The organism is Microlunatus panaciterrae (assembly GCF_016907535.1).
Lineage (GTDB): Bacteria > Actinomycetota > Actinomycetes > Propionibacteriales > Propionibacteriaceae > Microlunatus > Microlunatus panaciterrae.
The window spans coordinates 55,770-171,112 of the sequence record NZ_JAFBCF010000001.1 but is presented as its reverse complement, the minus strand read 5'-3'; the positions used below and the strand labels follow the sequence as shown (position 1 = coordinate 171,112).

At 67.2% G+C, this 115,343-nt stretch carries 94 protein-coding genes and 1 tRNA gene (2 of these 95 cut by a window edge); 51 read left to right on the top strand and 44 right to left on the bottom strand.

Annotated elements, in window-relative coordinates; translation table 11 throughout:
• The 6 genes from cmk to JOE57_RS18845 all read left to right on the top strand — a co-directional run.
• Positions 1-75, top strand: partial view of a (d)CMP kinase gene (gene cmk / locus JOE57_RS00775; RefSeq protein ID WP_204915950.1) — the end only. Its footprint begins 645 nt before the window's first position; the window shows 75 of its 720 coding nt (coding positions 646-720); its start codon lies off the left edge, out of view; the stop codon is at positions 73-75.
• The gene (locus JOE57_RS00770; protein ID WP_204915949.1) at positions 72-812 is read left to right on the top strand and encodes a 1-acyl-sn-glycerol-3-phosphate acyltransferase; all 741 of its coding nucleotides are present in this window, start codon (positions 72-74) and stop codon (positions 810-812) included. The genes cmk and JOE57_RS00770 overlap by 4 nt, the downstream gene beginning before the upstream one ends.
• A 7-nt stretch (positions 813-819) precedes the next feature.
• Positions 820-2,172, top strand: coding sequence for a ribosome biogenesis GTPase Der (gene der, locus JOE57_RS00765; protein ID WP_204915948.1), 1,353 nt, complete (start codon positions 820-822; stop codon positions 2,170-2,172).
• A 45-nt stretch (positions 2,173-2,217) separates the two neighbouring features.
• Positions 2,218-2,291 (top strand) — tRNA-Pro (locus JOE57_RS00760).
• 385 nt (positions 2,292-2,676) lie between these two features.
• A complete protein-coding gene (locus tag JOE57_RS18850) occupies positions 2,677-3,222 on the top strand; it encodes a TerC family protein (protein ID WP_204915947.1) in 546 nt (181 codons plus the stop codon).
• Positions 3,219-3,668, top strand: coding sequence for a TerC family protein (locus JOE57_RS18845; RefSeq protein WP_204915946.1), 450 nt, complete (start codon positions 3,219-3,221; stop codon positions 3,666-3,668). Before JOE57_RS18850 ends, JOE57_RS18845 begins: the two co-directional genes overlap by 4 nt.
• Positions 3,669-3,701: 33 nt before the next feature.
• On the opposite strand, the gene JOE57_RS00745 is transcribed toward JOE57_RS18845, so the two are convergent.
• Positions 3,702-3,995, bottom strand: coding sequence for a helix-turn-helix domain-containing protein (locus tag JOE57_RS00745; RefSeq protein WP_204915945.1), 294 nt, complete (start codon positions 3,993-3,995; stop codon positions 3,702-3,704).
• Positions 3,996-4,195: 200 nt separating this feature from the next.
• Here JOE57_RS00745 and JOE57_RS00740 point away from each other — a divergent pair, with 200 nt between their 5' ends.
• Genes JOE57_RS00740 through JOE57_RS00730 form a run of 3 tightly spaced genes read left to right on the top strand, consistent with a single transcriptional unit; the run spans position 4,196 to position 5,994 of the window.
• Positions 4,196-4,576: a hypothetical protein gene (locus tag JOE57_RS00740; RefSeq protein ID WP_204915944.1), complete on the top strand. Its 381-nt coding sequence runs from the start codon at positions 4,196-4,198 to the stop codon at positions 4,574-4,576.
• The gene (locus JOE57_RS00735) at positions 4,567-5,220 is read left to right on the top strand and encodes a maleylpyruvate isomerase N-terminal domain-containing protein (RefSeq protein ID WP_204915943.1); all 654 of its coding nucleotides are present in this window, start codon (positions 4,567-4,569) and stop codon (positions 5,218-5,220) included. Before JOE57_RS00740 ends, JOE57_RS00735 begins: the two co-directional genes overlap by 10 nt.
• Before the next feature lie 42 nt (positions 5,221-5,262).
• Positions 5,263-5,994, top strand: coding sequence for a dienelactone hydrolase family protein (locus tag JOE57_RS00730; RefSeq protein ID WP_204915942.1), 732 nt, complete (start codon positions 5,263-5,265; stop codon positions 5,992-5,994).
• 117 nt (positions 5,995-6,111) lie between these two features.
• Here JOE57_RS00730 and JOE57_RS00725 read toward each other — a convergent pair whose 3' ends face one another.
• On the bottom strand, positions 6,112-7,143 hold the full coding sequence (locus tag JOE57_RS00725; RefSeq protein ID WP_204915941.1) for an aldo/keto reductase: 1,032 nt from the start codon (positions 7,141-7,143) through the stop codon (positions 6,112-6,114).
• Between the two features lie 552 nt (positions 7,144-7,695).
• Here JOE57_RS00725 and JOE57_RS00720 point away from each other — a divergent pair.
• Both JOE57_RS00720 and JOE57_RS00715 read left to right on the top strand, forming a co-directional pair.
• Positions 7,696-8,223 carry a universal stress protein gene (locus JOE57_RS00720; protein WP_338041087.1) on the top strand — a complete coding sequence of 176 codons (528 nt, stop codon included), beginning with the start codon at positions 7,696-7,698 and terminating at the stop codon, positions 8,221-8,223.
• Between the two features lie 422 nt (positions 8,224-8,645).
• On the top strand, positions 8,646-8,957 hold the full coding sequence (locus tag JOE57_RS00715; RefSeq protein ID WP_204915939.1) for a hypothetical protein: 312 nt from the start codon (positions 8,646-8,648) through the stop codon (positions 8,955-8,957).
• 61 nt (positions 8,958-9,018) lie between these two features.
• Here the strand turns inward: JOE57_RS00715 and JOE57_RS00710 are convergent, their stop codons facing one another.
• The 3 genes from JOE57_RS00710 to JOE57_RS00700 form a co-directional block, all read right to left on the bottom strand.
• Positions 9,019-9,906 carry a universal stress protein gene (locus JOE57_RS00710; RefSeq protein ID WP_204915938.1) on the bottom strand — a complete coding sequence of 296 codons (888 nt, stop codon included), beginning with the start codon at positions 9,904-9,906 and terminating at the stop codon, positions 9,019-9,021.
• Positions 9,907-10,165: 259 nt separating this feature from the next.
• Entirely contained in the window at positions 10,166-10,648 is a 483-nt protein-coding gene (locus JOE57_RS00705; RefSeq protein WP_204915937.1) for an Hsp20/alpha crystallin family protein, read from the bottom strand.
• 122 nt (positions 10,649-10,770) lie between these two features.
• Positions 10,771-11,319, bottom strand: coding sequence for a flavodoxin domain-containing protein (locus tag JOE57_RS00700; RefSeq protein WP_204915936.1), 549 nt, complete (start codon positions 11,317-11,319; stop codon positions 10,771-10,773).
• A gap of 175 nt (positions 11,320-11,494) precedes the next feature.
• On the opposite strand from JOE57_RS00700, the gene JOE57_RS00695 reads away from it, so the two are divergent.
• Both JOE57_RS00695 and JOE57_RS00690 read left to right on the top strand, forming a co-directional pair.
• On the top strand, positions 11,495-12,001 hold the full coding sequence (locus JOE57_RS00695) for a MarR family winged helix-turn-helix transcriptional regulator (RefSeq protein ID WP_204915935.1): 507 nt from the start codon (positions 11,495-11,497) through the stop codon (positions 11,999-12,001).
• A complete protein-coding gene (locus JOE57_RS00690; RefSeq protein WP_204915934.1) occupies positions 11,998-15,939 on the top strand; it encodes an ABC transporter transmembrane domain-containing protein in 3,942 nt (1,313 codons plus the stop codon). Before JOE57_RS00695 ends, JOE57_RS00690 begins: the two co-directional genes overlap by 4 nt.
• 27 nt (positions 15,940-15,966) lie before the next feature.
• On the opposite strand, the gene JOE57_RS00685 is transcribed toward JOE57_RS00690, so the two are convergent.
• Positions 15,967-16,968, bottom strand: a complete 1,002-nt coding sequence (locus JOE57_RS00685) for an Ldh family oxidoreductase (RefSeq protein WP_204915933.1) — start codon at positions 16,966-16,968, stop codon at positions 15,967-15,969.
• Between the two features lie 111 nt (positions 16,969-17,079).
• Between JOE57_RS00685 and JOE57_RS00680 the strand changes: the two genes are divergently transcribed.
• From JOE57_RS00680 to JOE57_RS00670, 3 genes are all read left to right on the top strand, one after another.
• The gene (locus JOE57_RS00680) at positions 17,080-17,922 is read left to right on the top strand and encodes an NAD-dependent epimerase/dehydratase family protein (protein ID WP_204915932.1); all 843 of its coding nucleotides are present in this window, start codon (positions 17,080-17,082) and stop codon (positions 17,920-17,922) included.
• A 184-nt stretch (positions 17,923-18,106) separates the two neighbouring features.
• On the top strand, positions 18,107-18,388 hold the full coding sequence (locus JOE57_RS00675; RefSeq protein WP_204915931.1) for an SHOCT domain-containing protein: 282 nt from the start codon (positions 18,107-18,109) through the stop codon (positions 18,386-18,388).
• Between the two features lie 94 nt (positions 18,389-18,482).
• Complete coding sequence (locus JOE57_RS00670) at positions 18,483-19,760, top strand: MFS transporter (RefSeq protein WP_204915930.1); 1,278 nt, start codon at positions 18,483-18,485, stop codon at positions 19,758-19,760.
• Here the strand turns inward: JOE57_RS00670 and JOE57_RS00665 are convergent.
• Positions 19,726-20,406, bottom strand: coding sequence for a hypothetical protein (locus JOE57_RS00665; protein WP_204915929.1), 681 nt, complete (start codon positions 20,404-20,406; stop codon positions 19,726-19,728). The genes JOE57_RS00670 and JOE57_RS00665 overlap by 35 nt on opposite strands.
• 155 nt (positions 20,407-20,561) lie before the next feature.
• Between JOE57_RS00665 and JOE57_RS00660 the strand changes: the two genes are divergently transcribed.
• Both JOE57_RS00660 and JOE57_RS00655 read left to right on the top strand, forming a co-directional pair.
• The gene (locus tag JOE57_RS00660) at positions 20,562-21,911 is read left to right on the top strand and encodes a DUF4921 family protein (protein WP_204915928.1); all 1,350 of its coding nucleotides are present in this window, start codon (positions 20,562-20,564) and stop codon (positions 21,909-21,911) included.
• A 33-nt stretch (positions 21,912-21,944) separates the two neighbouring features.
• Positions 21,945-22,397: a nitroreductase family deazaflavin-dependent oxidoreductase gene (locus JOE57_RS00655; RefSeq protein ID WP_204915927.1), complete on the top strand. Its 453-nt coding sequence runs from the start codon at positions 21,945-21,947 to the stop codon at positions 22,395-22,397.
• A gap of 24 nt (positions 22,398-22,421) precedes the next feature.
• Here JOE57_RS00655 and JOE57_RS00650 read toward each other — a convergent pair whose 3' ends face one another.
• Complete coding sequence (locus JOE57_RS00650) at positions 22,422-23,543, bottom strand: S1 family peptidase (RefSeq protein WP_204915926.1); 1,122 nt, start codon at positions 23,541-23,543, stop codon at positions 22,422-22,424.
• 451 nt (positions 23,544-23,994) lie between these two features.
• Here JOE57_RS00650 and JOE57_RS00645 point away from each other — a divergent pair, with 451 nt between their 5' ends.
• The gene (locus JOE57_RS00645) at positions 23,995-24,264 is read left to right on the top strand and encodes a DUF1876 domain-containing protein (protein WP_239578799.1); all 270 of its coding nucleotides are present in this window, start codon (positions 23,995-23,997) and stop codon (positions 24,262-24,264) included.
• Positions 24,265-24,318: 54 nt separating this feature from the next.
• Here the strand turns inward: JOE57_RS00645 and JOE57_RS00640 are convergent, their stop codons facing one another.
• From JOE57_RS00640 to JOE57_RS00620, 5 genes are all read right to left on the bottom strand, one after another.
• Positions 24,319-24,759 carry a hemerythrin domain-containing protein gene (locus JOE57_RS00640; RefSeq protein ID WP_204915925.1) on the bottom strand — a complete coding sequence of 147 codons (441 nt, stop codon included), beginning with the start codon at positions 24,757-24,759 and terminating at the stop codon, positions 24,319-24,321.
• Between the two features lie 4 nt (positions 24,760-24,763).
• The gene (locus JOE57_RS00635; protein WP_204915924.1) at positions 24,764-25,669 is read right to left on the bottom strand and encodes a carbohydrate ABC transporter permease; all 906 of its coding nucleotides are present in this window, start codon (positions 25,667-25,669) and stop codon (positions 24,764-24,766) included.
• Positions 25,666-26,598 carry a carbohydrate ABC transporter permease gene (locus JOE57_RS00630; RefSeq protein ID WP_338041086.1) on the bottom strand — a complete coding sequence of 311 codons (933 nt, stop codon included), beginning with the start codon at positions 26,596-26,598 and terminating at the stop codon, positions 25,666-25,668. The genes JOE57_RS00635 and JOE57_RS00630 overlap by 4 nt, the downstream gene beginning before the upstream one ends.
• A 33-nt stretch (positions 26,599-26,631) precedes the next feature.
• Positions 26,632-27,951 (bottom strand): extracellular solute-binding protein, encoded by a 1,320-nt coding sequence (locus JOE57_RS00625; RefSeq protein WP_204915923.1) that lies wholly within the window; start codon positions 27,949-27,951, stop codon positions 26,632-26,634.
• A 97-nt stretch (positions 27,952-28,048) separates the two neighbouring features.
• On the bottom strand, positions 28,049-29,056 hold the full coding sequence (locus tag JOE57_RS00620) for a LacI family DNA-binding transcriptional regulator (protein WP_204915922.1): 1,008 nt from the start codon (positions 29,054-29,056) through the stop codon (positions 28,049-28,051).
• Between the two features lie 144 nt (positions 29,057-29,200).
• Between JOE57_RS00620 and JOE57_RS00615 the strand changes: the two genes are divergently transcribed.
• Positions 29,201-30,316, top strand: a complete 1,116-nt coding sequence (locus tag JOE57_RS00615) for an endonuclease/exonuclease/phosphatase family protein (protein ID WP_204915921.1) — start codon at positions 29,201-29,203, stop codon at positions 30,314-30,316.
• 3 nt (positions 30,317-30,319) lie between these two features.
• Here JOE57_RS00615 and JOE57_RS00610 read toward each other — a convergent pair whose 3' ends face one another.
• Positions 30,320-31,729, bottom strand: coding sequence for an SDR family NAD(P)-dependent oxidoreductase (locus JOE57_RS00610; protein ID WP_204915920.1), 1,410 nt, complete (start codon positions 31,727-31,729; stop codon positions 30,320-30,322).
• A gap of 76 nt (positions 31,730-31,805) precedes the next feature.
• Here JOE57_RS00610 and JOE57_RS00605 point away from each other — a divergent pair, with 76 nt between their 5' ends.
• Together JOE57_RS00605 and JOE57_RS00600 are read left to right on the top strand one after the other, a co-directional pair.
• The gene (locus JOE57_RS00605) at positions 31,806-32,762 is read left to right on the top strand and encodes a TylF/MycF/NovP-related O-methyltransferase (protein WP_204915919.1); all 957 of its coding nucleotides are present in this window, start codon (positions 31,806-31,808) and stop codon (positions 32,760-32,762) included.
• A 62-nt stretch (positions 32,763-32,824) separates the two neighbouring features.
• Positions 32,825-33,625 carry a class I SAM-dependent methyltransferase gene (locus tag JOE57_RS00600; RefSeq protein WP_204915918.1) on the top strand — a complete coding sequence of 267 codons (801 nt, stop codon included), beginning with the start codon at positions 32,825-32,827 and terminating at the stop codon, positions 33,623-33,625.
• 48 nt (positions 33,626-33,673) lie between these two features.
• Here the strand turns inward: JOE57_RS00600 and JOE57_RS00595 are convergent, their stop codons facing one another.
• Positions 33,674-35,203: a hypothetical protein gene (locus JOE57_RS00595; protein ID WP_204915917.1), complete on the bottom strand. Its 1,530-nt coding sequence runs from the start codon at positions 35,201-35,203 to the stop codon at positions 33,674-33,676.
• A gap of 140 nt (positions 35,204-35,343) precedes the next feature.
• Here JOE57_RS00595 and JOE57_RS00590 point away from each other — a divergent pair, with 140 nt between their 5' ends.
• Entirely contained in the window at positions 35,344-37,479 is a 2,136-nt protein-coding gene (locus JOE57_RS00590) for an acyltransferase family protein (RefSeq protein WP_204915916.1), read from the top strand.
• A 12-nt stretch (positions 37,480-37,491) separates the two neighbouring features.
• On the opposite strand, the gene JOE57_RS00585 is transcribed toward JOE57_RS00590, so the two are convergent.
• The gene (locus JOE57_RS00585; RefSeq protein WP_204915915.1) at positions 37,492-41,004 is read right to left on the bottom strand and encodes a bifunctional glycosyltransferase/CDP-glycerol:glycerophosphate glycerophosphotransferase; all 3,513 of its coding nucleotides are present in this window, start codon (positions 41,002-41,004) and stop codon (positions 37,492-37,494) included.
• 287 nt (positions 41,005-41,291) lie between these two features.
• Here JOE57_RS00585 and JOE57_RS00580 point away from each other — a divergent pair, with 287 nt between their 5' ends.
• The 3 genes from JOE57_RS00580 (at position 41,292) to JOE57_RS00570 (ending at position 48,463) form a co-directional block, all read left to right on the top strand.
• Complete coding sequence (locus JOE57_RS00580; RefSeq protein WP_204915914.1) at positions 41,292-44,477, top strand: CDP-glycerol glycerophosphotransferase family protein; 3,186 nt, start codon at positions 41,292-41,294, stop codon at positions 44,475-44,477.
• Positions 44,477-48,118, top strand: a complete 3,642-nt coding sequence (locus JOE57_RS00575) for a bifunctional glycosyltransferase/CDP-glycerol:glycerophosphate glycerophosphotransferase (RefSeq protein WP_204915913.1) — start codon at positions 44,477-44,479, stop codon at positions 48,116-48,118. The genes JOE57_RS00580 and JOE57_RS00575 overlap by 1 nt, the downstream gene beginning before the upstream one ends.
• A gap of 81 nt (positions 48,119-48,199) precedes the next feature.
• Positions 48,200-48,463, top strand: a complete 264-nt coding sequence (locus JOE57_RS00570) for a hypothetical protein (protein ID WP_204915912.1) — start codon at positions 48,200-48,202, stop codon at positions 48,461-48,463.
• On the opposite strand, the gene JOE57_RS00565 is transcribed toward JOE57_RS00570, so the two are convergent.
• The 4 genes from JOE57_RS00565 to wecB all read right to left on the bottom strand — a co-directional run bounded on the left by JOE57_RS00565 (position 48,414) and on the right by wecB (position 54,685).
• Positions 48,414-50,006, bottom strand: coding sequence for a glycosyltransferase (locus JOE57_RS00565; protein ID WP_204915911.1), 1,593 nt, complete (start codon positions 50,004-50,006; stop codon positions 48,414-48,416). The two genes, JOE57_RS00570 and JOE57_RS00565, sit on opposite strands and share 50 nt — an antisense overlap.
• A gap of 82 nt (positions 50,007-50,088) precedes the next feature.
• Positions 50,089-52,215, bottom strand: a complete 2,127-nt coding sequence (locus JOE57_RS00560) for a glycosyltransferase (RefSeq protein WP_204915910.1) — start codon at positions 52,213-52,215, stop codon at positions 50,089-50,091.
• On the bottom strand, positions 52,212-53,582 hold the full coding sequence (locus tag JOE57_RS00555; RefSeq protein ID WP_204915909.1) for a glycosyltransferase: 1,371 nt from the start codon (positions 53,580-53,582) through the stop codon (positions 52,212-52,214). Before JOE57_RS00555 ends, JOE57_RS00560 begins: the two co-directional genes overlap by 4 nt.
• The gene (gene wecB / locus JOE57_RS00550) at positions 53,582-54,685 is read right to left on the bottom strand and encodes a non-hydrolyzing UDP-N-acetylglucosamine 2-epimerase (protein ID WP_204915908.1); all 1,104 of its coding nucleotides are present in this window, start codon (positions 54,683-54,685) and stop codon (positions 53,582-53,584) included. The genes JOE57_RS00555 and wecB overlap by 1 nt, the downstream gene beginning before the upstream one ends.
• A gap of 157 nt (positions 54,686-54,842) precedes the next feature.
• Here wecB and JOE57_RS00545 point away from each other — a divergent pair, with 157 nt between their 5' ends.
• Both JOE57_RS00545 and JOE57_RS19045 read left to right on the top strand, forming a co-directional pair.
• Positions 54,843-58,349 (top strand): CDP-glycerol glycerophosphotransferase family protein, encoded by a 3,507-nt coding sequence (locus JOE57_RS00545; RefSeq protein WP_204915907.1) that lies wholly within the window; start codon positions 54,843-54,845, stop codon positions 58,347-58,349.
• Between the two features lies 1 nt (position 58,350).
• The gene (locus JOE57_RS19045) at positions 58,351-59,868 is read left to right on the top strand and encodes a CDP-glycerol glycerophosphotransferase family protein (RefSeq protein ID WP_204915906.1); all 1,518 of its coding nucleotides are present in this window, start codon (positions 58,351-58,353) and stop codon (positions 59,866-59,868) included.
• Between the two features lie 143 nt (positions 59,869-60,011).
• On the opposite strand, the gene JOE57_RS00535 is transcribed toward JOE57_RS19045, so the two are convergent.
• Together JOE57_RS00535 and JOE57_RS00530 are read right to left on the bottom strand one after the other, a co-directional pair.
• Positions 60,012-62,108 (bottom strand): chorismate-binding protein, encoded by a 2,097-nt coding sequence (locus tag JOE57_RS00535; RefSeq protein ID WP_204915905.1) that lies wholly within the window; start codon positions 62,106-62,108, stop codon positions 60,012-60,014.
• The gene (locus JOE57_RS00530) at positions 62,101-63,039 is read right to left on the bottom strand and encodes a 5'-3' exonuclease (RefSeq protein ID WP_338041084.1); all 939 of its coding nucleotides are present in this window, start codon (positions 63,037-63,039) and stop codon (positions 62,101-62,103) included. Before JOE57_RS00530 ends, JOE57_RS00535 begins: the two co-directional genes overlap by 8 nt.
• A 49-nt stretch (positions 63,040-63,088) precedes the next feature.
• Here JOE57_RS00530 and JOE57_RS00525 point away from each other — a divergent pair, with 49 nt between their 5' ends.
• Complete coding sequence (locus JOE57_RS00525; protein WP_204915903.1) at positions 63,089-63,529, top strand: Lrp/AsnC family transcriptional regulator; 441 nt, start codon at positions 63,089-63,091, stop codon at positions 63,527-63,529.
• Positions 63,530-63,553: 24 nt separating this feature from the next.
• On the opposite strand, the gene JOE57_RS00520 is transcribed toward JOE57_RS00525, so the two are convergent.
• The gene (locus JOE57_RS00520) at positions 63,554-64,984 is read right to left on the bottom strand and encodes a KamA family radical SAM protein (RefSeq protein ID WP_204915902.1); all 1,431 of its coding nucleotides are present in this window, start codon (positions 64,982-64,984) and stop codon (positions 63,554-63,556) included.
• Positions 64,985-65,124: 140 nt separating this feature from the next.
• On the opposite strand from JOE57_RS00520, the gene kdd reads away from it, so the two are divergent.
• The 10 genes from kdd to JOE57_RS00470 all read left to right on the top strand — a co-directional run bounded on the left by kdd (position 65,125) and on the right by JOE57_RS00470 (position 77,913).
• On the top strand, positions 65,125-66,180 hold the full coding sequence (gene kdd, locus JOE57_RS00515) for an L-erythro-3,5-diaminohexanoate dehydrogenase (protein ID WP_338041083.1): 1,056 nt from the start codon (positions 65,125-65,127) through the stop codon (positions 66,178-66,180).
• A gap of 82 nt (positions 66,181-66,262) precedes the next feature.
• Positions 66,263-67,861: an amidohydrolase gene (locus JOE57_RS00510; protein WP_204915901.1), complete on the top strand. Its 1,599-nt coding sequence runs from the start codon at positions 66,263-66,265 to the stop codon at positions 67,859-67,861.
• Entirely contained in the window at positions 67,858-69,447 is a 1,590-nt protein-coding gene (gene kamD, locus JOE57_RS00505) for a lysine 5,6-aminomutase subunit alpha (RefSeq protein ID WP_204915900.1), read from the top strand. The genes JOE57_RS00510 and kamD overlap by 4 nt, the downstream gene beginning before the upstream one ends.
• A complete protein-coding gene (gene kamE, locus JOE57_RS00500) occupies positions 69,447-70,181 on the top strand; it encodes a lysine 5,6-aminomutase subunit beta (protein ID WP_204915899.1) in 735 nt (244 codons plus the stop codon). Before kamD ends, kamE begins: the two co-directional genes overlap by 1 nt.
• A 70-nt stretch (positions 70,182-70,251) precedes the next feature.
• Complete coding sequence (locus JOE57_RS00495; protein WP_204915898.1) at positions 70,252-71,175, top strand: hypothetical protein; 924 nt, start codon at positions 70,252-70,254, stop codon at positions 71,173-71,175.
• A 97-nt stretch (positions 71,176-71,272) separates the two neighbouring features.
• Positions 71,273-73,558, top strand: coding sequence for a heavy metal translocating P-type ATPase (locus JOE57_RS00490; protein WP_204915897.1), 2,286 nt, complete (start codon positions 71,273-71,275; stop codon positions 73,556-73,558).
• 57 nt (positions 73,559-73,615) lie between these two features.
• Positions 73,616-74,014 (top strand): 3-aminobutyryl-CoA ammonia lyase, encoded by a 399-nt coding sequence (gene kal, locus JOE57_RS00485; RefSeq protein ID WP_204915896.1) that lies wholly within the window; start codon positions 73,616-73,618, stop codon positions 74,012-74,014.
• Positions 74,015-74,966: 952 nt separating this feature from the next.
• Positions 74,967-76,631, top strand: a complete 1,665-nt coding sequence (gene lnt, locus JOE57_RS00480) for an apolipoprotein N-acyltransferase (protein ID WP_204915895.1) — start codon at positions 74,967-74,969, stop codon at positions 76,629-76,631.
• Positions 76,628-77,404 (top strand): glycosyltransferase, encoded by a 777-nt coding sequence (locus JOE57_RS00475; protein ID WP_204915894.1) that lies wholly within the window; start codon positions 76,628-76,630, stop codon positions 77,402-77,404. Before lnt ends, JOE57_RS00475 begins: the two co-directional genes overlap by 4 nt.
• 23 nt (positions 77,405-77,427) lie before the next feature.
• The gene (locus JOE57_RS00470; RefSeq protein ID WP_239578796.1) at positions 77,428-77,913 is read left to right on the top strand and encodes an FxsA family protein; all 486 of its coding nucleotides are present in this window, start codon (positions 77,428-77,430) and stop codon (positions 77,911-77,913) included.
• 154 nt (positions 77,914-78,067) lie between these two features.
• Here the strand turns inward: JOE57_RS00470 and JOE57_RS00465 are convergent, their stop codons facing one another.
• The 6 genes from JOE57_RS00465 to JOE57_RS00440 form a co-directional block, all read right to left on the bottom strand.
• Positions 78,068-78,316, bottom strand: a complete 249-nt coding sequence (locus tag JOE57_RS00465; protein WP_204915892.1) for a DUF6458 family protein — start codon at positions 78,314-78,316, stop codon at positions 78,068-78,070.
• A 148-nt stretch (positions 78,317-78,464) separates the two neighbouring features.
• Positions 78,465-78,845 (bottom strand): RNA polymerase-binding protein RbpA, encoded by a 381-nt coding sequence (locus JOE57_RS00460; RefSeq protein ID WP_204915891.1) that lies wholly within the window; start codon positions 78,843-78,845, stop codon positions 78,465-78,467.
• A 76-nt stretch (positions 78,846-78,921) separates the two neighbouring features.
• The gene (locus JOE57_RS00455) at positions 78,922-80,271 is read right to left on the bottom strand and encodes an MFS transporter (RefSeq protein WP_338041081.1); all 1,350 of its coding nucleotides are present in this window, start codon (positions 80,269-80,271) and stop codon (positions 78,922-78,924) included.
• Positions 80,272-80,366: 95 nt separating this feature from the next.
• Positions 80,367-81,149, bottom strand: a complete 783-nt coding sequence (locus JOE57_RS00450; RefSeq protein ID WP_204915890.1) for a glycerophosphodiester phosphodiesterase family protein — start codon at positions 81,147-81,149, stop codon at positions 80,367-80,369.
• A gap of 4 nt (positions 81,150-81,153) precedes the next feature.
• Positions 81,154-81,738, bottom strand: coding sequence for a PGPGW domain-containing protein (locus JOE57_RS00445; protein WP_204915889.1), 585 nt, complete (start codon positions 81,736-81,738; stop codon positions 81,154-81,156).
• Positions 81,739-81,772: 34 nt separating this feature from the next.
• Positions 81,773-82,633, bottom strand: coding sequence for a serine hydrolase (locus JOE57_RS00440; RefSeq protein ID WP_204915888.1), 861 nt, complete (start codon positions 82,631-82,633; stop codon positions 81,773-81,775).
• Positions 82,634-82,724: 91 nt separating this feature from the next.
• Between JOE57_RS00440 and pdxY the strand changes: the two genes are divergently transcribed.
• Complete coding sequence (pdxY, locus tag JOE57_RS00435) at positions 82,725-83,579, top strand: pyridoxal kinase PdxY (protein ID WP_338041080.1); 855 nt, start codon at positions 82,725-82,727, stop codon at positions 83,577-83,579.
• Positions 83,580-83,588: 9 nt separating this feature from the next.
• On the opposite strand, the gene JOE57_RS00430 is transcribed toward pdxY, so the two are convergent.
• Both JOE57_RS00430 and JOE57_RS00425 read right to left on the bottom strand, forming a co-directional pair.
• Complete coding sequence (locus JOE57_RS00430) at positions 83,589-85,316, bottom strand: SulP family inorganic anion transporter (RefSeq protein WP_338041078.1); 1,728 nt, start codon at positions 85,314-85,316, stop codon at positions 83,589-83,591.
• Positions 85,317-85,403: 87 nt separating this feature from the next.
• Positions 85,404-86,930: a UDP-N-acetylglucosamine 1-carboxyvinyltransferase gene (locus JOE57_RS00425; RefSeq protein ID WP_204915886.1), complete on the bottom strand. Its 1,527-nt coding sequence runs from the start codon at positions 86,928-86,930 to the stop codon at positions 85,404-85,406.
• Positions 86,931-87,087: 157 nt separating this feature from the next.
• Between JOE57_RS00425 and lpdA the strand changes: the two genes are divergently transcribed.
• The gene (gene lpdA, locus JOE57_RS00420; protein ID WP_204915885.1) at positions 87,088-88,488 is read left to right on the top strand and encodes a dihydrolipoyl dehydrogenase; all 1,401 of its coding nucleotides are present in this window, start codon (positions 87,088-87,090) and stop codon (positions 88,486-88,488) included.
• A gap of 221 nt (positions 88,489-88,709) precedes the next feature.
• On the opposite strand, the gene JOE57_RS00415 is transcribed toward lpdA, so the two are convergent.
• The 3 genes from JOE57_RS00415 to JOE57_RS00405 form a co-directional block, all read right to left on the bottom strand.
• Complete coding sequence (locus tag JOE57_RS00415) at positions 88,710-89,690, bottom strand: LacI family DNA-binding transcriptional regulator (protein ID WP_239578795.1); 981 nt, start codon at positions 89,688-89,690, stop codon at positions 88,710-88,712.
• A gap of 81 nt (positions 89,691-89,771) precedes the next feature.
• Entirely contained in the window at positions 89,772-91,214 is a 1,443-nt protein-coding gene (locus tag JOE57_RS00410; protein WP_204915883.1) for a GH1 family beta-glucosidase, read from the bottom strand.
• Positions 91,215-91,344: 130 nt separating this feature from the next.
• Entirely contained in the window at positions 91,345-91,773 is a 429-nt protein-coding gene (locus JOE57_RS00405; RefSeq protein ID WP_204915882.1) for a CBS domain-containing protein, read from the bottom strand.
• A 139-nt stretch (positions 91,774-91,912) separates the two neighbouring features.
• Between JOE57_RS00405 and JOE57_RS00400 the strand changes: the two genes are divergently transcribed.
• Entirely contained in the window at positions 91,913-92,509 is a 597-nt protein-coding gene (locus JOE57_RS00400; protein ID WP_204915881.1) for an HhH-GPD-type base excision DNA repair protein, read from the top strand.
• Between the two features lie 256 nt (positions 92,510-92,765).
• On the opposite strand, the gene yczR is transcribed toward JOE57_RS00400, so the two are convergent.
• Positions 92,766-94,199, bottom strand: a complete 1,434-nt coding sequence (yczR, locus tag JOE57_RS00395; protein ID WP_204915880.1) for a MocR-like transcription factor YczR — start codon at positions 94,197-94,199, stop codon at positions 92,766-92,768.
• Positions 94,200-94,262: 63 nt separating this feature from the next.
• Between yczR and yczE the strand changes: the two genes are divergently transcribed.
• Together yczE and JOE57_RS00385 are read left to right on the top strand one after the other, a co-directional pair.
• Positions 94,263-94,973 carry a membrane protein YczE gene (gene yczE, locus JOE57_RS00390; protein WP_204915879.1) on the top strand — a complete coding sequence of 237 codons (711 nt, stop codon included), beginning with the start codon at positions 94,263-94,265 and terminating at the stop codon, positions 94,971-94,973.
• 39 nt (positions 94,974-95,012) lie between these two features.
• Positions 95,013-95,834 carry a DUF1206 domain-containing protein gene (locus tag JOE57_RS00385; RefSeq protein WP_204915878.1) on the top strand — a complete coding sequence of 274 codons (822 nt, stop codon included), beginning with the start codon at positions 95,013-95,015 and terminating at the stop codon, positions 95,832-95,834.
• Positions 95,835-95,871: 37 nt separating this feature from the next.
• Here the strand turns inward: JOE57_RS00385 and JOE57_RS00380 are convergent, their stop codons facing one another.
• Positions 95,872-96,912, bottom strand: coding sequence for a toll/interleukin-1 receptor domain-containing protein (locus JOE57_RS00380; protein ID WP_239579003.1), 1,041 nt, complete (start codon positions 96,910-96,912; stop codon positions 95,872-95,874).
• Positions 96,913-97,171: 259 nt separating this feature from the next.
• On the opposite strand from JOE57_RS00380, the gene JOE57_RS00375 reads away from it, so the two are divergent.
• Both JOE57_RS00375 and JOE57_RS00370 read left to right on the top strand, forming a co-directional pair.
• Positions 97,172-97,705, top strand: coding sequence for a DUF1643 domain-containing protein (locus tag JOE57_RS00375; RefSeq protein ID WP_204915876.1), 534 nt, complete (start codon positions 97,172-97,174; stop codon positions 97,703-97,705).
• A gap of 390 nt (positions 97,706-98,095) precedes the next feature.
• Positions 98,096-98,455, top strand: a complete 360-nt coding sequence (locus JOE57_RS00370) for a VOC family protein (RefSeq protein WP_204915875.1) — start codon at positions 98,096-98,098, stop codon at positions 98,453-98,455.
• 28 nt (positions 98,456-98,483) lie between these two features.
• Here JOE57_RS00370 and JOE57_RS00365 read toward each other — a convergent pair whose 3' ends face one another.
• Together JOE57_RS00365 and JOE57_RS00360 are read right to left on the bottom strand one after the other, a co-directional pair.
• Complete coding sequence (locus tag JOE57_RS00365; protein ID WP_204915874.1) at positions 98,484-101,972, bottom strand: hypothetical protein; 3,489 nt, start codon at positions 101,970-101,972, stop codon at positions 98,484-98,486.
• Between the two features lie 79 nt (positions 101,973-102,051).
• A complete protein-coding gene (locus tag JOE57_RS00360; RefSeq protein ID WP_204915873.1) occupies positions 102,052-103,695 on the bottom strand; it encodes a hypothetical protein in 1,644 nt (547 codons plus the stop codon).
• Positions 103,696-104,122: 427 nt separating this feature from the next.
• Between JOE57_RS00360 and JOE57_RS00355 the strand changes: the two genes are divergently transcribed.
• The 5 genes from JOE57_RS00355 (at position 104,123) to JOE57_RS00335 (ending at position 110,076) form a co-directional block, all read left to right on the top strand.
• Positions 104,123-104,899 (top strand): putative protein N(5)-glutamine methyltransferase, encoded by a 777-nt coding sequence (locus JOE57_RS00355; RefSeq protein WP_338041077.1) that lies wholly within the window; start codon positions 104,123-104,125, stop codon positions 104,897-104,899.
• A gap of 71 nt (positions 104,900-104,970) precedes the next feature.
• Positions 104,971-105,882: an NADP-dependent oxidoreductase gene (locus JOE57_RS00350; protein WP_239578793.1), complete on the top strand. Its 912-nt coding sequence runs from the start codon at positions 104,971-104,973 to the stop codon at positions 105,880-105,882.
• 255 nt (positions 105,883-106,137) lie between these two features.
• Complete coding sequence (locus JOE57_RS00345; RefSeq protein ID WP_204915871.1) at positions 106,138-107,076, top strand: ferritin-like domain-containing protein; 939 nt, start codon at positions 106,138-106,140, stop codon at positions 107,074-107,076.
• Between the two features lie 227 nt (positions 107,077-107,303).
• On the top strand, positions 107,304-107,660 hold the full coding sequence (locus JOE57_RS00340) for a VOC family protein (RefSeq protein WP_204915870.1): 357 nt from the start codon (positions 107,304-107,306) through the stop codon (positions 107,658-107,660).
• Positions 107,661-107,691: 31 nt separating this feature from the next.
• On the top strand, positions 107,692-110,076 hold the full coding sequence (locus JOE57_RS00335; protein ID WP_204915869.1) for an ATP-binding cassette domain-containing protein: 2,385 nt from the start codon (positions 107,692-107,694) through the stop codon (positions 110,074-110,076).
• On the opposite strand, the gene JOE57_RS00330 is transcribed toward JOE57_RS00335, so the two are convergent.
• The 6 genes from JOE57_RS00330 to JOE57_RS00305 all read right to left on the bottom strand — a co-directional run.
• The gene (locus tag JOE57_RS00330; protein ID WP_204915868.1) at positions 110,061-111,209 is read right to left on the bottom strand and encodes a DUF4037 domain-containing protein; all 1,149 of its coding nucleotides are present in this window, start codon (positions 111,207-111,209) and stop codon (positions 110,061-110,063) included. The genes JOE57_RS00335 and JOE57_RS00330 overlap by 16 nt on opposite strands.
• Before the next feature lie 894 nt (positions 111,210-112,103).
• Positions 112,104-112,535 (bottom strand): GNAT family N-acetyltransferase, encoded by a 432-nt coding sequence (locus JOE57_RS00325; protein ID WP_204915867.1) that lies wholly within the window; start codon positions 112,533-112,535, stop codon positions 112,104-112,106.
• Positions 112,532-113,554, bottom strand: coding sequence for an aminoglycoside phosphotransferase family protein (locus JOE57_RS00320; protein WP_204915866.1), 1,023 nt, complete (start codon positions 113,552-113,554; stop codon positions 112,532-112,534). The genes JOE57_RS00325 and JOE57_RS00320 overlap by 4 nt, the downstream gene beginning before the upstream one ends.
• Positions 113,551-114,120: a dihydrofolate reductase family protein gene (locus JOE57_RS00315; protein ID WP_204915865.1), complete on the bottom strand. Its 570-nt coding sequence runs from the start codon at positions 114,118-114,120 to the stop codon at positions 113,551-113,553. The genes JOE57_RS00320 and JOE57_RS00315 overlap by 4 nt, the downstream gene beginning before the upstream one ends.
• A 31-nt stretch (positions 114,121-114,151) precedes the next feature.
• On the bottom strand, positions 114,152-114,706 hold the full coding sequence (locus tag JOE57_RS00310) for a cysteine hydrolase family protein (protein ID WP_204915864.1): 555 nt from the start codon (positions 114,704-114,706) through the stop codon (positions 114,152-114,154).
• An 89-nt stretch (positions 114,707-114,795) separates the two neighbouring features.
• A protein-coding gene (locus JOE57_RS00305) for a glycoside hydrolase family 127 protein (RefSeq protein ID WP_204915863.1) crosses the window boundary here: on the bottom strand, positions 114,796-115,343 show its final stretch. Its footprint extends 1,369 nt past the window's final position; the window shows 548 of its 1,917 coding nt (coding positions 1,370-1,917); its start codon lies beyond the right edge, outside the window; the stop codon is at positions 114,796-114,798.

Below are 115,343 nucleotides of genomic sequence, written 5' to 3'. Positions count from 1 at the left end.
CAGGTGATCAACGTGATCTGCGCCTTGGTGGATGACGTGGTACCGAGAGCCATTGCGGGGAACCGCGGCCCGTGAGCTCGGTCTCGCCGATCCCCGGCATCAGTCCGGGGTTACCCCACCTGCACCACCTTCCGATCCGCAAGACGTGGTCGCTCAGTGTTGTCCGCCGCCCGATCGAGGCGGCCATGCGGTTGTACTGGCGGATCGAGATCCACTCCGAGGACCTGGTGCCTCAGACGGGTCCGGTGATCCTGGCCGCCAACCATCTCGGTGTCGTGGACGGACCGCTGCTGGTAGCGATCAGCCATCGGCTGTCGTTCGCGATGGCCAAGCGGGAGATCTTCGTCGGCTGGCTGGGCCGGATGCTGGCCCACCTCGGCCAGATCTCGGTTGACCGGCACCAGGTGGACAAGCACGCGATCAGCCGCGCCATCCAGGTGCTACGCACCGACGGAGTGCTGGCGGTGTTTCCCGAGGGTGTCCGGGCCGCGGGCGACCTGGCCTGGGCCCGCGGCGGTGCGGTCTACCTGGCGATGGTCACCGGGGCGCCGATCGTTCCGGTCGCGCTGCTGGGCACCCGGCTGCCGGGGCAGACCACGAACCAGCTGCCGGCTCGCAGGTCCACCATCCATGTGGTGTACGGAAACCCTATTCGGGTGCCCCAGTACGATTGGCCGCGCCGCAAGGTTGTTGTGGCAGAGTGGACCGAACGGGTCCGCAGGGAGTTGGCCGATCATGTCGTCGCGGCGCAGCTCCGTACGGGCGTGGCTCTTCCGGGCCCGCCCGTACCCAAGCCCATAAAGCAGACCTGAGGTAGCCATGACCGAATATGCAGAGGCCGACGAAGCCCAGATCCTGCCCGTAGTGGCAGTGGTGGGGCGGCCCAACGTGGGCAAGTCGACCTTGGTGAACCGCATTATCGGGCGGCGTGAGGCTGTGGTGCAGGACGTCCCAGGGGTCACCCGTGACCGGGTGTCCTACGACGCCGTCTGGAACGGCCGTCAGTTCGTGGTCGTCGACACCGGTGGCTGGGCCTCCGACGCCAAGGGGCTGGCTGCCCAGATCGCCGAGCAGGCCGAGCTGGCCATCGCCTCGGCCGACGCCGTGCTGTTCGTGGTGGACGCCACTGTCGGCACGCTGGACGAGGACGAGGCCGTGGTCGAGGTGCTCCGGCGCAGCAGGAAGCCGGTGGTGCTGGCGGCCAACAAGGTGGACGACCAGCGGACCGAGATGGAGGCGGCGTCGATGTGGAACCTCGGCCTCGGTGAGCCGTACGCGGTCTCCGCGCTGCACGGCCGGGGCAGCGGTGACCTGCTCGACGCGCTGCTGGCCGTACTGCCGCAGGCTCCCCGCGAGGGCGAACCGGTCGAGCGCGGACCCCGGCGGGTAGCGATCGTCGGCAAGCCCAACGTCGGTAAGTCGAGCCTGCTGAACAAGCTGGCCCGCCAGCAGCGGGTCGTGGTCGACAACGCCGCCGGAACGACGGTCGACCCGGTCGACGAGCTGGTCGAGGTGGACGGCGAGGTCTATCGCTTCATCGACACCGCCGGAATCCGTCGTCGGGTGAAGGAAGCCTCGGGGCACGAGTACTACGCCAGCCTGCGTACCCATGGAGCGATCGAGCGGGCCGAGCTCTGCATCGTGGTGGTCGATGCCAGCGAGCCGCTGACCGAACAGGACCTGCGGATCCTCAGCAGCGTGGAGGAGGCGGGCCGCGCCCTGCTGATCGCCTTCAACAAGTGGGACCTGACCGATGAGGAAAGGCGCCGCTACCTCGAGCGGGAGATGGAGCGGGACCTGGTGCAGTTCGGCTGGGCCGGTCATGTCAACATCTCCGCGACAACGGGACGGCATGTCGACCGCCTCGGCCCGGCCATCCGCGAGGCCCTCGACAGCTGGGAGACGCGCATCTCCACCGGCAAGCTGAACGCGTTCCTCGGCCGCATCGTGGCCTCCCACCCGCATCCTGTCCGCGGCGGCAAGCAGCCGAGGATCCTGTTCGGGACCCAGGCCCAGGCAGGGCCGCCGACCTTCGTGCTGTTCACCTCCGGGCAGGTGGAGGACGGCTATCTGCGCTTCGTCGAGCGACGACTCCGGGAGGAGTTCGGCTTCAAGGGGACGCCGGTGCATGTCCAGGTGAGGGCCAGGGAGAAAAGAAAGGCCCGGGCATAGTAGAGTTCCGATTCGCGGTGTTCGAAGGCCGCGGACATGCAGTAGCGGGCTGTGGCGCAGCTTGGTAGCGCACCTGACTGGGGGTCAGGGGGTCGCAGGTTCAAATCCTGTCAGCCCGACCGATGGAACCGGCTCTGACCCGCGGAAGCGCTGGGTCGGAGCCGGTGGTGCAGTAGGACCCGAAAGGGTCTTCGCCAGTCCTTCATGGAGGATTCGAGGGCTGCCGTCCGCCTCAGGCCTCGGACGGCCCAACTGCACAACGCAGCGTCGGGCCAAGCTCCTGTTCGGCCGCCTTCAGGACGCGACCTAACGACGCACCGGCGAGACTTGACATACGAAGTGTTGTTCGTGAATACTGGAGCGCACGAGGGGAGTACCCCGCTCTCGGCGTCACCGTCAGTTCGGCCGGCCGTGTCCGGCCCGGTGCGCCGGCCGCCCAGCACTAGCGGGGCGGTGGGGGAGACCTCCGACGGCCCGCTGCGCGGGCCCGCTGGAGGTAGTGGCATGGATGTTCCCCTGTGGGCCTGGGTCGCGGTGCTGGCCGTCATCGTCGCGATGCTGGCCGTGGACCTACTCGCACACCGCACCGCTCATGTGGTCTCCGTCAAGGAGGCGGCGGCCTGGTCGGCGATCTGGGTGTCCCTGGGCCTGGCGTTCGGTGGTGTTGTCTGGTGGGCGTACGGCGCCCAGGCGGGGGGCGAATACTACGCCGGCTACCTGATCGAGAAATCTCTGGCCGTCGACAACGTGTTCGTGTTCGCGTTGATCTTCACCTACTTCGCCGTGCCACGCGAGTATCAGCACCGGGTGCTGTTCTACGGGGTGCTCGGCGCCCTGGTGTTGCGGGCCATCTTCATCGCCGGAGGGGCGGTGCTGATCACCAACTTCGCCTGGATCCTGTACGTGTTCGGGGCGTTCCTCGTCTTCACCGGGTGGAAGATGTTCACCCATCGCAACGACGAGATGGACCCTTCGCGCAACCCGGTGCTGCGCCTTGTCCGCAACGGGTGCCCAGCACCGACGAGTACCACGGGCAGAAGTTCTGGGTGAAGAAGGCAGGCAAGTGGGTGGCGACCCCGCTGTTCACCGTGCTGATCCTGGTGGAGACCACCGATATCATCTTCGCCGTCGACTCGATCCCCGCGATCTTTGCTGTCACCCAGGACCCGTTCCTGGTCTTCACCAGCAACGCCTTCGCGATTCTTGGTCTGCGGGCGATGTACTTCCTCCTCGCTGACCTGATCCACCGGTTCATCTATCTCAAGGCCGGGTTGGCCGCCATCCTGGTCTTCGTCGGGATCAAGATGCTGCTCCTCGACGTCTACAAGGTCCCGATCTGGCTCTCGTTGACCGTGATCGCCGCCAGCATCACCGTGGCTGTGCTGGCCAGCCTCCGCGTCACCCGGGATGTGAAGGCTCCGTCAAGCCTCGCGGCCCCTGCCTCGCATCCTGCGGACGCCGATGAGAGCAACGACTCCGAAGTGACGGGTCGATGACCGCCCGACATTCCGGCTCGCGGATGGCGCCGCTCAGCCTTGCTGGGACCGACCTACGACCAGTTCGAGGAAGTCGCCGAGGGTGACCTGCGACTCGAGCTCGTGACGCAGATGTGCCCCACGGACCACGTCGTACCGATTGCGGCGGCCCACCTTCTCCTTGCGCAGGTATCCCTGCCCGACCAGCTCAGCCACAATCTGCTGCGCGGCGCGTTCGGTAATCCCCACAGCCGGGGCGACATCCCGCATCCGAGCCTCAGGGTCACGCGCCAGCGACACCAACACATGCCCGTAGTTCGAAAGGAAGGTCCAGTCACCGTTCGTCACAGGAAACACGATACGCGAGACCCAGTTCGTCTCTTGTTGGACAAGGTTCTCCCTGCCCGCGCGCGGCCAATCGTAGGGCGGCGCGGCCGCGATGGTGGCTGCTGGCCTCCGCACCCGCCGTCTCCAGCAGGACCTCTGACCCTGGCACCGGGGGCCACTGAAGGTGCAGGCTGGGGGCCACCAGAACACCAAGGAGCGCTATGCACCTGCACCCTCTCGCCGCCACCACCCATACGGTCGAGATGGATCAGCTCGCCCAGCTCAATGAGGGGCTGAAGGGCCGGCCGCCGGGGGAGGCCATCACCGCCTCCGACCTCGGCCTGTCCGGGATGCGGCCGATCTCTACAGACGCTCGGCGATCGCGCCCACTCGCAGCGAGAGCGGTTCTGGAAAGACTCTCCTACGAGGGGCCGCCGGAATATCCCTACATCCACGCCCACTTCCGCACGCCCGAGCTCGAGACGACGGTCGTCGAACTGCACACCCCAGCGCTGCGCCGGCTCAGCCAGATGCTGCACGTACAGGCCCTGTGGGGCGTCGGAAGCGGCCAGAACCCCTTGCTGGCGCCAATATGGCACTGACGTTCGCGGGAACGCTTGACCATGCGGAAGTCGTGCGGGCCGTCGATGCGCTCGCCGACGTGGTGTCGGCCCCGGAGGTCGCCGCCGCCTGGGAACAGGAATCGGCCCTGCCCGGCATGACCGTCGGCGGGGTGGTCCGGCATCTGGTCAGTCAGCCCGAATGCGCGGTCGAGTTCCTGCGTCTGGGACCGCAGACCGGTGCGGAGACGGTCTGCCTGACCGACTATTACGCCCGGGTCGACTGGCTGCATGCTCGGATCGACGCACCCGAGAACACCTCCATCCGGGATGACTTCAATGAGCTCGCCCAGGCTGGGCATGTCGCGTCGCTGGACATCCTGGAACAGGCGCGCGCCGCCCTCCCCTCGGCGATGGCGGCCTCCGGCCCCACGACGTACGTCCCTTGGCAGGACTGCGCGCTGAACCTCGACGACTTCCTCGTCTGCCGCCTGCTGGAGATCGTGGTGCATGCCGACGACCTGGCAGCGAGCCTGGGCCGCCCGACGCCGCAGTTCGACAACGCGGTGCTGGATCCGGTCGCCGCTCTGCTCGGCGTCTTGTCGCTTCGGCGACACGGTCAGGACACCGTCGTGCGGGCTTTGGCGAGAAGCGAGAGAGCCGGTGGCCCGGTCTCTGCGTTCTGACCAGGAGCTCAGCGCCCTCGCCTCAGCATGCCAGGCGAAGACATGACGGAAGCGACCATCACCACGTCCAGGGGTGACCTACCGGTCTATGTGGCCACCCCGGCGGGCCCCGGTCCCTGGCCGGGAGTCGTGGTCATTCATGACGTGCTGGGGATGAGCCAGGACCTGCAGAACCAGGCCGACTGGCTGGCCGCCGAGGGATACCTGGCGGTGGCTCCCGACCTGTTCGCCGGCCGCGGAACGTTGGCCTGCATGATCGCCGTGATGCGCGACGTACGCGCCCGACGTGGACGCTCCTACGACGACATCGAGGCGGTTCGGGCGTGGTTGACCGCGCGAAGGAACTGCACGGGATCGGTGGGGGTGATCGGCTTCTGCATGGGCGGCGGACTAGCCCTGATGCTCGCTCCCGATCATGGCTTCGCGGCTTCGAGTGTCAACTACGGGACCGCCCCCAAGATCGCCTACACGGCCGACTTCCTTGAGCGCGCCTGTCCGGTGGTGGCGAGCTACGGCGCCAAGGATCGGGCCCTCAAAGGCGCGGCGGAACGTCTTAAGAAGGCGCTCACGGCCGCTGGGGTCGATCACGATGTGAAGGAGTACCCCGAGGCCGGTCACGAGTTCCTCAACGACCATGAGGGGGCCGGCGACAAGACGCCGGCTCTGTTCGGCGGCCTGGCCAGGTTCTCACCGGCAGACGGATATAACCAGGCATCTGCCCAGGATGCCCGGCAACGGATCATCGCCTTCTTCGACAGACATCTCAAGCGCTGACCTTGCCGGTCTACTGCGGTTCAGCGCAACTGTGCAGACCCTCGTACTACCGTGCCGCCCTCCAGACGTCTGCACGGAGCGCAAGGGGTCTGCACAGTGCGCCGCCCGCGGCGCCGGTCAGCGACCGCCGGAGATCTTGCGATGCCGCTGCTGGATGCCAGCCGGACCGTAGGGGTAGTCGTCCATCTGCGGGGCGCTCGCGTCGGTCAGCCGCTGCAACTCATCGTCGGTCAGTTTCAGGTCCGCTGACCCCATGTTGTCGTTGAGCTGGTCGATGGTGCGGGCGCCGAGGATGACCGAGGTGACGGCAGGACGTGACAGCAACCAGGCGAGGGCCACCTGGGAGGAGGTGGCCTGATGGCCCTCCGCGATCTCGGCCAGGGCGTCGACCACCTGCCAGGTTCGGGGATCGGCGTTGCGGGCGGCGTAGGCCTCCATGCCCCGCTCGGGGTTCTCGCCCAGGCGGGTTGCTCCGGTCGGGGGGACGTCGCGCTTGTACTTGCCGCTCAGCCAGCCACCTGCGAGCGGAGACCACGGCAGCAGACCGATACCGGCGTCCAGAGCAGCCGGCACGATCTCATGCTCGATGTCACGGACGAGCAGGTTGTACTGCGGCTGCAGCGTCACCGGCGCCTCCCACCCATGTGCCGCCGCCACGTGGGCCGCCTTGGTCAGCTGCCAGCCCAGGTAGTTCGAGAAGCCGTAGTAGGAGATCTTGCCTGCCCTGACGGCATCGTCGAGGAAGCTCAGCGTCTCCTCGATGGGCGTGATCGCGTCCCAGGCGTGCATCTGGTACAGGTCGATGTTGTCGACGCCGAGTCGGCGCAGCGACGCGTCCAGAGCGGTCCGCAGATGACGACGTGACAGGCCGAGATCATTGGGACCTCCCCCCATCGGAAAGCGGGCCTTGGTCGCGATGACCACCTGAGCTGCCTCGGTCGGGTTCTTCGACAGCCAACGGCCGACGATCTCCTCCGAGACACCCGAGCTGTAGACGTCAGCGGTGTCGAACAGGGTGCCGCCGCCCTCGACGAAGGCGGCCATCATCTCGCCCGAAGTGGACTCGTCTGCCTCAGCGCCGAAGGTCATGGTGCCCAGGGCGAGCGACGAGACAACAGCGCCGGTGCGGCCGAGTGTGCGGTATTCCATACGTCTCCAATGATCGATTCGATGAGTGACCTACGTTAGTCGGCGCCGGCTGCGCAGTCCTGCCGGTCTGGCCCGAGGCTGCTGGCCGCGCCTCCATCCCCGGTACCCCGTTTGGACGGTGCCGAAAAGGACGAGCCTCGGCCCAAGCGAGCCTTCAAGATCTATCGCGCACCAAGAGTGCGTGCAGTGGCTATGCTGATGAAGTGGTACGGGCATCTGCCCCAACCTGGGAAACAAAGGCCAGCGCCCGCGACTCTTCAGGCCAGAGTCGCGGGCGTTGGCCCTTCCCCTTTAGCGCGGGCGACGTGCCGCTGCCCAGGTGCCAGGCGTGCTGCGGTGTTTGCCGGCGGATCTCTTCGTTCCTGATACCGCGCCCCCCCACGGGTGATACCGGATGCACCTGAGATCACCCACAACCTACCCAAGAGCCTGTGGATAAATTAGGGTCTTTAGTCCTTGACTACGGGACAACCTCGTCCTAGAGATCGCGGCGGGACCAAGTACCCCAGCCGCGATGACCTTTGGTCCTGACCGCGAGGATGGCTCACAGCCATGCTGGAGGTGTACCGAAACTCCCGCAGAAGGGCTATGGACATGGTGAGGAATGAGATCGTAGTAGGGATCGATGACTCTGCATCGGCCCGCGCTGCCATGCATTGGGCGGCCGAGTACGCACGGACGGCGAACCTGCACCTACGTGCGATGAATGTCTACGCGGACAGGCCGGAGGCCGAGCGGGTGTGGACCAGGGGGTTCCCTGCCCAAGACCTCGAACCGGTCCCGGCCGTGGAGTACGAGGATCCTGAGGTACAGCGGGTGTTCGACTCGGTGAACCCACGCGCCAGCTGGTCGCTGGAGTATGCCCAAGGGGATCCGGGCGAGGTGCTCGTGCAGCAGTCACATCACGCCAGGATGCTGGTCATCGGCACCCGCGAACACACGGGCATCGGCCGCCTGCGCTCCGGTTCGGTGAGCCATCACTGCCTCAGCCACGCCACCTGCCCGGTGGTCGCGGTGCCGGACCACCGCTTGGAGGAGCAGGCCAAGGAGGACCGGCCCGTAGCTGAGTCCACCCTCTGAACACACCGCAGCAGCCTGAGCCTGTCGAAGACGGGCGTCCCTGGTCTAGGCCTGTCGAAGACCGGGTGCCCTTCGACAGGCTCAGGGCGCGTACGCCTCACGCAGTCGAATGCTCGACCCGAGCGCGTACGCCTCACCCAAGTCGAAAACTCGACCCGAGCGTGTACGCCTCACCCAAGTCGGAACCTCGAACCGAGCGTGTACGCCTCACCCAAGTCGAAAACTCGACAGAACGCGAATTCTGGAGAAGCTTTTGGGCCGAAAGGGCGATAAAACTCGCGTTCTGATGAGTTTTCTTGCGAGCCCTTCGACAGGCTCAGGGCGCGGACCCTTCGACAGGCTGAGGGCACTTGGAACAGATTCAGGGCACGTGGACATGCCCAGGGGCAGGGAAGTTTCGCTGATCTAAAGGGGGATGGGACATGAAGCGCTCTCAGGTAGTGGGGATCGGCGTCCTGGCAGCACTGTTGCTGTTGGCCGTGACCAGTTGTGCGGCGGGACCGAGCCGGGTGCCCACCGCGAATCCAGCTGGGTTCTGGTTGGGACTGTGGCATGGGTTGATCTTGCCGATCACGTTCATCGTCTCGCTGTTCAATGACGCGGTGGGGGTCTACGACATCCACAACAACGGGCACTGGTACGACTTCGGATTCCTGATCGGGGTGTCTGCCACCTTCTCCGGTGGCGCCGGGTCGTCATCGGCAGCGGCGCGTCGAAGCCGACGCACTGGATAGCAGCAACTGCCGGGCAGCCACTGCGGCCATGATCACTCAATCGATCATGGCCGCGTAATGATCACCTGCGCAGGGCACTGGCGGCCACCGGCCGAGTCCGACGACTGCGGGTGCCGACCAGCATCAGTGGGCAGGGCGAGGTACGCATCAGTGTCACTGCGGTCGGACCCGTACGCAGACTCCACGGGTTCGCCGAGTGATGACACCCCACGACGAGAAGCTCCGCACCGATTGCCGCAGTGGCCAGGCCTTCAGCAACCCGGCCCTTGCCGCGGCGGGTACGGATGGCCAACCCCGGATAGAGGTGTTGCAGTTCCTCCACCAGAACGTGGAGTGGGGTCGTCACCACCGCCGGCACCGTTCGCGTGTTGCGGGGGACAGGTTGGAAGTCGTTCAGGATGATCACCATCAACTGGGCTGATCGGGCGTAGGCCTGGGCGGCGGCCTCGCGCAGCGCATAGTCGCTCGCCGGCGCATTCGGTGCCCAACCCACCACCACCCGGGGTGGGGACTGCGCTCCCGTCATCGAGGAGGCCACCACCACCACGGGACACAGGGCGCTGACTGCGAGCACTTCGCCGAGCGAGGCAAGCCGACCCTCGGTGTCGTGGTCGCGGGTCCGGTCACTGCCGATCACCAGCTGGGCCGCATGCCGGCTCAGGTTGATCAACTCTTCGCTCACCCGCCCCCTGACGAGCCGCGCCGTGACCGGGATGCTCGGGTGCCGTCGAGTCGCGGCCGCCGCATAGTCGGCCACCGCGGTGATGTCCGCACCGCGACCCGCCCTGGAGGGTGAGGTCTGCAGCGTGAACGGCCGCACCTGGACGACCACCAGTTCCGTCTGCTGGACCCTGGCCTGGTGAGCTGCCCAGGCCACGACCCGGTCCGATTTCTTGGTTCCGTCGATACAGGCGATGACGGGCAAGGGGGCCGTGGTGGTGGAGTTCATGTCTTCAACATTGGTCCTCGGAGTCCAGCTACAGCAGAGGCTTCAGGCCCTGCGAAACGAGGACCTTAGCCTCGATGTCGGGATGTCGGCCCTCATTCCTGGTCAGGGCGCCCCCCGGGGCTGGGCGTTCCGTTCCCGGCTCCCGGCACAGCAAGGCAGGATGGCATCGCTGGAGACGATGCCATCCTGCCTATCGGTGTCCCGGTCGGCCGGGCGAGGGGTGTGTCGCCTGCGGACCACCTCCCTGCAGGACGGGTTGTCAGGCTCGAGTCACCTCGACGCGGCGGACTCCCGCCTCCTTCTCGGGCATCGGCATCCGGACCTCCAGCACACCATCGGTGTACGTGGCGGAGACCACCTCAGGCGAGGTGCCCTTGGGAAGCCGGAGCTGTCGAACGAATTTTCCGTAGTGGAACTCGCTGCGGTAGCCGTGTTCGGTCTCTTCCTTGGTGTCCTGCCGACGCTCGGCCTTGATGGTCAGGATGCCCTCGTCGACGGTCACCTCGATGTCCTTTTCCGGATCGACCCCGGGGATCTCGGCACGGATGATGGCCTGGTTGTCCTCGTAGCGTTCCTCGACCTTGATCGACGGGGTGACCGGCAGCTCCACGTCGCGGAACGGCCACGTCACGTCCCCGAAGGGCCATCCGCGCAGCAGCATCTGACCCAGGTCGCGGGTCGGTCGATTGACGGCCGGGGTGGTGGGCGTTGCCGACTCGGGTTCGGGCTTGTTGACGGTCATCTGGTGCTCCTCGGTGAGTTGCACGGACGCACTTCGTCCGTTCACCTCCACCCTTCCGCCGGGGTTAGGCTTCGGGGAGGGCCGAAGGTCCGGAGATCTTCGGGTCAATGGGCCTCGACCAATCAGCTGTGCGCTGGCAGGGCCGACAACGGCGAAGCCATCGCCCCGGTCAGCAGGCCGGCGATGTCACCTGCCCAGGTGCGGACCCGGTCCGGGCCGGTGAGCTCGACGGGTGCGGGCTCACCAGACATCCACCGCCGCAGCGTCAGCGGCCGGCTCCCGAGGTCGCTGCGGGCGTCGAAGATCACCGGAGGCGCCAGGTCATAGCGGTCGGCAAGGGTCCGGACGACCTGCGGCACCGCGTGTTGCCCGGCCGCGACCCCGGTGCCCGTGCCGGAACTCTGCAGCGGCCCGTTCTGAAAGAGCCAGGTCGGCCGCAAGGACAACTGCGGAGCATGCCGGACCAGGTAGTCCAGGGCGTCATCATCCCAACGGCCCAGGGCGCACCCGCTGCCGATGATGACGGCGGCGTAATGATCGGCGTCCTTCGCCCGCGCGCAGGATCGGACGTCGACGTGGAAGCCGGCTCGGCTGAGCACCTCACCGATCGCCAGGGCGATCTCACCAGTTGAACTCGTTCGTGCCGCATAGGCGGCGAGGACTCTCTCCATCTGGCTTCTCCTCGGCTCTGGCACACCGCGGTCGAGAATCGACACTGGATGGCTCTACTCCAGCCTGGTGCGTGGCGCCTTGGGCGGTCCATGGGCCTAGGTCCTCAGCGGGTGATGACCTAAGTCCCGACGAGTGTCTTGCCGGGCACATCCAAGGTCGTTAATGTTGTTAACTATGTGCAGCTCGGAGCTCTCCGTACCTACCTCGGCGCACGTGGACGTGGCCAGAACCCTGGTGCGTACCGCCCGGATGCTGGATCGGGTGGACAGCGGGCTGACCCTGCCGCAGTACCGGCTGCTGACGCTGCTGGATGCCGGCGATGAACGTTCGACTGCCCTGGCCGAACGTCTTGCGGTCTCCAAGCCGGCGATAAGCACGGCGGTGGAGGTGCTCGCCTGCCTCGGCCATGTTCGACGCCGATCAGATGACGGAGACCGCCGAGCCTCCTGGCTACAGATCACCGACGCCGGCAGGGAGGCACTGGGACGCGCCGACCGGGCGTACGCCGAACGGCTCGCCGAGGTGACGGGGCGGATGGACGATCCCAGCGCCTTTGTCAGCTGCTTCGCGGCCTTCGCGTCGGCGCTCGATACCGACCTGTCTGAACGTCGGGCCGGCCGCCGTACGCCTCAACCGCCCGCCTATCGACCGCCCGCACCGGAAGGGGCCAGAACCGCGTGACACCTACGGTGGGTTCGGACACCCAGACCGCCCGCGACGCGGTGAGCGACGACGACCGACCGCACTGGCAGCCCGCCCCTGGACCAACCCGCGAGTCGGGCTGGATCCGTCGGTTGGCCGGTCATTGCCTGAGGCACCCGCACCTCGTGGCCTTCGCCTTCGGGGGCGCACTGCTGGGCATGGCTGCCAACGCCGTAACGCCGTTGATTGTCCGGGCTGTGGTGGACGATGTGATTCTCTCCCGGTCGCAGCCGATGCTGCCCTGGATCATCGCTCTGTTGGCTGCGGGCGTCACCAACTTCGGGGCCGGGTTCATCCGCCGTTACCTGGGTGGCAAGCTCTCCATCGACGTCCAGCATGACCTGCGGCAGGACGTCTTCCGCTCGCTGGAGCGGATGGGTGGCGCCAAACAGGATGACCTCGCCCCCGGACAGCTGGTGAGCCGTTCCATCTCGGATCTGAACCTGGTGCAGGGTCTGCTCGGCATGGTGCCGATGATGACGTCGAACCTGTTGCTGTTCGTGATGTCGGTGATCATCATGCTCACCCTTTCGCCGCTGCTGACGATTGTCGCCCTGCTGGTCGGACCCGCTCTGTGGTGGGTGGCGCTTCGCGGTCGCGGGACGCTTTTTCCTGCCAACTGGGATGCGCAGCAGCAGGTCGGTGAGGTGGCCGGCGTCGTCGAGTCGGCGGTGACCGGCGTGCGGGTCGTCAAGGGGTTCGGCCAGGAGTCACGCGAAATCGACCGACTGGATAGCTCTGCGCGTCGGTTGTACGCCTCGCGGCTGCGGACGATACGGCTCAACAGCATCTACAACCCGATCATGCAGATGATCCCGGCGCTCGGACAGGTCGGAGTGCTCGGTCTGGGTGGCTGGCTCGCCCTGCACCAGCAGATCACCTTGGGGACGTTCCTGGCCTTCTCCACCTACCTGGCCTCGATGGTCGCACCGGTGCGGATGCTGTCCGGCCTGCTCACCATCGGGCAGCAGGCCAAGGCGGGCGTCATGCGGGTGTTCGAGGTGATCGATGCCGAGCCTGGGGTGGCCGACTCCCCGGACGCGGTCTCGCTGCCGCCCGGCCCGGTCGACGTGCGGTTCGACAACGTGACCTTCGGTTATCCCCGGTCGGCGCCCGCGCTGGAACAGGTCAGCTTCCGTGTTGCAGCCGGGGAGACGCTGGCCCTGGTCGGCACAGCCGGGTCCGGCAAGTCGACGGTGTCGCTGCTGCTGCCGCGGTTCTACGACGTGGACAGCGGATCGGTCCGGATCGGCGGCTACGATGTCCGCGACCTGACCCTGGAGTCCCTCCGCCGAGGCATCGGCGTGGTGTTCGAGGACAGCTTCCTCTTCTCCGACAGCGTGCGGAACAACATCGCCTACGGCCGACCCGACGCCTCGATGGCCGAGATCGAGGCGGCCGCTCGGGCTGCCCAGGCGCACGACTTCATCGTCGACCTGCCGAAGGGTTATGACTCCGTGGTCGGGGAGCAGGGCCTCACCCTGTCCGGTGGGCAACGACAACGGGTGGCGCTGGCCCGGGCGCTGTTGATCGACCCCCAACTGCTGGTGCTCGATGACGCCACCTCCGCCATCGACGCCCGGATCGAGGCCGAGATCCACGACACTCTCCGACAGGTGATGTCGGGACGGACCACGATCCTGATCGCGCATCGCCGAAGCACCCTCGGCCTGGCCGACCGGATCGCCGTCCTCGACCGTGGCCGGATCGTCGACATCGGCACCCACGATGAGCTCCAGGGTCGCTGCGCCCTCTACAACACGCTGTTGTCGGCGCCCACTGATGATCTTGACCGGCTCCCTGAACAGTCTCCGCGCCCCGAGCCCGTTGAAGGGCTGGAGTTGGCGGCGCGCCCTGAGCCTGTCGAAGGGCTGGAGTTGGCGGCGCGCCCTGAGCCCGTCGAAGGGCCTGAGTCCCAACCATCGGGAGTGACTGCATCAGCCTGGGTGAAGCCCGAGCGCGACCCGTCTGAGCTGGCCCTTGCACAGGCTCAGGGTGCCAGCTCCATGACGTCGACGGGCTTCGGACGTGCGGCCGGTCCCGGCGGCGCCGGTCGCGGTGGAGGTGGGGGAGCAGGCGGCATGTTCGCGGCCCTGCCGCCGACGCCTGAGCTGCTGGCGCAGGTGGCGAAGCTTCCACCGGCGATCGACGAACCGCTGGTCGACCCGGATGAGATCCGTCGACGCGACCCGGACTTCCGCTTTAGGCACCTGCTGAGACTTTTCCGCGTGCCCCTGCTGGTCGGGCTGGTGCTGGTTGCTGCGGACGCCCTGGCCCAGCTGGTGCTGCCCGCTGCCATCAGGCTCGGGGTGGACTCAGGCATCACCGAGCGGCGGGGTGACGTGATCTGGCTGGCTGCCGGGATCGCCCTGGTCGTCACGCTGGTGGACTGGGTCGTGTCGATCGCACAGACCCGGGTCACCGGACGTACCGGCGAAGGCATCTTGTACCTGCTCCGGATGAAGCTGTTCGCGCATCTGCAACGCCTGGGCCTGGACTTCTACGAGCGCGAGATGGGTGGCCGGATCATGACCCGGATGACCACCGATGTCGACGCCCTTTCGACCTTCGTGCAGACCGGTCTCGCGACAGCGATCGTCAGTGTGCTCTCCTTCGGCGGCGTCCTGGTTGCCCTGCTGGTGATCAACCTGCCGCTGGCGCTGGTGGTGCTGACTGTGTTGCCGTTCGTGGTGGCGGCGACACTGGTCTTCCGGGCGAGATCCTCGGTGGCCTACCAGGTGTCGCGGGAGAAGGTCAGTGCGGTGAATGCTGACCTGCAGGAGAACGTGGCGGGCATCAGGGTGGCGCAGGCGTTCCGCCGCGAGGAGCACAACTGCCACCGGTTTGCCCAGCTGTCCGACGGTTATCGAGTGGCCCGTACGCGCAGCCAGCGCTACATCGCCACCTTCTTTCCCTTTATCGCCTTCGTCTCCGACGTCGCCACCGCGCTGGTGCTCGGTTTTGGCGCGGGCCGGGTGCAGAGCGGGGCTCTGACGGCGGGCGCGCTGATCGCCTTCATGCTCTATGTGAACATGTTCTTCTCGCCGGTCCAGCAGTTGTCGCAGGTGTTCGATGGCTACCAGCAGGCCGTGGTCGGGTTGCGTCGGATCACCGGCCTGCTGCGCACCGAGCCGTCGACACCGGATGCCGACACACCGGTCGCCGTACCGGGTTCGCTGACCGGTGTGGTCGAGCTTGACGGGGTGCGGTTCGCCTACAGCGGGGCCGAGACCGAGGCGCTGCAGGGGATCTCCTTCACGGTGCCAGCAGGCCAGCGGGTCGCGGTGGTCGGAGAGACCGGAGCCGGGAAGTCGACCGTGATGAAGCTGTTGGCGCGGTTCTACGACCCGACGGATGGCGTCGTCCGGGCCGACGGCGTCGATCTGCGTAACTTCGACCTGGCGGGCTATCGTCACCGTCTCGGCTACGTCCCGCAGGAGGCCTACCTGTTCGCCGGCACGGTCCGAGATGCCATCGCGTACGGACGCCCGGATGCGACCGATGCTGAGGTTGAAGCGGCGGCGCGAGCAGTCGGGGCGCATGAGATGGTGACCAGGCTGCGAGACGGCTACCACCATCAGGTGGGCGATCGCGGCCGCAGCCTGAGCGCCGGGCAGCGCCAACTCCTGGCTCTGGCGAGGGCAGAGTGCGTACGGCCCGATCTGCTGCTTCTGGACGAGGCGACAGCCGCTCTCGACCTGGCCAGCGAGGCCGCGGTGACGCGCGCTGAGGACCTGTTGGCCCGACGGCGCACCACTGTGGTGATCGCCCACCGGCTGACCACGGCGGCTCGGGCGGACCGGGTCCTGGTGATGGACCACGGCAGACTCGTCGAGGACGGGTCGCACACCGAGCTGCTGCAGCGTGACGGGCACTACGCGCGCCTCTGGCGGGCCTTCGAAGGCGCTCCGCACTAGCTGCCGTGCCCGATCACACCCAGCTGGTCAGGCGCGGGCTGAGCCGCCTTCCCAGGGGACGGTCAGCCCGAACGCCTCGGCAACCGTCTCAAGCCGGTGCTGGTGCTGCTCTCCGACCGGGATGCCCTCCGTGGTCCAGGCCCGCTCGCGCGCAGCCTCGACGCCTCCCGGCAGGAACGGCTGTTGTCCCTCGGTCAGGGGCGCGAGCTCGCGGACGGCGCGGACGTACCGGTCCATCTCCTGCTTGAACTCCAACGGCTCGGCGAAGAGGGAGATCTTGAAGGCGATCACCATCGCCCCCTGGTTGGCGCCCTCGAACGGGTGGCTGGCGCGGGCCGGGTCGATCGGGACCCCTGCCAGCAGGCCACCCCAGGACTGGCAGACCGCGCCCATCCCGATCGCCCGGTGCACCAGTCCCGGCGCCTTCGCTGCGAGCTCGTCCCGGAAGGGCGAGTCTGCGTACAGGTCATGCATGGCGCCGAAGTCCAGCACCAGAGGGTCCTCATCGAGAGTCGGGGCGCTGAACGACATCGGTGACCCGCCGGCCGCCTCGTAGATGGGATCTCCCGGTGCGAGCCGGAGCTGATGACCAGAGGTCACGAAGGACAGCAGATCATGTTCGAGGGTGAGCCGCGAGTAGAGCCCGGCCGCCCCGAAGTGGCCGTGGTTGCGGGTCACCAGCACGGCGATGTCGTGCTCCTTGACCTTCTCGATCAGCTGCAACGTGCCGTCGTAGGCCGGGAAGTACCCCAACCCGCCGTCACCGTCCACCAGCAGGCTGCCCGATGTCTCCCGGACCACCGAGACATCCGGTTGGGCGTTCAGCACACCGTCGCGCAGCAGCACCGCGTAGGTGGCCAGCTGCTGGGTGCCGTGACTGAACACGCCGCGCAGATCGTTGTCGGTCAGCAGCCGAGCCAGCAGCGACGCCCGCGCCTCGGACAGGCCGGCCGCCAGGCCGAGACTGCGGGCGAAGGCTCGCAGGTCGTCGGCGGCGACCCGGACGAAGGAATCGGGGGGAACATTCATGAGCGGACTCCTCTGCAGTGGGCAACCGGGCAACTATCGCATCTGTTGCCTCCGGCGCCGCGGCGGCGTGCCCGACTTGAGTCTGCAGCACGCGCCGCCGAGGATGGTCCGATGACGACAGCACGCAAGCCAGTCCTGCTCACCGGCGCCTGTGGGAGCATCGCCGGCCAGCTCCTGCCGGCACTGCGGAGCCACTATGACCTCCGGCTCCTCGATGTCACGGACGTCGACCGGGACGGGCACCGGGTTGAAGGAGTGGAGGTCTTCGACCTCCTGGAGGGAGACCGGGCCCGTCTCGAGGAGCTCTGCCAGGGGGTCGACACGATCGTCCACACCGGCTACGTGCGGGCCGGGTCCCCGCCCACGTACGCCGACGAACGTCGAAACGTCGACATGACGCAGCGGGTGTACGAGACCGCTGTGCAGACCGGGGTCAAGCGGGTGGTGTGCGCCAGCACGAACCAGGCGTCGAAATGGTACGAGCAGCCCTACTATGCCAAGCTGATCGACCGGATCAACACCGATGACTACCCCCGGCCGGACACGTTCTATGGCTGGGCGAAGGCCGCCTACGAGTCGCTCGGGTTCCTCTACGCCTGCGGTTCGATCGGACGAGCCCTTGAGGTGGTCCAGCTGCGGATCGTGGTCCCGCGTGAGGTGTCGGCGGCGGACTTCACCAATCGGCCGCTGAAGCACTACCTCCGAGACATCGCCGGCTACATCAGCGAGCGCGATCTGCAGCAACTGTTCGTGAAGTCCATCGACACCGAGGACATCGACGACGAGTTCGGGGTTCCGTTCCAGATCTTCTACGGAGTTTCCGGCAACGCCCGTACGTTCTGGAGCATCACCAACGCTCGTCGGGTGATCGACTACCAACCAGAGGACGACTCCGAGATCAAGTTCGCAGCCGAGATCGCCGCGATGACGGCTCGCGGAGACCACGCGCTCTGAGCCGAGCCAGGGGCCTCGGCGGCCTGTGGGTGGGATCCCTACCGAGGTCGGTAGCGATCCCGCCCACAAGGCGTGTCAGCGACCGCTGGAGCGGGACCATGGTCCTGCAGCTCAGAGCCGATCTGCTCTGCCGCCAGCCGGGAACGGCGGGCAGACTCGGATCATCGACTGGAGGGTGATCATCATGTGGGGCGAACCGTGGGGTAACGGTTGGGGCATGCACGGCGGAATGGGCTGGGGAGGCCTGCTGCTCGCCGGGTTGTTGGCGCTGCTGATCATCGCTGTTGTGGCGGTGGGGGCGGTCTGGATTCTCCGGCGGCGTGCCGACGGTGGCCAGCCGCGGCCGGGCCAGGTTGAGCACGGGGGTGTGTCTGATGCCGAGCGGGTGCTCAACGAGCGCTTCGCCCGAGGTGACATCGACGAGGAGGAGTACCAGCGTCGGCGGACCATCCTGCAGCAGAAATAGCGCCCGGGGTCCCTACTGAGTGAAGCGGTGGTGATCAGCCGCTCGACCCACGCCGGTGCGCAGGAGGGCGCCGGCGGACGGCATACTCGACCCCATGAGTGCCGCGGAGGTCAAGAAGGCAAGGCTGGCCGTGTCCGCCATGTTCTTCAGCAACGGTGTCATCTTCGCGAACGTGCTGCCGCGTTATCCCGAGCTCAAGGCCTCACTCGGACTGTCGAACGCGGCACTGGGAACTGCACTGGCGGCGCATCCGGTCGGTGCCCTGCTGGCCGGACTGTTCGCCGGTTGGCTGGTGTCACGATGGGGTTCGGCCCGGGTGCCGGTGGTCGGCACGCTGGTGCTGGCGGTGGCTTTCACAGCGATCGGCTGGGCCCCGTCCTGGGTCCTGCTCGCACTCGCCTTCTTCGTCTGCGGCATGCTCGACTCGGTCATCGACATCGGCAGCAACGCACACGGTCTCCGGGTGCAACGCCTGCTGGGCAGGTCGATCATCAACTCGCTGCATGGTGTGTGGAGCGTCGGTGCGGTGGTCGGTGGGTTGATGGGCTCAGCCGCAGCCGGTCTGCGGATCCCGATCAAAATTCACCTCGGGGTGGTGGGTGTGCTGATGATCATCCTGGCCCTCGTGGTGTCCCGGTGGATGCTGGCCGGTCCCGACCGGGTGGCTGATCACCTTGAGCGGACCCCAACGTCAGCCGGAGTCGGAGCACGCAGGATGGCTGTCCGCCTGCTGGCCATCGGTGGTATCGCGGTGGTCGGTGCTGCAGTGGAAGATGTGGGCAACTCCTGGGGTGCCCTCTGGGTCACTGCTGGTCTGGGAGCGCCGGTGGCCGCCGCCGGCAGTGGCTTCGTCGCCATGATGGGCGCGATGACGGTCGGACGCTTCCTCGGCGATCCGGCCGTCGAGCGGCTGGGCCCCCGGCGGGTCACCAGGCTCGGCATGATCTTGGCTGCGGCCGGCCTCGGCGTCGCCGTCGCGTGGCCCGGTCTCGTGACGACCTATGTCGGCTTCGCTCTGGCCGGCCTCGGCGCTGCCGTGATGATCCCGATGGCGATGCATGCGGCTGACGAGGTCCCCGGTCTGGGCAACGGAGTGGGGCTCGCTGTGGTGGGCTGGATCACCAGGGTCGGCTTTCTGCTGTCGCCGCCGGTGATCGGCGTCATCGCTGACCAGACCAGCCTGCGGTTCGGTCTCGCCGTGGCGCCGCTGGCCGCACTCGCCGGCCTACTGCTGACGCGGACCATCTCGCCGGCCGGCGTTCACCACCAGGAGGCTCAGGGCGGCCCGACCGCAGCACCGAAGCTGAACAACGCGACGGTGCCCGACAGCCGGGAGGTCAGGCCGGGGCGTGCCGGGTCCGATGACCGGTGAACAGGTGCGGCTTACGTCGTAGTCCGTTCAAGGGAGAATCGGCGCCCTTGGTGAGGTGCCCCGCCCACAGGTAGAGCAGACCACTGATCAGGATCGGGAGGTCCAGCGTCCCGATGGTCAGCGCCCGACCAGCCTCCGCGCCTGCTCCGATGGCCGGCAGCACAATCGGCAGCACCGAGACGGCCACCATCATGGCTCCCGCGACTGTCAGTCTGCTGAGGCCGAGGAGCGCCATCGCCACGGCCGGCACGATGACGGCGATGAGAACGACGGGGCCGGTGCGGTCCTCCCAGCTCCCCAGCCCGTGGAAGTCCACCAACCCCCATACGCCCAGCGCCAGAGCCGGCAGCATCGACACGGCCAGCACGGGCACGGCGATGTTGGGCCACAGGTAGGCGATCCCGCACAGTACGACCGTCGGCACCAGCCAGGCCACGATGAGACCGAGCGCCAGCCAGCCGCCCGGGTCGGTCGCGGTCTCACCCACCAGGAAGAGCATCACAAATCCCACCGGTCCGACGGTGAGCGACAACCCGAGCGCCGCCAGGGCGGTGGCTCGCGCTTGACGGTCACGCACCCGGTTCATCAGGTACCCGAAGGCCACGGCTACGGCCAGCGGGATGAGCAGCAGCAGATAACGCATCACAACCATCTCCTCACCCCAGCGTCCCTCGGGCGCCCCGGGGCCACCAGAGGCGTTGGTCCCTCGCGTGCGCATCCGGGCTGGAGAAGACGCCACTGACTGAGGCGGCGCGATCGGTGTCCATCCCTCGACGGCGGTGCGGCACTACGGTGGTGATCATGTCCGCGTCAGACCCCACCCGGTTCCCGGTGCTGACACGGTTGGCCGATGGGACTGTGAAGCAGCGGAACCCTTTCACCGGCACCGAGGTGTGGACGGTGCCGGGTCGCGCGGATCGACCGCTCGGGCAGGAGTCGGTGCCGGCGGCACCGCTGGACCGGTCGCTGGCTGGTCGGTACTGCGCATTCTGCGAACGCCGCTATCTGGACACACCCCCGGAGAAGGCACGCCTGGTCCGCTCCATCGGGGGCACCGGGGAGCGTTGGCAGCAGCTCGACGGGCTCCTGGCCGAGGAGCTGGACGAAACGGTCGCGGAGTTCCGGCGGATCCCCAATCTCTTCGAGATCCTGCCCTTGGACTACTGGAGGGCCAACTACGGCTACCAACCGGCCGACGCCTTGCGTGCGCAGCAACACCGCTATGTCTCCACACCTGCTGGCCGACGGCACGTGCTGTCGATCGTGCGTCGTCGGCTGGCCGCCGCCGGCCTGGCGGAGGCCGAGTGGCCGCACCTGTCCGAGGACAACCTCCTGCAGCGGGCCGAGGCGTTCTTCGCGAGCGGCCACGAGGTGATCGTCGCCCGGCGCCACTTCGTCGACGATGCCGGGTGGGACGACCAGCTGGCCTACAGCGGAAGCCTGACCGCTGAGGAGCACTTCCGCTATGTGGGCTTCACCGCTCAGGCGATGCGAGCGCTGTACGAGGCCAATCCGTACGTCAGGTATGTCGCGGTGTTCCAGAACTGGCTCCGACAGGCAGGTGCGTCGTTCGACCATCTGCACAAGCAACTGGCCGGCATCGACGAATACGGCGGCCAGACGTTACAGGAGCTCGAGCAGCTGCGATCTCGACCTGACCTGTTCAACGCTGCGGCCGTGAACGAGGCCATCGCGCAGGACCTGCTGCTGGCCGAGAATGATCACGCGGTGGCCTTCGCCGGTTTCGGCCACCGCTACCCGACGCTCGAGGTCTACTCCAAGAGCGCGGCGTGCTTGCCCTGGCTGCATTCGGAGGACGAGTTGCGCGCCATGTCGGAGCTGCTGCACGCCTGTCACGCGGCTACCGGCGCGACGGTCCCGACCAACGAGGAGTGGCACCACCAGCCGCCGAGGGTGGTTGAACCGATGCCGTGGCGGGTGATGGTCAAGTGGAGGGTGTCCACGATCGCGGGCTTTGAGGGCGGCACGAAGATCTACCTGAACACCATCGACCCCTGGTCCCTGCGCGACCGTGTGCTGCCACGGTTCTTTGAGCTTCGCGAACAAGGCATGCTGGCCCGGTCCAGGATCGGGCCCGAGTGCACGGCGCATCCGGACTCGCTGCGCTACCAGCAGCACAGTGCCCGCTGACGCCCGATGCTGCCACGGCCTACCATTGTGGTCATGCCATTGGAAGGTGAATACGAGCCGAGCCCGGCACAGTGGGTTCGCGACCAGGTTGAGCAGTATGAGCGCACCCAGGGCCGGGAGGCCAACACTCTCCGCGACACCGGACTGCCCATCGTCGTGTTCACCATGCGTGGGCACAAGAGCGGCAAGCTGCGCAAGGTGCCGCTGATGAGAGTGGAGCACGACGGCTGCTATGCGCTGATCGCCTCGCAAGGCGGCGCTCCGACGCATCCGTCCTGGTACCACAACGTCAAGGCGAACCCGGATGCGATCAGCGTGCAGGACGGGGCTCGGGTGATCGACGGGACGGTCCGCGAGCTGAGTGGAGAGGAGCGCGAGACCTGGTGGCAGCGGGCGTCCGCCGCCTACCCGCCCTACCTCGAGTACCAGCAGCGAACCGAACGCCAGATCCCGGTCATCCTGTTCGAACCGCGCCAACACGGCTGAGCCGGTCCCCGGCTGGTGCTGCCGTCAGCGAACCAGCAGCTTGAGTTTGTACGCCTTGAGGACCTCGCCGATCGGCTGGTAGTAGCTCACATTCGGTTCGCCCACCTTCGAGCCGCACACCCAGCGGGAACCCTTCTGGTACAGCTCGGCGCCGCTGTTGATTCCTTGCGCCTTGCTTCCACTCATGACGGCTGCGCCGCTGTCGCCGTCCTCGACGCAGGCGGAGTAGCGGACCAGGCCGGAGACGATCTGCCCGTCACCGTAGTTGACGGTCTGGTTGTAAGCCTTGATCCGGCCGCAGGTCCAGTGCGACGTCTGCCCGCTCTTGCAGATCTTCGACCCGACGGCGGCCTTGCTGTAGCCGCTGACCGACCTGAGAGTGCCGTCCCATCTCACCACGGTGGCGCGCGGCTTCCACTTGGCGGTGTTCACCCGGACGATGCCGTAGTCGTTGCGTGGGAAGCTGTACTTGATAGTCGCGCCGATCTTGCGGTCCTTGTGGTAGAAGGTCGGCCTGCCCACCGCGCAGTGTCCTGCCGTGATCATGACCGCCGAACCGGAGGTCGTTCGCGCGTTGAACCCGCTGCTGCAGACGTAGCCGTCGCTCATGTCGACCTGCTGCCCGCCGTGCAGGTTCTTGGTCGGGCGGACCGTTGCCCGGGCGAGCTCGATCTTCGCCTGCGGTGCGTAGCTTCTCACCTCGGCGAGGAAACGTTGCGTCGTGCGATCTGTGGCGCCGGCTCGGCTGGTGACGACGAGCCGGTTGGTCACGACGTCCACGTACCAGTTCTGCACCTGCCCGGCCCCGTGGCGGGACGCGAAGGCGTCGAGAGCACCCTTCGTCCGGTCCAGGCTCTGGGTCGAACGGGCCACCAGTTGCGGCTGCAGCCCGGCGGCACGAACGACCTCGGCGGCTGGCCGATCGGTCACCGTGACGACGAGCCGGCCAGTCGACTCATCGAGGTAGCTGCCGCCGGTCCGGCCGGTGCCGAGCGCTCCAACCACCCGGTCGCCGATCTCGTCAACCGACCCCTCGGTTGCCTGCCGCTCGGGGCCGACAGTGAGGTTCATGATCAACATCCCGACGGTGACGAGCAGTGCGAGCAGGGATTTGGTGGAGCGGCGATCCGGCAGCGGCAGAGACATCCAGCAGTCTTTCTCCGAGTCGTCAGCGGGACTCGAATTCATGTGCCCGTACGGCACAGTGGCGAAGTTAACCGCCTGGCCGCGGCGGGTCAATTGCGACACAGCCTGGACACCAAGTCGTGACGAAGTCGACGCCGAATGCCATTCGGCACCGGTGCTTGCGGGGGCCGGTGGAGATGGGGCAGGGGCTGCTTGGACATGCGGCTCAGCCTGTCTCAGCCTCGCTGGCCGAGGATAGGGCAGATAGCCATCACTGGAGTAGGACCTTGGTCCCACGCGCCGCGGCCCGATACGGCAGAGGACCCTGCCGGATGGGCCTGGAGGGGCTTTGGACCCTACCGTGCAACACGAGTCGGGCGAAAGGCTGGAGCCGGGGCCGGGGCCTCCACCCGGACCATCGACGAGGACGTGAGTGCGGCTGTCGGCCGCCGGAGCTGAAAGAGGCAGGACCATGAACGAAGTGAAGACCTGGGCCGTCGACATCTACATCGGAGAACGGGACGGTCGCACGCATGCCGAGACCAGGCTTCGGCCGAAGGACGTTGTCACACTGACCGGGGAGGGCAGCGCCAGGCTGAACCCGAGCGACCGGGACGTACCGGAGATCGGAGACGAGATCGCGGTGGCTCGTGCCCTTTCGGATCTGGCTCATCGCCTGCTCAACGTGGCGGCCGAGGACATCGAGGCCCTGACCCACAAGGAGGCTCACCTGCACGACTGACGGGCACATCCCGCTCCGTGGGGCGATGAGGGCGGGACTCCGACGAACCGAGTTCTAGGCGGAGGCGGCCTGCTCGACGATCCTCCACCCAGCGGGGCGCAGTGAGACCACCGCCATCGGGAAGATGCCGAGATTCTCCTTGTCGATGTGGTCTGACAGATCGTGCATCAGGGTCCGCATCTCGTCAGCGAAGTCCGGCCGCTGCAGCAGCAGACCGGCGACGGTCACGTCGAGGTCCCGGTGCTCCTGCTCCAATTCCTCGATCGCCTCCACGAACTCACCCTCGTCCTTCATGGCAGCGAACACACCCCGCTCCTCGACGTCGACATGCCGGGTCAGCAGCGAGCTGAACTCGCTCAGCTCGGTGGCTGCGGTCGTCGGGTCATCGTGCTGGATCGCCCGAATGACGTTGTCGCCCAACTCCAGCAGGCGCAGGTGCTCATCCATCAGCCGGGCGATCGGCTCGACCTCACGACAACCGCAGTACTCACACATGGACTCAGGTGCCTCCGAACCCGGTCGTGGCGACGCCCTTGATGATCTGCTTCTGGAAGAACAGGAAGACGACGATCAGTGGGAGCGCGGCGAGAATCGCTGACGCCATGTTCTGAGCGTACTGGATGCCGTACGCGCTCTTCACTGTCTGCAGTCCCACGGGCAGGGTCATCAGGTTGGCGTTGTTGGTCACCACGAATGGCCAGAGGAAGTTGTTCCAGGCTCCGATGAAGACGAAGATCGATACCGCCGCCAGGATCGGACGTGACAGGGGCAGGACGATCTGCAGAAACACCCGCAACCGGTTGGCGCCGTCGACCCTGGCTGCCTCCTCGAGCTCGATCGGCACCTGGTCGAAGAACTTCTTCAGGATGAAGACCATCACCGGGGCGATCACCTGCGGCAGGATGATGCCCCAGTAGGTGTCCACCATGTTGAACGCCAGCATCTGCCGGAACAAGGGCACGATCAGGATCTGCGGCGGGATGATGATGGAGCCGATGATCGCGGCGAACAGCCAGCGCCGGCCCGCGAAGTCGATCCTGGAGAACGCATAGCCGGCCAGCGAAGCGATGGCCACCGTGATCACGGTGATGGCGACCGACGTGAGCAGGCTGTTCCAGACCCAACGAGGAATGTTCCCATCCTGGATCACCTTGGCGTAGGCGTCGAACGTGAACCCGTTGGCCGGCCACCAGGTGACCGGTGTCGCGGCCGCATCGGTCTCGCTCTTGAGCGAGGTGAGGACGGACCAGACGAAAGGCAGCAGCCAGCAGATGGCCAGGATGACCAGGATGGCGATCGCCAGGATCGACAGCGGCCGGACCTTGAACGGCCGGCGCCGGCTGAGAACGGGGCTGGCGGCTTCCTCGGCCGCGGTGCCCTCGGCAGTGGCGGTAGCGGTGCTCATGCTGCACTCCTTCGAGAGTTGACCCAGGCTTGGATCAGGGAGATGACCACGATGATGGCGAAGAAGATGTACGAGATGGCCGCGGCATAACCGAGTCGGAACCCGGTGAAGCCGGTCTCGTAGATGTACTCGACGATCGGCCGGGTGACACCGGACGGTCCGCCCTGGGTCATCTGGTAGATCTGGTCGAAGACCTTCAGTGAGGCCAGGATCTGCAGGATCAAGATCAGCACGGTGGTGGGTCCGAGCTGCGGGATGGTGATCGAGATCAGCTGTCGCCAGCCCCCGGCACCGTCGAGCGAGGCCGCTTCGTACTGCTGCTCAGGGATGTTCTGCAGGGCCGCCAGATACAGCAGGAAGTTGAAACCGACGGTCCACCAGACGGTGGTGATCACCACAGACACCATCGCGTACTTCTCATCCTGCAGCCAGGAGATCGGCTCGACCCCGAAGTTGGCCAGTACGTCGTTGATCATGCCGAGTTGGGGGTTGTACATCCAGGTCCAGAACAGCGAGACGACGGTCGAGGCCAGCAGGAACGGCAGGAAGAAGGACAGTCGCCACAGCCACTGTCCGGGCAGGCCGGTATTCACCAGCAGCGCGAGGATGAGGGAGACCACCACCAGGGGAATGGTGCTGAGCACGGTGAACAGGACGGTGTTGCCGAAGGAGTGCCACATGTCGGGATCACCGAACGCCTCGGCATAGTTGGCGAAACCGATGACCTCCTGACCGGATCCGGACAGGCTCGACCCGGTCAGGCTCATGTAGAAGCCGTAGATGATGGGCCACACCAGGAAGACGGCGAAGAAGGCGGTGAAGGGTGCGACGAACGCCCACCCGGAGAGGTTGTTCTGGGCCTTGCGGCTCGGACCGCGTCCCGGGGTCGTGCCCGGGGCGGCTGTCTGGTTAGCCAAAGCAGTTGTCACGATCGGACTCCTTTGTTCTGCCGTGATCGGGCGCTAGACCGGGTTCGGCTGGGCGAGAAGCGAGTTGATCCGGGCGATGAAGCCCTCCATGCCCACCTTGGGCTCAACCTGGCCGAGCAGGACGTTCTGGATGTTCTCGGCGAAGTAGTTCTGGAAGTTGGACCCAGAACCGGTGAACCAGGCCACCGGGTCGTAGTTGATGATGTCTGCCGCGTTCGCGTAGTGCGACTGTGGCACCAGCTTCTTGTACTCGGCGCTGTCCACGATCGGGCTGAAGGCCGGGATGTGGCCGGCCCCGGCCCACTTCAGCGAGCTCTTCAACATCGCCGCCACGAACTTGTAGGCATCCTTGCGCGTCTGACCCGGGGTCGACTGGTGTGGCAGCACGAAAGTGTGCGAGTCGGCGTAGGCCGCCGGGGTGTCGAAGATGGTCGGAATGGTCATCGCGTCGAAGGGCAGCTTGGCGGTGATCATGGTCGGGGTCTCCCAGACCCCGGTGAACAGAGCGCCGCTGTGGCCGCCGGCGAACTCGGCGACGGCGGTGCCGTAGTCGCCGCTCTTGGCGGCGATCTTGCCGTCCAGAATGGTCCGCATCACCTCGAGCGCCTTGACCGCGGCGTCCATGTCCACCTGGGCCTTGGACCCCTGGGTGAGGACGAAGTCGGCGTTCTGCTGCCGGTAGAAGGTGTAGAACATCCGCCACATCTGGGCGCCGTCACCGAGGAAGCCGTAGGAGAAGCCGTGTACGCCGGTGGCCTCCGCCATCTTCCTGCCGGCCTCGTACAGCTCGTCCGGTGAGCTGATCGGCCTGAGCTGACCGTTGCTGCCGAGCAGGCCGGCCTTGTCGGCCACGTCGGTGTTGTACATGAAGATGAACGGGTGCGAGTCGAGGGCCACGGCGTAGAGCTTGTCGTCGGTGAAGCCCTTCTTCCAGATCCGTTCCGGGAACTTGTCCTGGGTGATACCGACCTCGGCCAGCAGGTCCTGGTCCCAGACGTCCAGCAGGCCCCCGGGGGCGTAGCCGGCAACCCGGGTGGCATGCATGATGGCCACATCGGGGGCTCGACCGCCGACCGAGGCCATGGCCAGCTTGGTGTAGTAGGGCGGGCCCCAGGCGAGCACGGTCTGCTGGGTCTGGAAACCCAGGTGGCGGGCGTTGATGGCCTTCACCATGTCGCCCATCACGATTCCGTCACCACCGCTCATCAGGTGCCAGTACTGCATGGTCTCGGCACCGGCGGCGGTCGTGCTGCATCCGGCCAGGGCGCCTGCGGTCAAGGCACCACCGGCGAGCGCGGCACCTCCGAGCAACAGGTTGCGCCGCGAGATCGTCGCGGGGACGGCTTCTGACATTCGTCGATCCTCTCCACTCCCTTGTGTAGGGGTGAAAGTACATCGTTGTAAAAGCGTTTGGCAAGACCCTGCTCGGGCGGTGGGACACCGATTCCGCTCAGCGTGGCCCGCGCGCGGTCGTGCTGGCCCGGCGGACGATGGTGTGAGGGACGGTGATCCGCTCGATCGGACGATCGCGGTCGCGGATCCGGGCACCGAGCAGGGTGAGCGCGGCGTCGGCGAGCTCATGCTTGTCGAAGCTGACCGTGGTCAGCGAGGGGACCATGAACGCCGCCTCCGGCACGTCGTCGTAGCCGACGATCGACAGGTCCTCAGGCACCCGGAGCCCGGCACTGGCGACGGCGTTCAGCGCGCCCAGAGCCAACGAGTCGGTGAGGCAGACGATGGCATCAGGCGCCGGATGGTGCTGCAGGAACTCGGTGACGGCCTGGGCGCCGCCCTGGGCCGTCCACTGGGCGCAGCTGATCTCCCAGCCAGGGATCCGCTCGAGGCCGGCCAAGTCCATGGCTTCATGAAAGCCCTGCAGCCTTAGCCGTGAGCTGGCCGAGTTCATCACGCCCAGGAACGCGATCCGGCGGTGACCCTCCGCGATCAGCAGCTGGGTGACCTCCCGCATGGCGGCGACGTTGTCGACCCAGACATGGTCGGCGATGGGCTGGTCCACCTCCCCGATCAGGACCACCGGCGGCAGCGAGACACCGCGTTGAACCGCTGTCGTCTCCAGCAGCACAGGGTTGAGGATGAGGCCGTCCACCAGGTGCGCCCTCGCGGTGGAGAGCAGCTGCTCCTCACGCTTGAGGTCGATGCCGGTCTCCTCGATCTGGATGCTCCAGCCTCGCTCGGTGGCGGACTTGACGAAGTGATGGGCCACCTCGGCCGAGTAGGGCGTGCTCAGGTCCGGTAGTGCCAGCGCGATGACGCCGGTGCGACCGTTCCGCAGCCCACGAGCCGAGAGGTTCGGTACATAGTCGAGCTCTGCCAGTGCCTGCTCGACCCGGGCGCGGGTCTTGGGGCTGACCGTGACGGTGCCGTTCACCACATTGGAGACCGTCTTCGGCGAGACGCCCGCCAACCGGGCGACGTCGATCACCGTGGCGCGGACCATGCGCAGAGTCTAGTCATCGCGCCAGTACGCAAGCGTGGCCCGCGTATCAGGGGCGTAGTTGGCCGGCTCCTCATCTTGGGGCCGGTTCTGAGCTGCCTGAGCCGACCTGTCGAGCAGACCGTACCGAGGGAGACGGGGCGCACCATGCGACTGGCATCTTTCAATGTGGAGAACCTGTTCGACCGGCCCCGGGCGATGGGCCGTGACCTCGGCGATCGCAGCGCGGTGCTGCTTCAGGCCCATGCCGATCTCAACGCCATGCTTGAGCACGACGTGTACACCGACCGGCTCAAGACCGCGATCCTGGAGCGGCTGCGGGTGCTGCGGCTGCTGGGGTCGGACGCGGCCACCTATGCGGTGCTGCGGCAGATCCGGGGTCGTCTGCTGAGGCGCTCGAAGAGCGGCGGGACCACGGTAGTGGCGGGTGGCCGCGGCGACTGGATCGGTTGGGTGGAGCTGACCACCGAGGCGATCAGTGAGGTCGCTCTGCGGAACACGATCCGGGTGATCACCGACGTCAACCCGGACGTGATGGCCGTGGTGGAGGCGGAGAGCAGGGTCGCTCTGAAACGCTTCCTGGACGCCGGTTTCGCCGAGCTCCCGGTCGGTAGCAGGTTCGGGCACGTGATGGTCATCGACGGCAACGACGACCGCGGGATCGACGTCGGCATCGTCAGCAAGCCGGACTACCCGATCGAGTCGGTCCGCTCGCACGTGGACGACGTTGACGCCTACGGCCGGGTGTTCAGCCGGGACAGTCCCGAGTACACCATCCGGATGCCGTCCGGGCGGAGACTGGTGGTGATCGTCTGTCACCTCAAGAGCAAGGGGTACGGGGGGCAGGCCGCGTCCAACGCCACCCGACTGCGTCAGGCCACCCGGACCGCGGAGATCTACCGTCGGCTCCGGGCGGAGCGGGTCAGCTGGGTCGCCGTGGTCGGTGACTTCAACGACACCCCTGCGAGTGCGCCACTCGAGCCACTGCTGCAGCACACCGATCTGCGGGACATCAGCCAGCACCCGGCCTTCGTCGCCGATGTCCGCCCGGGCACCTATGGCAATGCGACGGCCTCGGAGAAGATCGACTACGTCCTGCTGTCACCGCAGCTGTTCGAACGCGTACGGGGTGGCGGGGTCAACAGGATGGGGGTCTGGGGCGGCGTCAACGGCGACCTCTTCCCGCACTACCCGACCATCACTCGGCCCTCGCAGGCCGCCTCGGACCACGCGGCGATCTTCGCCGACCTCGACACCGATTGAGGCTCAGCCGTTGCCGAGCGCGGCCGGACCTTCCTCACGCCGGATGTCGATGACGTGCCCGGTCTGGCCGGACAAGAGCACGTCCATCGACTTGCGCGCGACCTCCGCTGATGACAGCAGGGTGCCCGGCGGCTCGTCGCCGAACGCCTTGGTGCGCATCGGGGTGCCGGTTCTCTCGGGGTTCACGCAGTTGACCCGTACTCCGCTGCTGGCCCATTCATCCGAGAGCGCCTGGGTCAGGTTCACCACGGCAGCCTTGGCCGACGAGTAGAGCGAGTACCCCGAACGGCCGCGGGTGTAGGACGAGGAGGTGAACAGCAGCAACGAGCCTTGGCTGGCAGCCAGGTGCGGGTAGAACTCCTGGGCGATGAAGATCGGAGCGAGATAGTTGACCTCGGTAGCGGTGAAGATCGTCTCCTCGCTGGTGTCGGCCAGCTCACCCCTGGGCAGCAGCCCGGCGGTGTTCACCACATAGTCGACCCGTCCGGTCTCGGACAGCACGGCCCTGGCGGCTGCGGCGACGTCCTCGCGTCGGTCGACGTGAGTGTTGGTGGAGGAGCGGGAGAAGCTCTTCACGGTGGCGCCGTAGCTGCGGGCCAGCTCGGCGATATCGGCGCCGATCCCGTACGAGCCGCCGAAGACGACGAAAGTCTTTGCGTGCAGCAGTTCGCGGTAGCGTTCGTCGCTGAGCGAGGCCGGGGTGTCGGCCGAGGTGAGCTGGAACAGCTTGTCGGCGATGTAGACGTCGATCGGCTCGGTGACCTTCATATTGCGCTCGTGGCCCGGCACCACGGCGATCGGCACCTCGGGGAGGTAGCGCAGCACCACCGTGCAGTCATCCGTCGCCGTGAAGTTGGGGTCCAGCTCGGCTTTGGCGTAGGCAGCCCGCAGGGTCGACAGCCGAAAGGACTGCGGCGTCTGACCGCGACGCAACAGGTGACGGGGGAGTACGTCGGAGATGTTCTCGGTCGCGGCGTCCACCTGGATGACCGTGTCAGCCGAAGGGATCGCCGTATCGACAGCCTGATGGCTGGCGAGAGCCTCGACGTTGGCGGCGATGATGGTCTGTGAGACGAGCGGTCGCACCGCGTCGTGCAGAATCAGGTTGCACTCCTCGTCACCGAGTGCGGCGAGCGCGGCTGCGGTCGTGTCGTTGCGCGTACCGGCGCCCTCGAGAATCCTGCTGACCTTGGCGTAGCGGCCGTTCTTCACGATCGCCCGGACAGGGTCGAGGTGGCCAGGAGCCATCATCACCAGAATCTCGTCGATCAGCGGAGACGCATTCAGCGCCGCGATCGTATGTTCGATGATCGGTTTCCCGGCGATCTTGATCAACTGCTTCGGGATGTCCAGTCCGACCCGGGTTCCGGTGCCACCGGCAAGCACGACAGCGACATTGCGCAACTTTTCCACCGGCCGACTGTATCGTCCCGTGGACCCGCGCCCCTCATCCTGACCTCCGGGCCTGCGACGTGTGTTTGGATCGAGTATGGGTTGGAGACGTAGGGTCAATCAGGCTCTCAACCAGGCAACGGGCTACTCGCTGGTGCGGACGGTCGATCTGCACCGGCTCAGACGGCGGGCCGAGAGGGTCGACGAGCGGGCCATTCGGGAGCGACGACGGCTGGAGGCGGTCGAAGCGCGCCTCGCACAGACGTCCGAGGCGTTGGGTCGGCAGGTGGAGCGGATCGGGGCACTCACCAAGCCCAAGCCCAAGCCGCCGGCCCCGCTTCCGGCCGACTATGACGACGAATTCAAGGCGATCTGGCCGCTGGTCAAGGACCGCACCATGAACACCCACGAAAAGCTCTACTACCTCTACTCCGCGGTTCGCTACGTCGAGGCGCAGGCGATACCCGGGGCCTTCGTCGAGTGCGGCGTCTGGCGCGGCGGGTCGATGCTGGCGGCCGCCCGCACTCTCGAGCTGCTGGGGACGACCGAGCGTGACCTCTACCTGTTCGACACCTTCAGCGGCATGACCGAGCCGGATGAGCGTGACGTGCATGTCTGGGCGAAGAAGTCCGCGACCGAGATCCTGAGCTCCGACGACACCACCGCTGCCAAGATGTTCATCCCCGCCTCGCTCGACGACGTTCGCGCGGGGTTCGACGAGCTCAGCTATCCGCCCGGGCGGATCCACTACGTCGAGGGCCCAGTGGAGGAGACCATCCCGGACCGGGCACCCGAGCAGATCGCCATCCTGCGGCTCGACACCGACTGGTACGCCTCCACCAGGCACGAGCTTGACACGCTGTACCACCGACTCGCGCCCGGCGGGGTCCTGATCATTGATGATTATGGCAGTTGGCAGGGCTCTCGCGATGCCACCGATGAGTTCCTGGCCAACACCGGCGAGCCGCTGCTGTTGACCCGCGTCTCCCGCACCAGGGCAGCGGTGAAGCCCGGGCTGACGACCAGGGTCGCGCCCGGCAGCTCACCCTTTTAGGCATCATCGACGGGCAGGGCGATGAGCCCCTGTCGCGGCCGATCTTCGGCTAGCGTGCAGCCATGAGGTATCTGGACTTTCTCGCCACGGTCCACCGGCTGCTACGCCCATCGACCTACCTGGAGATCGGCATCCGCAACGGGGTCAGCCTGTCGTTGTCACAGTGCCGCTCGATCGGCGTAGACCCGAACTACCAGGTGACCGCTGAGCTCGACGGGGACTTCGCCCTGTTCCGGACGTCCAGCGACGAGTACTTCTCCCGGCCCGATCCGCTCGCCGCGACTCGAGGCATCCCGTTCGACCTGTCCTTCATCGACGGGCTGCACCTGTTCGAGTTCGCCCTGCGTGACTTCATCAACGCGGAACGGCACAGTTCAGCCCGATCGGTGATCATCTTCGACGACGTGATGCCACGGTCGATCGACGAGGCGGCGCGGGTGCGGCATACCAAGGGCTGGACCGGGGACGTCTACGCGATGGTCGAGGTGCTCGCCCGCTTCCGGCCGGAGCTGACCGTCCTGCCGGTCGGCACGAAGCCGACCGGGCTGTTGCTGGTGCTCGGACTGGATCCCGATAACACGACCCTCGCCGACAACTACCAGGCCCTTGTTGCCGAGTATCGACGTCCCGACCCGCAACCGGTCCCGGTCACCCTCCTGGACCGGCTCAGTATCCTCAGCCCGCAGCGGGTGCTGGCTGCGGACTTCTGGGACATCCTTGCCGGCACGGACCGGTCGAGCTCCGCCGATGCGGTCAGGCCGGCGCTTGCTGAGCGCCTGGGTCGGACTCTCGGACCGGCGTTCGGCGCCCGGGGCGGCCATCACGAGTCCGACCTGCAGGCCGTCCCTCCCACAGCTCGCTGAAGCCGCACCCGCCCAACAAGGGTCCCGGGTCGGGTGCGCCCTGAACGGTCAGCGCCGCGTCAGCCGGCGATAGAGCGATCGGGCCATCTCGTTGCGGGCCAGCGCTCGTACGGCCGGCTCCAAGGGTGCCGGCACTCTGCGACGCAGGGTAGCGACGATCCCCCGGGGGGCCCCCGCCCGGTTGAGCTTGGTCGATGCAGGTCGGCGCGGCCTGACTGCGGCCTTGCGAGGACGCACCTTCTCCAGCGTCATCCCACCGGTGGCAAGGATGTTCAGTGCGAGTCCGGTCTGTGCTGCCCCTGAAGGGCCGAACCGGGTGGCGATCGGACTGCTGCCCGCAAGCCCGCTGACAAAGCTCTCCACCCGGGCCGAGGAGCCATCGCACACCAGCCGCGCCGGAAGGCGGAACTTGCCCAGCAGGATCGAGCCCGCTGTCACCGACTGACCCACGACATGCACCGCAGGCAGAGCCAGCGTCAACAACGTGCCCGCTACCGTCTCCGCGACCTTCGCATTCAGCGCGTCCACGCGCCCGACAGGGCTCGACCCCGTGCAGCCCACATCAACGGCGAGACTGCCATCTGCCGACACCACAGCGACCAGGGTGCCGTTGATGACGGCTGCCGGGGCAGAGCCCATCGGGACCGGGGCGGTCAGATCAGGCAGGTGGTTGAGACCGTAGACCCCGAGACGGATGACCCAGATACCCGGTTCCAGCGATGCCCCGAGCGCGGCCGTCAACGGATCGACCCGAGCTGTCGCGGTGACCTCGAGCTGACCGTCCGCCATCGCCACCGTGCCGTCGGTCGGCAGCCACCACTCGAGTCCCGTGCTCTGCTGACGCACTGAGCAGCGCACCTGCGCCGAGGCGACCTCGCCGCCGATACCCTCGGTGGGGGCCTGGGCCGACAGCTTGATGGTCAGGACGCCGGACTGCCAGGACAGCCCCGGTTGCGCGATGATGAGTTCCGGAGCTGGGACAGCGCCAGGCAGGTCGACACCGACCAGGGCCGGGTAGGAGCCCAGCACCGCAACCCGCCCGGAGATCACGTCCGGAGGAATCTCGAGGGCACCACCCAGCGACAGCTGGCGATCGACCAACACCGAACGACGGACCAGCAGACAGGGCCAGGTCGCTGCAGAGCCGGCGGACAGGCCGTCGGCACTGTCATGATCGTCGAGGAACACCACACCGGATATGCCGTCGCCTACCGCACCACCGCAGCGGCCGACCACGGCGTCAGCCTGGTGGCGTTCGCCCTGTCCGTACAGGCGCTCCAGCGCCTCGGGTAGTAGCCGAACGTTCGGCCCCTGCCGTTCCGGACTCAGCAGCAGCAGGTACTCGGCGTCGAGGTCGGTCGCAGTCAGCGGGCCAGTCGCGTGGCATCGCACGTTGGGACGGTTCCGGGTCAGCGGTTCGACCCGGTCCATCAGTGCGGGGTCCTGGTCGGTGCCCGGCACGAAGACGACCTGGAACTCGGCGTAGGGCAACGTCTGCGCGTCCATGGACTCCACCAACCTGACCATGGAGTCGCCGCGGAAATCGGAGCTGACGATGACGCCGACCTTGGAGACCATGCGGTCATCTTTCCATCATCAGCGGGGAAGCGAGTGGCACATCGTAGGATGGCTGAGGTTTGTCGGCGCGCGGCTGTCTGCTCCGCGTCACGGGACCGCTCGGGAGGACGACCGATACTGACACCGAAGGACCATGCCCTGTGAGTACGACTGCGGAACTGGCGTCCGTCCCCGTCCGAGGTAAGCCGGCCCAGAACCAGGGCAGGCCTGACCGGTTCCGAGCTGACATCCAGGGTCTCCGGGCCATCGCTGTCAGTCTGGTCCTGCTGTACCACCTCTGGCCGAACCGGCTGACCGGTGGGTTCATCGGCGTCGACGTCTTCTTCGTGATCTCGGGTTTCCTGATTACCTCGCATCTGGTCGGTTCGGTGCCGACCCGGGGCGCGGATCTGGTCCGGTTCTGGGCGAAGCGGATCCGGCGACTGCTGCCGGCGGCACTGCTGGTGCTGGCCGCGACCCTGATCGGTAGTCGTCTGTTCGCGCCCGAGACGCAGTGGGACAACACCGCGCGCGAGGTGATGGCCGCCACCGTGTACGGGGAGAACTGGCGGCTGGCGCAGACCTCCGTGGACTACCTGGCCTCGGAGAACGCCGCTTCCCCGGTGCAGCACTTCTGGTCGTTGTCGGTGGAGGAGCAGTTCTATCTGTTCTGGCCGATCCTGATCCTGCTGCTGGCCGGCCTGGCGCGCCGGCGAGGCTTGCCCACCCTCAAGGTGGTGCTGGCCGGGCTGGTCGTTGTCGTCGGCGGATCCCTGGCCTACTCCATCCAGGCGACCAGCACCGAGCCGGCCAGCGCCTACTTCGTCACTCCGACGAGGATGTGGGAGCTCGGCGCCGGCGCACTGCTCGCTGTGATGACGAGGCTGGCGGCGGCCAGGCTCGGGCGAGACGCCGAGCGGGAGCGGGCAGGCGGTCGTTGGACGCTGCTCGCCTGGCTGGGCCTGGCGGCGGTGGCGCTGACGGCGGTGACCTACACCGGCGCCACGCCGTTCCCGGGCTGGCAGGCGTTGCTGCCGGTGCTGGGTACGGTGGCCGTGATCGGCGCCGCAGCCGCGCCAGCGGGGCTGTCGCCGACCCGCCTCCTGAGGCTGCGACCGGTGCAGTGGATGGGGGACATCTCCTACTCGGTCTACCTGTGGCACTGGCCGCTGATCGCGCTGCTGCCGGCCGTCAGCGGCGGTCATCTCGGTCGTCTCGACAAGTTCGCCATTCTTGTTGCCAGCCTCGTCCTCGGCACCCTGTCCAAGCGCTACGTCGAGGATGCCTTCCGGTTCGGCCGTCGGGTGCCGGGCATCAGGAGAACCTACGTGCTCGCCGCGGTGGCGATGAGTGTCGTCCTTGTCCTCGCCGGTCTGCAGGTGGTCGAGATCCAGCATCGTCAGCAGCAGGCCAGGGCCGAGCTCGAGCAGGCACTGTCGGGCGACAACCCCTGTTTCGGCGCCGCAGCCTGGTCGTCCAAGGTGACCTGCCAACCGGTGCCCTACTCGGACATCCTGCCCTCACCGGCGGACGCCGCGAAGGACAAGTCCGATGCGTACAGCGACAACTGCTGGGTCTACCCGCCGTTCAGGACGACGAAGTCGTGCATCTTCGGCGACAAGAACGGACAGGTGTCGATCGCCCTGCTGGGCAACTCCCACGCAGGACACTGGCTGCCGGCCCTGCAGGAGATCGCCAAGCAGAAGCACTGGAAGATCACCACCTTCCTGGCCTCCGAATGCACTCCCAGTACGACCCCGGTCCAGTGGGATACCGACGCCAAACAGGCCGGCTGCCTGAAGTGGGCGAAGTCTGTCCAGCGACAGATCATCAAGGGCCACTTCGATCTGGTCGTCGCCTCCAACCGGAACGGACATCCGGCGGTCGGCCTCACCAACAAGAAGAGCCAGAGCGCGTGGCAGGCCGGCTATCGCGACTATCTGTCCACCCTCGACCGAGCCGGAGTCCACGTCAGCGTCATCCACGACAACCCGTTCCCCGGTAAGCCGATCCCGGACTGCCTCGCCGAGAACCCCGACCAGATGCACACCTGCGATGGTCGGCCCGACCGCTGGGTGCCGCGCGACCCGATGGTGGCGGCTGCAGAAGAGCTGCACAGCTCCCGGCTGAGTACGGTCGACCTGACTCGTTACTTCTGTGACGAGCAGAGCTGCCCGGCGGTGATCGGAGGCGTGATCGTCTACTTCGACGGCTCCCATATCACCAAGACGTACTCGCGGACGCTAGCGCCCTACCTGTTGGGCCCGCTGACCGCGGCTGTCGCCAAATCGCGCTGAGGTGACAGCCGGTCAGCGGCCGAAGAACTCGGTCAGCACCCGATCGCTGGCATGTCCGTCATGCAGCTGGTTGTACTCGAGGTTGAACTTCCGCAGCGGCTCGGCGAAGTCGGCCACGACACGGTCGAGGTCACCCAACGCCTCGGCCACCTCGGCCGTGCTGCCGAGCAGCGGACCCGGCGCTGTCGGCTCGTACTGGAAGAGCGGCGGACGCAGCATGAAGTAGTCCTCGAGATCCGGGACGAAGAACAGCATCGGCTTGCCGGTGATCGCCCAGTCGAAGCGGAGCGACGAGTAGTCCAGCAAGGCCACATCGGCGGCCAGGGTGAGGTCGTTGATCTCGGGATAGTCAGTGACGTCGATGATCCGCGACCGGCCATGCACCCGGTCGGGCTCCCGCTGGTTGTTGTTGTGCCCACGGACCAGGATGACGTGGTCCTCGCCGATGCGCTCGCTGAGCTGGTCGAGGTCGAGCTGGTCGAACCGCCTGGCGGCAAAAGTCCGGGTGGTCAAGCTGTCGCGGTAGGTCGGGGCATACAGGATGGCGGTCTGGGACTCCTCGATGCCGAGCCCCGCCCGGGTTTGCAGCCGGAGCTCGTCCGCGGTCGCGCTCAGCAGAACATCCGAGCGCGGATAGCCGGTGACGAGCACCTGCCCGGTGTATTCGTACTCCTTGCGATAGAGGTCGACGCAGAACTCACTCGGGACCAGGATGGCGTCCCAGTCACGGTTGCGTCGCTCGCACTCGTACGCGATCCGGTCCTCAGACAGCCCCTTGCCCGTCCAGAAGGTTTTGCCCATGGACTTGAAGGGATAGCCGTGGAACGTCTGAAGGTAACGCTGATGGGGACGCTTGCGGAAGAACGGGTCGAAGTCGATGTTGTTGCAGAGGTAGGTCGAGGCGGCCAGCTTCTCGAACCAGCGCCGGGAGCCGATCAGCAGCGGCACGCCACCGTCGGGCACCCGGGTGGCGTAGTCGGCCACGCCCCAGTAGAGGGTCAGGTCGCTGTCATGAGCGCGCAGCGCATCGTGCAGCGCGCGTTGGCTGTCGGTCGCAGTCTCCCCGCGATAGCACTGGAACAGCACGCTGTCCTCGGGCTCGACGTCGAAGGTGCTGTACCACTTGCGCAGCCGCGTCTCGGCCCAGTTGCCACGCTCGGCAGAGTCCAGCGGAGCGGCGAGTTGGACCCGCACCTGGTTCTGAGCATTGGTGGAGAACCGCACCTGATGGACGGTCGTCGACACGTCGAGGGGTAGCGTCTGCTGCACCTCCTGGCCCCAGGCGAAGCGGTGATGTCTGCCCTCGGTGTCGGAGAGCTCCAGCCAGAGACTGCCGGTCGCCAACGGCTGCGGCGACAGTCCGAACAGGGATGCGGTGTTGGCGAACCGCCAGACCAGCCGTCCATCGGGGTCGCGCTGCTGGTCAGTCAGCGGCACCTGCACGGTGGAGCTGCGCAGGACGACCCGCGTAGGGTCGATCTCGGACGTGCCGACGTCGACGATGAAGCGGAACTCGTCGTCCGACGCGGTGGCCTCGGTGACCAGCAGGTGAGGTGTCTCGGTGCACAGTCGGACGAACCCTCGCGGCAGCCGCTGCCAGAAGCCCTCCAACTCGCCCTGGAGGGCGAGGCGACCATCATCGACGTCGGTGGGCCATTCGAGGAAACGAGCGGCGCCGCGGTCGCTGAGGACGCGCAGGTCCCACTCGGACGGCACCACGCCCGCCGGGTCGCCGGGGCCGGGCAGGGTGAGCGAGAAGGCATAGCTGCCGTCGGGCTGCTTGCCCAGCGGAGCCTCGACCTGCACCTTGCTGGTGAGCTCCGTGGCACGCACCGTCATCGGCGTGAACTGCCGATCGACACCGGTCCGCAGCCGGCCGTGCACCACCCGACCGGGGGCTGTCGTGGCCAGCTCGGTGGCGACCACCGTCGGCGGGCGGAGGGTCAGCACAAACCCGGCAGCCGGGTCGAAGCGTGGCACCGCCTGCAAGCCCTCACGGCCGATCGGGTAGGCGGACAGACCGGACGGCGAGGCGGAGGAGCCGACCACGGACTGGTGCACCGTTCCCTCACGCACGATGTCGTCCAGCGCCACACGGAAGCGGAGCTGCCAGTTGCGCTCCTCCGTGTCAGGTCGCACCAGGTGGGCGGTGTCCAACCTGACCCGGAAGCACGTACTGTCGCAGTTGGCGTGCCGCTGTCCGGACCAGCGGGTCGCGTCGGGGTCGATGAACAGCTCGACCGGCAGATCGATGCGCTCACCGGTGGCAAGGTCCAGCAGCCAGACCTCGGTCAGCGGAGTCCGTCCCTCGAAGTCGATCGACTTGATGTAGGACCAGCCGGTCAGCCTGAGGGTGCCTGCGTCGACCCACTCCGCCTGACGGAGGCAGGTCTGCAGGGCGGTCTCCTGGGCGCCCAGCTCACAGACGTCGCTGGGCAGCTCGAGGCCGAGGAAGGCCGACAGCTCATCCGTCGCCAAGATCCTGCCGTCGGCGTGGACCGTCGGCGGCGGCGAGCCCCCTTCCCGGAAGAACCGCTCGCAGGTCTCGACCTTGTCCCAGGCGCCCAGCGAGGCCAGGTAGCCGGTAACCTTCTGCCGCAGCCGCACATGCGACATCGCCTCCGCATCGGCCAGGGCACGGTAGCGCGCGAACGCATCCCGCAGAAGATCCCGGTACTCCTCTTGGGCGACCAGGGCATGTTCGATGAACGGTGGGAAGTCGGTGTCGAGGACCCGACCGACCCAGGCGGCCCGCACGGTCGGCGAAGCTTCCCGCTGCAGGATCTCGAGTGCCTCACCCTTCACCTCGACCCGGTCCCGAAGGTTTGACAAGGCGTGCTTCTGCTGGCCGGTGGAGGTCATGTCCTCGCGCATCCGCCAGTGGTAGGTGACCCGGGCCAGGATGTCGAAGGAGGTCGCACGCACGTACGCGGTGACCATCGGGACGTGGTCCTCGTAGACGATCCCGCCGCGGTAGTCGCCGATCTTGTCGATCCAGAACTTCCGCCGGAACATCCGGTTGCAGGCGATCACGTCCTGCAGAGCAGTGGGAAACTCGTCGATGGTGATGCCGATCCGGTCGCGGAGATGGACGGGCACGTTCCAGGCCGGCTGGCTCAGCCGACCGTTCTTGATCCGTCGCACCGATCCCACCGAGAAGTCCGACCCACTCTTCTTGAGCGAGTTCACCATGTATTGATAGGTGCCGGGCGGGATGATGTCGTCCGCGTCGACGAACGTCAGGAAACGCCCCTGAGCGTGGCGTACAGCGAGGTTCCGGGCCGGACCCTGGCCGGCATTGTCCTGCTGGAAGGTCCGTACCCGCGGATCGGCGGCTGCGAAGGCGGCGATGATCTCGGGGCAACGGTCCGTCGACCCGTCGTCCACGATCAGCACCTCGAGGTTGCGCAACGACTGGCCGAGAACGCTCGTCAGGCACTCGGCCAGGTAGGCGTCGACGTTGTAGACGGGGATGATCACGCTGAGCACCGGCCGCTTGGCCTCCACCAGCCGACCTGGTGACATCCAGACCCTGACCCTGCGGGCGGCGACGGGCGGAAGCAACTGGAACAGCCGCCGTGGTGTCCGTGCGGCGACTGACCGGGCCAGGCGTCGTAGCGTTCGTCGCGCATTCATCGGGTAGGGACTGCTCCTCAGTTCTCGATCGTCGTCCACGGCTCTTTTGGGACCATGGACCCTTGACAAAACCCGAGCCATCTTACGCCCGGGGACGCCTGGGACCCGCTTCTCCGGTGCGGCACGTCGGCTAGTGGATGTGCTCGGGCTGCTGACCACCGGGTAGGTTGTCGACCGTGACGACGGAGGAACCTGCCAGGATCGCGGTGCTGGGCAGCTGCATTACGCGAGACAGTTTCAACAGCCGGTTCAACCCACGGTACAAGGATTTCTACGTCTGCCCGCTGATTCAGAACCAGACCTCAATCATCAGCCTGATGTCGGAGCCGATGACCCTCGGCGACGACCAGTACGGAGGGATGACGGCCTACGACCAGTGGAATGTCCGGACCGACCTGAACAAGGAGTTCCTGGCCAAGGTCGTCGACCTGGCCCCGGACTATCTGATCCTGGATTTCTTCGCCGACATCCACTTCGGCTGCCTGCAGCTTCCGGACGGCCGCTACATCACCAACAACCGGTGGAAGCTTTGGCAGACAGGGTTCCACCGCGAGCTCAAGGCCACCGACCAGCTGGCCGAGCTCAAGCTGCAGAGCGACCCAGAGGCCTACCTGGAGCTGTGGAAGGCCTCGTTCGACCGGTTGGTCGGCTATCTGAGGGAGAATCTGCCCCAGACGGCCGTCATCGTGCACCGGGGCCGTAACACCGGCAGTCTCCAGCTCCCCGGTCAGTCAGAGACGGTGGACCTGCAGCAGCACCGGAAGATCTCCAAGCTGAACGTCCCGTTGGCGAACGCGCTGTGGGCCACCTTGGACGACTACGCGGTCAACTCGACCGGCTTCGACGTCATCGACCTCACCCGACGGGAGTACCCCACCTTCGACGGCCATCCGTGGGGACCGTTCTACGTCCACTACACGCTCGACTACTACAGCGACTTTCTGACGGCCCTGCACAAGATCCACCTGACCCGGGCGTGCGGTCTCCGAGCCGGGGACCTGCCGATGCGGGTGCTGGCCGATGTGGAGAAGCTTGCCGCGGTGGGTCCGAACCTGGCCATCGCACGGCTGTCCGAGCAGCTCTCCGGCCAGGCTCGCCCTCCGCAGGCAGCCGGCAAGAAGGCGCCAGGCAAGAAGGCGCCAGCCAAGAAGACGGCAGCCAGGAACGGGTCCGACCGGAAGGCGCCGGTGTCGGTCCGGACCCGGCTGAAGCGCAGGGTGAGACGCGGGATCCGGCGGGTAGCGCTGCTCGAGGCCGGGTGGCAGCGCTTCGCGCCCGACCGGCGCAACGTCGCTGCCCCGGCGTCCGCCGAACCCTCGGCCATGCCGCCGGTGCAGGCCACTCTCGCCACCTGCCGTTGGCTGGGTCCGAGCACGCTGCAGCTGACCGGGTGGGTCTGGGCGAAGGGTGTCGAGGCGACCGAGACGTCCCGGCCCGAGCTGACGATCTGGATGGAGCAGCGGGCCGGGGGTCGGAGAATCGGGGCCAGTACCCGTGCCCACGTCGACCCGGAGGTCAACGTCGTGGCCAAAGACGCGAAGACCGACCACAGTGGCGCTGGATTCACCGCAGTGCTGGACCTGGCATCGCTGGCGAGCCCGTCGACCGGGGGGCCGTGGCGGCTGCGCTGCAGCCTCACCTCGGAGGGCCGGGCATCGACCGTGGCCTTCAACGGCCGGGTCATGACCGGCTCGGCCGGCCGGCTGCTGCCGTCGGCCGAGATCTCCGGAAACCGGCTGCTGCCGACCTGGACCGAGGAGGATGGCCTCCACGTAGAGGCTGTGGCGGCGGACGAGGTTGACTCGACGGGCCGCCTTGACGAGGCCACCCGGCTGCTGATCACCGACGTCGCCATGATGGGCGAGCCGGAGCCCGACGTCGAGATCACTGGCTCATTCACCGCTCGCGGCACTGACCGAGTGGTGGATCCGGCCGATCTTCGGCTCGAGCTCCACGGCACCCAGGGCGTTTTCGCCAGCCGCCTGCAGATGGACGGGGACGTCTTCGAGACCAGCGTCCCGCTGGTCGTCAGCCAGTGGGGCGGCCGGCCAGCACCACTGATGCAGGGGACCTACCAGCTTCGAGCCTGGCTTGGCGACGAGGAGGTGCCGGTCGTCCTGTCCGAGCCGGTCATCGAGCGTCTGCCCGTGAAGCTCACGACGGATCGGGTGGTGGCCACGCTGATCCGCAGCGACCAGGATGCTCCGATGATCGTGGTCAGCCCGCCACTGCGGCCGGACGAGCTCGGCGAGCATGCCCAGGCGGTCCTGCAGCGCGAGTATGCCCGCACCTCGGTGGTGCCGGACGGCTCGGTCTACTTCGAGAGCTTCTACGGCCGGAGCGCGACCGACAGCCCCCGGGCGATTCACGACGAGCTGCGTCGGCGGGGGTCGGACCGGGCCCTGTACTGGGCCGTGAGCGACTACTCGGTGCAGCTGCCCGAAAGCGCCATACCGGTGCTGCTCCGTAGCCGGGAGTGGTGGGAGCTGCTCGCTCGGGCGTCGTACTTCGTGCACAACTGTGGCACGCCGGGGCCGCTCCGCCGGCGCGACGACCAGGTCGTGGTGCAGACCTGGCACGGCACGCCGCTGAAGCTGCTCGGTTATGACCGTCCGCTCCATCAGGCCAAGGTCGGTGCGGTGAAGTCGATCAGCACGATGTCGGCTCGATGGAGCTACATGATCGCCCAGAACACCTACAGTGCCGAGACGTTCAGGCGTGCGTATCTGTACGCCGGCACCATGCTGGAGGTCGGCTACCCACGCAACGACTCCCTGGTCGGGGCGAGCGCCGACCAGGTGGCCGCCATTCGGCAGAGGTTGCAGATCGCACCCGACCAGAAGGCCGTCCTGTACGCGCCCACCTGGCGCGACGGAGACGCGAGCGTGGTCGGCTATCTCGATCTGGAGGCTCTGCGCGAGAGGCTCGGCCCGGACTACGTGTTCCTGCTGCGAGGGCACACCAACACCCTGCGCAACGCGCCGCGCAGGACCGGTTCCGGCCTGATCGACGTCACCAGCTATCCCCTGATCAACGACCTCTTCCTGGCCGCCGACGTGACCATCACCGACTATTCCTCGATCATGTTCGACTATTCGGTCACCGGAAAGCCGCTGCTCTTCTACGTGCCCGACCTCGACGACTACCGGGACCGGCGGCGCGGGATGTACTTCGACCTGGCTGCCTCGGCACCCGGCCCGCTGCTCACCTCGCCCGAGCTGGTCGCTGAGTCGCTGCAGAGCCTCGACCGGGTGGCGGAGGACTACGCCGACAGGTACGCGGCGTGGCGCACCCGGTTCAACCCGCGCGACGACGGCCATGCCGCGGCCCGCGTGGTGGACGCGGTCTTTGGTGACAGCTGATGTGGAGCACGCGCGTCCGCCGGGCGCTTCGCCATCGACTGGCAGCGATCCGTCGCCGGGTCGCTTCGACGGCCACCACCAAGCCCCGGAAGGTCGCGAGCCGGAAACCGAAGCTGTCGGTGGTCGTCGACGCCTACGACGGGTTCGGCCCGTTCTTCAGCGATTGTCTCAGCCAGCTGCTCGGCCACGAACCTGCTGATCGCGAAATTCTGGTGGTGCTGCACGGAGCCAGCAGCAGCGTGCGCAGCCTGGCTCTGGCCCAGGCCCAGCTGGATAACCGGATCGTGGTGCTCGACGACACGTTCGAGGACGCCGCAACTGCGCGCAACGCCGGCGCCGCCCGGGCTCAGGGGACCTTCATCGCCTTCGTTCGCGGCTGTGACGTCATCCCGGCCAGGGGACACCTTCAGTTGGTGCGCAGCTTGATCAGGTCCGGCTCGGACCTCGCCGTGGGGCGCCTGGTTGTGCGGCGCGGGCCGGTCAGCCCCAGCAGCATCGACTTCGAGTCCGAGGCCGGGACCGGGTTCCGGCTCGCCGATCGGCCCAGTGTGGTCTCCGACACCTTCGTCGGCAACCGGGTGTTCCGCCGGAAGTTCTGGTCCAGTCAGCGGCTCAGCTTTGAGCCGAAGGCCGAGCCGGACGCGATGACACCGATGATCAAGGCCTACCTGAACGGCAGCTTCGACCTGGTCGCGGACCCGGTTTACACCCAGCAGGAACGGGCGGAAGGCAAGCCGTTCGGCTGGATCCGGCCCCAGTTCGCTCGGCTGGACGACTGGCTGCGCGACTACCACGCCGCCCAGCAGCTGCTGACCGGTCCGAACGGCACCGCGGCGGCCCGTGCCTGGCGGCTGGCTCTGCTGGACGGCGGACTGCTGCCATTCATCGACGATGCGGAGGTGGCGACCGCCGGCCAGTGGTCCTCGCTGCGGACGGTGGTGGGTGAGCTGAGCGGTCAGGTCGATGCCTCGGACTGGTCCCGGATCAGGGCGGAGAGCAAGATCAAGCTGTGGCTCGTGCGGCAGGATCGCCGCGCAGACCTGGTGGAGTTCCTGGTCAGCCGCTGGTACGTCAAGCCGCAGGTGGAGACCACGGTGTCGGACGGCTCTGTGCTCGCCCGGCTGCCGTTCTTCGAGCAGGGACGTGATGACCTGCCCTGGCAGGTGGGCACAGAGGCGTCTGACTCGCAGTCCTTGCCGATGGGCTGCTTCGAGATGGCGCCGTCCGAGACGCCACTGGTGGTCTCGCTGCGCCGGGCCAGTTGGCGGGGCCCGGTGCTGGAATGCGAGGTGTGGGCGTTCATCCGACGGGTCGAGGCCGCTGACCTGCCCACTACCCTGCGGGTACGCCTGCGCAGTCCAGCCCCCCACAGTCCAGCCGCGCAGAGTCCGGGGGCAGACGATCTCGTCGAGGTCGTGGCCGAGCCGCGATGTGACCCCGCTATCAATCTGTGGGCGGCGGACCGGTTCCAGGACCACCGACGCCATGTGTTCAGCTTTGAGATCGAGGCCGACCGGCTGACCGCCAGGGCCGGCACCTGGGTTGTCGATTTCGAGCTGACGGTCGCCGGGCTGGTCCGGACCGGTGGCCTGACTCGGGTCGACCCGCAGGGCTCCGCAGCGCAACTGAGTGCCTGCGTTCACCGCGGAACCCGGCTGTGGCCCAAAGCGGAGCGTCGATCGGGCTTTCGGATCGAGGTCGGCAGCACGCCGGCGCAGCTCGTCCAGGTGAGGGTCGACGGGCGCACCGTTGTGGGGGCCGTCACTGCAGGTCCTGCGACCCGGTTGCGTCGGCTGGTGGCGCGCAACAAGCCGCTCGAGGTGGACGTGCTGCTGTCATCGACCGGGACGGATCGCGGGTTCTCGTTAACGCTGCCCGAGCCACCAGCCGATTCCGGCGGCAGCTGGACGGTGCGCGCCGTCACCGACGAGGGCGCGGAGGTGCCGGTCGGCTGGCCGGAAGAGGTGGTCACCGGGCAGCGCAAGTCCGGTCCGGACGCGTCGGTGGCAGCGGTCCGGACCGCTGCCGGCAACCTGGCTGTGGAGGAGGCCTCGGCATGCTTGCTGGTGGATGCAGTCACGGTGAACGAGACCGCTCTGACCGTGGAAGGACGCTGGCTGGGCAGGCCGCCGTCCACTGCTGTGGTGGAACTGCGCTCCGATGACGTCAGCGTGACCGGCACTGTGCAGGAAAGCGATGGCGGCCTGCGCGTCACCTTCGGGCTGCGACTCGATCGTTGGGGACGGGGGGAGGCGCTGCTGCCCGGTAGGCGCTATGCGCTGGTGGCACGCGGGGGGTCCTCGGACGTCGCGGTACCCGCCTGGGCCGGAGAAGAGCTGCTCGGCGAGCTTCCGGTCGACCACTGCTCGACGACCGTGCGCTGCCAGGTCGTGGCAACCCGGGGCCGCGCGGTCGAGCTGGTCCTGAGTGCCCCACTCGACGACCATACGCTCAGCCCCGTCGGTCAGCTCCAACTGCAGCGTAGGTATGCGCGAGCGCTGCCCGCTATCGACCACCGCGCCGTCTATCTCCAGTCCTACGACGGGCGGGTGGCAACCGACACCCAGCTCGCGCTGCACGAGGAACTGCGCCGCCGAGGCACCGACGTGAAGCTCTATTGGGGCGTCGCGGACCACGCGACGCTGCTTCCGGAGGGTGCCATCCCGCTCGTGATCAAGAGTCCGGAGTGGTACGACAAGCTCGCCTCGGTCGGCTATCTGGTCAATAACGTCGACTTCGATCGGTGGTTCGCCAAGAAGCCTGGCCAGCGGTTCCTGCAGACCTTCCACGGCTATCCCTCGAAGGCCATGGGGCTGACACTCTGGCGAGCGAAGAACTTCTCACCGCGCCGGATCGAGGCCGAACGTAACCGGACCTGCGAGACCTGGGACCTGGCCGTCACTCCGACTCCGGAGATGAGCGCACACTACCGTCGCGAATACCGCTACGAGGGCCCGCTGTTCGAGCAGGGTTATCCGCGCAACGACATCCTGCGGTCAGCGCACAGGGAGCACATCCGGGCTCGGACCAGGCGGTCGCTGGGAATCGCGCCGCACCAGACGGTGGTGCTGTACGCCCCCACATGGCGAGATGACATCGCCACCGGCTACGAGGCGGCGCCGCTGCCCACCCACTTCGACCTGGACCTCGCCACAGCGGAGCTGGGCAGCGACTTCGTCCTGCTGCTCCGGGGACACCGCTTCCACAGCAGGCGGGCAGCGGCGAGCGCTGCCGAGGCCAGGCTGGTCGACGTCACCGACTACCCCGAGGTGAACGACCTCATCCTGGCCGCCGATGCCGGGGTGTTCGACTACTCGTCGATCCGGTTCGACTTCGCGCTCTGCGGCAAGCCGATGATCTTCCTCGTCCCCGATCTCGACAGCTACGCCGGCGGCGGCCGGGGGTTCCTGTTCGACTACTCCGACTCGGCGCCGGGGCCCAAGGTCGCCACCTCCGCCGAGGTCGTCTCCTCGCTGCAGAACCTCGCAGGTGTCCAGGACGAGTATCGGCTGGCCTACCAGGAGTTCAACGCCCGGTTCAACGCCTGGAACGACGGCGCGGCGGCGGCCCGGCTGGTGGAGGCGTTCTTCGGCCCGCAGTCTCGTGCTGCAACGGAACCCGGAGGATCAAGGTCAGCCTGATCGTCCTACCTACTGCCCCGGGAATAGGCTCGATCGCGTCATCAGCTGCACACCATCGACGAGACCAGGCCGCACCTCCGGGTGACGACGATCCCCAACTCGAGCTGGGCGAGCCGACCGCGCAACATCGAGCTCGAGATGGCCCGGGGTGAGTATGTCGACTTCCTCGACCACGACGATCGGCTCTATCCGCTCTGCGACGTGTTCGCCGCCGTGGCGGACCCGGCATGGGTCATCGCCGAGCGCACCGGCCTTCGGTTCGGCCGGCTACGACTGCCGTTCGCCGGCACGGTAGTCACCGGGCCCGTGCGCTCGATCTGGCATGGAGACGCTCGACGGCTGTGACGACGCCGTCCCTGTCGCTGGACCAGAGGGTGATCCGGTGACGCTGCAGACCTTGACGCCAGGTGACGGTTTGCATTACCCGGCTGAGCTGCAGGGGGAGATCGTAGGTCCAGCGACCGACATCGACGCGTAGACGGAGCGACCATCTGGCTGGGTCGGTCGGATGGGCCCCCTTCCCGTCGGTGTCTCTCGGCAACAGCTGCCGGAACGGCACTGCGGCGATCAAGCCTGACGGGCCACCGTAGTCGAGCGGGATCAGCTCGACGGCAGACTCCGTCGCCGCCGGCACGTCGGTGGAGATCAACCGCCGGTTCGGAGGCGGCACCTCCTCGGGGCCCAGTCGCAGCAGCGCGAGCCGGACATTCTTCGCACTGTCCGGGCTGACGCCGACCTGTCCGCTCACTTCGAGGTGCGCGCGGCCCAGCCGCACATCACTGATCACCACGCCGCGCACCAACCTGTCCCAGGTGCCCTCTGCTGTCATTTCGTACCATTCGTCCGGGTAGGAGGTGCGGGGGTCCCGAAACCCCGGGAACCAGGAGTACACCCGATCCCCGTCGAGGACCATCGGAGGGCGCGCCGCCTCGGCCTGGAAGCGGAGGACGCGATGCAGCGACTCGAGCTCGCCCGCCTGGGCCAGCCGGAGTCGGAGCCGCGCCGAGGCCCACAGGGCTCGGCTGATGCCGTCGGTCAGGTAGCTGTCGGCCAGCTTGGCGAAGCCGGCCGCCAGTGCCCGCTGGTCCTCGGGCGGCAGGGTAGGGAGGTCGACCCTGATCAGCTTGCCCAGATCGAGCAGGAAGTGCCGCTTCAGGATGGCATCTCGAACCGGTCCGGGCTCCACCACCGAGGCGATGTGGTTCACCACCGCACCGAGGTCGTGAAGCCGGGACTGCCACGAGGATGAATAGGTGATGTTCGTGGAGTCGCCTCGTCGAACCGCGTAGTAGCAGGTGTAGTCCGCAAGGACGGAGACGCGTCGCGCCCGGGTCATGGCTTCGACGACAAAGGGCTGGTCACTCCCCACCTTGAGGTCCAGGGCGTAGCGGATCCGGTGCTGACGGATGAGGGAGCTCCGGAAGAGTTTCGTGTTGGACAGGGAGTTGGCCAGGGGATGGTCGAGAAAGTTGATGTCGGGGGCATTGGCGGTGAAGAGCTTCTGGTCGACCACCCGGCCGCCGACGCCCTCCATTCGGCCGATCACGACGTCGGAGTCCCACTCGTCGGCCCTGGCCACGAGCCGCTCCAGCGCCTCGGGTCCCAGATAGTCGTCTGCGCCGATGAAGAAGAGGAACCGGCCGGACGCCACGTCCAAGCCGCGGTTGCACGGTTGAGCCGGGCCACCGGAGTTGGGCTGGTGGATGACCGTGAAGACGTCGGGGTATGCCCGGGCGAACCGGTCGAGCTCGTCGCCGCTGCCGTCGGTCGACCCGTCGTCGACCGCCACGATCTGCAGCCGGTCGCGTCCGATCGACTGGGCGACCAGCGAATCCAGGCAGGCGGTCAGATAGGGCATCGTGTTGTAGACCGGCACGATGACACTCACGTCGGGCACCCTCACGTCGGGCACCCTCACGTCGGGCACATCGCACGCACTGTCATCTGCCGGACCGGCAGCAGCGACTGGATCAGCCAAAGATCAGCCTCTCGTAGTCGTCGTCGACGACGCTCAGGTCCCAACGCCTGAGGACCTCCGCGGAGCTGCGGCCGGACTCCTGCTGCCAACGATCTTCGTCCGCAGTCACGGACAGGATCCGATCGGCAGCCTGCTCAGGCGTGTCGACCACCCAGTCGGGAGGATAGAGCGTTCGCGGCCCATGCGGCATTGCGGCGAAGAACGGCCAGTCTCGGACGACCGGGACGGCCCCGCTGGCGGCCGCCTCCAGCAGTCCGACCGGTGACCCCTCACGCACCGACGAGCAGAGGATCGTGCCAGCCTCGGCAAGCGGCTCGCCGACGTCATCGGCGTGCCCGAAGCGGGTGATAGCCCCGATCGGCTCCAACTCGTCCAGATCCTGCTGGAAGGCGGCACCGTACGCCGCCGCCGCGGGCGAGTGGGTCGTCTGGAAGTCGCTTCCGATCAGGAGCAACCGGTAGCGCGCGTCCTGGGCCCGCACCAACCGGAGCACCTGCACAGCCCAGCGAACATCCTTCGCCACGACCTGGAAGCCGATCATCGCGATCGTGAAACGGGCGTCGGCGGTCTTGGGGCGGATGACCCGTTTGAGGTCCATCGCGTTCGGAATGACATGGATGGCAGGTCGCTGGGCCGACGTCAGCGCCGGCAGTTGAGCCACCGTCAGATCCCTGACGTGCTCGCTGACGAAGATCAGGTCGTCGATCCTGGACAGGTCCAGCAGGACCGGCCACATGGTGAACGCCTCGTAGCTGTGCAGGCGGACCATCACGCGGGTGGTTCCCGGGTCGACCAAAGTCAGCAGCCGTGCGAATGAGGTGCACCAGTCGACGAAGAGCACGTCGGCCCAGTCGAGATGCGGCCGGATCTCGCGTTCGGCGATGTTGACCGCGCGGCGACTACCGGAGAGGATCGGCTCGACCATCCGGCGCGGGTCGGAGGAGAGGGTCTTCGCCCGGCCGACGTCGGTCGGGTCGATGATCCGCAGCTCGGCGTTGGGATGAGCCGCCAGCAGCGCCTGCAGCTCGCCGATGAAGTTGGTGTTGCCATTGGTGGCGATCAGCAACCGCAACGGCCGGTCGGTCGGCGGCCCGGCCGCCTGCTGCTCGCGTCCGGACTGGGCAGTGACGGCGCGAAAGGTCGTGCTCTCCCGCAGTGGTGCGGTGAAACCTGCCGGATCGGCCGCCAGTGGGGACAACGTCGAGTCGAGGTGGACGGCGCGGTGGAACGCCATGCGCAGCGCCAACAGCAGCGAGTCGGTCGCTCCCACCGTGTCCTTCTTCGCCAACAGGCTGTCGGCATAGCGCAGCTCGGCCGCGTAACCGGCGACGACGTCGCGCGGCTGGGCCCCGGCAGCAATGGCGGCCATCACCAGGCCACCCAGCAGATCCGCCCGAGCCCGCGGCGTACGCAGGCTGTCCACGACGGCTGCCGTCAGGATGTCGAGGTCCCTGCCTTCAGTGGTCTGCTGCAGGCCGGAGATGACCTCGACGGCGAGTTCGGCCCGGGCCCGCTCGGAGAGTCGCGGCGACAGCAGCAGCCGGCGCCACATCGGCAGTCGAGCTCCGGCCACCGCCCGACTGACGGTGGCGGCCCGGCGGACGACTGTCCTGGCGCTTCGTCTCGCACCGGCGCGGGCACCGGACGTGACCTGGGCCGGCCTTGGGCTGCGCCGGACCCACTCGGTGGCCGCCGCAGCGGTGCTGCGGGCGTTCCGCTCCAGCACCGCCTCGACTGCCGGCGTCAACCCGAACCTCGCCTCGGCTCGGGGATACTGCTGGGCCAACCGCCAGACCGAGTAGACCGCTGGGTTGTGCAGGGCCACCAGCACCTGGGCGCGCCTGGCGTGCTTCCTGACCCAGGGATCACGCTGCACGTGGGCCCAGATCTCCTCGGCGAAGATGCCGCGTCGCGCCGTCCGGAAGAAAGCGGCGCCGTAGCCCTCGGCCGGCAGGCGAAGGGAGCGCAGCCCGTCCAGCCCCAGGTCGGCATGCGTTGACTCGACATCGGTCATACCGGCGAGGTAAACCGTCGCTCCGGCCTCGTGCAGACGCCGTACGGCCTCCGCCACGGCGATCCGACCCGGTGTGTAGGCGGCGATCAGCAGCACCTCCTTCATGCGCCCGCCTTCCGGTGTCCGTCTCCGGTACTCCCGGTCGCCCTCTTGCGGGACAGCGCAAGCGCGGCCAGGTCCTGGACGGCAGGAGCCATCATGGCTGCCCGGTCGAACTGCGCCGCACAGGCACGCGCGGCCTGGCGATCCGCCGCGGACGCCTGTCGTGCCAGTTGGGCAGCGGACCGGATGAGCCTCGCCATCGTCTCGACCTCGACCCCTTCGGCGCCCGTCCACAGCGGGTAGCGCTGCAGCACGGTCGAGGCGTCGTGTTCGGCAGCATGGGCTGACACGATCGGCAGGCCGGTGGCCATGTACTCGTACACCTTCCCGCTGGTCACGTAACGGCCGCCGATGAGCATCAGTATGAGGACGTCCCAACGGTCGTAGAGGGCCGGCACGTCGCCCTTCGACACCGCTCCGCCGAAGCTGACCCCGTCCGCCGCCGCTGCTCCGAGCGCCTCGGTGATGCCGTTAGCCTCGCGGTTGGCCCCGGCGCCAACGTGGCCGCGCAGCTCGAACCGGGCGTCGGCGAGTAGCGGGTCGCTTTCGCGCGCCAGCCTCCACCCCTGGAGCACCTCGCGCAGCACGTCGGAGCGGAAGTTGACCGAGCCGAGATAGCCGAAGGTGAGCGGCGCACCCTGGGGCGGCTGTTGACGGGGCGAGGGCGGCTGGCTCTCGGGGTCGAAGCCGTTGCGGACGACGTGAACGCGGTCGGCGATCTCGGGGTAGCGCCTGCGGTAGTGCATGGCGATCGGCTCGTTGACCACCCACAGCGCCAGTGCGTCCGCCAGGATGGTCTGCTCCAGCCGTCCCTGGCGCGAGTGGCGGTCGAACGCCTCGACGCCCTCGACGACGTCGATGGACCAGCCGTCGCGGAAGTCCACGCTATAGGGGACGCCATGGCGCTCGAACATGTGGCGGGCCACCGACAGCAGCACGTACGGTACGCAGCTGGCCAGCAACAGGTCTGCGGGGTGCTCACTGTGGATGGCCTCCACGGCCTTGATCAGGGGGCGCTTCCAGCTGCCGTAGTGCGGCTCGGGGAAGTCCTTCTGGGTGCGCACCAAGTTGTCGCGCTGCCAGCCCCATGGGTCCAGGGCCCGCTTCTTGCTGTAGGTACGGATGTCGGTCTCGAGATCCTTTCGGACCAGCGGCAGCTCGACCACCTTGATCCGCCGGTCGACGCCACTGCTCAGGCTGTGGTCGAGGCCGTAGTCCCGCTTCCAGGAGTCCTTGGCGATGTTGACCACGGTGACATCCCAGCCCAGGCCGCAGAACTGGTTCGCGATCTCGCGCAGGCGGTAGGTGGAGCTCTTCGCTGCCGGTGGGAACCCGATGGCCAGGAAGATCAGGTGTGGGCGGCCGGTCATCAGGCGGTTGTCCCGGCTTCGAGGCGCTGCTCCAGCAGGGCGGCGACCTGTTCCGCCGCGTCACCGCGTCCGTACGGTGCACCGGGATCGGAGTCCGGCGCCCGACGGGTGGCCAGCTCGGACCACTCGACCTCCGTCAGTCGGCGAGGGTCGGGCACCAGCGTGTTCCAGCCGCCCGCCAACGTCTCGACCCACTCCGTCTCCGGGCGGAGGGTGGTGCACGGACGCCGCAACAGCAGCGACTCCTTCTGCAACCCGCCCGAGTCGGTGACGACACCCGCGGAGCCGAGGACGGCCGCGACCAGACCGGCGTACGGCAGCGGTCGGCCCACCCGGATCGAGCCGCGCTCGAGCCGGATCCCGTTCTCGGCCGCGCGGGCCACCAGCCTCGGGTGGGCCAACAGGATCACCTGTACGGGCAGGGCTGCCAGTGCGGCCAGCAGAGCCTCCAGCCGGTGCGGGTCGTCGGTATTGTCCGGGCGGTGCAGCGTGGCCACCAGGTAGGGCTCGGCTGGGTTGACACCCGCCGGCAGGTCGGGCGGCACCTCGCTCCCGGCGAGCACCCGGTCGCGCACCTGCAGGCACACGTCGACCATCACATCGCCGACCAGCACGGCCCTGGATGACAGTCCCTCGGCGGCCAGATGCCCCATCGCCTCGGTCGACGGGGCGAGCAGCAGATCGGCCGCGTGATCGGTCAGCACCCGGTTGTGCTCCTCCGGCATCCGGCGGTTGAACGAGCGCAGACCGGCCTCCAGATGAGCCACCCGGAGATGTTGTTTGACCGCGGACAGCGCACCCGCGACGGTGGAGTTGGTGTCGCCGTACACCAGCACCCAGTCCGGACGGTGCGCGTCGAGAACGGGGTCGAGTGCACTGAGCACGGCTCCGGTCTGAACGCCGTGGCTTCCGGAACCGACACCGAGATGCACGTCCGCCTCGGGAATGCCGAGGCCGGAGAAGAAGACTTCGGACAGGTTCACGTCGTAGTGCTGGCCGGTGTGCACGATCACATGCTCGTGCACGGTCCGAGCGAAGGCCGCCGCGACCGGCGCCAGTTTCACGAACTGTGGCCTAGCCCCGACGATGCTGAGCACCTTCACCGCTGCGTCCTCGTATCCGTCGTCGACAATGCGCGAGTGACTGTATCAACTGGTTCGTCGCGGCAGGTGCCGAGACTCGCCCGCGGAGAGGCAGCCACTCGCGCGGCAGGTCCAGCACTAGACTCCCTGGCGTCTGTCCGCGTCAGTTGAGGGGTCCATGACCAGCCAACCCACCACCGGCAACGGGTCGAGTGAGCCCCGCCGCGCGGCGGCACGCCACTGGATGGCCGCGTGCGGTCCAGCGGCGCTGGCGACGGCAACGGTGCTCGTGCTGTCGGCGGCACCAGCCCGGGTGCTGGCCTTTCCGGTGGTCGCGGGCATCGCGGTCGCCCTGGTGATCCTGGTTGGGGTGGCGCTACCGTTTCGCCGTCGGCGGGTCGCCGAAGATGACGAGCCGGAGTCGGTGTTCGGCTATCTCGGCGCAGTCAGGTGCGTATTGGCGGTGGCGGTCGGAGCGGTGCTGCTGACAGCGCAGGAGGCGACCGGCCAGCGGGTCGGCGCGGTCTTGGCGGTCTGCGTCCTGGTGGGCGCCGTGGTGCTCGAGCCGATCCTGCTCAGGCTGAGCCAGGCCAAGATCCCGTTCGTCGCCCACCTGCCCGGCACTGCTCCGGTTCGTCCGTTGCCGGAGCTCGACCTGGTCATCGTCGGTGCCAACCTGCTCGCCGTCACGGCCGGTCTTGGCTGCGGCGCCCTGGACCTGCCCGGCTGGCTCTGGACCGTGGTAGCCCTACTGTCACTGATCCCGGCTGGACTGCTCGCGTGGGCGGGCCGGGACCGGCTGCTGCGCGGACGACGCCTCGAGGCCGAGATCGGGCCGGCGCTGGCCGCCTTCGACCCGGAGTTCGTCGTCTACACCTCCCGTCCTGACGACGCGTCGTACCAGGTCGCGATGTGGCTGCCGTATCTCCAGCGCGCCGGGCGTCGCTTCGTCATCGTCACCCGCGACCGGGTGCCCGCCGAGGCGTTGGCGAAGCTGACCGACGTGCCGGTGGTGGTCCGGCGCCGGTTGGGCGACCTGGACGATGTGGTCACCCCGTCCCTGCGGGCCGCGTTCTATGTGAACGCCTCCTCGGGCAATGGGGCCTTCATCCGCTACACCCAGCTCACCCACGTGTATCTCGGTCACGGCGACTCCGACAAGCCGCCGTCCTACAACCCGACGCACGCCATGTACGACAAGATCTTCGCCGCCGGACCGGCAGCCACTCGGCGCTACGCCGCTCACGGCGTCAACATCCCGGCGGACAAGTTCGAGATCGTCGGCCGGCCGCAGGTGGAGGACGTCCAGCCTGCCGTCGGCCCGATCGCGGAGGTCGAGCGGCCGACCGTGCTCTACGCCCCCACCTGGCGGGGTCACGTCGAGGAGACCCTGCTGTACTCCCTGCCGGTGGGCGAGCGGATCGTTTCCGAGTTGCTGGCCCGCGAGGCGACGGTGATCTTCCGGCCGCACCCGTTCAGCTACTCCTTCCCCGACGACGCGGCCGTGATCACCCGGATCCAGCAGATGCTGGCCATCGATGCGGAGCGCACCGGGAGGCGTCATCTCTGGGGTGCCGCAGCCGAGACCGAGCGCGGCATCCTCGACTGCTTCAACGCCTCCGACGCGATGGTCTCCGACGTCTCCAGCGTCGTCTCTGACTACCTGTTCTCGGGCAAGCCGTTCGCGATGGTGGCGGTGCCGACAGATCCGGCCGTCTTCGTCGAGGAGTACCCGATCGCTCGGGCCGCCTACGTGGTCGACTCGCGGCTGGGAAACCTGGCGCGGGTCCTGGACGACCTGCTCGGGCCCGACCCGGCGGCCTCTCGACGGAGGGCGATCCGGGTCGACTATCTCGGCGACTTCCCGGCCGAAGGCTACGCCGAGGCCTTCGTACAGGCGGTCCGCCGGGTCAGTGAGCTTCCACCACATCCCGCGGAGCAGACCGAGCAGACCGAGGAGGCGGTCGGGACTGCAGCCGCGGCCGACCGGTCCGGCCTCCGGCGGGACGTGGCCTTCGTGGCCCGGGCGCTGGTGGTCACCGGAACGGCACTGCTCAGCCTGGCGGTGGCGATGCTGCAGGGACCCGCGGTGCTGGCCGGGCTGCTGGGATGGCTGTCGATCGCGCTGATGGCGGTGGCGCACCGGCGGGACCTGTCCCGGTCCGATCGCCGGATCGGCCTGGTCGGCTCCTTCGACATCGCCCGCAGCGTGCTGGTGCTGAGCATCGGGACGGAGCTCTTCACCCGGCACGGACCCTCGGGCTGGACCATCTCGGCTGTCTGCCTGCTGCTCTTCGCCACCACAGCCGAGCAAGTGGTCGCCGACGGCTGGGGCCGCAAGGGGCTGGAGGCTTCCGGCCTGCCTGGTCTGAACGTCTCCGTGTCGACGCCGCGATCGCTGCCACTGCTGCCGCTGGTGCACTGGGCGGTGCTGGCGTTGGGATGGGTGCTGGCGCTGGTGGACGCGCCGGTGGTGTGGTTCGCCCTGGCCCTGGTGCCGTTCGCGTTGTTCGTCGAGCCCCAGGTCCGCTCAACCGTCCGGGTCTATCGGGTGGTGGACGCGGAGGCCCGGCTGCGTCCGGCGCTGATCGACTATGCCCCGCAGTTCGCCGTGTACTTCTCCTCGACGGTCGGGGCCGCCTACCAGATCGGCATGTGGCTGCCCTACCTCCGGCGGATCGGACGGCCGTTCATCATCGTCGTGCGCAGCGTCCCGATGCTGCGTGAGGTGGCTTCACTGACCGACGTACCCGTGATCCAGCGCCCCACCCTGCGCAGTCTGGAGGACGTCGTCGTGCCGTCGCTGCGGGTGGCGTTCTATGTGAACAACGCGGTGCGCAACACACATTTCGTCGAGCGCCGGGAGCTGACCCACATCTGGCTGAACCACGGCGACTCGGAGAAACCCGCCTGCTACAACCCGGTGCACGCCATCTATGACCTGATCTTCGCGGCCGGGCAGGCCGGGATCGACCGGTATGCCCGGCACGGAGTCGAGATCCCCCGGGAGAAGTTCCGGATCGTCGGCCGGCCGCAGGTCGAGGTGATCACGCCGGCACGGGCGGCCATCCGTGAGATAAGTGCGCCGACCGTCCTGTACGCGCCGACCTGGCAGGGTCCCTACGCCGACGCCGCGGTCTACTCGCTGCCGCAGGGTCGCCGGATCGTCCAGGCACTGCTGGACCGCCGCGTCCGGGTGGTGTTCCGGGCTCACCCGTTCAACTACCGGTTCCCGCAGAGCCGGGCGCTGGTCGAGGAGATCGGCCGGCTGCTGGCGGAGGACCGTGCCCAGACCGGACGCGAGCACGTCTTCGGGGACGCGGCCGAGCGCGAGCTGACGGTGGAGGAGTGCTTCAACCTCTCCGATGCCATGGTCAGCGACGTCTCCGCCGTCGTCTCGGACTATCTGAAGTCAGGCAAGCCGTTTGCGATGGTCTCCGTCGGCCGCAGCCCGGAGCAGCTGCTGCAGGAGGCTCCGGCGGCACGGGCCGCCTACGTGATCCGGGAGGACCTGGCCAACCTGGCCGACGCCCTGGACCTGCTGCTGGGAACCGATCCGCTGGCCGGAGTCAGGGACGAGACCAGGGTCTACTATCTGGGGGACTTCCCGGCCGATGGGTACGCCCAGGGGTTCGTCGACGCCGCACTCACGGTCATCGACCAGCCGGTGGACCAGCATGCCTGAGGTGATCCGTCGCGCTCTGCGGGCTCTGGGCCCGCAGCTCCCGCTGGCCCTCGGCTTGGGGCTGCTGGTGGCGCTCGTTGCGGCACCGCGGCAGCCGGGCCTGCTCGTCTGGTTCGTCTCGGTCGTTGTCGGGCTCGCCGTGCTGGCGGTTCCGGCGCTCGAGCTGGTCGGGCGGGCCACCGCGCTGCGGGCCTACGGGCTGGCCGGCTATGCCGCCCCGGCGCCACCGCCCCCTGCCCGCTGGATCCGGTTCGGAGTGGGCGTGCTGATCATCGCTGTCGCCCTGGCGGCCGCCTTCGCGGTTCCTGCGGTGCTGCTCGGCGTGGGGGTTCTCGGCGCGATCGCCCTGGTCCTGACGGCTGGCCTGGGCTTTCTTCGGATCCGGTCGCGCGGGGCCGACCGGGCCCGGATCCGGTCGGCCCTGGAGGCTTGGGGACCACGGTTCCTGCTCTACACCGGTCGGCGTAACGACGCCAGCTATCAGCTGGCGATGTGGGTGCCGTTGTTGGAACGGCTTCGGGTGCCCTATCTGGTGGTGGTCCGGCACGTTGAGGCGGTGGCAGCTACCCGCAAGGTCACCGACGCACCGATCGTGTGCTGTCCGGAGAACGCCGACCTCGACTGTGTCGCTGTCGGCTCGGCCGTCTTCTACGTCAACATGGTCGCCCAGAACACGCCGTTCGTGCTGTACCGCAACCTCACCCACGTCTATCTCGGACACGGCGACTCCGACAAGGAGCTGTCCGCCCACCCGGGTCATGCCATGTTCGACCGGATCTTCGTCGCAGGTCGGGCCGCGGTGGACCGGTATCCGGCGAACGGGGTCGTGATCCCGCCGCAGAAGATCGTCGAGGTCGGCCGACCGCAGCTCGCGGGCATCGCCAAGGCCGACCGGGCGATCAACGAGGTCGCCGTCCCGCGGGTGCTGCTGGCGCCGACCTGGCGCGGGTACAACGCGAACACCAACCTCAGCTTCCTCCCCGCCGCCGAGGTGCTGGCCGCCGCACTGATCGCCCGAGGGGTCGAGGTGATCTTCCGTCCCCACCCGTTCAGCTGGCTGGGGCGGGCTGAGCGAGCCACCATCGCCGAGGTCGACACGCTGCTCACCTCGGACCGTACGTCGTCCGGACGGCGGCACGTGCTGGCGACCGAGGGGCGCGGCGTCCCGATCAGCGACGCCTTCGACGACTCCGACGCCTGCATCACCGACATCGGCAGTGTGCTAGTCGACTATTTCGCGACCCTGAAGCCGTATGCCGTGGTGCTGCCGCCCGGGGTCGAGTACGGCTGCGCCCACGAGCGGTTCCCGACCACCGGCGCGGCGTACCTGATGAAGATCGACGACCTGGTCGGTCCGCGCTCCACCCAGGTGCTCGGCCGCGCGCTGGACGATCTGCTCGGCGCCGACCCGATGGCGCACCGACGGGTGGACATCGCCCACTACTACCTGGGCCAGCATCCCGGCGACGACGAGCCCTTCCTGCGGGCCGCCCGAGAGGTCATCGGCCTCCCCTCCTGAGGTGCGGGGGGTGCGTGTGTCGGTTTCCCAAGTCGACTTGGGAAACTGTCACGTGACGGGGCAGATTTCCCTGGCTCAGTGACAGTTTCCCGTGCTTCGTCCGTACGGGCCTCGCTGCCGTACGCGATCTCGGGCCGGAGGGGTCACGCGGCATCGCCCGCACGGTCGATGAAGCCAAGCGCTGCGTTCAGCCGGTCAGCCAGCGCCTCATCGACAGGCAGCGGGCGGCCGTCGAGGTGGTCGATGATGACCACGCCACTGAGCGCGGAGGTCCAGTACGCGGCACGGGCGGCCCGCAGGTCGTCGATGCTGCCGGGGGCGATCCGATGCTCCAGGCCGAGCCGGGGCAGCAGGTCGAGCAGGGCCCTGCGGGTGACACCGGGCAGCAGGTCGTCGCGCAGCGGGGGAGTGACGACAACCCGGTCGGGGGTCAGCCAGACGATGTTGCCGCGCGTCGTCTCCAGCACCGTCCCGTCCTGGGCGACGAACAGCGGCAGGGCGCCGGCCGCCGCTGCCGTGGCCTCGGCCGCCTCCAGCACGCTCCGGTCGTTCCACTTGTGCCGCCACAGGGGGTCCGGGCGTGAGGTGATGACCACCGCTGACGAGCGGGTCCGCGGGCCGAGCTCGGACGACGTCACGCTGAACCCGACCGTCCCGGTGGAGTCGGGCAGGGCTCGCACCCGGATCCGCTGCCGCCGCTCGGGCCGCCCCCGGGCGGCCGCGGCCCGGACGTCGGTGGCCAACGTCTCGGGGATCCCGGTGCGCCACAGCTCACGACAGGACCGCTCCAGCCGGGCCAGGTGGTCCGACAGCCGCAGCACGTTCGGTCCGTACGCCAGCAGGCTCTCGAAGATGCCGCCGGACAGCTGCTCCGGCGTCGGGTCAGCCGGCACCGGCGACAGCTCGCTGGCGAGCGTCGAACCGGCCGCCGCGACCAGCGGCTGCGCCTTGTGTAGGCACTCGCGCCACTCCAGCATCGGCACCGAGTCGACCGTGATCCCGCCGCCGACTCCGAGGTCGAGCTGCCCCGCCTCGAGCTCGAAGCTGCGGATCAGGACACTGAACTCGGAGCCTGCGATCGGGCTGACCATGCCGAACGCCCCGGTGTACGCCCGCCGCCGCACCGGCTCCAACCGAGCGATCCCCTCGAGCGCGGACGACTTGGGGGCGCCGGTGACCGAACCCGGCGGGAAGGTGGCGCGCAGCAGCTGGGACAGACCCATCCCGTCGGCGAGCTCGCCGCTGACGGTTGAAACCAGGTGCCAGACCCCCGGATGGGGCTCCACCGCGAGCAGGTCGTCGACCACCACCGTTCCGGGGCTGCAGACCCGCGACAGGTCGTTGCGCACCAGGTCAACGATCATGATGTTCTCCGCCGCATCCTTGGCGGACGCCCGCAGCAGGGGCGAGTCCACCTCTCCCGACCGTCGGGGCGCGGTGCCCTTGATCGGCGCGGACACCACCCCGCGGCCGCGGACCCGAAGAAACAGCTCCGGCGACAGGCTGACCACGGCCCGATCCGCGGTGCCGATGAACCCGCCCAGGCCGGGGCGCAGCTCGGCGGCCGTGGCAGCGAACAGCGACAACGGGTCGCCCTCGTACGACGTCCGCAACCGGGTACAGATGTTCACCTGGTAGTAGTCACCTCGCCGGATCTGACCGATCGCCTCCTCGACCGCAGCCAGGTATCCCTCCCGGACGCTCCAGCCGGGCAGCACCGCTCCGAAGGTGCCCACTCGCCAGCGGGCGGCCGGGGTCGACGTTGTTGTTGGGGTGGCACCGGCTGCGGAGAGCAGGGTGCGCCAGGACAACAGCTCCCGCTCCATCGTCGCTTCCCGGCCCGGGAGCCCGAGCGTCTCGAACACCCAGCCCTGACTGGGGTCGAGGCGCAGCACCGCGTCGTAGAAGCCGAGCAGCGAGCTGCCAGGGTCGAAGCCGATGCTGCCGATCCACCCCCCGCCCAGCAGCGCAGGGCCACGCCCTGTCGCGACTCCGCCTGCACCAGCACCTGGCGGGACTGAGGGGAGCTCGCCGACAGCCTCGATAGGGTCCTCGCCGGCAGCCAGCCACCGCAAGGGGCGTCGAGCGATCAGCGGTGCGCCCTCGAACCAGTTGCCCCAAAGGCACGCGGGCTGGTCCTCGGCCCGCAGCCGGGCGAGCACCTCGGTCGGCGGCAGGGCGGAGCCGAGCGGCACCGACCACGGCCGGGCCGGACCGGGCAACCGCGCCTGTTCAGTCACTCCGGCTGGTACGGGCAGCCAGCGCGGCGAGCACCCGGGTCGCGCTGCCGCCCAGGCCCAGGGACTCGGCGAGTCGGGTGAACACCTCCGGATCCGGCGGCGCTGCGGGCATCCGCAGGTCATCGAGTCCCACCGACAGGTCGAGGTCACGCACGACGGCGACCACCGTCGGGGCGACGGCCAGGTAGTCGATGCCGGCCGCCAGCTTCGCCCGCACTCCGCCGCTGACCGCCGACGCGGGGTCGCTGGCAGCGGCGAGAATCCCCTCGAGGTCGCCGTACCGCTCCAACAGACCGGCCGCCGTCTTCTCGCCGATACCGGCCACACCAGGCAGTCCGTCGGAGGTGTCTCCGCGCAGAGTGGCGAACGGGACGTACGCGGCGGGGGAGACGCCGTATTTGCTCCGCACCCAGTCATCGGTGACCGACTCGAGATTGCTCATCCCCCTGGCGGTGTAGAGGATCCGGACCTGACGGGCGTCGTCGACCAGCTGGAACAGATCCCGGTCACCGGTGACGATGTCGACCGGCATGTCTGCTCGGGTCGCCAGCGTGCCGATCACGTCGTCCGCCTCGTAACCGTCCGCACCGACGATCGCCACGCCGAGCGCCTGCAGAGTCTCGACGATCCAGGGCACCTGCCGTGCCAGCGCGTCCGGAGCCTCCTCGGCCACCGCACGACCGTCGGTGCTGACCGGGCTGACCCCGGCCGCCACCCGATGGGTCTTGTACGTCGGGATCAGCTCCACCCGCCACTCCGGCCGCCAGTCGTTGTCCCAACAGCAGGCGAGGTGCGTGGGCTGATAGTCCTCGACCAACCGGGCGATGAAGTCGAGCAGACCACGGACCGCATTGACCGGTTTGCCGTCCGGTGAGCGCAGCGAGTCGGGCATGCCGTAGAAAGCCCGGAAATACAACGATGCTGTGTCCAAAAGAAGAAGTCGGGAGGAGTCCACGCACGAATACTGGCACGATTGCGCCATGGAAAAGCTGGATCGTCGCATTCTTGGATTGCTCGCCAGGGACGGTCGCATGTCGTACACGGACATCGGCAAGGAGACGGGCCTGTCCACCTCAGCGGCGCAGCAGCGGGTCCGCCGACTCGAGCAGCGTGGCGCGATCAAGGGCTACCACGCCCGGGTCGCGCCGGAGGCGATCGGCCTTGAGCTGACCGCGTTCATCAGCATCAAGCCGTTCGAGCCCAATCAGCCGGACGACCATCCCGAGCGGCTGCGGGAGATCGATGAGATCGTCTCCTGCTACTCGGTGGCCGGCGACGCCAACTACCTGCTCAAGGTGCAGGTGGCCAACACCGCCGCGCTGGAGGTGCTGCTGGCCCGGATCCGCGCTGTCGGGGGCGTGTCCACCCAGAGCACCATCGTCTTGTCCACGCCGTACGAGGACCGGCCCCCGGCGATCTGACAGCCGTGTCCTCGGCGAGCCGGCTCAGCCGGCCTGGCGCGAGGCTGCGTCGCGGGAGGCGTTGGCCCGCCGAAGCTCAGCGTCCAGATCGACGTCGGTGTGCGCCGCCCACCACTGCTGGCCCTCCGCAGGCAGCGTGTAGATCGGGTCGTAGTACTCGTAGGCCCGAGTGAGCGCGTCCGGATCGCTGACCTCGAGGCCGGTCCGGTAGTTCTTGTGCCAGTAGGAGATCCCGCGGGCACGGTCGTACTCGGACAGCTGGTGGACCCAGCGCTTGCCGACGAACGGCACATCGCAGACGATCCGCGGGGTGGCGAAACCGGGCAAGTAGCCGAGGATCGCGTGCTGCAGCTGTTGAGCCTCGGCGACGGAGAGCCGCCAGTGCTCCGCGAACGGGATCATGTCGCACAGGTAGAAGTAGTACGGAGTGATGTTCGCCCCGTCGAGCAGGGCGAAGCACAGGTCGAGCAGCTGCTCGGACGAGTCGTTCACGCCGCGCATCAGCACCCCCTGGTTGCGGATGTCACGCACGCCGGCATCCAGCATCGCCCGGCTGGCCCGTGCCACCAGCGGCGTGACCGACTGGGCCGCGTTGACGTGGGTGTGGATGGCCAGCATCACGCCCCGGTCTCGCGCCGTCCGGGCCAGCCGTTCCATCCCGGCTCGGAGATCGTCGCCCAACCAGTGCTGCGGCAACCCCATCAGCGCCTTCGTCGCCAACCGAATGTCACGGATGTTCTCGATCTCGAGCAGAGCAGCGACGAACGCCTCGAGCCGGGGCCACGGCATGTTCGCCACGTCGCCACCGGAGACCACCACGTCGCGGACGGCTGGGGTCCGGCGCAGATAGGCGAGCATGGCATCGAGCCGGTCGTTGGGCCGGCCGAGGAACTTGAGCTTGGACACCTGCGCGGTGGAGTTGCCGACCAGGTCCATCCGGGTGCAGTGGCCGCAGTACTGCGGGCAGGTCGGCAGCACCTCGGCCAGCACCTTGGTGGGGTAACGGTGGGTCAGGCCCTCGGTGGCCCACATGTCGTGCTCGTGCAGGGAGTCGCGGCTGGAGTGGGGATGCGACGGCCAGTCGGTTCGCCGGTCGGAGAAGACCGGGAGCATGTAGCGACGCACCGGGTCCGCCAGCAACGCCTCCGTGTCGGGCACCGCGTGCGGGACCATGGTGTTGACCATCTGCGGTGGTACCAGCATCGACATGGTGGCCCGTTCGGCCTGGTCACGCTCGAGGTCGGCGAAGAAGCTGTCGTCAACCAGGTCGCCGAGGACGGCGCGGAGCTGGCCGACGGTCTTGACGCAATGGGCGCGTTGCCACTGGACGTCCTCCCACTCCGCGGTGGTGACGTCTCGCCAGCCAGGCAGCCTGGTCCAGTCCGGCTCGACCAGCTCGGCGCGTCGGTAGGCATACGGCTGCCCGGCGGTGATGGGCTCGAGTATCGAGGTCATGGCTGGCTCCCGGAGTGCAGTTGCGGCGGCCTCGATCGTCGATCGCGCCGAGAAGATCCACTGTGCTGTAATGACTGTACGCAAGAATATCCCGCAGATGCGTATTATCACGCCAAGATTGGCTGATGCGGAGGAGAGTCGTGGCAGCACCACAGCCTTCCGGCATGGCCGGGATCGGGCTCAACCGCGTCCTGGAACCGATCGGCTCGCTGCCACAGAGCGCACTGCGCCTGGACGCCGAGTCCCCGCCGGCGGCGGACGAGGTGGCTATTGCCGTCGAGCGGCTGAACCTGGACGCGGCCAGCTTTCGGCAGATCTCCGAGTTCTGCGACGGCGACCCGGACCGGATCCGGGCCCACGTACTGGAGATCATCACCAGTCGGGGCAAGATGCACAATCCGGTCACCGGGTCGGGCGGGATGCTCATCGGCACCGTGGAGTACGCCGGCCCGCAGTCCCCGCTCGGTCTCGGAGCGGGCCAGCGGGTGGCGACGCTGGTGTCGCTGACCCTGACCCCGCTGCAGGTGACCGACGGGCTGACCCGTTGGGATGGGCTGAGCGAACAGGTGCCGTGCTCCGGGCGGGCGATCCTGTTCGCCCGGTCGATCGCCGCCAGGCTGCCGGACGATCTGCCTGCCGAGCAGGCGCTGGCGGTGTTCGACGTCTGTGGCGCCCCGGCGCTCACCCGACGCGTCGTGCAGGACTATCAGCAGCGGGGCGGCCCGACGGTGGTCGCCGTCATCGGCGCGGCCGGCAAGAGCGGCTCGCTGGCGCTGGCGTCGGCCGCGGACCTCGGCGCCACCACCATCGGCGTCGTCTACGACGCCGACGAGCTGCAGGCATTGGAGCGGGCCGGCTTGGCCGACCGGGTGGTGTCCTGTGACGCCCGCGACCCGGTGGCGCTGCTGTCGGCGGTGACCGCGGCCGGCGGGCCGGCGCAGGTCACCGTCGTCTGTGTCGATGTGGCTGGTTGTGAAGGCGGCGCCGTGCTGAGCACGGCCCAGGGCGGCACGGTGATCTTCTTCTCGATGGCCACCCAGTTCGCGGCCGCGGCGCTGGGTGCCGAAGGCCTGGCCTGCGACATCACCATGATCATCGGCAACGGTTACCTGCCGGGGCACAGCGACCTGGCGCTCGACCTCTATCGGCGCACGGCCGGGGTTCGGCAGTTGTTCGCTCGCCGGCTGGGACACTGAGCTGTGATGTCCTGCCCAGCCCGTGCCCCGGAAGATCGAGTGCCCGAGAGGATCGAGTGCCTGTGATGACGGCGTACCCACGATGACCGCCTGCACGGTGTTCACCGGCGGTGTCATTTATCGTCCGGGCGCAGAGCCCTGCACCGCGGTAGTGGTGCAAGGCGGACGCATCGCCTATCTCGGCGATGACGACGGCGCCCAGAGTTGGCTCGGCAGCCCAGCTGAGGCCGACCCGGCGCAGCATGTTGATCTTGCTGGCCGACTGTTGACGCCCGCTTTCGTTGACGCGCACCTGCACACTGTGCAGACCGGACAGAAGCTGGCCGGTCTCGACCTCAGCGCGGCACGCCGGGTGGAGGACGTTCTCGACGCCGTCGCGGGATACGCCGCGGCCAACCCCGATCGCCGGGTGATCGTCGGTCAGGGCTGGGACGAACGCTCCTGGCCCGACCCGCGACCGCCGCTGCGATCCGAGCTCGACCGGGCGGCCGGCGCGGTGGCGGTCTATCTGGCCCGAGTCGATGTCCACTCCGCGGTCGCCTCCTCGGCTCTGCTCGATCGACTGCCGGACGTGGCGCTGGCCGCCGGCTTCACGGCGGAGGGCTGGCTGACCCGCGACGCCCATCATCTGTGCCGGGTGACGATGGACGCCCTGTTCACCGACGAGGAGCGCCGTACGGACGCGCGTCGCGCGCTGCAGTGGGCGGCACGTGAGGGTATCGCCTCCGTCCACGAGCTGGGCGGTCCGCATCTGGGTCCGCTGCAGGACCTGACCAGGGTCAGCGAGGTGGGGGCCGAGGTCGGCATCGGGGTCGTCACCTACTGGGGTGAGCTGGCAGGGCCGGAGTCGATCGAGCGGGCCACCAGTGCCGGTGCCGCGGGCCTGGCCGGTGACCTGTGTGTCGACGGCGCCATCGGGTCACACACCGCCGCCTTGCTGGAGCCCTACGCTGACGCCGATCCCGAGCTGCCCGGCGGCGGGCGCGGCTACCGCTACCTGGACGTCGACCAGATCGCCGACCACGTGGCGTCCTGCACCCGTGCCGGCCTGCAGGCCGGCTTCCACTGCATCGGCGACCAGGCCGTCGCGGCCACCGTCGAGGGGCTGCGCCAGGCCGCTGTCGTGGTCGGCGCGCCGGCACTGGTCGGTGCGCGGCACAGGCTCGAGCACCTCGAGATGATCGCCGAGCAGGACATGGCGACCCTGGCCGAGCTCGGCGTGGTCGCCAGCATGCAGCCCGGCTTCGACGCAGCCTGGGGAGGCCCGGGCGAACTCTACGAGCAGCGCCTCGGTCCGCGGTATCGACAGATGAACCGCCTGGGCACCCTGCACCGGCGGGGAGTCCGCCTCGCGCTCGGCTCCGACTCACCGGTCACGCCCATCGCAGGCTGGGCCACGATCCGCGATGCCACCCAGCACTGGCAGCAGGACGAACGGCTCACCGTGACCGAGGCCTTCGAGGCCGCCACCATCGGTGGACACCGGGCGGCCGGCGATGACGTCTCCGGGGCCATGGTGGTCGGGGCCCCAGCGCAGCTGGCGGTCTGGGATTCACCCGACGGGGAGCCGCTGAGCCTGGACCCGTCCGGGCTACCGGAGCTGACCGACCAGCACCCGCTGCCGCGGTGCGTCGCCACCTTGGCTGCGGGCCGGTTCATCTACTCGGAGGATGCTCAATGAGCTCGCCCATGCACCAGCTGAAGCTGCCCGCTCAGACCGTACGCAAGGCACGCCGGTTGGCGGCGCGAGCCGGCGAACCGATCGTCGAGCTGGCCCGGGCGCATACGACGGTGTCGGTAGAGCGGGCCCTGCTTCGGCTCGCCGGTCTGCAGGGCGCCGACGAGGAGGGCACCCCCTGGGTCAACCGGCTGCTCGACGCCGTCCGAGGGGATGTCGGGCTCGAGCATGGTGCGGCGCTGCCCGTCTGGCATGCCATGAGCAGCACCGGACTCGACCTCCTCGGCTTGGCGCAGAAGGCCGCCAGCGGTGATGTCCGCTTCGACCTGCCGACCGGCCGGGCAGCCGTCGCCGCCCGTTCCCGCAGCCGGGCCTCGGCGAAGGCCGGGCTCGCCCGTGTCGACGCCAACCGTCGGCTGCGGACGAAGTTGATCAAGAGGTGGGGAGAGGCCCCCGGCCGGCCGTGGATCTACCTGATCGTGGCGACCGGGGACATCTTCGAGGACATCCCGCAGGCCCAGGCCGCCGCGCGCTCGGGCGCCGATGTGATCGCCGTGATCCGCTCGACCGGCCAGTCCCTGCTGGACTTCGTCCCGGAAGGGGCCACTCGGGAGGGTTTCGCCGGGACGTACGCCACCAGTGAGAACTTCCGGTTGATGCGAGCGGCGTTGGACGAGACCTCCGCCCAGCTGGGCCGCTACGTCCGGCTGACCAACTACGCCTCGGGTCTCTGCATGCCCGAGATCGCCACTCTGGCCGGTCTGGAGCGGCTGGACATGATGTTGAACGACTCGATGTACGGCATCCTGTTCCGCGACATCAACCCGATCCGGACCTTCGTCGACCAGCGGTTCTCCAGGCAGATCCATGCCCGCGCCGGCATCATCATCAACACCGGCGAGGACAACTACCTGACCACCGCCGACGCGGTCGAGGCGGCCCACACGGTCACCGTCAGCCAGCTGATGAACGAGTATTTCGCCAAAGAGGCGGGCCTCGAGGACTGGCAGCTGGGTCTGGGCCACGCCTTCGAGATCAACCCCGACCTGCCGGACAGCTTCCGGCTCGAGCTCGCCCACGCGCTGCTGGCGCGTTCCCTGTTCCCGGACGCTCCGCTGAAGTGGATGCCGCCGACCCGGCACATGACCGGCGACATCTTCCGCGGCTATCTGCTCGATGCCTTCTTCAACCTGGTCGGCGCCCTCACCGGGCAGGGCATTCTGCTGGTCGGCATGATGACCGAGGCCGTGGTGACCCCGTGGCTGAGCGACCGCGACCTGGCCCTGGCGAACGTGCGGTACGTGATGAACGCGGCCGGCAACCTGGGCGAGGACTTCCACCCTGCGCCGGACGGGTTCATCGCCACCCGGGCGCGGCAGGTGCTGGCGGAGAGCGTGGACCTGCTGGAGCGGATCTGTGACGACGGCATGCTCAACGCCATCGCCGACGGCACCTTCGGGCTCATGCGGCGTCCCGCCGACGGCGGTCGTGGTCTGGACGGGGTGGCGGCCAAGGCGGACGACTACTTCAACCCCGCCGCCGAGCTGCTCGAGGCAGGCCTTGCCGCGCCCAGCGGGGAGGTGCACTGATGGCGATCATCAGGCCGTACGGGGACGCGACCGGAGACGGGATGGTGCAGCTGTCCTTCACCCTGCCCGTCCCGCACGACAAGCGCGCCGAGGGCGCGGCACTGCAACTGGCCGGCAAGATGGGCCTGTCCCCGGCCATGGTGGTGCACGCGCAGCAGATGGGGGAGTCGCACACCTTCTTCATCGTGTACGGGTCCGTCACCCATCTCGTCGACACCGACCAGGTGGTCGTGGTCGAGCGCGACTTCCCGCTGCTGTCGCCCAAGGAGGCCAACCTGGCCATCCGGCGCAAGCTGCGTCGCCGGCTGGTGGTGGTGGGTGCCTGCATCGGCACCGATGCCCATACCGTCGGCATCGACGCCATCCTCAACCTCAAGGGTTACGCGGGGGAGAAGGGGCTGGAGTACTACCGCGAGATCAAGGTGATCAACATGGGTGCGCAGGTCAGCGTCCCCAGCCTGGTCCGGCGGGCCCGGGCGGAGAAGGCTGACGCGGTGTTGATCAGCCAGGTCGTCACCCAGCGCGATGCCCACCTGCACAACACTTTGGAGGCGGCGGCGGCGTTCAACGAGGCCTACCCGCCGGATCGTCGCCCACTGCTGATCGTCGGAGGTCCGCGCTTCGACGAGTCGATGGCGAGCGAGCTGGGGGTGGACCGGATCTTTGCCCGTGGGGCCAGCCCGGGCGAGGTGGCGAGCTACATCGTCCATCGGCTGGTGGCCCGCGAACGCTGATCGAGCGCCCGGTGCCGTCCTGTGGCTCATCGCTTGATACCCCTATGGGGTATGTGTATATACTGCGGGCATGACCAACGTCGCGATCAAGCTGGGCAGCTTTGCGGTGGGGCTCGCCCTCCTCTTCGGGCTGGCCTTCGCCGTCGGTCACGCTGTCCGACCAGTCTCCGGCGATCGGGCCGTGCCCGGTCATCAGGCGGGCGGGATGGATGGCCACGATGAGTCCGCCGACCCGTCCCAGAAGTCTCAGACGCTGCCCGGGCTTGCCGTCTCCGAGCAGGGCTACACCCTGGTGCCGGAGCGGGTCAGCTATGCCAGCGGCAGCAGGCAGCCGTTCCGGTTCGCCATCACCGGCCCGGACGGCCAAGCAGTGCAGCACTACCGACTCGCCCACGAGAAGGAGTTGCACCTGATCGTCGTCGCGCGCGACCTCGGCAGCTTCCAGCATCTGCACCCGACCAGGGGCGCCGACGGGACCTGGAGCGCGACGCTGGACCTCTCCGAACCCGGTCCCTACCGCGTCTTCGCAGACTTCACCCCCGAGGCGTCTCCGAGCGCCCTGACCCTCGGTGTCGACGTCTTCGTGGCCGGGCACTACGTCCCGGCGGCGCTGCCGGAGCCGGCCGACGTCGCAACCGTGGACGGCTACCAGGTAACCCTTAGCGGTGCGCCGGTGGCCGATGAGGAGTCGGTTCTCAGCTTCCGCGTCAGCCGGGATGGGCGGGCGGTCGGAGACCTCGAGCCCTACCTCGGCGCCTTCGGGCACCTGGTCTCCCTGCGGGTCGGTGATCTGGCCTACCTGCACACGCACCCGGCGATGATGGCCGAGGCCGGTCAGCGCGGGGGCCCGTCGGTGCAGTTCGCCACGACCTTCCCGACGGCCGGCAGCTACCGCCTGTTCCTGGACTTCAAGCACGGCGGCAGCGTCCACACCGCCGCGTTCACTGTGACGGTCGACCGTCACGGTCACCCGACGGCGAGCCCGACGCGATGATGTCCCTCCGGCCAGGCAGTGCACGTCTCAGCAGCCCATGTCTCAGCAGCCCATGTCTCAGCAGCCCATGTCCAAGGGCCAGCAAGGAGCCACAGCGATGACCATCGAAACGCCCGCCGGACTCAGCGTCCCTAGGGCCGAGCACAGCATCGAACTGACGATCGGCGGGATGACCTGCGCCTCCTGCGCCGCCCGGGTGGAGAAGAAGCTGAACAAGATGGAGGGCGTCAGCGCCACCGTCAACTACGCCACCGAGAAGGCCAAGGTGAGCTATGCCGACAACGTGACCACGGATCAGCTGATCGCCACCGTCGTAGCGACCGGATATACCGCAGAACCTCCGGCCCCCGAACCGAGCGGCGCCGCGGCGAGCGTGCCGGAGAGTGTCGACGAGGAGGACCCGGTCTCACGGAGCCTGCGACACCGACTGACCGCCAGCGTGGTGCTGGCAGTGCCGGTGATCGCCCTCGGCATGATCCCCGCCCTGCAGTTCACCTACTGGCAGTGGTTGTCGCTGACCCTTGCAGCACCGGTGGTCACCTGGGGAGCCTGGCCGTTCCACCGTGCCGCGTGGACCAACCTGCGGCACGGGTCGGCGACGATGGACACGCTCGTCAGCCTGGGCGTACTGGCCGCATTCGGCTGGTCGCTGTACGCGCTGTTTCTCGGCGCTGCCGGTACGCCCGGGATGACGATGCCCTTCAGTCTGGTGCCGTCCCGTGGGTCCGGTGCCGAGGAGATCTACCTGGAGGTGGCCGCCGGGGTCACCATGTTCCTGCTCGCGGGCCGCTACTTCGAGGCGCGGGCCAAGCGACGCTCGGGAGCCGCGCTGCGGGCCCTGCTGTCGATGGGGGCCAAGGAGGTGGCCGTGCTCCGCCCGGGCGGCGAGGTCCGCGTCCCGGTGGCTGAGCTGAAGGTCGGTGACGCGTTCGTGGTCCGGCCGGGGGAGAAGATCGCCACCGACGGGATCGTCAGCACCGGCACCTCTGCCGTCGACGCCTCGATGCTCACCGGTGAGTCGGTGCCGGTCGAGGTCGCCCCCGGCGATCCGGTGGTGGGTGCGACCGTCAATGCCGGCGGCCGGCTGGTGGTCCGCGCAACCCGGGTGGGTGCGGACACGCAGCTGGCTCAGATGGCCCGGATGGTCGAGGACGCCCAGAACGGCAAGGCCTCGGTCCAGCGGTTGGCGGATCGGGTCGCCGCAGTCTTCGTACCCGTCGTGATCGCGATCGCGGCTGCCACGCTGGGCTTCTGGCTCGCGTACGGCGACTCGCCCGAGTTCGCCTTCACGGCCGGAGTCGCCGTGCTGATCATCGCCTGCCCCTGCGCGCTGGGTCTGGCCACACCGACGGCTCTGATGGTCGGGACGGGACGCGGCGCCCAGCTCGGCATCCTGATCAAGGGCCCGGAGGTGCTCGAGTCCACCCATCGGGTCGACACCGTGGTGCTGGACAAGACCGGCACTATCACCACCGGTCGGATGTCCCTGACCGACGTCACAGTGGCCGCGGGTCAGGACCGGACCGAGCTGTTGCAGCTGGCCGGTGCGCTGGAGCACGCCAGCGAGCATCCGATCGCCCGGGCCATCGCTGCTGCGGCCCTCGCCGAGACCGGCACGCTGCCCGAGGTATACGACTTCGCCAACGTCGAGGGTGTCGGGGTACGTGGAGTGGTGGACCTCGGCGGAAAACGCACCGTCCTGGTCGGTCGGCGCCGGATGCTTGAGGACACCGGTCAGACGTTGCCCGACCGCCTGGACGCGGCGATCACCGAAGCCGAGCGGCTGGGCAGGACCGCCGTCGTCGTCGCCTGGGAAGGCCAGGCTCGAGGTGTGCTGGTGGTCTCCGACACGGTCAAGCCGACCTCCAGGGAGGCGGTCAGCCAGCTGCGCCGGCTCGGTCTGCGGCCGGTTCTGCTGACGGGGGACAACCGTGCCGTCGCGCTGGCGATAGCTGCCGAGGTGGGGATCGACGCCGCCGACGTGATCGCTGACGTGCTGCCCGCCGACAAGGTCGCCGAGATCACCAGGCTGCAGCAGAGCGGAGCGGTGGTCGCGATGGTCGGTGACGGCATCAATGACGCCCCGGCGCTGGCGCAGGCCGATCTCGGTCTGGCTATGGGCACGGGCACCGATGTGGCCATCGAGGCCTCGGACCTCACCCTGGTCCGCGGGGACCTCCGGGTCGCCGCCGACGGGATCCGGCTGTCCCGCCGTACGCTGCGAACCATCCAGGGCAACCTGTTCTGGGCCTTCGCCTACAACGTGGCGGCGATTCCGCTGGCTGCGGCCGGCCTGCTCAACCCGATGCTTGCCGGCGCCGCAATGGCGTTCAGCTCGGTGTTCGTGGTCAGCAACAGTCTGCGGTTGCGCCGGTTCCGCTGAGGGCAGACCAGATCGCACAGGTCGCCGCAGACAGGGTCGGCGATTAGGATCCCGATCATGAGCGACCCTCGTCTCGGGCTGACCGTGATCCATCGTCGGTATGTGGGATACAACCACGCGCACTATGCCGGCAACCTGGTGGACGGTGCCTTCACGCTGGGCCTGTTCGGTGACGTCGCCACCGAGATCTGCATCCGGACCGACTCCGACGAGGGGCTCTTCGTCGGGTACGCGTCAGTGGAGTTCCTGGCACCGGTCCGGGCCGGCGACGTCGTCGAGACCGAGGGCACCGTGACGCGGGTCGGCAACAGGAGCCGGGAGATCACCTTCACCTCCCGCGTCGTCTGCCGCGGTGTCGCCGGTACGGACAGCGCCTCGCAACTCCTGGCCGACCCGATCCTCACCGTCCGCGCCGTCGGCACCGTAGTCGTCCCCAGCATCGCGACCGTGCCCTGAGCCCGACCCAAGTTCCCTGAGCCCTACCCACGTGCCCTGAGCTTGTCGAAGGGCGCAAGCTAGAGCCCCACCCGTGCCCTGAGCCCACGTGCCCTGAGCTTGTCGAAGGGCGTGGTGGAACCGCAGCCGCGTCTTCCGCTGGTTGCTTCTGTTTGGCGTCAAGTGGTGAGGGGTTTGATGGATGAGAAGTGCCTCGCCGACCATGTGGTGCCAAATCTCGCGTTCCGGGTTCTGTCGACTTTTCGGCCGGGTTCCGCGCTCTTGGGCTGGAAAAGTCGCGTTCTGTCGAGTTCTTGATCGGGTTCGGCGCTTTTGGGCTGGAGAAGTCGCGTTCTGTCGAGTTTTCGACCGGGATCGCTTTTGGGCTGGAATAGTCGCATTCTGTCGAGTTCTTGAATGGGGGAGAGCACTGCCGGTCCAGGGCCGGGCAGCACAGGTCGCCCATCCGCGGCGAGAGCGTGACGAGTGGCATCCGACAGGACACCGCCCCAGGAGCGACTCGGGCACGAGGTGAACACACGAATCGGCACGTCAGTAGGGGACCTGCTCGAGCTCCCCGCTCAGGGGACGCCGGCGTTCGGCAATCACGTGCCGATTTGTGTGCGTTGGCCCGCGCGTCGCAGATGGTGCGTGGCGCATCACGCGGCCTGGGCTTATCGAAGGCTCGTCCTCCGTGGCGAGAGCGTGGTGTGAGACCCTTCGACAGGCTCAGGGCACGCGGTCAGGCTCAGGGCACGGGGTCGGGGGCAGGGCACGGGGTCGGGGGCAGGGCACGGGGTCCGGGGCAGGGCACGGCGTCAGGTTCGGGGCGGGGCTGGCCCTTCGACAGGCTCAGGGCACGGGGTCAGGGGCAAGGCGCGGCTGGCCCCTCGACAGGCTCAGGGCGCGGTCAGGGGAAGGGCGCGTGGTCGGGCTCACGGCACGAGGAGCCCTGGGCACGTAGGCTCATCCTGTGACACTGATCCCTCGACCTGGGCGGCTTGTGGGGCTGGAGCGGCTGAGGCTGCGGTCGCGGCTGCCGCTGGTGCTGCTGGGCGGTGTGGCGATGGGGCTCAGTTGGCAGCCGTACAACTGGTGGCCGCTGCTGCTGGTTGGTCTGCCGGCGTTCACCCTGGGCGTGTTCCGGTTGCAGCGCCTGCGGCAAGCCTTCGGCCTGGGCTACGTGTTCGGGCTGGTGATGTTATCGGTCACAATCAACTGGCTGCACGTCCTTGGCTTCCCGGTGATGGCGGCCCTGATCCTGTTCGAGTCCCTGTTCTTCGGCTGCCTCGGGATCGGCATCAGTCTGGTGACCCGCCTTCGGGTATGGCCGTTGGGAGTGGCCTGTCTGTGGGTGCTGTGTGAGTTCGGCTACTCGCGAATCCCCTTCGGAGGTTTTGGCTGGACCCGGATCGGCTATGCCGCCGTCGACACCCCACTCTCCGGCTTCTTTCCGATCGTCGGTGTTGTCGGGGTCAGCTTCCTGGTGGCGTTGACCGGCCAGCTGGTGGCCTGGTTCACGCTGCACGTCCTTGGTCAGCGCGTGGCTGAGGACCCGATCCGGCTGAGGACCGCTGTCCCTGCTGCGGCGCTCGTCTTTGTGCTGGTCGGCACCGGCCTCGGCCTGCAGCACTGGCAGAACGAGCCGTTGGCCGGAACGAAGGGGTCGGTGAACGTTGGCATCGTCCAGGGCAACGTGCCTGGCCGCGGGATGGAGGCGATGGGCCGCGCCCGTACGGTGACCAACAACCATCTCCGCGAGACCATCAAGCTCACCCTGAAGGTGAGAGAGGGCATCACGCCACAGCCCGACTTCATCCTGTGGCCGGAGAACTCGACCGACATCGACCCGCTGTTGGACAGCCAGACGCGAGCAGTGGTCCAGTCCGCAACCCAGCTGGCCGACCGGCCGATTCTCGTTGGTGCGGTGATGGCCGGACCTGGAGAGGACGAGCGGCAGACGACTGCGCTGTGGTGGGATCCGACTCGGGGCGTTCTGGCGCGCTACGACAAGCGCAACCTGGTCCCGTTCGGCGAGTGGATCCCGTTCCGCGACGAGCTGCTACCGGTCATTCCGATGCTCAAGCTGGTCGGCGCTCAGTCCATCCCCGGCACCAAGCCGGGTGTACTGCACGTGCCGCTGACCGACGGCCGGCGGATCGCGGTGGGGGACGTGATCTGTTTCGAGCTCGCGTACGACACGACCGTGTACCAGACCATGACCAACGGCGCACAGCTCCTGATGGTGCAGAGCAACAACGCTACCTACGGAGGGACCGGCCAGATCGAGCAGCAGTTCGCCATCACCCGGGCCCGGGCCATGGAGTCCCGTCGCGAGATCGCCGTGGCCACCACCAACAGCGTCTCGGGTTTCATCGACCGGGACGGCCGGGTGGTGTTCAGGACCAAGCAGTTCACCGCCGACTCAGCGGTCCGGGCGCTGCCGCTGCGGACCTCGCTGACTCCGGCGGTGCGCTTCGCGCCCTGGCTGGACCTGGCTCTGGCCCTCGCCGGTGGCGTGTTCCTGTTGCTGGGATTCCTGGCGCGACGTCGGGCGGACCGGGCGTCATTTGGCCTGGTACGGGAGAATGGGGGCCAGCCGGACCTGTCCCGACCCGAGAAAGAAGCTGCCGAGTGAGCGACCTAGGCAAGATCCTCGTCATCATCCCGACCTACAACGAAGCCGAGAATGTCGAACGGATCGTGTCCAGAGTGCGCGCCAGCGTGCCGGCCGCACACGTGCTGATCGCCGACGACAACTCGCCCGATGGCACCGGCAGACTGGCCGATGACCTGGCTGCGGCGGACGCCCAGGTGGAGGTCCTGCACCGGCGTGGCAAGGAGGGCCTCGGCGCCGCCTATCTGGCCGGTTTCCACTGGGGCCTGGAGCGCGGCTACGACGTGCTGGTCGAGCTTGACGCGGACGGTTCGCACCAGCCTGAACAGCTGCCGAGCCTGCTTGCGGCGCTGCATACGGCGGACATGGTCAAGGGGTCGCGGTGGGTTCGTGGCGGCTCGGTCGTCAACTGGCCGCAGTCGCGCAAGATCCTCTCCCTGGGCGGCAACCTGTGGACCCGGCTGATGCTCGGCATCCCGCTGAAGGATGCCACCGGTGGCTACAACGTGTTCCGGGCCGAAACGCTCCGGAACATCGGCCTCGACGACATCGCCTCGGCCGGCTACTGCTTCCAGGTGGACCTGGCCTGGCGAGCACTCAAGGCTGGGTTCAAGGTGGTCGAGGTGCCGATCACCTTCGTCGAGCGTGAGTACGGCGACTCCAAGATGAGCCAGCAGATCGTGATCGAGGCCCTCATCCGGACGACGCTCTGGGGGATCGCCCATCGCGCCCGCCAACTGCGTGAGCTGGGTCGTCGCACCGGTTCTGCGCCGGTTGGGGAGGTGACGCGATGAGGCTCAGAAGGGGCTGGCCACTGATGCTCTTCATGGCACTGGTGGTTGCTGTGCCCATCTTCGAGGTGTGGCTGTTGATTCAGGTGGGCCACCAGATCGGCGTGCTGCCGACCATCGCGATCCTGGTCGCCGAGGCGATTCTCGGTGGCTGGCTGTTGAAGAGAGAGGGCGGGAAGGCCTGGAAGGCACTGAACGACGCCCTCGGCACCGGCCGGATGCCCAGCGGAGAGATGACCAATGCCGCGCTGGTACTGGTGGGTGGTGTCCTGCTGATGCTTCCCGGCTTCGCCTCGGACCTGATCGGCTTCTTCTTCCTGCTGCCGTTCACCCGGCCCTGGGCCCGTCGGATCGTGGGCTTCTTCGTCGCCCGCCGGGTGCAGAGTCTGGGCGTCAACGTCCCGGTGATGCGGGCGCGCCTGCGTCATGAAGACCTGATCGAGGGTGAGGTCGTCGACGCCACCAAGCGTCAGCGGCGCGACGACACCGTCATCTCGGGCGAGATCGAGTAGTTGTCCAGCTCTTCGACAAGCTCAGAGCGCCGTACGTCAACGTGCTCTGAGCCTGTCGAAGAGCGCCGTACGTCAACGTGCTCTGAGCCTGTCGAAGAGCGCCTTAATGCGAATCACTCTTCGACAGGCTCAAAGCACTTGCTTTGCGGCAGGCTCAGACGGCGGGCGGCTGGGTCGGCGGGACGTTGCCCTCGACGTCCACGCGACGCTCGGTGGTGTGCTTGGTGCGGGTGCGCTGGGTGTGTTGGATCAGACCCAACACGATGACCACAATGCCGGCGATCAGGAAGATCCAGCCGAGCACCGACTCGTCGATCGGCCATGAGTCCGGGAAGTCGATCGCGTGGAAGAGCAGGATGGCGCCGATGATGCCGAGGAAGACACCGAGTCCGATTCCGTACATGAGACAACTCCTTCTGGCCGCTGGGGGTCAGGACCTCGACCCACGGTAGCGGGAAGGCGCCGGAACAGCACGACGCCACTCCCGGACGTCGCGATTGCCGACCAGTGCAACCAGGACGCGGGAGCGGCGTCGTCACCTCAGGATCTGTTCAGGCACTCTTCTTAGAGCGTGAAGGGCGCGCGAACTGAGGTGGTCCCACCTCACCGGAGCGCAACAGGTCGAGTCGCTCGGCGAGAAGATCTTCGAGTTCGGCGATCGAACGACGTTCGCGGAGCATGTCCCAGTGCGTACGGACCGGCTTCTCTTCCTTGGCTTCGGGCCGCTCGCCGTCGGACCGCAATGACTCGGCTCCGCAGCGCGGGCACTCCCAGAGCGCGGGAATGTCGGCCTCCTGCGCGAACACCAGAGTGAAGTGATGCTTCTGTGGGCAGTCGTAACTGATTTCTTGGCGTGCTGCGAACTCGATACCGGCCTCGTCTTCGAAGCTCTTGGCACCCAGCCCGGTTCCCTTGAGAGAACGATCGGCCATCTGACAACCTCCCGGCTAGTGATCTCCTATGTTCAACTCCCCGGCAGGGCGAAATGTTCCTCACTCCCCATGCCGGCTATGACGCGGCATCGAGCGGTACCGGCTGCATCCGTGCAGGTGGCTTCACCAACGACAGCGCCACGGCCCCCGCCAGCAACACTAGCGCTATTCCGATGATCCCCAGCCGGTCGGAGTCGAAGACGCCGGAGAACACCGCGAACAGGCTGGGCGCCAGGAAGGAGACGGCGCGGCCGGTGGTCGCGTACAGGCCGAACATCTCACCCTCTCGGCCCACCGGTGCAAGTCTGGCCAGGAAGGTGCGCGAACTGGATTGGGCCGGTCCCACCCAGAGGCACAGGATGAGACCGAAGATCCAGAACATGGTCGGACCGTGCAGAAACAGCAGAGCGAGGGCGGTGGTCACCAGACCGCCCAGCGAGACCAGGATGATCGGCTTGGGTCCGACCCGATCCTCGATGAACCCGGCGGTCAGGGCGCCGAGCGCTGCCACCACGTTGGCGGCGACCCCGAAGATCAGCACACTGCCGGGGTTCAACCCGTACACGCTGACGGCAAGGATCGCCCCGAACGAGAACACGGCGGCCAACCCGTCGCGGTAGAGGGCACTGGCGACCAGAAAGAAGACTGCATTCCGGTCGGCCCGGAACAGCGACCGCAGGTGGTGCCATAGGACCCGGTAGGAGGCGAAGAACCCGACCCGCTGAGACCTGGGCCCGGGTGCGATCTCCGGCACCGCCACCAGGACCGGGATCGCGAAGACCAGGAACCAGAGGCCGGCGAAGACTGCGACCATCCGATACTTCAGTCCGCCTTCGGCCGTGGCGCCGAACCAGCCCATGTCGGGGTGGATGAAACCCACGTAGCAGATGAGCAGCAGGACGATGCCGCCGAAATAGCCCATCGACCAGCCGAAGCCGGACACGGCGCCGATCGTTCGCGGGGTGGAGACCTGCGGGAGCATCGCGTTGTAGGAGACGCCGGCGAACTCGCTGAACACGGAACCGATCCCGAACAGCGCCAGACCGAGCCAGAGGTAGTGATAGTCCTGTTTGACGAAATACAGGCCGAAGGTGCTGGCGATCACCAGTCCGGTCCAGATGGCCAGGCTGCGGCGGCGACGACCGCCTGCATCCGCACGCTGACCCGTGACCGGCGCCAACAGGGCGATGGCCAGACCGGCGATCCCGGTCGAGATGCCCAGCCAGGTCGGACCGCTGAGTGAGCCCTCCGGGAGGTTCTTCGCCACCCCGGTCGTCAGGTAGGGCCCGAAGACGAACGAGATGATGACCGCGTTGTACGCCGCCGAACCCCAGTCCCACAGCCCCCAGGCGACCACGGTCCGCTTCCTGACCCGGGCGACCAGTGAGAGCCCTTCCTCCGCCGCCAGGTTGTTACCGGTGGCCACGACGCACCGGATCCGTCCCGCCGTGCTGGCCCATCAACCGCACCGGGCCATCAACCGCACCGAGCCGGCCATCGGCACCTCTTCCCCTGCTCGCGTCAGCTCCAGAGCCCACGGGCAGTGAGCACATCCTTCAAGGTATCGATTCGATCGGTGAATATGCCGTCAACACCCACGTCCAGCAGCCATTCGATCGTGGGTGCGTCGTCGATGGTCCAGACGTGCACCTGCTTGCCGGCTCGGTGCGCCGCCCGGAGCAGGGCCGGGGTCAGCACCTGCAGCTGCCAGCGCAGGAAGGTGTGGGTGATCGGCAGCTGCAGCACCGCGGCGGGAGTGTTGAGCAACCTGGTCAGCGACGGTGCAAACCGGTTCCAGGCCACCCCCCGGGTGCTGGCGGCGGACGGAACGCGCCGGCCGAGCCGACGGCGCAGTCGATGCAGCCGGTCATAGCCGAACGAAGACACGCAGACCCGGTCGTACGCCTCGTACTCGGCGATGACATCGGCCAGCAGGTCGACGGCGGCCGGTGCCTTGGCGTCGATGTTGAACCGTGCCTGCGGGAAAGCAGTGAACAGCTCGCCCAGCGTGGGAATGGCGTCCCGCCCAGCGATTCTCGCCTCGGCGACCTGGGCGTAGGGGAGTTCGGCAATCAGGCCCCGCTGATCGGTGACGCGATCCAGGCGGTCGTCGTGGAAGGCGAGCAGGACCCCGTCGGCGGTGGCGTGCACATCGGTCTCCAGGTAGCGGTAGCCCCGCTCCACCGCCTGACCGAACGCGTGCAGCGTGTTCTCCCGATCGAAGTTCTCGCCGTCCGCTGCGCCACCGCGGTGGGCGAGGGCCAGGAAGGGCGCGTCGAAGTAGGCGTAGTCCGCTGCGCGCATCGGGTCAGATCCCCGGCAGCACGGAAAGGATCGACTTGGCGATGTCCGGAAGCCACTCGGGGACGCCGAACAACAGCATCGAGGAGTAGCCGATGAGGCCGCAGCAGGCGAAGAAGACGATCCAGAAGGCCGTCTGCTGCCACCTGCTCCACGACCGGAACCGCTCGAGCTGTCGCTTGAAGACGAACATCAGTCGCTGGGCCCACTCGAACTCACTCGACCAGATCGCGAGCCCCAGCAGCACCAGCGGAATGCCTCCCGGGCCCGGGAACGGTCCCGTCACCAGGCCGAGGCTGACGAACAGCAGGCCAGCAAAACCGACCGCAAAACGGTAGAAGACGAGCTTGCGCGGATCGGCGCGGATCTTGCGGCGCCAGTGCCAGCGGTCATCGTGCTGGTCCAGCACGATGTTGTTGTCGGTGCGGGACGGGTCGCGGTCGGGACCGTCGTCGCGGCCAACGGCCTCGGATCGGTCGTGACCGTCCGATGCAGCGGCTTTCGACGGCTCGCGATCACTCATGGGGCCGGCATCCCCTTCGTCGCACAGGGCCAGGTCAAAGTCGCTGGTGTCCTCAACGCTGGCCGACATGGCTCCACTCTAGGAGGAAAACTCAACAACGCGCTCACCAGGCTGGCACCAGTTGGTCGCGATGACGCCACACCTGCGCTGCAATGGCGTGGATGAACCCTCGTGCCGACCCCTCGTTCCAGCCGCCGGTGGTGGCCACGCTGAGCACCAGCTCCGCGGCGTCCGAGGGCCGGATCAGGGCCGCGTCATGAAGTACGCCCGTGACCCAGCCGTTCTTGTGCGCCACATACGTCCCCTCCGGCAGGGCGGCACGGATCTCGGTATCGATCTCGTTGGCGGCGAGCATCTCCAGCACCGCGGCGCAGGCCTGGCTGGAACCGGCCGTCTGGTCGCCGAGCGCCAACAGCAGGGTCGTCAGACCCCGGGTGGTGATGACGTTGGTCAGGCCCCTGTCGGCAGCCGCGAAGTCGCCGATACCGCGCACCACCTCGACGCCATCCGCCCCGAGATCGGCCAGCGTCGCGGTGACCGCCGGCAGTCCGACCGCGGCCAGCACCAGGTTGGTGGCGAGGTTGGAGGACCTGACCAGGCTTCGTCGGCAGAGCCAGGCCAGCGGCACGTGCTGACCCACCCGTCCCCACACCTCGGGATCCGAGTCGTCGGTCCGGTCGACCTCGAACGTCCCGCCGACCCGGGAGATGAACTCGTTGTGCACCAGGATCGGACTCTGCAGGTCCAGCCGTCCCTCGTCGGCCCGCCGGTAGCACGCCAGCACCAGCGGCAGCTTCATCGCGCTGGCGGCGTAGTGCCGGGCATCGGCGTTGAACTCGAACAGGGTCTGGTGTTCAGCCACCGTGGCGAGGGAGACCGACACGAGGGCAGCGGCGTCGCCCGACTGCGTCGACTGCACCACGCGTCGCAGCGCCTCGGTGATCGTCCCTGGACAACTCAGCACTGCACCATTCAAGCAGCGTTCCGGACTTGTCCAGGGAGCCCGCGTCAGCCGCAGCGCCGGCTCTGGGGCGGCCAGTGCCACAATGTCGGGCGTGACCTCCATCATGTCGATCCAGTCCTCGGTCGCGTACGGCCACGTCGGCAACTCGGCCGCAACCTTCCCGCTGATGCGCCTCGGGATCGAGGTGTGGCCGGTGCTGACCGTGCACTTCTCCAACCACACCGGGTACGGCTCGTGGCGGGGACCGCTGCTGAAGAGCAGCGATGTCGCCGAGGTCGTCAGCGGCATCGACGAGCGAGGCGTTCTGGGCCGGTGTGATGCCGTGCTGTCCGGTTATCAGGGCGGCGAGGACGTCGGGGCGGTCATCCTCGACACGGTGAAGCTGATCAAGGAACGCAACCCCGCGGCCATCTACTGCTGTGATCCCGTGATGGGCGACGTCGGTCGAGGGTTCTTCGTTCGGCCTGGCATCCCGGAGTTCATGCGTGACCACGTGGTGCCGGCGGCCCAGGTGATCACGCCCAACCAGTTTGAGCTGGAGTTCCTGACCGGACTGCAGACGACGTCCGTACCGGACGTGCTGAAGGCGGCGGACGCCGCCCGGGCGATGGGACCCGAGACGGTGCTGGTCACCAGCGTGGTGCACGACGCGGCCGACCAGGACACGATCGACATGATCGCCGTCACCGGCGAAGGCGCGTGGTCGGTCACCACCCCGCTACTGCCCCAGACGTTCACCGGTGCCGGCGACATCACCGCCGCGATGTTCCTGGCGCATCTGCTGACCACCGGGGATCCCGCCGCTGCCGTCTCGCGGACCGCCGCGATCGTGTACGGGGTGCTCAAGACCACAGTCGAGTCTGGGCAGGGCGAACTGCAGCTGGTGGCGGCCCAGGAGGAGATCGCCGCGCCCAGCCACACCTTCGAGGTCACCAGGCTCCGCTGAGCCAAGGGGTCAGCGGGCCGGCGGGTGCTCCAGTCCGGCTGGCGCCGTGCCATGCTTCTGGCGATACCAGGCGATATAGGCCTCGACCGCTGTCGGCAGGGTCATGAAGATGCGATCATCGCCCAGCCGCTGGACGAACCCGGCGGCGGCCAGCGCATCGCGCATGTCCTGCTTGACGCGGGCCATCGCGAACACGATGCCCTGACTCTCCAGAATGCGGCGGACTTCGTCCAGCACGTCGACTGCGGTCAGGTCGACCTCCACATTGGCCTCGGCGTTCAACAGAAACCACTCGACCGGGGTGTCGGACGCCTCGACGGCCGCCATCACCCGATTCTTGAAGTTCTCGGCGTTGGCGAAGAACAGCGGCGAGTCGTAGCGGTAGACGACCAGGCCCGGCACCTGCCTGCCGGTTGCGTAGTCGTCGACGTCATGCATGCCGGGTAGGCCAGGGACGTAGCCCAGGATGCCGTCGTGCGGGTTGACGATCCTGCGCAACAGGTCCAGCAGGGACAGCGCGATCGCGACCCCGATGCCATACAGCACGTTGAAGACGAGCACCGAGACCGTGGTGGCCAGTGCCAGCATCAACTCGCTGCGCCGGAACCGGCCGATCCTGCGCAGCTCGGCGATGTCGATCAACTGGATGGCCGCATAGACCACGACGGCACCCAATGCGGCCTTCGGGAACGCGGCCAACACGGGACTGAGGAAGAACATGGTGGCGAGCACGGTCGCCAGCGACACCAGCGAGAACAACTGGCTGCGGCTGCCCATGATGTCACCGAGCACCGTACGACTACCGCTGCTGCTGACCGGGAACCCGTGCAGCAGGCCGGCGGAGATGTTGGCAGCGCCCAGAGCGAGGAACTCCTGGTTGCCGTCCACCTGCTCGTGCCGCTTGGCGGCGAACGCTCGGCCGGTCAGCACGTTGTCGGTGTAGCCGACCACGGCCACGCCGAGGGCTGCGGGGATCAGGGTCACCATCTCCAGGCCGCTGAAGCTGGGGACCGCTGGGGACGGCAGGCCACGCGGGATCTGCCCGATGGTGGAGATGCCGTAGGCCTTCAGGCCGAACAGCCAGGTCACTCCGGCGGCGAGCAGCATCCCGATCAGCGGCCCGGGCAGACGCGGCAGCCAACGCCGGATCGCCAGCAGCACAACCAGCACGCCGATGGACATCGCCAGGGTGGGCCATTGGATCCGGCCCAGCTGGGTCCCGATCGAGCGCAGCTCGGCCAGCGTGGACGTCCCTGCCACCTCCGTGCCGGTCAGCTTGCCGAACTGGCTGACGATCATAAGCACGGCGATCCCGGCCATGTAGCCGACCAGCACCGGTCTCGACAGCAGGTTGGCGAGGAAACCCAGCCGACCGATCCAGCCGAGCAGACAGACACCGCCGACCGCAATCGCCAGCGCCGCTGCCACCTCGGCATGCCGTTCCGCGTGGCCGGAGACCATGACGCCCACGGCGGCAGCGGTCATCAGGGCCGTGGTGGACTCGGGACCGATCGACAGCTGCGGCGAGGAGCCGAGCACCGCATAGATCATGAGCGGCCCTACACAGGCCCACAGCCCGCTCACCGCCGGCAGGCCCGCGACCTCGGCGTAGGCCATCACCTGGGGAACCAGGTAGGCGGCGACCGTGACTCCGGCCAGCAGGTCACCGCGCAGCCACGTACGCCGGTAGTGCATCAGCCGCCACAGACCCGGCATTCCGCGCTGCACGACGCGCACGGCTCGAGGTTCTATCGTCTCCGACGACACACGATGAAAGTTACCCTGCGGCGACCGCTCCCGTGCCGAACCTCAGCAGCGGATGCGTCAGTCCCGGAACACCTCGATGTTGGCGCCGAGAGCGTTCAGCCGGTTCGCCAGGTCCTCGTAGCCCCGGTTGATCACATAGACGTCACGCAGCACCGACTCGCCGCGGGCCGCCAGCATGCCCAGCAGGATGCAGACAGCCGGACGCAGCGCCGGCGGGCAGACGACCTGCTGACCACGCCAGCGGGTCGGACCCTCGACGATCACCCGGTGCGGGTCGAGCAGCTGCACGCGTGCGCCCAGCCGGTTCAGCTCGGTGAGGTAGATGGCGCGGTTCTCGTACACCCAGTCGTGGATGACCGTCGAACCCTGGGCCGTGGCCGCGATCACCGCGAAGAACGGGAGGTTGTCGATGTTGAGTCCCGGGAATGGCATCGGGTGGATCTTGTCGATCGGGGAGCGGAGCTCGGACGGGCGAACGGTCAGGTCCACCAGCCGGGTATGCCCGTTGGCGGCGACGTACTCCTCGCCCAGTGAGAACTGGAGTCCCATCTCCTCCAGGACGGCCAGCTCGATCTCGAGAAACTCGATCGGCACTCGCTCGATGGTCAGCTCCGAGCCCGTCACGATGGCCGCGGTCAGCAGGCTCATGGCCTCGATCGGGTCCTCCGACGGAGCGAACTCCACATCGGTGTTGATGTTCCTGATGCCGCGGATCCGCAGCGTCGTCGTGCCGATTCCGTCAATCTGGACACCGAGCCGGGTGAGGAACACGCAGAGGTCCTGCACCATGTAGTTCGGGCTGGCGTTGCGCAGCACCGTCAGGCCCGGCGTCTGGGCGGCCGCCAGCAGGGCGTTCTCGGTCACCGTGTCGCCGCGCTCGGTCAGGGTGATCGGCCGGACCGGCTCGACCGACTCGTCCACGGTGCAGTTGTAGAAACCGTCGGTCGGCACCACCGACAGGCCGAAGCGTCGCAGCACCTGCAGGTGCGGCTCGATCGTGCGCTGACCAAGATCACAGCCACCGGCGTACGGGAGCTTGAACTCCGAATAGTTGTGCAGCAGCGGCCCGAGGAACATGATCACGCTGCGGGTGCGGCGAGCGGCCTCGACGTCCATCGACTCCAGGTCGAGCTCGTCAGGGCGGATCAACTCGAGATCGGCGTCGTTGTTGAGCCAGGTGGCCTTCACCCCGATGCTGGTGAGCACCTCGAGGATCCGGTTGACCTCCTCGATCTTGGCGATGCCGCGGATGAGCGTACGACCTCGGTTGACCAGGCTGGCGCAGAGCAGTGCGACGGCGGCGTTCTTGGAGGAGCGGACATGGATCCGGCCGTTCAGCTTGGCGCCGCCCTGCACGCGAAGGTGTTGCGGCCCGGCGGCACCGACCGAGATGATCGGGCTGTCGAGGGCCTCGGCGATCCTGGTCACCATGTCCAGGCTGAGGTTCTGATTCCCTGCTTCGATCCGGTGCACCGCGCTCTGACTCGTTCCGAGGACGTTCGCCAGCTGCATCTGGGTCAGGCCCCGGTGCTTGCGTGCGTCACGGATGAGTCCGCCGATGCGATCAAGGTAAGTATCAGTCACCCGAAGAGATTAACTCATATCAGAGATATTTGCGGTCTCGAGCGGCGTGTCAGGGGGGTGTTGCGAGCGAAATCACACCAGCCGCGGACCAGGATGACCAGGTTGCGGGGACAACCCACAGTGGTCTCTGACGGTGACGCCTCCTAGAGTGTGGCACATGACCGCACACTTTGATGTCGTAGTCCTGGGCGCCGGCCCGGGAGGGTATGTCGCCGCCATCCGGGCTGCCCAGCTCGGCCTGAAGACCGCCGTTGTCGAAGACAAGTACTGGGGTGGGGTGTGCCTCAACGTCGGCTGCATCCCGACGAAGGCTCTGCTCAGGAACGCCGAGCTGGCTCACATCTTCCAGAAGGAAGCCAAGACCTTCGGCATCAGCGGTGACGTCAGCTTCGACTTCGGCAGCGCACATCAGCGCAGCCGGAAGGTGTCGGACCGGATGGTCAAGGGTGTGCACTTCCTGATGAAGAAGAACAAGATCACCGAGATCAACGGCTGGGGGTCGTTCCAGGACGACAAGTCGATCATGGTCAAGACCGCCGACGGAGACAGCCAGGTGCTGACCTTCGACAACTGCATCGTCGCCACCGGTGCCACGACCAGGCTGTTGCCCGGCACCCGGCTGAGCGAGCGGGTGGTGACCTATGAGGAGCAGATCGTCACCGACAACCTGCCGGAGTCGATCATCATCGCTGGTGCCGGAGCCATCGGAGTCGAGTTCGCCTACGTGATGGCGAACTACGGCGTCGACGTCACCCTTGTCGAGTACCTCGACCGTATCGTTCCGCTCGAGGACCCGGAGATCTCCGCGGAGCTGACCAGGGCGTACAAGAAGCTGGGCATCACCTTGCGGACCTCGACCAAGGTGGAGCAGATCGACGACTCGGGCGACAAGGTCAAGGTCACCGTCAGCCCGGCCGCCGGTGGGGCGTCCCAGGTGCTCGAGGCCGACAAGGTCCTGCAGGCGATCGGCTTCGCGCCCCGCTCGGAGGGTTACGGTCTGGAGAAGACCGGGGTCAAGCTCAGCGAGCGTGGGGCGATCGAGATCGACGAGGGTATGCGCACCTCAGTGCCGCACATCTTCGCCATCGGCGACGTGACCGCAAAGTTGATGTTGGCGCACACCGCGGAAGCCCAGGGCGTGGTCGCGGCCGAGACGATCGCCGGAGCCGAGACGATGGCGCTCAACTACGACATGATTCCGCGGGCTACCTACTGCCAGCCTCAAATCGGCTCCTTCGGCTACACCGAACAGCAGGCGCGCGACAAGGGCTACGACGTCAAGGTCGGCAAGTTCCCGTTCAGCGCGAACGGTAAGGCTCACGGGCTGGGTGACGCGACCGGCTTCGTCAAGGTGGTCGCCGATGCCAAGTACGGCGAGCTGCTCGGTGCGCACCTGATCGGTCCCGACGTCACCGAGCTGCTGCCGGAGCTGACGCTGGCTCAACTGTGGGACCTGACCGCCCATGAGGTGGCACGCAACGTCCATGCCCACCCGACCCTCTCCGAAGCGCTGAAGGAAGCCGTCGAGGGCGTTGCCGGCCACATGATCAACCTCTGAGGTTTCCGCGCTCTGAGCCTGTCGAAGAGCGTCCTTCGACGGGCTCAGGACACGTCCTTCGAGGTTTCCGCGCTCTGAGCTTGTCGAAGAGCGTCCTTCGACGGGCTCAGGACACGTCCTTCGACGGGCTCAGGACACGTCCTTCGACGGGCTCAGGACACGTCCTTCGACGGGCTCAGGACACGTCCTTCGACGGGCTCAGGACACGTCCTTCGACAGGCTCAGGCGGAGTCGCGGATGACCAGTTCTGTCGGCATGATGCAGAGCCGCTCCTCGGGCTCGCGGCCGGCCAGGATGTCGAGCACCATGTCGGCCATGGCATAGCCCATCTGCTCTGACGGCTGGTTGACCGTGGTGAGTCGGATCTGCCCGGAGACGGCGGCAGGGGAGTCGTCGAAGCCCACAACGGCGACGTCCTCGGGGACTCTCCGCCCCCGGGCAGCCAACGTCTCCAGCGCTCCCCGGGCCATCAGGTCGCTGGCGACAAAGACAGCGTCAAGATCGGGAAACCGGTCGAGCAGCTCGCCCATCGCCAGTGCAGCGGTATGCCTGGTGAAGTCGCCGCAGGCAATGGCGTCGGGAGCGAGACCGGCCTCGACCACGGTTCGACGCCAGCCCTCCAGCCGGTCGATGGCTGCCGGCATGTCCGGCGGACCGGTGATGGTGGCGATCCGTTGACGTCCTCGGACAACGAGGTGGCGGGTGGCCTGGGTCGCCCCAGCCACGTTGTCGACATCGACGTAGTAGCCGTCACTGAGGTCGGGCAGGGCGGGCCTGCCACCGAAGACCAACGGCATCGAACGACTGAGGTCCAGTAGGTCTTGGTCAGCGGAGTGGTGGGACACGACGAGCGCGCCGTCGACGTTGCCGCCCTGCAGATACCGCCTGGTCTTGCGGGTGGGGTCCGAGCTGGCGACCAGCAGGTTGAGGACGTAGTCGCTCGCCTCCAGCCGGGCCGTGATGCCTTTGACGATCGAAGCGAAATATGGGTCGCCGAAGAAGCGCGCGACGTCCTCCGGCACCAGCAACGCCAGTGCGTACGTCTGCCGGCTCGCCAGCGAACGGGCCGCCCGGTTGGGTACGTAGTTGAGCCGAGCGATGGCGGCCGTGACCGTGTCGACCACTTCCGGTCGCACCTTCGGGGAGCCGTTGACGACCCGAGAGACCGTTGACCTGCTCACGCCGGCTTCGGCTGCCACCATCTCGAGCGTGGGCAGCAGGGGCCTCCCCGCCCTAGCCACCCTCGATACTGACGATCGCTCGCTGGCGGTCATGATCCGGCGTTACCGATCGACCGGTACTGGACCGGCGGCGTGACCGAGGCGTCGCGCGGCGATGATCCGGGCGTACTCGCTGCCACTCTCCTTGATCGTCCGCCGCTGCGTGGCATAGTCCACTGCAACGATGCCGAAGCGCTTGTGGTAGCCCCAGGCCCACTCGAAGTTGTCCATCAGTGACCAGTAGAAGTAGCCGCGGACCGGTACGCCGTCGTCGATCGCGTCCAGCACAGCGTTGAGGTGAGCCTTAAGGAAGGCAGTACGTGACGCGTCGTGGACCACTCCGTCGGCAGCCACCTCGTCATCGAAGGCTGCGCCGTTCTCAGTGACATACAGGTCCAGGTCCATTGCCGCCGCATACTCGGAGTGCAGTCGGACCAGGAGCTCGCGCAGTCCGTCCGGTTGGATCTCCCAACCCATCCCGGTCCGCGGCAACCCCTGGAGATGGGAGTGAAACCCTTCTGCGGCCGGGAACGGTGATGCGGTCTTTCGTCCGGTCTCCGCCTGCGCATCTGCCAGCTGCGCCGGCGGCTGGTCGCTGACAGCCTCACCGTGGTAGTAGTTCACACCGAGTACGTCGATCGGGGTGGAGATGATCTCCAGGTCGCCGTCATGCACGTACTCCTCGAACCCAAGGCCGGCGACGTCGGCCAGGACGTCGTCGGGGTAGCGACCGCGCAAGATGGGATCCAGGAAGAACCGGTTCATCTGACCGTCGATGCGACGGACGCCCTCGAGGTCTCCCGGGGCATTGGCATCAAGTGGTTTGGCCACGGTGAAGTTGAGGGTGAGACCCAGGGTCAGGTCCTCGTTCTGTTCCCGCAGCGCCTGCACTGCCAGACCGTGTCCCAGCAGCAGGTGGTGGGCCGCCGCCAGCCCCGCCAGCTTGTCCTGACGTCCCGGGGCGTGCACACCCGCGGTGTAGCCGAGGAAGGCCGCGCACCACGGCTCGTTCAGCGTGGTCCACACCTGCACCCGATCACCGAGGGCCTGCTGCACGTTGAGCGCGTAGTCGCGGAACAGATAGGCCGTGTCGCGGTTGGTCCAGCCGCCCCTGTCCTCGAGCGCCTGCGGCAGGTCCCAGTGGTACAGCGTCAGCCAGGGCTTGATGTCGCGTTCGAGCAGCTCATCCACCAGCCGCGAATAGAAGTCCAGCCCTCGGGGGTTGACCGGCCCCCCGTCCGGCTGGATGCGGGCCCAGGACGTGGAGAACCGGTAGCTGTCCAGACCGAGCTCAGCCATCAGGGCCACGTCCTCGCGATAGCGGTGGTAGTGGTCGCAGGCCACTGCGCCGTCGTGGCCGTCGAGCACCGCTCCCGGCACCCGGCAGAAGGTGTCCCAGATCGAGTCGGTCCGGCCGTCCGTGTGGTGTGCCCCCTCGATCTGGAAGGCGGCCGTTGCGGCGCCGAAGACGAAATCGGGCCTGAAGGTTCGAAGATCTTGGGTCAACTCAGGTCTCCTTGCGGTCGGTGACCGGATTGGTCCGGAACCGAGGTGGATGCGCTCGATTCCGGGGCAGAACTGAGAGCGCTCTCACGTTAGAAGAGGCCATCAGCGGTGTCAATCACCTGGCCGCTGGTCAGCGCGAGACGTAGCCCTCCAGCTGGTCGCGTTCGAACTCCAACTCGCCGATCCGGCTCTTCACCACGTCGCCGATGCTGACGATGCCGCACAGGGCACCGTCGTCGTCCAGCACCGGGATGTGCCGCACGCGCTGCTCGGTCATCATCGACATCAGCATGTTGACCGAGTCCTTGGGTGTGCAGGTGTGCACCTCGGTGGACATGATCTCCTCGACTGTGGAGTCGAGGATGTGAGGGCCTGCCGCCAGTTGACGGACCACGTCCCGCTCGGAGACGATCCCCTCCACCTGCTTCCCGTCGGAGGAGACCACCACAGCGCCGAGATTGTGCTTCTCGAGCAGGGCCACCAACTCTCGGACGGTGGCCTCGCGACCGATCACGATGACGGCTGAACCTTTAGCAGCAAGTACTTGAGAGATGTGCATGGCGGCCTCCTTGCAGAGAGAGTAGCGTGGCCGGGCCTTACTGAACAGAGTCCTCTGGAGGGTCACCGACGGGTCGCGATCAGCGAGTGATCAGCCGAAACATGAAGGCAGGACTGGCCCTGCGTGGGAAGATGTGGCCATGACCTCCCGGGAACCCCGTGATCTGCACCTGACTGGCGACGCTTCCGCTGACGAACTGCTGTCGGACAATGCCAACGCCCTGCTGATCGGCATGGTGCTTGATCAACAAGTGCCCATGGAGAAGGCCTTCGCCGGCCCTGCGGTGATTGCGGAGCGGATGGGTGGCACCTTCGATGTGCGGGCCATCGCTGCCATGGAGATCGATGACTTCATTGCTCTGTGCTCGGAGCGCCCTGCGGTGCACCGTTTTCCGGGCGCGATGGCCAAGCGGGTGCACCAGGTCTGCCAGGTCCTGGCGGAGGAGTACGACGCGGACGCAGAGGCAATGTGGCGCACGGCCGCCGACGGGGCTGAGCTGAAGGGACTGATCGCCCGGCTGCCAGGATTCGGTGATCAGAAGGCGTCCATCTTCACTGCCCTGTTGGGGAAGCAGTACGGCTTCGCCCCCCAGGGGTGGCGGGAGGCGGCGGGTCCGTACGGCGAGGACGGTGTGTATCGGTCGGTGGCCGACGTTGTCGACGCCGACTCCCTCTCCAAGGTTCGCGACTTCAAGAAGTCTGCCAAGGTCGCTGCTCGGGCAGCCAAGGCCAGCTGAACCTGTCGATGTGTCCTGAGTCTGTCGATGTGTCCTGAGTCTGTCGATGTGTCCTGAGCCTGTCGATGTGTCCTGAGCCTGTCGAAGGACAAGGGCTTGCCGATGCGGATACGTGTCCTGAGCTTGTCGAGGGACACTCCTCACAGGTGGTGTGAGCGCTCTTCGACAGGCTCAGAGCGCGTAGGAGTGTTCAGAGCGCGTTGTGGTGGCTCAGATCAGAGCGCGTGGGCTCAGAGCGCTTAGGGTGGCTCAGACGTCAGGCAGTCAACCGCAACCCTGGGGACACGGGCTCGGGCGCGCCGCTGCGGATGTCCTGGTAGGCACGAGCCAACCGACGTACGGCTTCGGTGAGCACGTCTTCTGCCGAGGTGAACGGCAACCGTAGATGTCGCTCACCTCCCGTCTCGACATGGAACGACGTTCCACTGTTCAGGGCCAGACCGTGGCGTTCGGCGGCCACGACCAGCCGGGTGGCCTGCTGCTCAGGCAGGGTGACCCACAGTGCGAGGCCTCCTGTCGGTCGGATCAGCTCCCACACGGGAAAAGCCGCCAGCTCGGCCACCAGATGATCACGACGCGCGGCGAAGCGCCGACGCTGAAAGTCCAGGATTGCGGTCGGTTGGCTGATCAACTCGGCCGTGACCTGCTGTTCCAGCGGAGCAGCGCCGAGGTCGAGGGCGGCGCGCACTGTGACGAGTGGCCTGACGAGGTGGCGAGGGGCACGAATCCATCCGATTCTGAGCCCACCCCAGAAGGCCTTGCTGGCCGAGCCGAGAGTGATGACTTCGGAGCTGAATGCTGCCAGCGGGAGAGGCATGCGTTGGCTGTCCAGGGACAGCTCGACCAACGTCTCGTCCACGACCGGGATGCTGCCGTGGGCTTGCAGAGTCTGGGCCACATGTTGCCGGGTCTGCTCGTCCATGCAGGCGCCAGTGGGATTCTGGAAGTCGGGTATCAGGTAGGTGAGCCGCGGTGCGGTCTGTCGCAGGGCGACGGTGAACGCCTCGTCGTCCCATCCGTCGGCTGAGACGGGAAATCCCACCGGCCTGCCGCCGTTGCGCCGGATGGCTTCGATGGCGTTCGGATAGGTCGGGGTCTCCATCAGGACCCGGTCGCCGGAGCGCAACAGGGTGCGGGCGACGATGTTGAGCGCGGACAGCGCGCCTGCCGTGATCACGATCTGGTCGGCCGACGTGTCCAGGCCGCGTCTGACGTACCACTGAGCCAGTTCCTCGCGCAGCCGTTCCAACCCGTCGGGCAGATAGCCGTGGCCGGCCAACAGAGAAGGAAGATCCTCCACGGCGCGGGCGAAGGCATGGGCCACGCCAGGTGGCGCGGGGGCGCAGGCACTGCTGAGCCCGATCACGGCGGCGCCTTCGTCGACCCCATCGGGAAGCATCGGGCTGGTCGCGCGCGGTTGCGAAAGTGAGACGAAGTTGCCCGCACCGCGGCGGGCGGTCAGGTAGCCGCGGTCGCGCAGATCGGCATACGCACCGGCGACGGTGGTGCGGCTGAGCGCCAGCACATCGCTCAGCTCGCGTTCGCTGGGGAGGCGGACCTCATGACCCAGGCGGCCGTCGATGACCAGCATCCGGATGCGATCGGCCAGGTCACGGTAGACGGGTGATAGGAACGGACTCGTGCCCAGCAGCGCCCTCATCCGTGACCCCGAGACCCACCGTTCCGCCATAAGGGCCACCCTTTCACGATTGGCTATAGATAACCAGGCCACTTGCCCGGCAGAGTGGGCCGCATGCCGTTCACGTTGAAAGCTGGGCCCCGCTACGACCTGCCCAAGATGACGCCGATAGAGCAGCTGCGTGCCGGTCGGCTGGCGCGCAGGCTGCCGCAGCTGTTCTTCGGGCTGTTCCTGTTCGGTTTCTCGATGGCGATGATGGTCCAGGCGGGGCTCGGTCTGGACCCGTGGGACGTGCTGCACCAGGGCCTGGCCCGGTTCGTACCGTTGAGCTTCGGCACCATCACCATCGGCGTCGGGGTGATCGTGTTGCTGCTCTGGATACCGCTGCGGCAGTGGCCTGGCTTCGGGACCGTCGCCAATGCCATCGTGGTCGGCCTGGCCGCCGACTTCGGCCTCGCCGTCCTCCCCGCGCCGGAATCGATGACCGTCCGCATCACTTTCATGCTGCTGGCTATCGTGCTGAACGGACTCGCCGGCGCGATCTACATCGGAAGCCAGCTGGGTCCGGGTCCGCGGGACGGGCTGATGACAGGGCTGGCTGCACGCACCTCCGGGAGTCTCCGACTGATCCGGACCAGCATCGAAGTCTCCGTGCTCGTGATCGGCTTCCTGCTCGGCGGCACCGTGGGTGTCGGGACCGTGCTGTACGCGGTGGGAATCGGCCCGCTGGTGCAGTTCTTCCTCCCGCTGGTGGCCGTCCGAGTCGAACGCCCGACGCGCCTTGGTGCGACGAATGCTGCAGCTACTGCGCTGGAGTCGGCCTAGTTTCCGACGTCACCCTCGGCTGGTCAATAGAGTGTGGCCATGACATCTGACGTTCGCGGCACCACCAAGCAGGCGGGTGCGAAGCTGCAGCAGAACAAGGGCTATCGCGTACTCGTGGCGGTCGGCCTGATCAGCTATGGGCTGGTGCACCTGCTGATCACCTGGATCGCCGTTCAGCTTGCCTGGTTCGGGCGAAAGGGTGACGTCTCCAGCCAGGGCGCCCTCGGGGAGCTGGCGAAGCAGCCCTTCGGGTTCGTCCTGCTCTGGGTGGCGGCCATCGGCTTCTTCACGCTCGTGCCGTGGCAGGCGATCGAGGCCGCAACGGGACACCGTGACAAGCAGGGCGCCCGACGCGTGCGACGCCGGATCGGCTCCGCCGGACGCTCCATCGTCTATCTGGCGCTGGGGATCAGTGCTGCAGGTTTTGCGCTGGGGTCGCGGGCGCACTCGGGAACGAGTCAGCGGACGCTGACGTCGAGGCTGATGGGGGCGCCGTTCGGGCAGCTGCTGGTGATCATCCTGGGGGCTGCCGTGATCGGCGTCGGCATTTATCTTGTCGTCAAGGGGGTCCAGCAGAAGTTCAGGGATGACCTGCGTGGGGGCGTGGGCAAGGCTGCCATCCGGCTCGGCATTGTGGGTTACGTCGCCAAGGGCATCGTCCTGGTCGTCATCGGTCTGCTGTTCGGCTATGCCGCCATCACCCACGACCCCAAGAAGGCCGGCGGGATGGATACGGCGCTGAAGATCTTGCGGCAACAGGCATTCGGGCCGGCCTTGTTGACCATCATGGCGCTCGGCATCGCCTGCTTCGGACTCTTCTGCTTCGTCTGGGCGCGCAACGCCAAGCACGACACCATCTGAGCGGTGAATCGACCGGGGCCTTCGCTGAGCGGATGAGTCAGCTGTTCACGAGAAAGGCAATCAGGATGAAGAGCGCAACCGCGACCCAGATGGCTCCCCAGATGAGGGCGGCTTTGCGTAGGCCGCGAGTTTCGGCTCGACGCCCGGCGCGTCTCAGCGTCCACGCTGCGAGGCAGATTCCGCCGATGGCTGCCGCGACAAAGACAATCGGTCCGGTGGGGTAGCCGACGCTCAATACATCCCAGATGATGACCAGCACCAGTCCGAGCGACATCAGGTGGATCCGCCACTGGGTCGGTTGCCTCGGTGCAGACCTCTCCGCGGATTCTGATATCGGCCGGGTCCCCGGCACTTGTGCAGTTCCAGTCCTGTCTGCAGATCCACGGCCAGGATCTGCGTCGAGAGGGGACGCGCGCTCTCGGGCATGTCTTCTCGGTGGGGACTTCTCTGGGTCCGGGTTCAGCAACCGGTCGATCTCACGTCCGACGCTCTCGGCGACGTCAGGTCGTCGCCGAAGACGTGCAAGCAACTGCGCGGCGACCTCCCGATCCACCGGGTCGTCGAGATAGATCCTGAGCTCGGCCACCAGATGCACCTGATCCTTGAAAGGCAGGGACTGAGCCTCAATGGCCTCTCGGAAGGTGTTCATGTACGAGATGGGTGCGGCGGGTGGTGCAGGCAGAGGATTAGGTAGCGCCGGGGGTGCAGGACGCGAGGCGACGGCGCTGACCAGAGCGATGGCAGCCTCGACTGATCGCACCCGATAGTCGACGATCTGGGCGTTTGCGACCGATGGAGGCGCGAGTTGCACCGCCACGTTGTTGACCATCACCGGCAATACCGGTCTTCGCAACTGGATCGCATAATCCAACTCCGACGCGCAGGCGCGCGAACGCAGCGAGTCCGGGCTCAGGGCGAAGATGAACAGCGTGCAGGACCGGATCTGCTCCAGGATGGTGTCCCACCAGATCTGCCCGCCGGTCAGCTCGCGGTCCATCCAGACGTCCAGGTGTGCACGATCGATGTCGGCGGCAAGGGCCTCGACCGCGGCACGATCCTGGTTCGCATAACTGATCATGATCGACATGGCTCACCCGATCGTCATCGATACGATCAACGAATGGCAATGACCGGGGCCCCGACATTCCCAGATCTCAGCCTAGGACCTTCGTAGCGCCGTCACAATCGTCAGTGTCGGCCGGGGTGGGGGATTGCCCTTGGACAGACTCAGGGCGCGTGGCCTTTCGGGCTCAGGGCGGGTGGTGGCCCTTCGACAGGCTCAGGGCGCGTGGCCTTCGGGCTCAGGGCCGGTGGTGGCCTTTCGATAGGCTCAGGGCGTGCGTGGTGGCGCTTCGACGGGCTCAGGTGGCATCGGCGGTTGGCACGGGTCCGCGACCTTCTCCCCATGCCGGACCTACCGCTACGCCCTGACCCGGACCTGGGGTGTGGCCGGCGACGGGGTTGGCCGGGTGCTTCCGTTCATCCTCTTGAACCCGTCGACGGCGACGGAGTCGGTGCTGGATCCGACAGTCCGACGTTGCGTCTCCTTCGCCGCCCGGCTCGGTTATGACGGTGTCACCATCGTGAACCTCTTCGCCTATCGGGCCACGGAGCCACGCGAGCTGAAGTTGCATTCCGATCCGATCGGGCCGGACAACGACGAGAACATCCGCACGATAGCCGGCACCGCTGAGCAGGTAGTGCTCGGCTGGGGTCGTGAGGGCAGTTATCTTGGCCGCGATCAGGCCGTGCTGTCCCTGCTCGGTGATGTCCAGCTCTACCGGCTGGGCTCGGCCACCAAGACCGGGGCTCCACGGCATCCGCTCTACCTGCCGGGCGACAGTCCACTCGTTCGCCATCGTGGGGCGTAAGGTTTCAAAGCATGGCGAGCGAGAAGGTACACCTCACCGAGGAGAAGGTCACCCTGCTCGCCACCTTGTACGGCCGGGCGCTCGACAGCCGGGCCCAACGTCCGATCCTCGCCGACCGTACGCTGACGAGGTCACCCAGAAGATCAACTTCGACTTCGCCCGGACCAAGATCACTCCGACAGCTGCGCGCTCCGTGGCGCTCAGGGCGAAGCTGTTCGACGACTGGGCATCCGCCTTCTTTGTCGATCACCCTCAGGCGGTCGTCGTGCATCTCGCCTCGGGTTCACTCGTGTGACAGCGATGACCGCCTCCCGTGCCCTGAGGAGGGCCGGCGTCTGGTGGAAGCTTGACGCCTTCCCCGCCGAGCCGTCGGCGGTCTACGCTCAAATCATGGGCGCATACATCCGCAATATCGTCATCGAGGGCCCTGACGCTCGGGCACTCGCCACCTTCTACGCCGAACTGCTGGGGATGAAGATCATCCGCGAAGACTGGCTGGTCGTCGCCAAGGACGAGGAAAGCTTCCCGCGTCTCGCCTTCGACGAGAACCCCGACTACCAACCGCCGCGTTGGCCGGATCCCGCCTACCCGCAGCAGATGCATCTCGATCTGCACGTCGACGATCCCGAGAAGGCTCAGGAGGTCGCGCTGCGGCTGGGTGCGACTCGACTTCCCGACCTGGGTGGCAGTTGCCCGGTCTTCGCAGACCCGGCGGGCCACCCTTTCTGCCTCTGCGGTGCCGGCCAGTAAGCCTAGGGAAAGTACGCCGAGCCCTGCGTTAGTGGATCATGGACTCGGCGATCTGGAGGCCACCGGTGACCACATTGGCTGTCGCCATCACGCCTATCGCCACCGCCTTCGGGATCTCTTCGGTGTTGACCGCCACCGCATAGCTGATCCGTGAGATGTAGGCCGTCAGAGAGCTCGTCTCGTCCACGATGGCGATGCTCCGGTCTGCTCCGACCGGCTTCTGGGACAGCTCGTAGAAGTGCCAACAGCTGTACGCGAGCGCTGGGAGGACCAGCACCGAGTCGACGATTGCTCCAACCCCTCGACCGTCCGAGACCGAGAAGACCTTGAGCGAAAGGTTGTCCTTGAAGGTATCCTGCGCCGGACCGGAGAAGAGCAGCATGGCGAGGATGCGGAATCCCAGCGTGACCCGCCCCACCCAGATGACCTCCGTGTTCTCGACCGGGTCGTGCGGCGCCAGCACGCTGGCGACGCCGCCGGAGACGCCGCCCAGGATGCCGGCAACCGCGGCGGGGATGCTCCAGGGGTTGGTCGCGTCCTCTTCGGCTGCTTCGAAGCTCGACAGGATCGCCGACACGAGCGAGCAGAATCCCGAGACTGCGTGGCCGCTGACGTGCACCGCCTGGGCCGTCCCCGCAGAGAGCGAGAGCGGTCCGGACGCCCCTGCGTCGCGGGCAAGTCCGTTCGGCGCTGCAGCCGCCACCTCCAGGTTGTGGGCAGCGGCCGATGGCTTACTGAAGGCCTGGAGAAGAGTCGGGAAGTCGGCAGCGTTGATCAGGAACGTGGTGTCCGGGTCATCCGGGAAGGGCGCCGCGCCCTCTGCCGCCTTGTAGATCAACGTGACGGGGATCGCGGCGATCCAGCAGGCCACCTCCAGGAACGAGAACTCCGCGATCCCGAGGTCACTCAAGATGTCCGAGATGACGGGAATGTGGATGGGGGTGTCCAGCAGCGCCACGGCGTCCTTGGCTACGTCGTAGAGGACATCGAGCAGCGCGTCGATCACGTGCCTGGCGGTCTCGAGGCCGAGATCAGCGACGACCGCCACCAGCGCCTTGAGTGACTCGGTCAGTGTCATGCTGTTGAAGTCGGTGGCAAGGTCTTGCAACCGCGAGATCGTCTCGCTGATCGTGTCCGCCTCCTGAGCCAGGGCTTCGAGCAGCACCTCCACCGGGTTGGGCGATGGTTGGGGGACCGGTGCTGGCCTCACCTGCGTCGCGCTCTGGGCGTTGTTCTGGTAGTGGTGGGCGAGCAGGGAGCCTGGGGCGCTCTGGCCCGCAGTTGGGGTCGAGGTGCTGTTGGGTGTCCTGTCCCCGTCGGCCCCGAGTCCGTCCCAGCTGCTGGTGCCGGCCCAGGCGTTGATGGTGCCCTCGACTGAGGTGATCATCGTGTCCAGTTCCGACTTCACTACCTCGATCTGGTCGACCTGGTAGTCGAGGAAGGTCCGGACGATATTTTCGATCACCTTCTTGGTGCGGGTGAAATCCGCCCACTCGAACAGGAACTCCAGATACTTGATCAGGTCCTCGACCGCCGTCTTCACCATGGTGTACAGCCATTGGACGGCCGCCACCACCTTCTCGACGCAGTCGAGGACGCAGTGGTACGCCTCTCCGGCGAGGGTGACGATGAAGTTCCAGACCCCTGTCGCGGTGTCCTCCACAACCTGGATGACATGGTCCACATCATGCTTGAGGCGCTCGAAGAGGTCGCCGGCGTCCACGAGGATCGAGCTGAGATCGCCGACGGGGGTGGTGAGGACAAAGCTGGTCAGGCCGCGAGAGAGCGGCTCGGCTCCGACCATTCCGCTGACCTGGCCCGCTGGTGCGGGCCGGTTGGCGACGGCGGCGTAGGCGGCAGCCAACTGCTTGTTGCCGTCCGCGACCTGTTGCAGCAACCCGGGGTCGGTGCCGGGAGCGATCAGCGGTCGAGTGGTGCCGTCAGGGGCCTTGATCGTTGCGGTCGACAGCAGATCGGGGGAGTCGAGACTGGCTGCTTTGCTGAAGACCTTCTCCATCGGGTTGATGGTGGTGGTCTGCCCGTCGACGGAGACGTACAACCGACTTCCGGCGAGCGTGTCGACCGCCTCGACGATAGTGATCACTCCCAGCGCGTCGGTCTCGGCCTGGACCGGTGTCGGTCCGAGCACGTAGTACAGATAGTTGAGGTAGACGCTGCTGACGCAGCTGGCGCTGATGGCCACCTGTAGCCCCGGTACGGGCTGGCTGTTGGCATCAAGCACCTGGATGCGCGTGGTGTAGGAGCTGTAGCTCTGAGCGGGAGTCGTGGCGACCGGCGGCGGCAGAGTGATGGTGCGGAACGTCCAGAGAGTGGCTCCGGGTGACTTGACCGCCTTGACCAGAGTGCTCGCGCCCGTGTGCGCGAAGAAGGTGTTGGCGCTGTTGGCCCGGTCCAGGTAGGGGGAGAGCTGCTCCACTCCGGTGAGGATGGGCATCGGGACCGACCAGCTTGTGCTGTTGCCGAGCTGGTCGAGCGGGCAACTGGTGTAGAAGACTTCGTCGCTGCCGTTGAGCCCCCAGACCGTCACCTGTTGGTCGTCGATCGCGGCGAAGAGGTCGCGCACTCCCGCGAACATCTCATTCTGCAACAGTGCGGTCGCGGTGGCGTTGTTGGCTTGTCCAGCACTGCTGAAGTGGTACAGCGTGCCGTTGGCCGTGGCGTAGAGGTCAGAGCTGTTGTCCGGGTTGCGACAGACGGCGATGGAGTCGGGGTGCAGGTTGCCCGGAAGTTGCAGGATGTCCGGCGAGGCCGGCACGTTCGGGTTGTAGGGGTTGTACAGCGGCTGGTAGGTGAACTGGGTCTGCCCGTCCACTTGGCCGCTGGTATACAGCCCGTCGATGGGCTGGTTGACCCGTCGCCCCAACGAGCTGCGATAGCTGCCGGCCGCCAAGTCGACCGCCACGTCGTGGGGATGCCAGGCGTACCCTCCGCTCTTGTTGACGTCGATGTAGTAGCGGAGCACCAGATTCTCACTGCTGGTCGGGTCGCGCAGCACGTCGACGACGATGTACTCGCCGTCGGACGCTTCGCTGATCATCACGCCGACCACCTTGAGCTGGGGCAGTGGATGGTCCGGATCGTCGAAGGGATAGCCAACCCAGACTGGCTGCGCGGTCCAGGACAGGTCGGAGTCGGAGTTGGCCAGGCTGAGATACAGATGGTCGTGCTGACCATCGCCCAGCACCATGCCCAGGTGGACGCTGGAGCCGGCTGCGGTCGGGCACTCAGCCGAGGTGAAGTCGCGACAGACGACGCCGGTCGCCCCGGCGAAGTCCTGCTCGATCTGGCCCGTGCTCAGGTCCGACCGGATCCAGCCGGCCCGGTCTCCGGCTACCTCTCGGGTGACGTAGAACACCTGGTCGGTGCCGATGGAGAACAGCAGGGAGGTGCCCTGAGAGGTCTGCAGGGCCTCAAATTTGGCTTGCGGTGACAGGATCTCGGCCTGCAGGTAGTTCTGCATCAGCTCGGTGGAGTACGTGACGGTGTGACTGGTCATGGCAGGAGTCCTCGCTCTGTGGCGCGGCGACGCAATGAGGGAGCCCGTGCGTCGCTCAGCCGGGATTCGACAGGGTGCTTCAGCTGGGGTCGGAGTAGGTGATGTGGGAGACCAGATCCTGGTTGTCCGAGAATGCCACCGACTTGAAGGCGAACGTCGCCCCGCCCGGGAAGACATAGTTCTGCACCAGGGAGGCCGGGATGTCGGTGAGGTTGGTGGCGGTGAAGTTCCGGACCCATCCCGAGACGTCGTCGATGATGCGGTTCAGGTCGGTGAAGAAGTTCAGGAACCCGTTCGTGGACGGGTTCTGCGAGTTGTCGGAGGTCGTCGACGCCAGGGTTGTGGCCAGCTCACCGTGCTCTCCGACCGAGAGCGCGTAGGTGTCGGTGATGGTCCGGTCCACCACGTTGCCGTCCCCGGACGTCTGCATCACCCGTACGTAGAGGTAGACGACCAGGTGCTGGACGATGGTGATCGTACTGCCGGAGACACTCACAGTGAGGTCGTAAGACGGCTTCAGCTCCAACTTTCCCATGTCGTCATCGAGACCGGCCGCGTCCTCGGCGTCACTGTCGTAGTGGAACGTGAGGATGACCGGCCCGGTGGGCGGCGTGGTGACCGTCGGTGTCTGGTCCGCCGTGAGTCTCCAGCTGAAGTTTGTTGTCGCATCGAGAAAGCCGGACAGCCAGACTCGCACCCAGGCCAGGAAGCTGTTGGCGGCTGCGGAGTACTGGAGCTGGTTGCGGAAGTAGCCGGCCAACGAGGTCCGGTTGATGGCGACGACCCCGTCGTAGTCGGCCTCCTCGGACGGGTCGATCCAGTTCCAGCCGAACGCCACCGCTGGCGGCAGCGTGTTGCCGTCGGCTGCGCACAGGTAGTTGAGGGTGGCGAGGTTCTGCTGGTCCTGGGTGGGCTGGGCCACCGGCTGTCCGTTGCTGCCAAGGAACGGGGAGACCTCGAGATTGAGATCGGAGAGAGTGAGCGTGGCGGCTGGGGGGCTGCCGTGCGTAATGGTGCATCCCAGGACCGGCGCCCCTTCTTTGGCGAGAGCCGAGAAATAGGCGCCGAGAAATTCCTGCTGGAGGACGCTGTACAGTTTCGTCCCCGGCGCGACACCTGAGATGGTCGGAAGAGATTCTAGGGCGGCATTATCGAGGTCGAAGAGCAATTGCTGCACGCTGAAAGCCTGACCACCGAGGTTTCCGATCTCCTGCCGCACATCCGGCGGCAAAGTGGAATAGGCACTGCTGTCCGTTGTCGAGAGCCGCAGGTCAACCTTGGAGGAGAAGATCCACGGTGCCCCCGCTGGCTGGCACTGGTTCATCCAGGACGGCTTCGTGTAGCCACTGCCGGGATCGAGATCGACGACGGTGAACTCCGCACACAGCAGGTTGAAGCCCACTACGGAGGTGTCGGCGCCGAGGCAGACTAGATCGGGCATCTGCGCCGGCGGAATGCCCGGCGGCAGGCCCAGTTGCGCTCGAAAGCCCATCATGAACCGGGCGGCAATCAGGTTCTTCAGGTCCTGGCTGGTGTCTGGGTCAGCATCTGCGGGTACCGCGAACGGGTCGGTGCCGTTGGCGCTCTGCACCAGGTCGTCGTAGTCGATCTGGGTGGGGTTTCCGGCGTCGTCCGCGATGTAGCAGATCGAGACCACGGGTTCGGTGAGATTGGCGAGGAAGGTCTTCATGGTCGCATTGATGCTGGCTTGCGTGGTGGCCACGACAAAGTCATACCCATATTGTGAAGACGACAGGTTGGACTGCGATGCGCTCATGGCGGCGCTCCCCGTTCTGTGGAGTGGAGGGTCGAATAGATAACGGAACGATAAACGGGAATGCACCGTCGGCAACGCCGGCTCAGACTCGGACGAATATCCGGTGCGGAGCTTTGTCATCGACCTTCCAAAGGGAATGATGGCACCAAAATCCGACGCTGTCATCAGTCTTTAGGCAACAATTTTCAACGCGTCTGTGCGGAGCGTTAACCGGCGCCACAGGTGTGGCAGAGCTGATCGCACCGACGCGGATCTGCGGCGGCTTGTTGACCGGATAGGCTCCTGGCGTGTCCCAGCCTGTTGTCGTCTCCGGTGCGCTGAGGCCACCGGGGAGCGTGGCCTGACGTTGTCAGCCTCATCGCCTGATCCGTCCGTGATCATTGCCAAGCTGCGCGCAGCCGGTTGCGTCTTCGCCGAGGACGAGGCGCGGTTGTTGATCATGAGCACCGACTCGGCCGCCGAGCTGGCGATCATGGTCGAACGACGCGTTGCCGGCCTGCCGCTCGAGGTCGTGATCGGTTGGGCCGAGTTCTGCGGCCTGAGAGTCGAGGTTGACCCAGGCGTCTTCGTTCCCCGGCGTCGAAGCGAGTTGCTGGTTCGCGAGGGTGTAGCAGCCGGTCGCACCATCGGCCAGTCGCGATCACCGGTGGTGGTGGACCTGTGCTGTGGTTCGGGAGCGGTGGGCGTGGCTGTGGCCATGGCCCTGGACGGTTCCAGGCTGTTTGCCGTCGACCTGGAGGCCGCCGCTGTCCGTTGCGCCCGGCGGAATGTGGAGACCGTGGGCGGCCAGGTGTTGGAAGGTGATCTCTACGACCCGTTACCGGCCTCACTTCTGGGTCACGTCGACATCCTGGTCGCTAACGCTCCCTACGTGCCGACCGCAGCAATCTGGCTGATGCCGCAGGAAGCGCGTGTACACGAGCCAAAGCTCGCCCTCGACGGTGGCACGGACGGTCTGTCGGTGCTTCGGCGGGTGATCGCCGACGCGCAGTCCTGGCTGGCTCCGGGCGGCTCGCTGCTGGTCGAGTCCAGTGAGCAGCAGGCACCGGAGCTGATGGAGATGGTCGCTGCTGCCGGCCTGATGCCTCGGCTGTCCCAGCTGGACAATCTCGACGCCACGGTGATCATCGGCACGCGTGCTGACGGCTGAACGCTCTGCCGCTATGAATCACGCGCTGGAATGAAAACGTGGCTCAGCCAGTTCGCCTCTAGGTGAAAGCGATGACCTACAGCAGCTATGGCAACCCCGATGTCCTCGAACTGTCCGATCAACCGATGCCCAAAGTCGGTCCAGGCATGGTTCTGGTCAAGGTGAGAGCCGCCGCAGTGAACCCGGTGGACTGGAAGGTGATGGGCGGCTACCTGGATTCGATGCTGGACATCGAGTTTCCGGTCATCCCAGGCTGGGACGTGGCCGGGGTGGTCGAGTCGGTGGGCGTTGACACGCCGCAGTTCGCGCCTGGCGATGAAGTCATCGCCAACGGCCGCAAGGACTACGTCCACGGTGGGACCTTCGCCGAGTACGTCGCCCTTCCCACCCGCCTGCTGGCGCGCAAGCCCCGCGCGCTGAGCTGGGAGCAGGCGGCCGGTCTGCCCCTGGCCGGACTGACCGCTGCTCAGGTGCTGAAGCGACTCGCGCTCCGTTCGGGCGAGACGCTGCTGATCCACGGAGGTGCAGGGGGAGTGGGGTCACTCGGTGTCCAAATCGCCGCCGCGTACGGGGCGCGGGTGATCGCCACCGCCTCGGAGCGCAACCATGCGTTCCTTCGCTCGCTCGGCGCGGAGCCCGTGTCCTACGGCGAGGGGCTGGTCGACGCCGTTCACGGGCTGGCTCCCGGGGGAGTCGAGGTCGTGGCTGACTTCGTCGGTGGTGTCCTCGACGTCACGCTCGCGGTACTCAAGCCGGACGGCAGACACGCGTCGATCGCCGACCCGGAAGTGGAGAAGCACGGCGGGACCTGGATGTGGGTCAGCCCGGAGGGCGCTGACCTGCAGGAGCTGTCTCAGCTGGCAGACGACGGACAACTCACAGTGGAGGTGACCAAGACGTTCCCGTTGGAGCAGGCGGCCGAGGCCTACCGATTGAACATCGAGGGTCACACCCGCGGCAAGATCGTGCTTACCGTCAGCTGACGTGACGCGGCACCCATCCACCGCTTGCACTGCTCCGAATGACCAGTAGAGCGGTTCCACCCCTCGGCCATTGGCCCTAGGGATCGGGTCGTCGCCATCGGGGTTGGATCGGCTCGCGCAGTCAGTGGTGCGCGCGACGACCGGGGCAGGCGCCGATCCAGCGCGAGCAGACGTCGTTGTCGCGTGCTCCGTGCGATGCCGGCCCGCTGGATGCGCCGTCCTCGGAGCACACCCTTCCCTCCATGAGGAGCAGCAATGTTTGGTCAGAAGACGGTGGTTGACATGATCAACCGCAGTGCAGAGAACGAGGCGGATCGCCGTACCTTCCTGAGGACCGCCGGGTTGGCGAGCCTCGGAGCCGTCGGGAGTGCGAGCCTGCTTGGGGCGGGGACGACGCCGGCCGTCGCCGCGCCCAGCGGTGCGCCGAGTGACAGTGCGGTGCTGAACTTCGCCCTGAACCTGGAGTATCTGGAGGCGGAGTTCTATTCGAACGCGGTGTACGGTCACGGACTCGACTCGACGTTGACCGACGGCAAGGGCGCCCGAGGCGGCGTCCGTGGCGGCCGCCAGGTGGCCTTCAAGTCCAAGGCGATTCGCCAGTATGCGCAAGAGATCGCCGGTGACGAGCTCGCCCACGTCCGATTTCTGCGATCCGCGCTCGGATCCGCCAAGGTTGCTCGGCCCAAGATCGACATCCAGGCCAGTTTCACTGCAGCTGCCCGGGCTGCGGGCCTGATCGGGGCCGGGCAGACGTTCGACCCGTACGCGAACGAGAACAACTTCCTTCTTGCCGCCTTCATCTTCGAGGATGTCGGCGTCACCGCCTACAAGGGAGCTGCGCCGCTGATCGACAACAAGACCTATCTGGAGGCGGCCGCCGGCATCCTGGCGGTTGAGGCGTACCACGCCGGCATCGTCCGCTCCAGCTTGTACGCGAAAGGACTGGCCGCCGCCGCGGGCAAGATCTCCATTGCGCGGGACACTCTCGATGGCAGGACAGACCTCGACCAGGAGTTGACCCGGGACGGCGGCATGGCCAACCTGATCCCGACCGACACCAACGGGATTGCTTTCAGCCGCACTGCGGCGCAAGTGCTCAATGTCGTCTACCTGACACCCGAGAAGGCAACCAGGGGTGGCTTCTTCCCGGCGGGCGTGAACGGAGCGATCCGCCAGAGTGGCTCCAACGGATAGCCCTGGCGGCAAGCTTGGGCACCCGCGGCACCGACTTCGCAGACCCTCACTGGATGGGTGCGCCTGGCTGTGGGGTCTGGATCCCACCTGTGGTCCGGACCCCATGCGCACGCTCAGCCCAGCGTAGCTGGATGGTCGAGAATCGATCAGGATTCGAGAAGCGGGAGTCCGCGGGCCGCGGCTAGAGTGGCGATCATGGACATCACCACCGGCAGTCAGGAGTGACGATGACCGGCTCTTCGACCCAGGGAATCAAGACCGTGCTGCATCCCGTATCCGACTTGGCGGCGGCCAAGCGGGTGTACTCCGCCCTGCTGGGGGTGGCGCCACAGGCCGACGGCCCCTACTACGTCGGCTTCGACGCCGAAGGCCAGCACATCGGCCTGGTACCCGGCGGTGGGCCTCAGAAGATGACCTCACCAGTCGCCTACTGGCACGTTGCGGACCTCGAGGCAAAACTGGCCGAGCTGACCGCCGCAGGGGCCACCGTGAAGGAGCCTGCGCATGACGTCGGCGGCGGCCGAATGGTGGCCACCGTCACCGACCCCGACGGCAATGTCCTCGGGCTGCTCCAGGACCGATGACGGTGTCTGCTGCCGACAGAGTCACCCGCGCATGCTGACGAGGACGGAAGCGCCGACGACGGCACCACAGATCGCGGACAGCCACGATCTGATCCGCGTCCACGGCGCGCGCGAGAACAATCTCCAGAATGTCAGCATCGAGATCCCGAAACGTCGGATGACGGTGTTCACCGGCGTCTCCGGCTCGGGTAAGAGTTCGCTGGTGTTCAGCACGATCGCCGCGGAATCGCAACGGCTGATCAACGAGACCTACAGTGCCTTCGTGCAGGGCTTCATGCCGACGCAGGCGCGACCCGACGTCGACGTCCTTGAAGGGCTCACGACCGCAATCATCGTCGACCAGCAGCGGATGGGTGTCGACCCCCGCTCCACGGTCGGCACCGCCACCGACGCCTACGCGATGCTGCGCATCCTGTTCAGCCGACTCGGGCACCCCCACATCGGATCCCCGCAAGCATTCTCCTTCAACGTCGCCTCGCTCAGCGGCGCCGGCGCAGTGACGGTCCAGCGTGCCGGAAGGACCGTGAAGGAACGTCGCAGCTTCACCATCACCGGTGGCATGTGCTTGCGCTGCGAAGGCCGGGGGAGCGTCTCCGACATCGACCTGTCTGCCCTCTACGACGACAGCAAGTCGATCAACGAGGGCGCGCTCACCATCCCTGGTTACAGTGTCGACGGCTGGTACGGCCGAATCTACGGCGGTTGTGGGTTCTTCGACCCGGACAAGCCGATCCGCAGGTTCACCAAGAATGAGCTCGACGCCCTGCTGTACAAGGAGCCGACCAGGATCAAGGTCGACAACATCAACCTGACCTACGAGGGGCTGATACCGAGGATCCAGAAGTCCTTCCTGTCCAAGGACGTCGACACGCTACAGCCGCACATCCGCGCCTTTGTGGAGCGAGCTGTGACGTTCGCCATCTGCCCCGACTGCGGCGGCACCCGGCTCAGCGCGGAGGCCAGGTCGTCGAAGATCAAGGGGACCAACATCGCCGACGCCTGCGCAATGCAGATCAGCGACCTGGCCGAGTGGGTGGCGAGCCTGCACGATCCATCCGTCGGCCCGCTGCTGGGGACGCTGCTGCACACCCTCGACTCGTTCGTCGAGATCGGGCTCGGCTACCTCAGCCTCGATCGACCGTCGGGGACGCTGTCGGGCGGCGAGGCGCAACGCACCAAGATGATCCGTCATCTCGGCTCGGCGCTCACCGACGTCACCTACGTCTTCGACGAGCCCACCATCGGGCTGCACCCGCACGACATCCAGCGGATGAACCAGCTGCTGCTGCGGCTGCGGGACAAGGGCAACACGGTGCTCGTGGTGGAGCACAAGCCGCAGACGATCGCCATCGCCGACCACGTCGTCGACCTTGGCCCCGGCGCCGGTTCAGCAGGGGGCACCATCTGCTTCGAGGGCACGTCCGAGGAGCTGCGGACCAGCGGCACCCTCACCGGCCGTCATCTCGGAGACCGGTCCGCGCTCAAGGAGACGGTGCGCACGCCCACCGGCGCGCTGGGCATCCGTGGTGCGACCGAGCACAACCTGCGTAACGTCGACGTCGACATCCCGCTCGGCGTGCTGTGCGTGGTCACTGGCGTGGCCGGATCGGGAAAAAGCACTCTCATCCACGGCTCCGTCTCCGGCCGAGACGGGGTGGTGTCGGTCGACCAGACGGGAATCAGGGGCTCGCGGCGCAGCAACCCCGCCACCTACACCGGACTGCTGGACCCGATCCGCAAGGCGTTCGCCAAGGCCAACGGCGTGAAGCCGGCGCTGTTCAGCTCCAATTCCGAGGGCGCCTGTCCCAACTGCAACGGCGCCGGCGTCATCTACACCGACCTGGCGATGATGGCCGGGGTCGCGATCACCTGCGAGGTCTGCGAAGGGAGGCGCTTCGACGCCGGCGTGCTGGACTACCGGCTCGGTGGCAAGGACATCAGTGAGGTGCTGGCGATGTCGGTGATCGAGGCCGAGGAGTTCTTCGACACCGATGCGGCGAAGACGCCAGCCGCACACACGATCCTGACCCACCTGGCCGATGTCGGGCTCGGCTATCTCACTATCGGCCAGCCGCTCACCACGCTGTCCGGTGGCGAGCGGCAGCGGCTGAAACTCGCCACCCACCTGGGGGAGAAGGGCGGTGTCTACGTGCTGGACGAGCCGACCAGCGGCCTGCACCTCGCCGACGTCCAGCAGCTGCTCGGCCTGCTCGACCGGCTCGTCCAGTCCGGCAAGTCGGTTATCGTCATCGAGCATCACCTGGCGGTCATGGCGCACGCCGACTGGATCATCGACCTCGGTCCCGGCGCTGGCCACGACGGCGGCCGGATCGTCTTCGAGGGCCCACCCGCAGACCTGGTCGCGGCCCGTTCCACCCTGACCGGTGAGCACCTGGCGGCCTATGTCGCTGGCTGACCGAGTCCAGTAGATCCACCAAGAGCGAGATGACCAGGAGGTTGGAACTGGTTGCGGTCAATACGGTGGTCGGGCTGGTCTGTAGGTGCAGGTCTCTTGTCTCGATCTGGTTGTCCGATAAGCGACATTATGTCAACTCGCGGTCCGCCTCTTGCAACAGATGAAGCAACCGGCGAAGCTCCTCCACCACTGGGCCAGCATCGACGAGTCAGCCGTGTTGGCAGGCCTTCATCGCCGATTGGCAGCCAATTGGCGGCCAATTGGCGCACAGCAGGACGCCCGCGGGGGGTCCAGAGAATTTCACGCACCTGGTCGACCCCGCTGGCCGTTGACCAGTTGGTTGCGAACGCCCGAGTTGTCGGGTCTTGGATCTGGGCGGTGAGTGCTGTCGGGAAGTCCGCCCAGGACACAGTGAAGGGACGCTGCCACATGCGCGTGTGCTTCAGCGGCACGGCGTCAGTGAGTCTCAGGTCGTTGCACGCCTCGGCGACGATCGAGTAAGCGGCGGTCAGCGCCTGCTCGCGTTCCTGCCAGGTCTGGCTACGCAGCACCTGTTGTAGTTTGGGCAACAGGTTGCTGGCTATTTGGAGCCGTGCGAACGCGGTGCCGAGCCATTTGCGATACGGGGCGTAACGTCGTTCGATAAGGAACGATAAGTGCATCAGTGCCGAGACCATCTCTGCTGCAATGAGCGATGAGCCAACATCGTCGCCGACGTACCCGGTCCGGCCGACCAGATTCAATTCGGGGTGCACCCGCCACCATGCTGCGCCGAGCAGGTAGTACCAGACGTCGCGCGGGTAATAGCTCAAGCGTTTCCGGATGTCGTGCAGACCTACCTCGTCGTGGAACACTGCCCCACTGGTGATCTCACACAGCCGATGCTCGGCCAGGCTGATCCAGTCGTAGGCGTCCCATTGTTGAGAGATGTCCAGTCCGAGTTGTGTTTGGAAGTAGTCGGCAACGGTCGCAACTTCCACGTTGGTCGGAACACCTCCATACCTAGGGGGCATGCTGCCGGCAAGTTCTTCTTGCAACGTGCCGACAATCTCTGAGTCCGCGTTATCGAGGTGAAGTACGACGCGAGCTGTCCAATCGTGGTCGGTGGACATAGTGTCGTCGAAGCCCAGCACCTCAGATCCTCGACCCATGAGTGCGGCCGCGTGCCGAAGACCTGGGAACGCCTTCGTGAGTAGTGGCCGGATTGCCTCACGGTAGAAATCTTCACTTAGTTGCAAGCCTGATCGGTGATCCATGGCTCGGTACCTTTCGCCCCATTAATCCGCAAGAACATTCTCATGTGCCAACAGGGGAAAATCAAGACTAATCAGGAAGGTCAGTAGTTATAACCATGGAGCCTGGTAGAGCCAATTATATCATCATTCGGCTACCCATGCCTATCGGAGAAAGCCAATTTGGACGGGTTCTTTTCAACGAGCTGTAGCCGCTAATACTCAGAATGAAATAAGTGCTTTGGATCACGGCGTTCCACCTCAGGGCACCTTCCCCACGTTGGTCGCCGCGGCGAACTACGCTTGCGGAGAGTACGGTCGTTCCGCTCCGGCGGTGGATCATCCAGCTCATGTACACGGAAGACGTCCGGCGTCCAACAGGTGGGGCGCGCCGGGCTGAACGACTTCCTGACAACCGAACAAGGGCAAGATCTGGAGAAGGTCGGCATGGGATGGGGCTCTCCGGAGGACGTCTCTGCGACCGCAGCCATGGTGTTCTACAGCTTTGCAGATCGAGCCAGACGCCTCGCCGTCAGGGACGGCGCTACGTTTCCTCGAACTGATGTTTGACGTCCCGGGGCGGCAGCTGCCATCGCACCCTTGGTGGAATCTGGCCACCCCGGCCGAAGCGGCGGCAGGAGCGCCTCCGGCCGTAATCACGGCTGCTCCCTATGCCCTTTCCATCGGGTCGGTCCCGCTCCGGCTGGCAGGCGGCGCGGCACAGTGGCGGTAACCCCCGCCCCGGCTCTCCGGCCCGGTCACCCGACACGCATCTTCGTCGTTGTCGGGTGGACACTACCCGGTTCGGTAAAACAGTTCGGGGTCGTCCTCGTCCAGGCCTTCAAGGCGGCCACAGCTTAGCCATCCGACGGACTCCAGCAGGGCCTGCATGGGTGCGTTCGACTGATTGGTTGAGGTGAACAGTCGACCACTGACCCGGCGTCTGGCGTCGTCGATCAGCTCGTGCCCAATGCCAGAGCGGCGATGCCTCGCGTCAACATAGAGAAGTTGGAGGAAGCTGGCACCAAACCACCAGGGCGCGAGCACGTAGTAACCAACGGGCGTCGAGTCGCGCCAGGCGACGCGAAGGCGGCCCTCGCGAAGAGCCGTGCGCAGCTCGGACTGCCTTCCGAGGTCTCCCCTTGACGCGATCTGGTCAATGGCGAAGACAGACTCGAGGACTGCCTTATCGCTTGGGAGCGGTGAGGAAATCGTCTGTCTGGTCATTGGGTGGGCTGTCTGGTGCAGCGGCTAGGTGGCCCGGCGCCGACTGCGTTGGAGAGGCGACTGGGCCAGGCCCGGAGACTCTCCACGTCAGCAGGAAGGCTGGCGATGAGGTCTCGGACTGTTCGTTCGTGAATCGTCTCGGTTTGGTCCGGCCGAGATGATGCCTCGACGTTGCGGAGAAGCCAGTCGAGGTCGGCCAGCTCCGCCGTCATCGCGAGTGAGTCGGCATGCAGTGCGTCGCCACCGGCCGCACGGTAGGCCAGAACGAAGTCCAGCACGGCGTCGTCGGTCTCGGCGAACGACGTAGCGCTCACAATGAGCTCGACGTCGGCGAGGACTGGGCCGGCATAGTCCCAGTCGGTGACCACGAGCTGGCCAGCCTCGGAGATCACCGTGTTCTTCGGGTCATAGTCGCCGTGGCTCAGTCGCATGGGCCGTCGTTGTCGGCGAAGCTCGTCGAGGTCGGCCGCCAGAGACTGTACGAGCGGTGTGAGGTGGCTCAGGTCTGCAGCAAATCGGTGGCCATGCTGAGTTGCTGACTGCACGGCCCGGTTCCAGCGATTGAGGTCGAGGTGTGGCAGTTGGGAGGTGTCTCCGGCGACGTGGTGCATGGCATGAAGTCGACCGAGATAGGTGCCAGCTTGTTCGATCAGAGCATGATCTAGCGGTCGATGAGCCGGTTCTCCGAAGACCCATTCGTGGCTGCGCACGAGCCGCGGTTCGGTGGTGCCTGGGAGTTCAACGATCCAATCGCCTTGCCGCAGGACCGGTGCGGGCACCGGGATCAGGCCCGTTTCGAGGACACGCCTCTCCAGCGCCATTCCGCGGCGGAGCCGTCGCTGCTGAGCATGGGACATGGCAGGAGCAAAGAGCTTGATCGCGAAGGTCCCCTTCGTGGTGTCGACCCGATACACGACGTTCGACCAGGCCTGGGCGACGGCTCTGGGGCGCTGGGTGAGGTCGCCGAGGCCGAAGGCGAACGCCGCTGACTTCACCTCCTCGATGTCTGCTGCCCTCATCCCGGCGGACCGGTGAGCACTGTCGGCACGTACTCGAGCAGCTGGAGCCGGCCGTCGAAGGTACGGCTGGCGACCATCTCCAGGCCGACGTCGGGATAGCCGTCGTAGATCCGCTCACGCCCGGTGCTTCCGGTGATGACCGGGAAGACGACCACCCGGAATCGGTCGACGAGGCCGGCCTTCAGCAACGACCGACACAAGCTGAGGCTGCCGATGGTGCGCAAGCCACGGGTGCCTCCCGAGGCCTTCAGCGACCGCACGGCCTCGACGGTTTCAGCGTTCACCAGGCGCGTGTTGGCCCATGCCAACGGCTCGGTCAGGCTCGAGGAGAACACGACCTTGGACATTTCGGTGAGCTGCGCGAGGCTCGCGGCGTCGGCTGTGGCCGCAAAGCCCGACATCAGGCGATACGTCGTTGCCCCCATCAAGATGGTGTAGTCGCGTTCCGGCGACTGGTCGAGCCACGCCAGGTATTCGGGTCCCTCGAGGCCCCAGTAGCCCGGCCAACCTTCTGCCGAGCCGTAGCCGTCGAGCGAGGTGATGAAGTCCACCAACAGTTCTGGCATCGAGTTTCCTCTCACCCGGGCAGTGTGCAGGTCAGCCGCTGAACGTGACGTCTTTGGTCTCCACGACGCTGGCGGTGCGTCCGGGCGCGGACTGTTCGCGCCAATAGAGGTTCGTGTGGGCGATGACCTGGTCTGGCGGCGGAGCGCCCCAGGCACTCAGGTCCTCCGTCGTATGCGCGTCTGCGACGAGCGTCACGTCATAGCCGCGCGCGAAGGCGCCATGGATCGTGGACCGGATGCAGGCATCCGTCTGCGCGCCGGTCACCACCAGGTGCCCAACTCCCGCCTGGGCTAGCACCCCTTCCAGGTCGGTGTCCTCGAAGGAGTCGCCGTAGGTCTTGTGCACCAACGGTTCTGACTCCCCACGGGGCAGTTCCGGGACGTACTCCCAGGCATCACTCCCCTTCTCCAGCTGCTCGTCGGAGTGCTGGACCCAGACGATCGCCGTCCCCTCTCCGCGTGCCTTGAGCACAAGCGTCCCGATGTTGGCGACGACCGCATCGCGCTGGTGCGCCTCGGCCACTACGCCGTTCTGCACGTCGATCACGAGCAGGGCGCTGTTGGGGCGATCTGGCAGGGTGGTCATGACGTTCTCCTCTGCTGCTGGGGCGGGACTCTTGCCACCGTGACCACGTTAGCCCGAACCACCGACAGTCGTCGCTGCTCCGGAGCACCTCAACGCCCGAGGTTCTCCCTGATCCACACCGTCATATCACTCTGGCCACGGTTGGCCCAGGAGAAGTACGGGACCGCGGTGAGCTCGACCTCGACCTGCGACGGTGGCCGACTGCTGTAGAGCTCGTCGGTGACCGCGTGGTCTGCGTGCGCCGTACCGTGCACGCTCACCACACCGGTCCTCGGGTCGGGACGCTCGGTCAACTCCGCGCTCCTGTCCAGAACGATCCCCCGCACCGGCTCTTCATGATCAACTCCTTCGAGGCAGAACACGATCGGGCCACGTTCCAGGGCCACCTTGCCGGCGGCCGAGGCGACCCGAGGGTGGGCCCAGGTCCGCCGGATGCCCATCCCCAGGTCGATGTCGACGGTGTCTCCCCCGGCCCAGTCCCGCTCCAGCACGAGATAGCCGTCACGAAGGGTGAGCGGCAGCTCTGCACCGTTCAGCGTGGCTGTCGGCCGGCTCCAGCCGGGGATCCGGACCGCAAGGACATGTCGCTGTCCGTCGACCGCCGGCTCGATGATGATCTTCGTGACACCGTCGCGCG

What these genes read in the sequence shown, in the direction of transcription:
- der (WP_204915948.1), top strand. Translation starts at nt 820, where the DNA reads ATGACCGAATATGCAGAGGCCGACGAAGCCCAGATCCTGCCCGTAGTG.
- JOE57_RS18850 (WP_204915947.1), top strand. Translation starts at nt 2,677, where the DNA reads ATGGATGTTCCCCTGTGGGCCTGGGTCGCGGTGCTGGCCGTCATCGTC.
- JOE57_RS00740 (WP_204915944.1), top strand. Translation starts at nt 4,196, where the DNA reads ATGCACCTGCACCCTCTCGCCGCCACCACCCATACGGTCGAGATGGAT.
- JOE57_RS00735 (WP_204915943.1), top strand. Translation starts at nt 4,567, where the DNA reads ATGGCACTGACGTTCGCGGGAACGCTTGACCATGCGGAAGTCGTGCGG.
- JOE57_RS00730 (WP_204915942.1), top strand. Translation starts at nt 5,263, where the DNA reads ATGACGGAAGCGACCATCACCACGTCCAGGGGTGACCTACCGGTCTAT.
- JOE57_RS00725 (WP_204915941.1), bottom strand. Translation starts at nt 7,143, where the DNA reads ATGGAATACCGCACACTCGGCCGCACCGGCGCTGTTGTCTCGTCGCTC.
- JOE57_RS00720 (WP_338041087.1), top strand. Translation starts at nt 7,696, where the DNA reads ATGCTGGAGGTGTACCGAAACTCCCGCAGAAGGGCTATGGACATGGTG.
- JOE57_RS00715 (WP_204915939.1), top strand. Translation starts at nt 8,646, where the DNA reads ATGAAGCGCTCTCAGGTAGTGGGGATCGGCGTCCTGGCAGCACTGTTG.
- JOE57_RS00710 (WP_204915938.1), bottom strand. Translation starts at nt 9,906, where the DNA reads ATGAACTCCACCACCACGGCCCCCTTGCCCGTCATCGCCTGTATCGAC.
- JOE57_RS00705 (WP_204915937.1), bottom strand. Translation starts at nt 10,648, where the DNA reads ATGACCGTCAACAAGCCCGAACCCGAGTCGGCAACGCCCACCACCCCG.
- JOE57_RS00700 (WP_204915936.1), bottom strand. Translation starts at nt 11,319, where the DNA reads ATGGAGAGAGTCCTCGCCGCCTATGCGGCACGAACGAGTTCAACTGGT.
- JOE57_RS00695 (WP_204915935.1), top strand. Translation starts at nt 11,495, where the DNA reads ATGTGCAGCTCGGAGCTCTCCGTACCTACCTCGGCGCACGTGGACGTG.
- JOE57_RS00685 (WP_204915933.1), bottom strand. Translation starts at nt 16,968, where the DNA reads ATGAATGTTCCCCCCGATTCCTTCGTCCGGGTCGCCGCCGACGACCTG.
- JOE57_RS00680 (WP_204915932.1), top strand. Translation starts at nt 17,080, where the DNA reads ATGACGACAGCACGCAAGCCAGTCCTGCTCACCGGCGCCTGTGGGAGC.
- JOE57_RS00675 (WP_204915931.1), top strand. Translation starts at nt 18,107, where the DNA reads ATGTGGGGCGAACCGTGGGGTAACGGTTGGGGCATGCACGGCGGAATG.
- JOE57_RS00670 (WP_204915930.1), top strand. Translation starts at nt 18,483, where the DNA reads ATGAGTGCCGCGGAGGTCAAGAAGGCAAGGCTGGCCGTGTCCGCCATG.
- JOE57_RS00660 (WP_204915928.1), top strand. Translation starts at nt 20,562, where the DNA reads ATGTCCGCGTCAGACCCCACCCGGTTCCCGGTGCTGACACGGTTGGCC.
- JOE57_RS00655 (WP_204915927.1), top strand. Translation starts at nt 21,945, where the DNA reads ATGCCATTGGAAGGTGAATACGAGCCGAGCCCGGCACAGTGGGTTCGC.
- JOE57_RS00650 (WP_204915926.1), bottom strand. Translation starts at nt 23,543, where the DNA reads ATGTCTCTGCCGCTGCCGGATCGCCGCTCCACCAAATCCCTGCTCGCA.
- JOE57_RS00645 (WP_239578799.1), top strand. Translation starts at nt 23,995, where the DNA reads ATGAACGAAGTGAAGACCTGGGCCGTCGACATCTACATCGGAGAACGG.
- JOE57_RS00640 (WP_204915925.1), bottom strand. Translation starts at nt 24,759, where the DNA reads ATGTGTGAGTACTGCGGTTGTCGTGAGGTCGAGCCGATCGCCCGGCTG.
- JOE57_RS00635 (WP_204915924.1), bottom strand. Translation starts at nt 25,669, where the DNA reads ATGAGCACCGCTACCGCCACTGCCGAGGGCACCGCGGCCGAGGAAGCC.
- JOE57_RS00625 (WP_204915923.1), bottom strand. Translation starts at nt 27,951, where the DNA reads ATGTCAGAAGCCGTCCCCGCGACGATCTCGCGGCGCAACCTGTTGCTC.
- JOE57_RS00620 (WP_204915922.1), bottom strand. Translation starts at nt 29,056, where the DNA reads ATGGTCCGCGCCACGGTGATCGACGTCGCCCGGTTGGCGGGCGTCTCG.
- JOE57_RS00615 (WP_204915921.1), top strand. Translation starts at nt 29,201, where the DNA reads ATGCGACTGGCATCTTTCAATGTGGAGAACCTGTTCGACCGGCCCCGG.
- JOE57_RS00605 (WP_204915919.1), top strand. Translation starts at nt 31,806, where the DNA reads ATGGGTTGGAGACGTAGGGTCAATCAGGCTCTCAACCAGGCAACGGGC.
- JOE57_RS00600 (WP_204915918.1), top strand. Translation starts at nt 32,825, where the DNA reads ATGAGGTATCTGGACTTTCTCGCCACGGTCCACCGGCTGCTACGCCCA.
- JOE57_RS00595 (WP_204915917.1), bottom strand. Translation starts at nt 35,203, where the DNA reads ATGGTCTCCAAGGTCGGCGTCATCGTCAGCTCCGATTTCCGCGGCGAC.
- JOE57_RS00585 (WP_204915915.1), bottom strand. Translation starts at nt 41,004, where the DNA reads ATGTCACCAGGTCGGCTGGTGGAGGCCAAGCGGCCGGTGCTCAGCGTG.
- JOE57_RS00575 (WP_204915913.1), top strand. Translation starts at nt 44,477, where the DNA reads ATGTGGAGCACGCGCGTCCGCCGGGCGCTTCGCCATCGACTGGCAGCG.
- JOE57_RS00560 (WP_204915910.1), bottom strand. Translation starts at nt 52,215, where the DNA reads ATGAAGGAGGTGCTGCTGATCGCCGCCTACACACCGGGTCGGATCGCC.
- JOE57_RS00555 (WP_204915909.1), bottom strand. Translation starts at nt 53,582, where the DNA reads ATGACCGGCCGCCCACACCTGATCTTCCTGGCCATCGGGTTCCCACCG.
- JOE57_RS00545 (WP_204915907.1), top strand. Translation starts at nt 54,843, where the DNA reads ATGACCAGCCAACCCACCACCGGCAACGGGTCGAGTGAGCCCCGCCGC.
- JOE57_RS00525 (WP_204915903.1), top strand. Translation starts at nt 63,089, where the DNA reads ATGGAAAAGCTGGATCGTCGCATTCTTGGATTGCTCGCCAGGGACGGT.
- JOE57_RS00520 (WP_204915902.1), bottom strand. Translation starts at nt 64,984, where the DNA reads ATGACCTCGATACTCGAGCCCATCACCGCCGGGCAGCCGTATGCCTAC.
- JOE57_RS00510 (WP_204915901.1), top strand. Translation starts at nt 66,263, where the DNA reads ATGACCGCCTGCACGGTGTTCACCGGCGGTGTCATTTATCGTCCGGGC.
- kamD (WP_204915900.1), top strand. Translation starts at nt 67,858, where the DNA reads ATGAGCTCGCCCATGCACCAGCTGAAGCTGCCCGCTCAGACCGTACGC.
- kamE (WP_204915899.1), top strand. Translation starts at nt 69,447, where the DNA reads ATGGCGATCATCAGGCCGTACGGGGACGCGACCGGAGACGGGATGGTG.
- JOE57_RS00495 (WP_204915898.1), top strand. Translation starts at nt 70,252, where the DNA reads ATGACCAACGTCGCGATCAAGCTGGGCAGCTTTGCGGTGGGGCTCGCC.
- JOE57_RS00490 (WP_204915897.1), top strand. Translation starts at nt 71,273, where the DNA reads ATGACCATCGAAACGCCCGCCGGACTCAGCGTCCCTAGGGCCGAGCAC.
- kal (WP_204915896.1), top strand. Translation starts at nt 73,616, where the DNA reads ATGAGCGACCCTCGTCTCGGGCTGACCGTGATCCATCGTCGGTATGTG.
- JOE57_RS00470 (WP_239578796.1), top strand. Translation starts at nt 77,428, where the DNA reads ATGCTCTTCATGGCACTGGTGGTTGCTGTGCCCATCTTCGAGGTGTGG.
- JOE57_RS00465 (WP_204915892.1), bottom strand. Translation starts at nt 78,316, where the DNA reads ATGTACGGAATCGGACTCGGTGTCTTCCTCGGCATCATCGGCGCCATC.
- JOE57_RS00460 (WP_204915891.1), bottom strand. Translation starts at nt 78,845, where the DNA reads ATGGCCGATCGTTCTCTCAAGGGAACCGGGCTGGGTGCCAAGAGCTTC.
- JOE57_RS00450 (WP_204915890.1), bottom strand. Translation starts at nt 81,149, where the DNA reads ATGCGCGCAGCGGACTACGCCTACTTCGACGCGCCCTTCCTGGCCCTC.
- JOE57_RS00445 (WP_204915889.1), bottom strand. Translation starts at nt 81,738, where the DNA reads ATGTCGGCCAGCGTTGAGGACACCAGCGACTTTGACCTGGCCCTGTGC.
- lpdA (WP_204915885.1), top strand. Translation starts at nt 87,088, where the DNA reads ATGACCGCACACTTTGATGTCGTAGTCCTGGGCGCCGGCCCGGGAGGG.
- JOE57_RS00415 (WP_239578795.1), bottom strand. Translation starts at nt 89,690, where the DNA reads ATGGTGGCAGCCGAAGCCGGCGTGAGCAGGTCAACGGTCTCTCGGGTC.
- JOE57_RS00405 (WP_204915882.1), bottom strand. Translation starts at nt 91,773, where the DNA reads ATGCACATCTCTCAAGTACTTGCTGCTAAAGGTTCAGCCGTCATCGTG.
- JOE57_RS00400 (WP_204915881.1), top strand. Translation starts at nt 91,913, where the DNA reads ATGACCTCCCGGGAACCCCGTGATCTGCACCTGACTGGCGACGCTTCC.
- yczR (WP_204915880.1), bottom strand. Translation starts at nt 94,199, where the DNA reads ATGGCGGAACGGTGGGTCTCGGGGTCACGGATGAGGGCGCTGCTGGGC.
- yczE (WP_204915879.1), top strand. Translation starts at nt 94,263, where the DNA reads ATGCCGTTCACGTTGAAAGCTGGGCCCCGCTACGACCTGCCCAAGATG.
- JOE57_RS00385 (WP_204915878.1), top strand. Translation starts at nt 95,013, where the DNA reads ATGACATCTGACGTTCGCGGCACCACCAAGCAGGCGGGTGCGAAGCTG.
- JOE57_RS00380 (WP_239579003.1), bottom strand. Translation starts at nt 96,912, where the DNA reads ATGATCAGTTATGCGAACCAGGATCGTGCCGCGGTCGAGGCCCTTGCC.
- JOE57_RS00370 (WP_204915875.1), top strand. Translation starts at nt 98,096, where the DNA reads ATGGGCGCATACATCCGCAATATCGTCATCGAGGGCCCTGACGCTCGG.
- JOE57_RS00365 (WP_204915874.1), bottom strand. Translation starts at nt 101,972, where the DNA reads ATGACCAGTCACACCGTCACGTACTCCACCGAGCTGATGCAGAACTAC.
- JOE57_RS00350 (WP_239578793.1), top strand. Translation starts at nt 104,971, where the DNA reads ATGACCTACAGCAGCTATGGCAACCCCGATGTCCTCGAACTGTCCGAT.
- JOE57_RS00345 (WP_204915871.1), top strand. Translation starts at nt 106,138, where the DNA reads ATGTTTGGTCAGAAGACGGTGGTTGACATGATCAACCGCAGTGCAGAG.
- JOE57_RS00340 (WP_204915870.1), top strand. Translation starts at nt 107,304, where the DNA reads ATGACCGGCTCTTCGACCCAGGGAATCAAGACCGTGCTGCATCCCGTA.
- JOE57_RS00335 (WP_204915869.1), top strand. Translation starts at nt 107,692, where the DNA reads ATGCTGACGAGGACGGAAGCGCCGACGACGGCACCACAGATCGCGGAC.
- JOE57_RS00325 (WP_204915867.1), bottom strand. Translation starts at nt 112,535, where the DNA reads ATGACCAGACAGACGATTTCCTCACCGCTCCCAAGCGATAAGGCAGTC.
- JOE57_RS00320 (WP_204915866.1), bottom strand. Translation starts at nt 113,554, where the DNA reads ATGAGGGCAGCAGACATCGAGGAGGTGAAGTCAGCGGCGTTCGCCTTC.
- JOE57_RS00315 (WP_204915865.1), bottom strand. Translation starts at nt 114,120, where the DNA reads ATGCCAGAACTGTTGGTGGACTTCATCACCTCGCTCGACGGCTACGGC.
- JOE57_RS00310 (WP_204915864.1), bottom strand. Translation starts at nt 114,706, where the DNA reads ATGACCACCCTGCCAGATCGCCCCAACAGCGCCCTGCTCGTGATCGAC.